Origin of the sequence: Vibrio cyclitrophicus (assembly GCF_024347435.1) — a bacterium.
GTDB classification, from domain to species: Bacteria; Pseudomonadota; Gammaproteobacteria; order Enterobacterales; family Vibrionaceae; genus Vibrio; species Vibrio cyclitrophicus.
Genome location: NZ_AP025481.1, coordinates 1,095,753 through 1,211,095 on the forward strand (window position 1 = coordinate 1,095,753; position 115,343 = coordinate 1,211,095).

Consider the following 115,343-nt stretch of genomic DNA (forward strand, 5'->3'; position numbering starts at 1 on the left):
TAAATCCGATAGCTTTCATTTTTGATGGTACTGACATTGTGCTTTCTCCTTGAATTAGACAAGTTAATCTTAGTTGACTCTCAATTTAGATAAACCGCCTAATGTTTGAATTGTTATCAAATTATTTTTGACAATTAAGCAATTGAAGCTAACTTAGAAGCGATAAGTAGAGATAACCCATCTGCAGATTGTGATGGGGAAATGTCCCAACTCCATGTTTAGAAAATAATTCAATACAGGTAGATAATATGCTTCTTGAAGACTTGCAGGTCATTTTAAAGGTGGCGGAGTTTCGTAGTATCACCGCAGCAGCCACCAACCTAGATATGCGTACTGCCACCGCGAGCGCTGCCGTAAAACGTGTTGAAGTCGCACTGGGCGCTGAGCTGTTTGTAAGAACCACTCGCCATCTGAGGCTCTCTTCAGCAGGCGAACGCTATTTACCTGAGTGTGAACAAGCCTTGAAAATATTGGAGCAAGCCAAGCTCAACATGCGCGAAGAGCTTGGTATCTTGGATGGAGAAATCCGCATCGCACTTTCTTCGGATCTAGGACGAAACCTGATCACTCCTTGGCTTGACGAATTTCTGCTTGAATACCCAAAGGCAACACTTCGTACCAGCATCAGCGACAGCAACATCGATTTTTATCGTGATTCTGTTGATATGGCGCTGCGTTACGGCTCTCCGACTGACGCCAGCATGTATGGTTTCAAGATCTGCGATGTGCCGAGAATATTGTGCGCAGCCCCTGAATATTTAGCTAAGATGGGAACGCCAAGCCAACCGAGTAACTTAGCTGAGCACAACGGTTTGCTTTATCAGCTGCATGATATGTTGCAAGACGAATGGGTGTTTAATGATGGCAAGCAGGATCATAAAGTAAAGCTAAAAGGGAATCGCGCGTCGAACGATGCTGATCTTGTTAGACGTTGGTGTGTTGCAGGGAAAGGTGTGGCGATAAAATCTTGCTTAGATATGTCGAGTCATTTGCTTTCTGGCGAAGTGGTTAAAATAATGCCAGAGTTCAAGCCAACCCCAACCGAGCTGTGGTTAGTATGTCCAAGTCGTCAGTCCATCACCCCGACCGTTCGCTTATTGAGAGATCTATTCCGAGAGAAAACCGCTGAGATCCTTTCTCAATTGAGCGAGCAAGACATTATAGCGACTCAAAAATCTTAACGATCTAGAGATAAAAAAGGCGTTAGTGAACTTTAACCCACTAACGCCTTTGATCATTTGAACATCACACCTATTGATGGATGCATCGTATAATACGAGTGCTTAGTTTGACTCTTCTTCAACATCACAGTCAGCACAGCACTGAAGCGCAATTTCATGCTCGAAGGTGATCGTATCTTCACCTTCTTCTAGTAGCTCTGCGATTTCATCTGCGACTTCTTTTTCATCATCCGCTTCAATTCCGCTTACTAGCTCTTCTTCTGAATAACCAAAGAAGTTCAGCAATAGGTACTCACGTGCTTCATCTTTCGTACAAACCACTTCAGCTGAAAGGTCAGGCGTAACCTCCCCCTGGGCCAGAGTCGCGGTCACTTGTGCGATAGCAGCGTCTTTCATCGCAGGCGTTAACCAACCAAGATCAGTACTTACTGTTGTTTTTTTACAGTCGAAGCAAGGCAGTTGGTGGAAGTAGTATTGAAAGGTAGTCATAGGTAATTTCTTCGTTAAGTGTTGTATAGCAAGATTATGCGCGTTTTGTAGCAAAATACTATCTCAATCAGCAACCAGAGACTGATTCGTGAAGGTAATTTTGGGTTCATCACGAGCTTTAGTGATGGAACCGTTACAAGCGCAGATCGGCAAGCTTAATCTGGTCGACGAATGTGTTCTTGATAATGAAGTGCTACTGAGATGCGAAGTTAAGTAGCTTTCATCTGACTATAATTGACACAAAAAAGCGAGCCACCTGGGCTCGCTTTTGAATTGTTCATGTTCTTGCTTAAGCAATGGCTAGATTACAGAAGTTCTACCGATTGTTGAGCAATAACGAATTCTTCGTTGGTTGGAATAACCATTGCTACTGCACCAAGCATTTCTGACTTAGCAATGATACCTTCAGCGCCAAAGCGAGCTGCTTCATTGCCAGCAACATCTTCAACAAAACCAAGGATCTTAAGGTTGCTTAGGATCTCACGACGAATTGGTAGAGAGTTCTCACCGATACCGCCAGTGAAGATGATGCCGTCTAGAGAGTCTAGCGTTGCAAGGTAAGAAGCAACGTATTTCGCTACGCGGTAAGTAAACACCTCAAAAGCAAGTTTAGCGCCTTCATGGCCCTCTTCCATTGCTTCTAAAATGCCACGAGCATCGCTCGTAAGACCAGACACACCCAGGAAGCCAGACTCCTTGTTTAGAGAGTTAAACACTTGCTCTTGTGACCAACCCTTCTTAAGTAGGTACTCGATAATGCCTGGGTCTAAATCACCACAACGTGTACCCATCATCAGGCCAGAAAGCGGTGTGAAGCCCATTGAAGTATCAACACTGTTGCCATCTTTGATAGCACATACAGAAGCGCCGTTGCCTAGGTGCACAGAGATAAAGCTAGATTCTTCAACCGGCTTGTTCAGCATTTTAGCAGCTTCGCGACTAACGAAGTAGTGGCTAGTACCGTGGAAGCCGTAACGACGCACGCCGAAGTCTGTGTATAGTTCTTTTGCAATTGCACCCGTGAATGCACGTTGTGGCATCGTTTGGTGGAACGCAGTATCAAAAACAGCAAACTGAGGTAAAGAAGGGAAAGCTTCAATCGCAGCGCGGATACCGATAGCACCTGCTGGGTTATGGAGTGGAGCTAGATCTGATAGGCTTTCAATTTCGTTCGTCACTTCTTCAGTAATACGAACAGTCTGTGTGAACTTCTCGCCACCGTGTACGATACGATGACCAATAGCAACGATATCTTGTGTGAAGCCCAGAGCTTCCATCAGGCCAACCAATTTGCCAATGGCAATTTTGTGGTGGTTATCTTCACCTTGAATGGCAATTTCAGTTTTCTCGCCTTGATATTTCCAGCCCATACGAGCATCTTCAAGACCAAAACACTCCCCTAGGCCACTTAATACTGCTTCACCAGAAACAGAATTGATTACAGCAAATTTAAGGGATGAACTACCCGAGTTAATAACCAGAACAAACGAATTAGACATTGGATATGGATCCTGTTTCAGTACGAATTGGATGAAGTGTTAACTTCAATTTTAGTTAAGCCCATTATTCAATAATTTTTGAATCTTTCAACTTTTGTTTTGAAAAAATCACTAAATGAACACAATTAAGTTGATCTTCGTCATCAATCTATTTATTTCGAGATCGAAATTAAAAAATAGTTGAATAAAAAGTTCATAAAAAACTGAAGCAAACGAGTGCGAAAATTATTTTTAGCCTAATTCAGTGAATTTGAGTAACTCGAACGAAACTCAATAATCATGGAATAAATTGGTGGAACACGTCACTTTACCCGATCCTTACTTGCTGAGGGTTGCCTACTATTCATTCCCCTTATCAGTGCTTACTTCAAAAACACTAAATTAAGATAGTGAACAATGAACGACACAATCAGATGCTTTTCTTCAATGACTACGAACTCAACCGTACGCATAACGCTCTAGGCTGTGGTTAGATAGCTTCTACTCATTGTACCCACCACCTTGTAGCACGATATTTAAGTGTAGGCTTAGAACGCAATACAGCTAGGTTAATGCGCTACAAGCTGAGTTAACTGCTTTTGTTGCTAAACCAACCGCCGTCATAGCTAACCATCTCATTCACATACCCCATTTGAGTACAAGGTGCACCCGCTATAACGAACGAGCACGCACAAAAAAGCCGAGCATTACGCTCGGCTTTTAAATTCAGTGTTTGGACTAAAGCATTTATGCTTAAAGTCTACGCTACAGGTTGATTAACCTTCGCTGCGCTCTGGACGACGACCACGGTTGCCGCCATTAGCGTTACCATGACCACGTTCGCCACGGAAGTTACCACGGTGATCGCCACCACGGTTACGGTCAAAGCGACGTTCGCCATCACGACCACCAGCAGAGTTACCATCACGTGCACCGTCACGGTTGCCACGGTAGCCACCACGACCGCCATTGCCACCTTCACGGTTACCACCTTCGCGATTACCGCCTTCACGATTACCACGGTAGCCGCCGCCATCACGACCGCCACGACCGCCACGGTTGCCATCACGACCACCGCCGCCACGACGAGGCTCACGGAAGTCATTGAAATCAACAACTACAGCGCCAGCTTCTTTTTGGCGAATACGAAGTTTGCTTAGCTTACCAGCAGTTTCAGAGTTCATTGCTTTTGGCAGTTGAACGTAAGTAGAACCTTGGTCAAGCTTGATAGCACCGATAGAACCTTTAGTTAGGCCAAGTTCGTTTGCTAGTGCGCCAACAATGTCTTTAACCTGAACACCTTGCTCACGGCCAACTTGTAATTGGTAAGTATCCCAATCTTGCGTATTGAAGTTGCGACCACCACCGTCACGGCCGTTATCACGATCTTCACGACGCTCTTTACGACGATTCTTATCACGCTCAATAGCAGCAATCATTGGGTCTTCGCCAACGTAGAATAGTGGGCTCTTACCTTGCTGACGTTTAAGAAGCATTGCAGCTAGAGTAGCAGCATCAACTTCTAGAGATTCTTGAAGAGTAGAGATAAGACCTGCAAAGTTTTCTAGTGCTTTGCTTTCTTTCTCTGTTTCAAGTTCAGCGCCAAGCTTAGCAACACGTGCAGCAGCAACTTGGTCACGTAGAGGAAGTTGGATTTCTTCCATAGATGACTTAGTCACGCGCTCGATAGTGCGAAGCATACGGATTTGGTTTGTGCGAACTAGTAGGATCGCTTTACCTTTACGTCCAGCACGGCCTGTACGACCAATACGGTGAATGTAAGATTCAACATCGAATGGGATGTCGTAGTTAAATACGTGAGTGATACGTGGAACATCAAGACCACGAGCTACAACGTCAGTTGCAACTAGGATATCGATAACACCTTGTTTGATGTGATCAACAGTGCGCTCACGTAAAGACTGAGGAATATCACCGTGCAGTGCAGCAGCCTTGAAGCCACGTGCAGATAGCCAATCAGCTAGACGCTCAGTGTCTTGACGAGTACGTACGAATACGATTGACGCGTCAGTTTCTTCAGTTTCTAGAAGACGAGACATTGCTTCGTCTTTTTCTACGCCTTTAACAACCCAGAAATTCTGCGCTACTTTGTCAACTGTGTGGTTAGTACCAGCAACGTCAACTCGTGCAGGGTTACGTAGGTAACGGTCAACAATAGTCTTAACCATTGGAGGCATAGTTGCAGAGAAAAGTACACGTTGTGCAGTTTCTGGAGCTTGCTCAAGAATCCAAGTAACGTCATCTACAAAACCCATTTTTAGCATTTCATCTGCTTCATCAAGAACAAATGTGTGCGCTTCATCTAGGTGTAGACGGTCACGAGTTAGTAAATCTTTAACACGACCTGGAGTACCAACAACAATGTGAGCACCGCGGCTTAGAGCACGCATTTGGTCAACAATTGAAGCACCGCCATAGATTTCAAGAACTTTAAGACCGTTGATGTCACGACCTAAGTTTTTGATTTCTGCAGCAACTTGAATCGCTAGCTCACGAGTAGGAGCCATGATGATTGCTTGTGGTTTGTGTTGGTTCAGGTTGATTTTGTTAAGCAAAGGCAGAGAGAATGCTGCTGTTTTACCAGTACCAGTCTGTGCTTTACCTAGTGCGTCACGGCCTTCAAGAAGAAGAGGAATAGCTGCTGCTTGGATTGGAGTTGGAGAAACGAAACCCATGCTATCAAGAGCTGAAAGAATGTTATCGTTTAGGGCTAATTCATTAAATTGAATTACAGATTCGGACATTGGGATCCCACTATATATAAGTAAACAAAAGGTCCCGGGAGCTCTATCAATTCCAATACTGATCCAATCAGATACTGATTCCATTCAGAGTTACGAAGCAGTAATAAAACACTTCAAGCCATTAGGGACGTCTAAGGGAGGCGGATTATTCCCTAAATGCATAAAAAAAGCCAGAAAAAATTGAAATACATCACATATTTTTCGGTTTTATATCAATACTGGTTATCATATCGTCAAAACTTGATGAATATCTCGTCATCGAGTTTCTGCTACGTCGAATTGATAGAGTTAAATAAGTGGGCAATTAATTTCAGTCCACTTCGGCTTTAAGTAGTAATCAGCTCTCGCAATGATTATAGTGTGCTCAATTGCCCTCGTTAGATAAAAGTAAGATGTTTCAAGATAATCCTCTACTCGCTCAGCTAAAACAGCAAATCCAAGAAACCCTCCCTAAAAAGGAAGGTACGATCAAAGCCACTGAAAAAGGGTTTGGTTTTCTCGAAGTCGATAGCAAAACAAGCTTCTTCATTCCGCCTCCATATATGAAAAAATGTGTACACGGCGACAAAGTCATTGCAATCATTCGTACAGAGAAAGAACGCGAAGTAGCCGAACCAGAGGAATTGGTTGAACAAGGTCTTACTCGCTTCATCGCACGAGTGAAGCTTTTCAAAGGTCGATTGAACGTTGTTCCTGATCACCCGCAACTGAAAAAGCTGCAACTAAAAGCAAAAGCTAAGAAAGGCTTAAACCCTGAAACGCTAAAAGAAGGCGACTGGGTTGTCGCTCACATCGTTCAACACCCATTAAAAGGTGATAACGGTTTCTTAGCTCAGATCTCAGAGAAAATCACCGATGCCGATGACAAAATCGCGCCTTGGTGGGTAACGTTGGCACAAAACGACCTACCAAACAGCGAACCTGAAGGCATCGACAACTGGCAAATCAACGATGACGCAGATCTTGAACGCGTAGACATGACGCACGTACCTTTTGTGACCATTGATGGTGAAAGCACGAAAGATATGGACGATGCCCTTTACGCCAAGAAGAAAGAGAACGGTGATTTTGAACTGACTATCGCGATTGCTGATCCAACGGCTTACATCTCTCCAGATGATTCTATGGATAAAGTCGCTCGTGAACGTGGCTTCACGATTTACCTACCAGGTCGTAACATCCCAATGTTGCCTCGTGACTTGGCTGACAACTTATGTTCGCTAATAGAGAACGAAGTTCGCCCTGCACTTTGCTGCACAGTAACAGTGTCTAAAGACGGTGTTATCGGTGATGACATTAACTTCTTCGCTGCGAACATCAAATCTCACGCGCGTCTTGCTTACGATCACGTATCTGACTGGCTAGAAACAGGCACATCAGAGAAATGGCAGCCATCAGAAGAGATCGCTGTGATTGTTTCTGACCTCCACCAATTTGCACAAGCACGTTCAGCATGGCGCTCTACAAACGCTGTTGTGTTCCCAGACCGCCCTGACTACCGCTTTGAGCTTAGCGAAGATAACGATGTTGTCGCTATTCACGCAGACATGCGTCGCAGTGCAAACAAGTTAGTTGAAGAATCAATGATCAGCGCGAACATCTGTGCAGGCCGAGTACTAAAAGAAAGCTTTAACCAAGGTGTGTTTAACTGTCACTCTGGATTTAAAGCAGAGAAATTAGCAGATGTTCTAGAACTGGTTAATCCAGAAGCCGAAACACCATTTACAGAAGAGCAGATCGTTTCTCTAGAAGGCTTCGCAACTTTGCGTCGTTGGTTAGGTTCTTTAGACAACAGCTACTACGACAACCGTATTCGTAAATTCCAAGCGTACAGCGAGATCAGCAATGAACCTGCGCCACACTACGCTATGGGTTTAGACATTTACGCAACTTGGACTTCTCCAATTCGTAAATACGGTGACATGATTAACCACCGCATGCTTAAAGCACACATCCTAGGTAAAGCGCCAATTCAAACGCCAGATGAAACGATTGGTGATGAACTTGCTCTGCACCGTCGTCACCACGGTATGGCTGAACGTAATGTGGGCGATTGGTTGTATGCTCGCACTCTAGCAAACGCTCCGGCAAACGAAACTCGCTTCCAAGCTGAGATCTTCGATATTAACCGTGCTGGCATGCGTGTTCGCCTACTTGAGAATGGTGCTGCCGCGTTTATCCCTGGCTCTCTCATTATTGATAATAAAGAGAGAATCGAGTGCAACAGTGATTTGGGTACTGTATCTATCGATAAAGAAATGGTATACAAACTGGGAGACGTTTTAGAAGTAGTTCTCTCAGAAGTTAATCAGGAAAACCGTAACTTAGTAGCAAAGCCTACTCAAGTTTTTGCGGACTTGCCTAGCGAGCCTGAAACGACAAATGAAACCGAAGCTTAAGAGCTTTAAAGGTTAGGCTTGCAAGTTTAGTCTTTCAAGGTAAAAAGCTTCAAAGGTTCACTTCTAAAGGCGCTAATAAATAGCGCCTTTTTTGTAAATATCTCATGCTTAAACAATACTAAAACCAATAAGCAACTCGTTTACAACGTCAAAGAAGCGTACTATGTCATCGATTACAGTTACTCAATTCAGAAACTTTATTCCCAGGAAACGTGAACGTTACCCTGCCTCTAAAAACGGTATCTTCATCGTATCCAAAGGCAGCATCTCTTTTACGCTGCCTAATGGCAACGAGGCTTCGTTGCAAGCAGGCGATTTCACTCTTTACAATTCAGGACAGATTAAAGACGTCAATATAAATACTGAAAATGGTGAATTCAGTGCGACTTGTTTAGATTTTGATTTAACTATTTTTCAGAAGTTCATTAATCAGTTTAGTGATTTAGAATCCACCCGGATCCCAGATAAATACATTAAGTTCAACAAAACTGACACGGATATATGTCACTTAAAAGAACTCATCCTTTCCCTTGCTAATGCACCAACTCAAAACGACTATGCTCTCACCCAATTAGGTTTAAGCCTATTGTCGCTGATGGTAGAGCAATACCCGGCTTTACTCATGATTATCGCTCGTGCTTCTAGCTTGACCGTGACACAAAAGGTCATCCATTACATTGAACAGAACATAGAAAATAATATCTCTCTCGATACTCTAGCCAGTTATATGGGGATGTCACCAGCCACACTTAAACGCCGTTTATCGGCCGAAGACCTTTCCTTTTCAAATCTCTTGAAAATAAAGCGCATTGCCCATGCTGCTACTCAGCTCAGAACATCGAACAAATCGATTACTCAAATCGCTTACGAATCTGGATTTAAAAGCGCGGCACACTTCAGTACCGCTTTTAAAACCTATCATGGCAAGACTCCAAAAGACTTCCGTTCATTGATTACACAAGCACAGATGCAAAACATGAAGCCGCAAGTTTAGAAGGTTGAATAACATCATTATTGGGAGTATGAGGAAGAGTTCAGCTTTTGGTATCAAGTCGTTAGTGCGCCATTAGCGAGCATATAAGCAGATAGTTAGGACCAAAAGTACGATTTAGGATCTTTTTCTATTTCAGCCAGAATAGCATCAAGATCCTTTGATTTCGCGAGGTAAGGATAAGGCCCCCAATTTACAGAGTCACTTTCCGAATCATCCTCAAGCGGCACCGTGACCAACCAGCATGATAACGATTCATCAAAAGTCACACAGGCAATGTCGTTTGTATAATCACTGTGGGAAGAGTCAAGCAAATAATGCGCCTGAGAAAACAGCACACCGCCCTCACATGCTTCATAGAGGGATTTGCCTAGCTCCACAGGTAAACTGCGATTGCGAGAAGTACAGAGCCGTTCAGCCCCAATTAAAAGACGATTCAGTTCTATATGAATGACGGACATAACACCCCTTGCGACTTCCTAGAGCCCCCTAAGTAGCGAGTTCATTTACTTAGCTTAGAACTCAACAAACATTTTAGCGAATAAGCTCAAACAAAATACCCGTCTTGCTCTCATAAACAAAGCTACCTCCTATGAACCCATCAAACGGTTAGCGACAACGACAACTTATTTACACCAGGCTATCTTAAGCCAAGCTCGCTCTTATAAGCCCGCCTAGCCGTCATGCCGCACACGAATAGAATTTCACAAAAGTGTCATATAACCAACCTATGATATGCGACAAATGTTATTAACTAGGAGTTGTTTATGTTACGAGTCGCGCTAGCCTCTCTTTTATCCTTAGCCCTGTCTTCTCATGCTGCTTTTGCACAAGAAACCAATATTTCGGGCTCCACTTCTGTAGCGCGAGTTATGGATGTATTAGCAGAGGAGTACAACAAGACTCACCCTGACAACTATATTGCAGTTCAGGGTATTGGCTCTACAGCCGGGATTACGATGGTGAATAAAGGTGTATCTGAGATCGGTATGAGCTCACGCTACTTAACCAACCGTGAGCAGAACGAAAAATTGAAGGTGTTCCCAATCGCCTTTGACGGTCTAGCGGTTGTAACCAATCGTTCAAATGCTGTAAATAACGTTACCCGTGAGCAATTGTTTGATATCTACAAAGGCAAAATAACGAACTGGAAAGAAGTCGGCGGTGCAGATCAACCTATCGCGGTTGTAACTCGTGAAGCATCTTCCGGATCTCGTTATAGCTTCGAAAGCTTGCTTGGTTTAACTCAAATCATTAACGACCGTCTAGTGTCTGATATCAATCCAAATAACTTGGTTGTAAACAGTAATAGCATGGTAAAAACGATTGTTAACCATAACCCACATGCTATTGGTTTTATCTCTGTTGGTTCTATCGATCGTTCGATCAAAGCGATCACCTTTGAAGGCGTTGAGCCAACCTCAAAGAACATTGCTAACCACAGCTATGAATTGGCTCGCCCATTCTTATTACTACACAAATCAGACTCTGTTTCTGACGAGAGTAAAGATTTCATTAAATTCGTGAAGTCAAAACAAGGGCAAGATCTTATCGAAGAGTACGGTTATACACGTATTAAGTAACGACTCTTAGATAGAGTAAATGCGAGATATCGTATAAACAAAAAGAGAGAGCACTAAGCTCTCTCTTTTTTGAATCTATAATCTTTATTTAAGAGTTATACCACTTACAACAAAGTACTAAAAGTGCAGTTGGATTACCGAAACAATCACAGCACCAGGGCGACGAACACCTTCGATTTCTACACGAATTTCGCGTTCAATCTCTAAGCCTTTCTTAATTGGCGTCACTTTCGTTAGCGTACTTTTAGCGCGAACATTACTACCTGACTTTACAGGGTATGGAAAACGTACTTGGTTAAGACCAATGTTTACAACCATCTTCGCTGTTGGGAATTGAGATTTGTCCGGGTCAACACTGTCTGTCAATCGAGGAAGCAGCGATAACGTTAAAAAACCATGTGCGATGGTTGTTTTGAACGGAGAGTCTGTTTCAGCTTTAGAAGGTTCAGTATGGATCCATTGCATATCTTCAGTAACAAGGCCGAATTGATTAATACGGTCTTGACTAACATTGATCCAGTCACCAGTATGAATCACTTCACCAATCTGCTGTTTAAGCTCATCAAACACAAGTTGTGCTTCGGGCTTTAGCACGATTGGCTGCTCAATTGGCATCTCTGGTGCATCTTCGTTTACCGCTGGTTTGTGGTGATCACGAACCCACGCGAAAAAATGGCTGTTTTGCGTACGGTTTAGAAAGTCGCCCCAGTAATCTCTAAGAGCTGGAGACATCCATTGCATAAACTCTGAGTGTTGCGAAGACATGCTATCGCCTCGGTGTTTAAATAAATCAATGACTTTCATAAGAACCTCAATGCACAGAAAATTTCAATATAACTTCGTAATTTTGAAACACTTCACACTATTGTGCAAATGTTTTCGAGCATACACCCGTTAGCTGAACCTTGATATTTCCTTAATAAACAGAAACTTAATAATAAAACATCATTTTATTACAAAACCCAAATTAGAGCATTAGCTCTACCACATAGTAAACATTTGATTATATAAATAGCATTTTTATTCACATGTGGAATAAAAAAGGCTTAGCGCAACACTAAGCCTTTTGTAGAAATGAGCTTACAAGGAGTTAATATCCAACGATTAACTCACAAGTAGTCAAATTCCTTACTCATCATCCAATGGCACTAACTTAGTATTACCACCGTGTGCCTTTTCACGCTTACGTTGCACGAATGCATAGAAGCCAGGGATTAGGAACGTACCGGCGAGTAGCACACATAACAGACCACCAATCAATGAAATACCCAGAGAGTTCTGACTTACATGACCTGCGCCCGCAGCGAAGATGAGTGGGAATATGCCAAGGATAAATGACCAAGAGGTCATGTTCACAGCGCGGAAACGCAATGTACCGCCCTTAACAGCCGCATCTTCGATTGATGCATCTTTCTCTTCACGTTCAACTTTCGCGAACTCCACAATCAAGATCGCGTTCTTCGCGGCCAAGGCTATCAAGAGTACCAAACCAATTTGTGCATAAAGGTTCAGTGGTGTACCGGTTAAATTCAGCGCTAAAAAGGAACCTAAGGTTGCGACAGGGACCACTAAGATAATCGCAATAGGTATTGTCCAACTCTCGTACTGAGCCACCATAAACAGGTAGATGAAGATCAGTGCCAGCGCAAATGCAAAAATAGCTTGGTTGCCTGCCAGTACTTCTTGGTAAGCCATACCGGTCCATTCGTACTGATAACCCTGAGGTAAGACGTCAGCGGCCACACGCTCCATTGCTGCAATCGCATCACCACTTGAATAGCCCGGTGCAGGTTGCCCTTGAATCACCGCACTGCGGTACATGTTGTAACGCCATGCTACATCAGGTTCGAAGATCTGATCGTAAGTCACCAAAGTGCTTAGCGGAATCATTTCACCGTTAGACGAGCGTACATGGAAACGTTGCAGGTCATCCATACTGCTACGGTGTTCGCTGTCAGCTTGCATGGTTACACGGAAATTCTTACCAAACATGGTGAAGTCGTTCACGTACAACGAGCCAAGGTTACCTTGTAGCGTTTGGAAGATTTCCGACAACGGAATACCTAACTGCTGTGCTTTCTCACGGTCAATATCAACATAGTAGTGAGGCACGTTGGCACGGAATGTACTGAATGTGTGTGAAATCTCAGGCTGTTTCGTGGCCTCAGCAATCACGTCATTCATTACCATTGCCAAATCAGTGCGGCTTCGACCTAGTGTATCTTCAAGAACAAACTCAAAACCAGATGCTGCACCCATGCCAGGTACCGCAGGAGGCCCCATAGCAAAAACAATCGCTTGAGGTAATTCAGTTGCTGCTCGGCCATTAATACGACGAGAAATAGCAGAAGCTGAGTGCTCACCCTCTAATGCGTTGCGCATATCCCAATCGTGAAGCTTGATAAATAACGACGCACCATTTGACGCTGAAGCACCCGTCATGAACGCGTAACCATTAACCAGAGTCACACCATCAACACCCGGCTCTTGCTCTACCATCTCGAGTAATTGCTCTGTCACGTCTTCAGTACGAGATAACGATGCCGCATCCGGTAGTTGTACGTTAACTAGCAAAATACCTTTATCTTCTTGAGGTACGAACGCTGTAGACGTCGTCTTCGCAAAGTAAGTAACGGCAGCCAATGCAACAACAAAGAAGGTAAATAGCAGAACACCCTTTTTCACAAGGAAGCCAGCGATTTGACCATATTTGTTAGTCACATTTTCTAAACCACGGTTAAACGCTTGGTACCAACGTGCCGTGTTACCCCCCCCCTGCTTAAGGACCAGCGAACACAGTGCAGGAGAAAGCGTTAGTGCGTTAATAGAAGAGATAACAACCGCAATACAGATAGTCAGAGCGAATTGACGGTACATGATACCAGTGATACCTGGCAGCATAGCTACAGGTATGAAAACGGCTAACAGAACCAAGGTTGAAGTTACGATAGGACCGGTTACTTCCTTCATCGCAATCAGTGTGGCTTTACGTGGGGAGATCGTCGGATCTTTGGCCATGGTAGTATCAACGTTTTCGATAACCAAGATCGCATCATCTACTACGATACCGATCGCTAAGATCAAACCAAACAACGTCACGGTGTTGATAGTAAAGCCTGTCATCTGCATGATCGCAAAAGTACCAATCAGAGATACCGGAATCGCAACCACTGGAATCAACGTCGCACGGGCACTACCTAAGAATAGGTAAGTCACCGCGATTACCAACAAAATAGCTTCGATTAGCGTCTTAACTACCCCTTTTATCGATTCAGCAACGAAGACCGTGGTGTCATAACTCGCTTCATAAGCAACGCCTTCAGGGAAGTTTTTGCTTAAATTGTCCAGCATTGCCATTACCGCCTTACCACTTTCCAACGCATTTGCATCAGATTGTAGAGAAAGCGTTACGATTGAAGCATCTTGACCTCGGTATTTACCGTTGCCGTCGTAGAACTTTTTACCCAGTTCAACACGTGCAACATCTTTTAGGTAAATACTTGAACCATCTTGATTTGCTCGTAGAACAACGTTTTCAAATTCATCAGCCGTTTCTAATCGGCCTTTTGTTACCAAGTTGAACTGAACTTCCTGCGGGTTACTGTAAGGTGCAGCACCAATTCGTCCAGCAGCCACTTGAACGTTCTGTTCAGCCAACGCGCCATAAACATCTGATGTAGTTAAATTTAGGTTAGCCATTTTCTCAGGGTCTAACCAAACACGCATCGAATATTCACCACCACCCAACACGTTCACTTCACTAATTCCCGACACACGAGCCAATTGGTCTTTAATGTTTAAGTTTACGTAGTTAATTAGGAACTGATCGTCGTACTCACCGTTTGGCGAGTAGAAGTTCAATACCATCAACAAGTCAGGTGAACGTTTCTTAACTGTTACACCCACCATTCTTACTTCTTGGGGAAGTTTCGATTCGATTTGGGCAACTCGGTTCTGAACGTTGACCTGAGCCATATCGGCATCAGTACCCACGTCAAAGGTCACGTTAAGGTTGTACGAACCATCGTTAGCACTTTTAGAAGACATATAGATCATATCTTCTACGCCGTTAACCGACGTTTCTATGGGGTCGGCTATAGCCTGTTCTACAACTTCAGCACTTGCACCTGTGTAGTATGCTGACACGCTAACAGAAGGTGGGCTAATTTTTGGATATTCAGCCACAGGCAAGATAGCGAGAGAAATCGCACCTGCCAGCGTCAATATAATGGATATTACAAGGGCAAACTTAGGCCTTTGAATAAAGAAACGACTTAACATAACTACGCCCCTTACTCGGCTTGTTCAGCAGCAGAAGGCTGGATGCGAACAGACATACCATTACGCACACGCTGCAAGCCCTGAGTGATGACCGCGTCGCCTTTCTCTAGTCCAGAGTGAACGATTACACCACCTTCAACCTGTCGACCCATTTCGATATTTCTACGCTCAGCCACAGGGGTTGCTTCGCCTTCGACCAACACCATTACAAAGTCACCTTCTAAGTCGGTTTGAACCGCACGACGAGGAATAGTCACAACATCAATAGATTGTTTATCACGAAGATCAACACGAACGTGCTGTCCTGGAAGCAATTGTTGTGCTGGGTTATCAGCAATGGCACGCATTGCGATCGTACCGGTATTCAGGTTAATTCGGTTACCTAAGAAGTCGAGCTGGCCTAGGTGTTCAAATACTTCACCACTTTCCAACACAATCTCAACTTCAACACGCGCAGAGTCGCTGCTGCCATCACCTTCAATACGATCCATGCCTAGCTCAATACGCTCACGTTCACTAATACTAAATGAAGCATGGATTGGGTCTAAACTAACCAAGGTAGTCAGTACACCCGAAGACGGTGAAACCAGATCACCTTTACTCACTTTAGTGTCACTGATTCTTCCAGAAAAAGGCGCAACGATTTTGGTATGCGAAAGCTGAACGTTAGCTGCATTTAACTGAGCGTGGCTCGCTTCAAGTTGCGCTTGAGAACCTAATAAAGAAGCGGTCAATGCATCAAATTCAGATTGAGAAATACTGCCTTTCGGAAGTAGGTTTTTACCTCGGTTGAAATCAAGCTCGGCTTTTTTAAGGTTGGCATTCGCTTGAGCAACAGACGCTTTTGCACTTGCTACTTCAGCTTCAAATGAAGAAGGTTCGATTGAGTAAAGCAATTGACCTTTTTCGACCATTTGGCCTTCTTTGAAATGACGGCTTTGTAAATAACCAGAAACCTGCGCTATGATCGCCGTGTCTTCAACGGCTTCAATACGACCGATATACGACTTACTTTGCTGGTGAGAAATAACACTAACATCCTGTACAGCTACGAGAGGTAAAGGCGCCTGGTTGGTATTTTGGGCGTCTTGCCCGCACCCAGCAAGAAAAAGAGAGCTTGCAAGAGCCGTAAGGATTAACTTTTTACGCATGGTTATACCGTCACTTATGAGAAATTGAACAGCATAAAAGTTACGTAACACAAATGCCTAAAATGTCCGAGGAATATCAATTATTACTTGAAATGTGTTTCAACGTGTAACACGAAACCTGATGCTTATAAAACACTTACAAACAAGTAACAATTTTACCCCAAATCACCCTTCCCACTTTTATCAACTAGGTATATTGACTAACATCATGTATCTTCGTACATAAGCATTCATATTTAATTACTTAAGGTAATTCACATGATTTCAAAATGGGCTAAACGTTTCTATCAAATGGCCGAGTTGGTTGGTTCTTGGAGTAAGGACCCATCAACACAAGTTGGTGCGGTAATTACTAAACATAACCGCATTGTCTCGGTGGGCTTTAATGGCTATCCTCATGGCGTATCTGACAGTGCTGATACTGATGATCGTGAAATGAAGTACCTCAAAACTCTGCATGCCGAAGAGAACGCAATTCTATTCGCCAAGCGTGATTTAGATAGCTGCGAAATTTGGGTGACTCACTTCCCTTGTCCTAACTGTGCTGCAAAGATCATCCAAACGGGTATCTCTGCCGTTCATTGCCCAGAACAAAGTGAGGACTTCCTTTCTCGTTGGGGAGACAAGATCAAAGTAAGCCAAGATATGTTTGAGCAAGCTGGTGTAACCGTCGATTGGTTACCACTCGCTGATTTAGACTAACTTCAGTAGGTGATCTGAAGTCGCGATCTCTACAAGCAAACTGCCCTGATAAGTACGTTGCCGCTAGCGTAGAGCTAGATTCCAAGTACAAAAAAGCCGAGAGTCGATATGATCGCTCTCGGCTTTTTATTTATTTCAGTAAAACTAACCTAACTAGGACATGCTTATACGCGCAACCTAGTTCAAACAGGAAAACTAGATTAAGCGCTAGCTGGAAATTCCAACGCGTACGCTTCCATAAAATCTTTGCGAATATCTTGCTCTAAGTGAACGGCTTTTTCCGTTGGGCAGAAAATCATAAAATGCACTTCTTGCTCGCCCGTTGAGCTGCTTGTGATATGAATATGAGGTTCAGAGCCTGGAAGGTCAACGCCAGCGTGCTTCTCGATCACACCATTATAACGACGGGCAACATCGATAAACTCTTCACAATGCTCTTCAATTTTCACGATAAGATCCGGCACCATTGGGTATAGATTTACAAAGTCTTTTACCGTCACAAAAAAGTTGTGATAGACATAGCGCTTCATGAAGTTGAGGTTCTTTACCGGATAAGTGAAGAACATGCTATTAGGTAGCGTGGCTGTCTTGCCAGTGAAGTGGTATTGCCCGTGATACAAATCGATTTCTTGAATCACAGTCGCCATCAAATTGTGCTCAATCACCTCACCACTGATTTTACCTACCTCAATCCAATCACCAATTCGGAACGAACGTGAACTCGCTCGCTGAATAGAGCCAGTGAAACACAAAATGATCTCTTTCGAAGCCACGACTATCGCAACGGCAATGGCAGTTACAGACAGTGCAAACTCGCTTATTTCAGGTTTCCACAAAACAAACATAGTGAACACAATCACAGCAAAAGTGCCGTTCTTTGTTCGTGACATCCAATTACGCTGGTCTTCACTAAGGAAAGCAACATCACCGCGAATTCGAGACAAGGTGATTCGACGGATGATTAAAATAATGCAAATGATCAGTGCACTAAAAATAAATTTATGAGCGAGTAGGAAATCTATTACTTGCCACATCTTTTCCATTACTTATTCCTTTAGCATTAAAACATTGAGCTCTATAACAATGAGCTTTATAGCGACTAACTCAACCATATTTAGGTCGATACAACACATTATAAAAAAGCGCTCAGAAATGGAGCGCTTTTTCGTGCCTAAATTAGCTTAGCTTAGCTTAGCTTAGCTTAGCTTAGCTTAGGTAAGGCTATCATTTTATCTTGGCAGAAGTAATAAATTGGCCAAAAGTTTCACACCAAATCACAACCGTATTAAATCGATTAAGATCAGTACTTTCCGGAAGGTTAACCATAAATCGGTCGAATGTTTTCACATCTCCCACTCTCAGTAACTCGATTTTACTTTCATTAAAGGCTTGCTCGGTTTCAATAAACTTAGGAGAAAGGTAAACCTTATAATCCGGCCCCGGTGCCAGTTCACCTTCAAAAGCGATCGCACTTTCAGACACAGAAACGATGCCTTCTCCCCAATGTAAGAAGTCACTGTCTTGACGGTCTTTGCTGAACTCACCTGTGTAGATAGCCTGTTGGCTGATCGCTTCAACCGAACTTGAAGACGGAGAATCAGGCTCAATCAAGATAGGTAGCGCATAAACACCAAGCCCAAAACCAACAGCACCCACGGCTAAGTGGGTACAAAGTAAAACTAACTTTTTCATCGCGTACTCCCTTATGCTTAAAGAGAGTATTATTGAATACCCTCAAAAATACAAAGAGATATCGCGTTTCAAACGGCTATTTTTGGTAATGTGTTGCCGTGCGTTGAGACAATTCGACAATCACTTTTACCGCTTGCTCCATACCTTGAATGGTAATAAATTCATGAATACCATGAAAGTTATAGCCACCAGTAAAGATGTTCGGACATGGTAGACCCATGAAAGATAAGCGAGCACCGTCTGTACCACCTCGGATAGGTTTGATCATTGGCTCAACATCGCATTCAATCATCGCTTGCTTTGCTAGCTCGATAATATGTTGATGTGGTTCAACCATCTCTTTCATATTGAAGTAGCTATCAGTTAGCACCAACTCAACACTGCCTTTCTCAAGACGCTCGTTCAGTTCATCCACTTTCTGTTGCATGAATGTCTTACGCGCTTCTACACCCTCACGTTCAAAATCACGGATGATATAACCCAGCTCAGAGCGAGCCACACCCATTTCAGCCGATTTCAAATGGTAGAAGCCTTCATAACCTTCAGTGCACTCTGGTGTATCTTGCGCTGGCATCATCAATTGGAATTGCGCAGCGATGTTCATTGAGTTCACCATTTTACCTTTTGCGGTACCCGGGTGAACGTTCACGCCATGACATATAACGTCAGCGCTCGTGGCATTGAAGTTCTCAAATTCCAATTCCCCTACTGGCCCACCATCGATGGTGTACGCCCACTCGGCGCCAAACTTTTCAACATCAAACAGGTTTGCACCACGGCCAATTTCTTCGTCTGGCGTGAAACCAATACAAATATCGCCATGTTTGATGTCTGGATTCGCTTTAAGATGGGCAATCGCACTGATGATTTCAGCGATACCCGCCTTGTTATCAGCGCCAAGTAGAGTTGTACCGTCTGTAGTGATAAGGTCATGACCGTGTAGGCCATCAAGGTCCGAGTATTGGCTTGGGTTCAAACTCTCACCACTTGTACCCAATTCAATCGTGCCACCTTGGTAATCTTTGATCACTTGTGGTTTCACATTTGCTCCTGAAGCATCAGGAGCGGTATCCATATGCGCTACAAAACCAATAGCAGGAACCGCGTAATCAACATTAGACGGCAGCTTCGCCATCAAATACCCATTTTTGTCTAAAGAGACGTCCGCTAATCCCAATGCGACCAATTCTGATTTTAAGACTTCAGCAAACGTATTTTGCCCCGGAGAACTTGGGCACTGCTGATTAGAGGGATCGGATTTAGTATCAAAAGTAACGTAATTCAGGAAACGTTCTACAAGCTTTTCCATAATTCATCTCACCATGGATTAAGTAATTGATTTACTGACCTAATTGTTATCTAAAAAAACGATGTAGTCTTCGATAAATACAAACACAAAGTCAGTAGCGAGGTTTTTCATCTTACGCCCCTGACCATCTGTGTAATTGCTCTAAATCATTATTGAGCGAAATTAAATAAGCCGCCTATACTGTAAAAAGAGGGTTTCGTCAGTTACACCTTGCACAGGGATGATAAACGATGACTTTGTACGCATTCTACGCCCTTCGCTCTCAGCCTAAAAAAAGTACAAAGTGGATGATGATCACAATTTATCCTTGATGCAGAATCTGTCATACGTTACACGGAGACACAGTTATGACGATTAATAAGTATTTCATTTTCTCTCCTCAAGCCTCTGAGGAAACGCTTCAACCAGTATTAACTGAGAAAGAAGTTCAAAGGCAGGAAGCTCTAAGACAGGCGCAGGCCCAAGGCGGGCTTGATACAAACGCTGCCTCTTAACTTAAGTTATACGACGTACCAATTTATAGTACCCCCAACAAATGAGCTCTACTTCTCTATGTCGTAGAGCTTTTTTTATGCTTGCCGATTTATTATCCATAAACCTTGGTACTGACCGAGTAAAGCAAACTCGCAACGCAAAAAAACGCCTGACTAAACCCACCAAAGCCATACCTTGTCGTGTCATTTTGTGCTAATAATTCATATTCGTTTTCATTCCTCACTCGCCCCTTTCAAAAACTATAACGCGAGTACCAGAGAACTTAACCACAGGAATCCCGAATTCAATGGAATACTCAAAACTAGGAAGTAGTCAAATTCCCGTTTCCCGAATCTGTCTAGGTAGCATGACTTGGGGGCTGCAAAATACTCAACAACAAGCTGACCAACAAATCGAATACGCACTAAGCCAAGGTATTAACTTTATTGATACCGCAGAGATGTACGCGGTGCCACCTTCACCTGACACTTACGGTAAAACAGAAGCGATTATCGGTAATTGGTTATCGCGTAATCCGCAGCGTCGCCAAGAATTAATCATCGCGAGTAAAATTGCCGGACCTGGACTTCCTTGGGTTCGAGATGGTGGTCCAATAACCGGTGAAGCCGTGATCGCAGCCGTTGACGCGTCATTAAAACGCCTACAAACAGACTATATCGACCTTTACCAACTTCATTGGCCAAATCGGACAACGCCTCACTTTGGTAAACATTTCCCAAATCATATTCGATTCAGCGATATCGACAGAAAACAACATGAAGCAGAGATGTTAGAAATCCTACAAGCATTAGCTAGCTGTATTAAGGCGGGTAAAATTCGCCATGTCGGGCTTTCAGATGATTCCACTTGGGGCATTAACACATACCTCAAGCTAAGCGAAAAGCATGATTTGCCGCGTATGGTCTCTATACAAAATGAATTTAGCCTGCTGCACGCAAAAGATTGGCCATATCTAATTGAGAACTGTGTGCATGAAGGTGTCGCTTATCTACCATGGTCACCTTTAGCTGCAGGCATGTTGAGTGGAAAGTACATCGATGGCGCAAGACCGGAAGGTAGCCGTTGGACTTACATGCAACGTAAAGGCATCTTCCGTGATACTGAAACTGCCAATGAAGCGGTTAAAGGCTATGTTGAAGTGGCGAACGCACACGGGTTTACACCGAGCCAACTTGCATTAGCATGGTGTAATCAAGTTGATGGTGTCACCTCCACAATTATTGGTGCAACCACCATGGAACAACTGAAAGAAAACGTAGCAGCTTTCAGCAAGCCTCTATCAGAAGAGATACTCACTGATATCAACACAGTGTTTAAGCGCTACCCTGTTCCATATTAAGCTATAAGTTCACCTAGCCTTCTCAGTTCAGCTTAATCTTAAGCAAGTAAATCAGATAAGAGCGCGCTATTTAGTGCGCTTTTCTTTTTTAAGTTGGTTGCTTTTTAGTGGATCGCATGAGTTATCACGCTTTTGGTTCTCCAACCTTTGCTCTATAATGCGCGGGCTTATATCTAGGATAAAAACATGATTTCAAAAAACCAATTAAAACTCCTTCGTGCTTTGGGCCAAAAGAAACAACGTAAAGCCCACGGCCAGTTTCTAGTTCAAGGTGAAAAGAACGTTCTTGAGCTGTTCAATAGTGACTTAGTTGTTAAGAACGTCTTTGCTACGGCTGATTTCTTATCTGAAAATCACGCATCACTATTTGAGTTTGATTGTGTTGAAGCTTCACTGGATGACCTAACCAAAGCAAGTACTTTGGTGAGTAACAACGCAGCGATTGCAGTTGTTGAGATCCCAACATTTGAACTACCAAAAGCAACTGGATTGATGATTGCGCTGGATGGTGTATCTGACCCAGGCAACCTAGGTACGATTATTCGCGTCGCAGACTGGTATGGCATTAAGCATATCGTTGCGAGCAGCGATTGTGCAGACCCATACAACCCGAAAACGATCAGCGCGACCATGGGCAGCTTTGGCCGAGTACATGTAAGCCAAACAGACTTACCTGAATACTTAGAGCAAGCGAACCTACCGGTTTACGGGGCGTTCTTAGAAGGCGAAAGTGTTCATAAGACGGAATTTACTGCCAATGGTATTTTACTGATGGGCAGTGAGTCTCACGGAATTCGTGAACAAGCCGCTAAATACGTGACTGATAAGATTACGATTCCAGCATTCGGTGGCGCGGAGTCTTTGAACGTAGCAATGGCGACAGGTATTATTCTCGACAACATGCGTCGTCAGCATAGCTCGATTTCATAAGCTAACGAGCCAATCGACAGTGTTCAGGTATTAAAAAAGGCGTATTGATTAAATCAGTACGCCTTTTTATTTGAGTTCTTTTCAACAACTACTTTTCTAGCATTGCCAACTTATCAGACACACCATTCCATTTTTCAGCTTCATCCATCGGTGCTTTTACTTCCGTTTGCACTGGCCAGATCTCGGCAAGCTCGGCATTCACTTCAATAAAGATCTTTTGGTCTTCTGGCAATTCATCTTCTTGAAAGATCGCTTGAGCATCACATTCAGGGACACATAAACCACAATCAATACATTCGATCGGGTTGATTACCATGAAATTTGGTCCTTCATGGAACGCATCTGCGGGACACACTGCCACACAGTCTGTGTATTTACATTGAATACAATTATCGCCTACGACAAACGCCATGATGCTCTGCTCTATAAGTTAGTCAAAATTGAAGAATGGGGGATAATACTCATCCCAAGGCAAAATTCAACATCATACGACTCTAATATCGTGTCTATTTGCTCCATGCTTCCAAATTAGTATGACAGATAAATCAATTTCTCGTAAAATGCGCGCCATTGTGAGCTTATCGCTTCTTTCAACATCAGCGTTTTCATCAAACTCTGTATTAAGAAACGATCTAGCTAAGACACCTATAAAAACGAGACATCAAAATGATACGTTTAACCGAAATTAAACTCCCGCTAGACCATGAAGAGTCAGCCATTCAAGACGCTATTGAAGCAAAGCTTGGCATTAACGCTGGTCAGGTACTATCTTTTAATATCTTTAAACGTGGCTACGATGCTCGTAAGAAATCAAAGATCTTACTTATCTACACGCTTGATGTTCTCGTTGAAAACGAAGCTGAGCTGCTAGAACAATTCATCAGCGACCCGCACGTAAAAGTGACTCCTGATATGGAGTACAAGTTTGTCGCTAAGGCCGTTGAGAACCAAACTGAGCGCCCTGTGGTTATCGGTTTTGGCCCATGCGGTCTGTTCGCTGGCCTAGTGCTTGCTCAAATGGGTTTCAACCCAATTATTGTTGAGCGCGGTAAAGAAGTTCGTGAACGTACTAAAGATACCTTTGGTTTCTGGCGTAAGCGTACGCTAAACACAGAATCAAACGTACAGTTTGGTGAAGGCGGCGCAGGTACTTTCTCTGACGGTAAACTTTATAGCCAAGTAAAAGATCCAAAGCACTACGGCCGTAAAGTAATTGAAGAATTCGTTGCTGCAGGCGCACCAGAAGAAATTCTATACGTGAGTAAGCCGCACATCGGTACCTTTAAACTGGTTACGATGATCGAAAAGATGCGTGCTTCTATCATTGAACTCGGCGGCGAAATCCGTTTCAGTACTCGTGTAGACGACGTTCATATGGAAGATGGCCAAATCACTGGCCTAACGCTTTCTAACGGTGAAGAAATTAAGTCACGCCACATAGTACTGGCTGTTGGCCACAGTGCTCGTGACACGTTTGAAATGCTACATGAGCGCGGCGTTTACATGGAAGCGAAGCCTTTCTCTGTTGGTTTCCGTATCGAACACAAACAATCGATGATTGATGAAGCGCGTTTCGGTAAGAACGCAGGCAACCCAATCCTAGGTGCTGCGGACTACAAACTGGTTCACCACTGTAAGAATGGCCGCACTGTATACAGCTTCTGTATGTGCCCAGGCGGTACTGTAGTAGCTGCGACGTCTGAAGAAGGCCGCGTAGTAACTAACGGCATGAGCCAATACTCTCGTGCAGAACGTAACGCAAACAGTGCAATCGTTGTAGGTATCGACCCAGAGCGTGATTACCCAGGTGACGCACTGGCTGGTATCCGTTTACAACGTGAACTAGAAAGTGGCGCTTATGTACTTGGTGGTGAAAACTACGATGCACCAGCTCAGAAAATCGGTGACTTCTTGAAAGGTCGCGATCCAAGTGCAATCGGTGAAGTACAACCGTCGTTCACACCGGGTATCCACCTGACTGATATTTCAAAAGCACTGCCTGATTTCGCTATCGAAGCGATTCGTGAAGCAATCCCAGCGTTCGAGAAGAAGATCAAAGGTTTCTCTACACCAGACGGCCTACTAACTGGTGTTGAGACTCGTACGTCTTCTCCTGTATGCATCAAACGTGGTAAAGACTTCCAAAGCATCAACCTTAAGGGCTTCTTCCCTGCTGGCGAAGGTGCAGGCTACGCAGGCGGTATCCTTTCCGCTGGTATTGATGGTATTAAGGCTGCAGAAGCGCTAGCACTATCAATGGCAGAGCAAAACCAAGCCGAGAAGATTGAGATCGCTTAAACGCTTTCGATAAACCCAAGCTAAATAGCGAACACCCAAAACTGAAAATCCAGTGTCTTGTCGACACTGGATTTTTTTATGTGCATGTGACTAGCGGTGAGCAAGCAACATGGTAGAATGCAGCCATTAATCTTATCCTCATATAAGATTGTTGAACCTTTCCATCGCTATTTAGCCAAATCATACCGAGAAACTTATGCCATTTTCCAAGCTTGGATTAAGCTCACCTATTGTTAAAGCCGTTGCAAAACAAGGCTATGAAAAGCCAACCTCTATTCAAGAAAAAGCAATTCCGATTGTGCTTTCTGGTAAGAACCTAATTGCTGCTGCACAAACAGGTACAGGTAAAACTGCGAGCTTTGTTCTCCCTATCTTAGAAATGCTAAGTAAAGGTGAAACACAACGTAAAAAACGTATTCGTGCTGTTATTTTGACACCAACTCGCGAGCTTGCGATTCAGGTTGAACAGAACATTACTAAGTACGCGAAGTTCCTAAACCTAACATCACTAGCGATGTACGGGGGCGTATCTTACCAGCACCAGAAAGACCGCTTGATTGAAGGCGTCGATATTCTTGTGGCAACACCAGGTCGTTTAATCGACATGTACGGACAACGCGCGGTTCATTTTGATGAAGTTGAAGTACTGGTTCTTGATGAAGCCGACCGCATGCTAGACATGGGTTTCATCGAAGACATCAACAAGATCATCGCACGTTTGCCACAAAACATTCAAAACCTGTTGTTCTCAGCAACGCTATCAACGCCAGTGCGTGCGCTAGCGAAAAGCGCAATCAGTGAAGCGGAAGAGATTTCTATCGCTAAGACTGACGCATCTAAAGCGAACATTGAACAATGGCTAGTTACAGTCGATAAAGACCGTAAATCTGCACTGTTAAGCCACATGATCACTGACGGCGAGTGGGACCAAGCGCTTATCTTTATCGAGACTAAGCACGGCGCCGCTAAGTTGGTTGCTCAACTTGAAAAGCGTGGTATCCAAGCAGAAGCGTTCCACAGTGGACGTAGCCAAGCGATTCGTGAAAAGATTCTGGCTGACTTCAAAAAAGGTCGTCTAAAATATCTAGTTGCAACAGGTGTTGCTGCTCGTGGTATCGATATCGATAACCTAAGCCGCGTAGTGAACTACGACATCCCATTCCCAGCAGACGACTATGTTCACCGTATTGGTCGTACAGGCCGTGCTGATGCTTCTGGTGAAGCGATCTCTTTCCTATCGAAAGATAACTTCAAGAACCTGTGCATCATTGAAAAACGTCTTGGCCACTTGATTGAACGTCGCGTTGTTGAAGGTTTCGAACCACGCAAAGAAGTGCCAATTTCAGTATTGAACTTCGTTCCTAAGAAGAAAAGAGAACAGCAACAAGACTAAGTAATTTCAGTTACAGAAAATACAAAAGTCACGTTAGCCAAAATGAAAATCAAACGAAGCCCTATGTGGCTTCGTTTTGTTCTTTGAAATACAAATAAAACTGAGGCAATAAGATGATCGCTCCTATCGCAACGAGGTTAACCCGTGGGCAAGACCTAAAGCTTGAACTCCAAAAGCTTGTGACAGCGCACAATATCTCAGCGGGCTCTGTCGCGTCGTGTGTCGGGTGTGTTTCTCAACTCAATATTCGTTTGGCTAATGCGAACAACACCAAGCTAATCAAAGCTCCGTTCGAAATTGTGTCGCTTATGGCAACGCTAACCCCAAACCACCAGCATGTTCATATATCCGTTGCTGATGAAAATGGAAATGTGATTGGTGGGCACTTGCTTGAAGGGACGATTATCGCGACCACTGCTGAATTGATTGTTCACCGCTACGATACCTTGACCTTCAACAGAGAGCATGACGATTCGACAGGTTACACTGAGCTCACTATCAGCAACAACACGCAATAGATTGACCCGTAGCAGCACTAGCGCCCCATATAAAGCGATACAACCAAATAGTATTAGGAAACATGATGGCTCCCAACTCCGCAGATTCCGTTATCGTTCTCGATTTCGAAACCACAGGCTTATCACCCAATATGGGTGACCGAGCAATTGAAATCGGTGCGGTTAAATTAGTTAACGGCGAAGTCGTCGACACCTTCCAGCAACTCATGAATCCAGGGTTTCGTGTTAGCGGGTTCATTGAAAGCTATACCGGAATCAATAACCGTATGTTAAGCACGGCGGCCAGTTGCAGTGAAGTGATGGATGAATTTGCAGACTTTATCCAAGGCAGCCAACTTGTTGCTCACAATGCGTCGTTTGATAAGCGCTTTCTCGATGCGGAATTAGACTTTATTGGCCGAGACTACACAGGCAAGTTCGCTTGCTCAATGTTGATTGCTCGCCGCCTAATCCAAGACGCACCGACTCATAAGCTAGGCGACCTTGTGCGTTTTAAGAATATCGACAACGACGGTACTTTCCACAGAGCGTTAGCCGATTCAGAAATGACAGCACGATTGTGGTTATTGATGATTGATGAACTGCAAAGTGATCACGGTATTCAACAGCCGAGCTTTCAACTGATGCAGAAAATATCTAAGACCGCTAAAGGCTCGATTCCAAAGCTGCTAATGAGCAATCGCAATTAAAGCTATCAGCTACAAACCATAGATCGAAATAAAGGCTGATTCGTTTCGCGAAATCAGCCTTATTATATACAAGTGTTACTTAGAGCCGCCCTACTCTTGCAGTGCGACCAACGTTGACTTGAGGCTTTCTAATTCATTCATAAAATATACCCATTGCTTATCACTACTTGTGGCTGCGATATCGACCAAGAATTTGGCGGATGTCTCCGTATTCTTAGTAAGCGTGGATTCAAGGCCATCAGGATAATAAGCTTCATGGTTAAGCAACAGCTTCATAATAATAGGCTGAGCAATATGCAAATCAGTCTTCTTTTCAGTAAGCGTCGATAGAGCCTGATATGTATTATTTTGATATTTTCGCCAGCTGTCATTGGTATTTATCCACTCTTGCGACCAAGCAAAAATAATCTGTTTTTGTTCTTTCGATACCGAACCTAACCATCGTTCTAGCCTTTCTTTTACTCGTTCTCGGTATCGCTCTCTCGAATCTTCATCATTTAAGGACAATCTTTCTTGGTAGGAATCTTGTTGTTTCTCTCGAAAATTTTTAAGGAACTGATTATCTTGTTTCGCACTTAGCTGCATACTTAACGCGTAAACATCGGGTGCAAACTTATTAACGATCGTGCGAATATGATTTTTTATTTGATCACTTTGGTTAACGATAAAAGCAGAGGTGAGCTCGGAGCGATCTACATTTTCAATAACTTCTAATTGTGAGACGTACAGCGGTAGTTGAGTTTCTTTGTGCCATTGCTGTAACAAATCCAATCGCTCTTCAAGTTCTGATTCTTGACTGTTAGTTAGAGAAACAAAGTCTTCGATATAACTCACAACAAACCAACTTATGTTGTTATAGGCGAATTTCGTCCCACACCCAGCAAATAGAAAACAGATCAATACGACTAGCCAACGGCACTTTCTCATCACACCCTCTCACAACATTTTACCAAGCAATGAAATACAAAACGATCTTCTAAGGTTAGCTCAAGATCTTAAAACATTACTTAATACCTTAAAATGCTAAAGCTACCTCTTATAAAACTAGCCCGAATAAGCCGTGACAGTAAAAACTTTGAGGTAAATTGAGACTTAGCCTTGATAATCTCACCATTTCGACAAATGATTAGACTAAAAATAATTAATAGCAGTGATAAAACTTATTTTTTATTGTTCATTTGAGGTAATGCGAACCCTATAAAAGAAATGGTGACGTATTTTAAAATGATTAATATTTGGGAGGTAAGCTATGGCCGCTACTCCTCATTATACAAGCGAGTTACAGTACGAGCTTTGTTATTTTGACGATGGAAAGCTAACCACCATTACGATATATGGATGGCTTGGTATCTTAGCGAAGGAAAACATATCAACGATGTTTATTCGATCAGACCTGACCAATGAACGTTTGAATAAAAAATAGACTTGGATACTAACAGGTATGTCGATGGGTTAACCTGCCATAGTGAGCCCTGGTAGAACACCCTTTACTGTCGCGAGTAGACAGTAAAGGGGTAAATTCTCAAATTACTTCAGAATTCGGGCGCGGAATTGACGACCCTTCATCTTACCTGATTCGATTTTGTTCAGTGCTTTCTTAGCCACAGATCTTTCTACCGCTACGTAAGCACGCATTGCGAACAGATTGATCTTACCTACTGATTTACCATCAATGCCGCCTTGACCCGTCAATGCACCAAGAATATCACCAGCACGAAGTTTCGCTTTCTTACCGCCATCAATCTGGATTGTCACCATGTTTGAGTAATATGGCTTAGCGATTGGTTTAGCTGGCAACTGAGACGGTTCGATTGGCATATCCATGTACTCATCGATTTGAGCAACACGGTACATCTCTTTTTCGCTAAAGAAGCTAATCGCAACACCTTTGCTTCCTGCACGACCAGTACGACCAATGCGGTGTACATGAACCTCAGGATCGCGAGACAGTTCAAAGTTGAACACTGCATCAAGGTTATCAACATCAAGACCACGAGCTGCAACGTCTGTTGCCACTAGAATCGAGATGGTTTTGTTTGAGAATTGAACCAAAGCTTGGTCACGCTCACGCTGTTCCATGTCGCCATGAAGCTCGATAACGCTAAAACCACGGTGGCTTAGCTCGTCGTTTACGTTCTGAACTTCTTTCTTAGTGTTACAGAACACAACCGCAGATTCTGGTTGATGATGAAGAAGGAGTAACTCTAATGCGTCATCACGAGCTTCAGTTCCTTCCACTTTGTAGAAGTGTTGCTGAATACTTGAGTGATCATGTGTTGATTCAACTTTCACCATTTCTGGGTTACGCATAATACGGTCTGCAACAGATTTAATCTGTTTAGGGAAAGTCGCACTAAACAATAGCGTTTGGCGATCTTTTGGTGCCGCTTCAATCACCGCATCTAGCGCATCTTGGAAGCCCATTTCCAACATACGGTCCGCTTCATCTAACACAAGCGTGTTGAGCTCAGAAAGATCAATACGCTCTTTCTCTAGGTGATCAAGAATACGACCAGGAGTACCCACAAGAATATGCGCGCCATGCTCTAGTGAACCAATTTGAGGTCCCATTGGCATACCGCCACAAAGTGTCAGTACTTTAATATTGTGAATACCACGAGCAAGAGTACGGATCTCTTTTGCTACTTGGTCTGCAAGCTCACGAGTCGGACATAACACTAAAGACTGAACACGGAAACGCTTAACGCGTAGGTTTTGCAGCACGCCTAAACCAAAAGCAGCTGTTTTACCTGAACCCGTTTTACCCTGACCGATAACATCCTTGCCATCCAGAATAGTAGGAAGACTTAACGCTTGAATAGGCGTCATTTCAGTATAACCAAGAGAATCTAACGTATTTAGAAGCTCTGGCTTAAGGGCGATTGAAGAGAATTTTGAAGTGCTCAATGGAAATATCCAACTGGTGAAAAACAGAGTGCATTATGAGTGTTTTTGAAAATTATTCCACCTTAATCACAGTTTTGGAGCAACATGTTAGGCGAATACAAAAAAACCAGCTGGGTCGCTGGTTTTTATGTTGTGACATCTAAGTCTGTATAGAAATACGAGTTCCTAAAAAGTCTTTAAGGCACACCGTGACCTTTAGATGCAACCCATACGCGATACCACTGCTCACGAGTCAGCTCGATCTTCAGAGCATCAACCGCCGTCTTCACGCGTTCAATCTTACCAGAGCCAATAATAGCGATCGGATTAGACGGTAAACGACGAACCCAAGCATAAATAACTTGGTCAATGCTATCTGCACCCACTTCTTGGCGAATTACTTCTAACTCGTCACGAACACGAATCGCTTGTGCTGAATCACCACTGAAGATGCTACCGCCACCGAGGCAAGACCACGCCATTGGACGAATACGGTTCATCTGCAGTTGATCGAGCGTGCCGTCATGGGCTACTTCAAAGTTCAAGGGATTGATTTCAACTTGGTTAGTCACCAGTGGCTTACCGAGTCGAGATTGCAATAAGTCGAACTGACGCGGTGAAAAGTTAGAGACACCGAAGTGCTTAACCTTGCCGACTTTATGCAGTTCAGCGAACGCTTCTGCTACTTCATCTGCATCCATCAGTACATCTGGGCGGTGAATCAGTAATACATCCAGCTCGGTTACACCCAAGCGCTCTAGAGAATTATTTACTGATTGGTAAATATGATGCGCGCTGGTGTCATAATGATTGATCTTGCGATCAGGAGTGTGGTCACCACACAAGTTGATGTCGCACTTGGTGACGATTTGGATATCATCACGAAGGCTTGGCTCAAGCGCCAATGCTTCACCAAACAACTTTTCACATTGGTAGTTACCGTAAATATCCGCGTGATCAACAGTTGTGATACCAAGATCAATGTGCAGCTTCAGGAAAGTCAGGCGTTGTTGCGGGGTCATACCCCACTCTGCTGTACGCCAGTATCCTTGCACCAACTCAGAAAGTTCTGGGCCTTGTGGCGCTGTCGTTACTCTTGCAACCATGGGTTGTCTCCTTTATCAATACTGCACGTATCCTAAGCTCGTTTTACCGAAGGCTCAACGTATAACAAATAGCAAAGGTAAACGCGTACTAAAAATGTGAGAGCCACAGAAAAACGAACACTTAAATGAATAATAGCTTGCTGTCTGCCCGTCAACCGTTCTCCTGAAAGGCTTGTTTACTCTGATGAATGACGAAACCATCTATAAATTTGAGCAATTAGAGACGATTTAGTTCAACCGTTAACTTGTCACCATCACTATGTAACTGAACCCAAGGAGCTGAAGAACGAGATGATGAAGAAGAATTAGGTACATTCCATACACTCACTTGCTCAGAGGAATGATGTGGTGAGTTGATGAATTTGACGAGTTGTTTATCTACCTTGTCGTAACCAACTCCCTCACGCTTCGCTTGTTCGAGTTGAGCGACCACATCAAACTCATCTTCCCCAATACGAATAGAACTGAGAGCAAAGCCATCTTGGCGAAGGTATACCTGAAGCTTTGTGTAACTTAGGTTCGAATAAGGCAGGTTTAAGCGAACCACCTCGACGCTTGAGTCAGCCAACTCCAGTTCAACATAAACATCCAAATCGTAATATTGAGTGAGGTCACTGCACAACAGAGTGCCTTCAACTTCGCCACAATCCATGAGTTCGATATCGTTAATATAGTTTTGAGAACTCGGTGGAATTGGGCTGATATTGAATACCGTTCGCAACCACCAGCTTTCACTCGCTTGCGCAGAGAATGAAAAGGCATTGAGAGCCAATAACAAAGGAAGGATTAAGATATGAAGAGTTCTCATTAGTTGTGCTTATTTCGTGCGGTATCAATCACCTATTATACGTGACCAATCCACAAACAACCGCTTAAGCCACAAATTTTAGGCGAAAAAAACGGGCATACATGCCCGCTAGATAAATTCTATCGCCAAATAACGTACCCTTTACGATACATCACGATATTTGAATCACTTATACCCACCTTCAATAGCTGGTTCTTCAAGGGATAGCCTTACTTTATTACGTTGAATTGCTTCTGGCGGCAAACTGATAAAACCGTATTGGTTCAACACGCCTTGATGATCTTCCGACAAAGTCAGCCCAACAAAGAACTTCTCTTGTTCCGTAAAGCCTTTGCGATGCGCTGGAATATTTAGGTACATATAGTAAACCGTTGCCAATGGGTAACGACCTGAGAGAATCGTTTCCTTGTTTAGGTCGTAGTTCACCCCTAGATTATCAACAACGCTGAGCCATTTCACATCAGAGATTTGATCCGAGTAAACGGTGTAACCAATCGCGGCATCTTCGTCCTCAATCTTACTAATCAGATCCGGCAGATCCGCTAAGAATTGAGTATTCGCATATTCGCCATCAGCTCCACACTCGACCCAACTTGAAAAGGTGGTATGGCCTTGCAGATTGTGGTCGATGGCGAAGGGCAACATGTGTGTGTCTAGGCTTTCTCCATCACTAGTGTCGCTACTTGGCGTCCATTTAGGATGCTTAGGGTCACTTGAACAACCAAACACATCTATAAGTTCAGCAACACTAATGGATGTGGCTGGGTTATTTTCATTCGCCAGAATCGCTATTACGTCCGCGGTAAACATCAGCTCTGTCGGCCTGTAGCCGTAGCGCATGTCGAACCTAGCCATCTCTTTGTCAGTCCACTTTTTGGAAGTAATACCAACACGTGAGCGTTGCATGATCATCTGCTCAGGGACACTGTCACTCAACAAAATTTCTAAGTCGATCTCTTTGCTCTCAAGCAAATCTTTAATAAGCCCTTCCATGTTCGGTTCAATCGCGACCAAACCAATATCACTCACGTCATTCGCTAACGTTGATACAGAAAAAAATGCAGGTACAGCAGCAAGCAATAAACCCGATTTATTAGATAGACGTTTCATTACTGGCCTCCTACTGGATCAATTGATGTCTTAGATTCAACATCACTATTGCTGTCGAGCTGCATCTCTGAGGTAAAGATATTCCAAGATGGATTTACTTCCATACTCTCTGTTTTTAACACCGCAATGGTTCTACGTTTACGCTTGTGAAGATGCTGAGTTAAGCTGGTTATCTGAGTAAATTCTTGTTCGAAGATTCGCTCCCCATCGATACCTCTGTCAATCAGAGCATCTCGAATCACGCCAGTCCTTTTCTTGGCAAGTGCTTTGTTATAAACGTTAGTACCTTCTGAACTCGTATCACCAACTAAGGTCACTGATGCATCTGGCTGTTCACCCAGTAAACGCACTAACTCGTTGAGAACGGCCGTGTGTTCAGGTTTTAGAACGTATTTATCGAAATCAAATGCCACGCTTAAGACTTCAACATCTTCGACAATTTTCCAGTTTGCACACCCTTTAATGTCTACTGTCACACCTTCTGGTGTATCAGCACAAAGATCTCGTTGGTTAATCACACCGTCACGATCATCATCCGCGAGATCATCAATTTGATGGCGAGTCATCGTCGTATCGGGCGTTTCTGCACAACCCATTAGCAAGATAGAACTCAGTAGCGCTAGTTTAAAATATCTCATTACTTGTTCTCCCCTTGCCATTCTTCTGGGTGTTCAACCCTTAATGCGTAGGTCAACATGCCCATCGCGTTCAATACGCGGTATGCCGCTAACGTTTGATCGTATTCAGTGCTGATGAAGTTTCTTCGAGCCAAGAACACTTCCACTTTTGCATCGAGCACATCCAACAAGCTTCGTCTGCCAACATTAAATTGTTGAATATAACCAAGCTCTGCGATTTTGGCTGCATCCACGTTCTGTTGAAGAAGGGACTTCTGTTGTTCAAGCATCTTGTAGGCATTCCAAGCGAGCTGAGTGCCCTCTTTAACCTCACGCTCCGTTCTTAATCTGATCGCCCTTGCTTCTTCAACTCGCCAAGCCGATGATTCCACGCGAGAGTCAGTAGAGAAGCCATTAAACAAGTCGTAATCCATCGTTAACATGATACGCGCATCTTCATCGACACCACCCGGTGGGTTAGATACGTTGTCATTCTTGTTAGCATGAAGCTCTAGTTTAAGCTCTGGGTAGTAATCTCCCTTCTCACGGCGCATCTCTTTACGAGCCGCATCGATATCAAGCAAAGAGGCTTGGATTTCAGGATGGTTCTCGACAGCCTGTTCAAGCGCGACCTGTGCTGAGCTTGGTAACAAAGCATAATCAAAACGTGGATAAACCAAGTTCACAGCAGGCTTGCCTACTAAGCGTAGGTACTGAGTTTGTAAATCAAACAGGTTGTTTTGAGCTGCGATTAATGAAGATTGCGCCGTTGCAACACGGGCAGAGATCTGAGCCAGATCCGAGTTACTACTCAAACCTTTACTCTTTTTATCTTGGATATCTTGGTAGATCTCTTGGTGTTCTTTTACGTTACGCTTAGACAGTTCAAGTAACGTCTCTGCCTTGAGAATATCGAGATAGTTTCTCACCACGTCTAACGAAACGTTTTCAGCTCGCGAAATCAGAGTTAGACGCTCAGCTTCCGCTTCGAAGGTTAATCGGTCGACATTCGACGTCGTTTTAAAACCATCGAACAGTAACTGGGAAACTTTAACGCCAATTTCCGTTCTCGTTAGGCCTCTATCATCGGTGTCGAGTTTGCTGCCACTGTTGTAGCGTGTCTCTTCATAGCCTGCCGCTGCGTACAAGTTCACTTGTGGCATATACAAACCACTCGCCGCGTCTCCGTCTCTTACCACCGATTGATATCGGGAGTACTGCGCCAATATCTCTGGGCTATAGTCGATGGCAAAGGCCACGGACTCTTCTAATGACGCTGCTTGAGACAGTCCACTCATTAGTAAGCAAGAAGAGAGTAAGAATTTTGAATGCATTACACTTCCTTTTATATTTATGCTCAACGCACTTCATCGTTCGCGAAGTGAGTTTTCCTTAGCTCGTAAAATAGGTTTTAACCAATAACTCAATACTGTTTTTTCTCCGGTCAATATATCAACCGCGACTTGCATCCCTGGGATAATGCTAAAAGCAGAGTTTTGTTGCTGGTCTTCGTTTAACTGAATATGGGCGCGATAATAGGCGTTGCCGTCTTCCGTTTGTAAGGCGTCGGCACTGACATAAATCACCTCGCCTTTAAGTCCGCCATAAATGACAAAATCATAGGCCGTGAATTTGACTGTTGCACCCAGTCCCGTGTGAACAAACGCGATATCTTGCGGAGAGATTCTCGCTTCAACAATCAGATCACTGTTGGATGGGATGATCTCAATGATCGGTTCGCCGGGACGAACTACACCACCAATGGTACGCACAAAGACCTCTTTAACTGTTCCGTCAACTGGCGCTAAGATTTGTGTTCGCTTCAGTTGGTCGGCGATCGCCTGTTGGCTTTCATTCAATTGCGCTATTTTGCTGGCAACTTCGTTCAGTTGGCCTTGTACTTTGGCACGAAAATCTAGCGCGATGCTGCGGTGGTCGGCTATCGATTCTGAGTAAGCCGCTATCTGTTTCTGAGCCGCCACTTTCGAACTGGCAATATCACCTTTCAGTTTAACCACATCACGGTTCAGTTTCAGCAACTCGACCTCAGCTACCGCACCGCTCGCCACTACGTCTTTCAACATGTTGCGCTCTCGAATCACGATATCTAGGCTGCTCTCTAAAGTCTGAATATTATTGAGCGTATCGACACGTGCTTGATCTTGCTGCTCGATGCGAAGTGCCGCCTCTTCCAGTTCAGACTTTAACTGTCCTAAACGCTCTCGATAGTTCGCCTTAGCATTCATTAACGCTGGATGGCTTGATACATCGACAACAATATCTTGCGGTACTAGGACCACTCGTTCAAACCACTCTTTTGCATCATTATTTAAAACGACTGTCGCTAGCTCCGCTTTCAATCTTAATTGTTGGGCCAGTAAGGTATCGGCTTGTTGAGCCGACTCTAAAAACGCGGCTTTAAAACGTGTATCTTCGAGCTTTGCCAGAGGCTGTCCTTTCACCACTGATTGGCCTTGTCGCACCATGATTTCTTGGACAAGACCGCCCTCTAAACTCTGAATGGTTTGTACAGAAAGGCTAGGCACGACTTTGCCCTCGCCGATAACCACTTCTTCCAATGTTGCCCACGTCGCCCAACCGATAATCGAGACAATGAGTAGAGCGCTAAGCCAAATCAGCTTACGAGAACGGAATGCCAAGTGGTTGTTGGTCCATTGAATATCATTACTCATGACGGCCTCCCTTCACCACTGAGACCGTCTTAAATCGACTCGCCCCTTTGGGTACACTTTTCTTCTGTAGAGAGAGGATATCTTTTGGCTCACCCTCAGCTACGATTTGACCTTTATCCAACACAATCACTCGGTCACACATCATCAAGAATGAAGATTTGTGCGAGCTGATCAGCATTGAAGTTTCTCTTGGCATACTTTGAAGTGCATTGAAGAACTGTATCTCAGCTTGATTATCTAGAGCACTAGTAGGTTCATCCATAATCAATAGTTTTGGACAGCGATACAATGCTCTCGCTATTGCCACAGCTTGTCGTTGGCCTCCTGAAAGCAATCGACCACCCTCGCCGACTGGCGTTTCTAAGCCGTTGCTCAAGCGCCCCATATAACCGTTGAGCCCTGACTGTTGCAGCGCTTGTCTTAGCTTTTCTTCATCAACGTTAGTCGCACCTAATGTGACGTTGTCGTAAACACTACCAAAGATAAGATTAGTGGTTTGTCCAACCCATCCCATACCGCTACGCAAGACACTGGTAGGCCATAATTGCCCGTCAATCTCTTGGTAAAAAGCTTGCCCTGTTGTTGGTAAATACTGACGAGCCACAATCGATAAAAGTGTGGTTTTTCCAGAACCTGCCGCACCGACAAGACCAACTCGCTCGCCCGGTTTTATCCCCAAAGAAATTTCCTTAAGCGCTGGGCTCTGAGTCTCTGGATAAGTAAATGTAACTTCATCTAGCCTAACCCCACCATCAAAGTCACCCTTATCAATCACTTGGTGCTTAGACTCTTCTTGCGGTAAGTCCATGATCTGATTTAGACCTTCAACAGCCGAACGTGTTTGTTGGAATCTCAGCATTAAAAGAGAAAGTTGATTCACCGAGCTTGCGGCTCGTCCACTCAACATCACCACCGCTATCAAGCCACCCATACTCAGCAAGCCTTCAGAGATCTGATACACACCAAAGATGATGAGAGTGATGGTGACGATCTGCTGACTCGACTGAATGGAGTGTGTCACGATATTTGAATAGTGGCGAGATTGAGTCTGCCATTGAGAGAGCGACGAAATAGTCTGTTCCCAACGTTTCTGGGTAATACCCTCAGCGTTGTTTTGCTTGATATCAGGAAGGGTTGTTAAGCAATCAAACAGCTGTGCTTGTCTTTGTGTCGACAAACGTGCGGTTTCATCGAATGTTTTCTCAACTTTACCTTTCATCGCAATGCTCAGCACAATCAATACCAGCATAATTGCGACAGGGATGAACATCATCGCGCCACCAAGCCAACCGATAAGGAACAGGAACAGCAAGGTAAATGGTAGGTCGACTAAAGTGACTAAAGAAATCGAGGTGAAGAAGTCTTTCACGCTATCGAAATCTTGAAGCTGTCTGGCAAATGCGCCTACCGATTGAGGTCGATTTTCCAACTTCATACCAAGGACTTTAGAGAACAGTTGAGAAGACAACTTGTTATCAATATAGCGCCCAGCCATGTCAGTCACAGAGCTTCGCGAGCTTCTCAATACCCAATCAAAAATAACAACAATACCAACGCCTGCCGCCAGAACCCGAAGCGTGTTAAACGCTTGGTTCGGAACCACGCGGTCGTACACGTTCATAGTAAAAAGAGGCACGACTAGCGCAAGCAAGTTGATCAAGAATGAAGCGATAAACAGGTCTCTGTACCAAGGTTTTACTTCTTTGACGACACGCCACAACCAACGGGTGTTGGACTTATTCTCGCTGCGTTCATGGGATTGAACACGCGCATCATCAAGTGCTTGAGCACCTACTTGCCACACATACGATTCCACTTGAGCAACCAAGTCTTTTAACGATGTTTCTTGGCTTGAGTTGGTTTCACAATCCAATACTTGAAATTCGCCACCGGAGCCTTGAGTGACAACAAGGGGACTCCCTGTCGCGGAATTAACAGCAACAACAGGGAACTGACATTGAGTCAGTAATTCTTTTTTAACGTGGCTCAAAGTTAACCCCGATTTTTCAATAGCTCTTGGAAAAAGGGATTCATTGAGCCTTCCTTCATTTAAAGGTAGGCCAGACACTATTTTGGAAGGATGGCTGCGAACATTAAAATGCTCACATAACCATTCAACACAACCTAGCCAGCTGTCTTTTTGTTCTACCAATCTAAACTTCCTTTTATAGACTGTACATCTAACTTACAGCGTTAAATTATTGTCTTCTATCATTTTTTGTAAAATTTGTGCTTCTAATGCACTGCTACTGTCACCTTGATACAGATCGTCGTACGTGACATCGGCTATTAAGATGTTTTGTTGAACGTCTTCGTCGCCATTAGGTTTAATAGAAATGGTCACGCCTTCACCAGATTCTTCTAAATCTAGATATTGTGTTGCCCCTAGCCCTGTATTAAGCCCTAGGCTTCCCAAAATACCCGAAAGGTCAATTGCATCAGTGTCTGGAGACGCATCAAAATCTTGAACTACATCGTAGCTTGGGGCTTCTGCACTCCCTAAGCCTGAAGAGGCAAACACAAAATTATCAGAGCCCGTACCGCCAATCAGCAGATCATTATCATCTGTCGCGGTAATCGTAGAATTCCCTTCAGCAACAAACTCAACCGATACCGTTTGAGGTAACCCTACCGCTTGGTTATTGCCTATTTCAGCAGAAGGTTCGATGGTGAGTTCAAATGGTTCAACATCATCATAACCGCCAGTAATAGCCAAATTAGGTACATCCGCTAAATCCACCACATACTGACCATCGACCATAGAACCGTGTGAGAACGTCAAACCTGCGGGAATATCATAGATGGTAATGAAGCCCGCTTCTGAGTCGGCAGGGTTAACAAGAGAGAGATCTAGGTTAAGCGGAATCGTGCCACTCGCTTCTGCCACAATCGAAGAGTATTCAACACTCAATAACGGAGCATCAGGCTCTGGTGTGATGATAAGCGTCATATCTTGTGAACTTGGGTCACCCGTGTCGACCACTAACTCACCGAGTACCGTATTTTGATCAACCGTTCGGCCTGTAATCGTAATATCAAGGTTACCAAACGCGTCGCCCGCAAAGAATTCGAGCTCATCAACAGAGCTTGCTTTAACGAGGATCGTCGCCTGTATGATGCCACCAACACTAGTGAAAGAGCTGGTTTCTGATCCAATTCGAATTCGATCTAGCCCAACTAAACCTGATGGATCCGAAGTCGAATTCACCGTTACGGTAATTGCTAAGAATTCATCACTGTTGGTTTCAAAGCTATTAGCATCGAGAGGAATCACGATGCCATCATCTTCACTTCCAGTGAGCTGTTCAGGTAAATCGAAGAACTCCACTTTATCGCCGATAGGGTTTACACCAACGGTAAATTCAGATTCGGTATAACGAATATCTGTCGTGCCGATTTCCTGAGTAATCGCCTCAAGGACTAGATTCATATCACCACTAAAATCTCGTGGCGGCAGAATAACAAGATTAGCAAGCTGACTTGGATCGAGCTGCCACTCATAAGTAGGGTTACCATCAAAGGTACCGCCATCAACGCCATTATTTGGAACTAATTCGTAGCTATCGCCCACCTTTATCGCAACAACCGCGCCTTCAGGCACGCCTTTCAATGCCAAGGACATATTTTCAGAGCCATCTTGGTCAATCAGCTCCGCGCTAAGTGATGACAGTGAAATGTAGTTGTCTTCGTCGCCTACTATATCCTCCGTCACCAAGTTCGCCGCATCCGCAACAGGTTCAACGGTGATCGTCACCACGGTCGTCTTGTCTTGAGTATCGGTTTCAACGACACAATCCGCTTCATCGGTAATATTGGCCGTCACTGTTAAGGTAATTTCGCCGCTGTAATGTTCTGGTGGTGTTACCAACACATCGCTCAATCGGCTAGGATCCGTGACCGTCCACTCACCATTGCCGTTATCAACCAACAAACCAGTATCAGTAGGGCTTTCCGATAGCGTGCCGCCATTTGATACCGTTATTGTTAGAGAGTTAATGGTCTCTTTACCGGTAGCACTGTTACCCTCTCCCGTGATTAACTGCCCGTCTTCAACGCTATCACCGAGAACTAACTCAAGGTTAAGGTCGGTTGTAATATCTTCCTGGATTGTTGTCGAATCCGTGGCAACGGTAATGTCATCCACAACAGGCAATACTTGAATACTGATGGTTTGATCTGTTGTGACGGTCTCTCCGTTACAAGGAGAGGTCTCAATGGTTTTAATCGTAAAGTCGATACAGCCGGCAAAGTCTTCATCTAATCCTGTTAGCGTTAGTTTGGATAGTCCATCCGCTGTAATCGAGTAACCGACAACCTCACCAGAAGCGTCGTATTCGGCAATAACACCATCACCTGAAATCTCGACGCCATCAGGCAGAGAGTCCGCAGGAATATAGAAAGAGATCTCATTGTCCGGATCACTACCTACATTGGTATTCAATAAACCGGTAAGGTCGATGTCCTCTCCCTCAGGCGTTTTGATATCACCATCAGGCTGAATTAGGCTTGGAGGTCCAACAGGATCACAAGTGCCGCCACCGCCATCATGGCCAGTGATCTGAATTTGGAATGAAGTATCAATATACTTCGAATCTTCACCGTCAATGACACGAGCACGTACCACTATATCTAAAACAGGCGTGTCGCTTGGGCTCGAGATAGTCATGCCACTTAAGATTTCTTGCGCCAACTCTTGGATAGAGTCACTCGTAAGGCCATTTGCAGAGATAATCCAGTTTCCTGAAATATCTTGAGCGGCTCCGTTCGGGTGTTCAATAATCAACGAATAACCATCAGGCACATCGATCAAGATATAATCTAAGTATTCTGAGCCATCCATATCTGCGTCAACAAAAGTAACCGCATCCGACACGTTGACCGGAGAACCGTCCTCACTGATATATAGCTGACCAGAACTTTCCAAACGAGTATCTGACTCGACCCTCGCATCGACCGTGACACTGATTGATCCCGAGATATCTTTTACATCAGTTGCGCCTGTCGGCGAAGTATCAGTAACTTCATAGGTAATTGGGATCGAAAATGTACCGCTCAAATCTTCAGTAGCGGTTACTGACAGTCTTCCGCTACTTAAAAGCTCGGATAGTGTTGGTGTCGTAGAGTCTAATAAACTTTCTAAATCTAACCCTGAAACTGGCACTGCAATAACACTGCCATCGAAATAAAGAGTCAGATCAGCAGGTAGGCTATCAATCACATACCCCGTTAAAGACTCACTTCCATCAACATCTTGATTCAAAGATGGCTCAAGGTTCAATCCGATTTGGCTGTCTTCAATACCTTGAGTACTCACCGCTTGGCCATCTTCTTGATCGACAACAGGTGCTAACTCCACCTTTAAGGTCATCGGGAATTCGCCCGAATCACCATCAGGCTCTGTCGAGATAGCAATAACAGTTAGCTCTAGTTCGCCACTAAAATCAGTAATTGGCTTGAGATACAAATCATTCAGTTGGGCGTTAGAAACCTGGAATACTGGGCCTGTTACATCGTCAATGTAGGCGATGGTCAGCGACACAGGCTCACCCAATGAATCCACCAGCAAGGTGCCGTCAGGAATATTGGTCAGGAGTATATTAATCTCTTCTGAGGCATCGTCATCTGAGGTTTGGACTACAAAATCGAGACGAATCAAACCATCTTCATTGAGAACAGATTGATTGCTGATGACTTTGGTAATACTGTCATATTCCCAATGCGCATTTCCTCCATCCACAACAGTAGGTTCATCAACAACGCCTTTGAGGAAGATGTTGATGGTTTGAGTATCGCTTAACGCAGTCACATTGATAGGGTCTAGTGAGTCAATGGCAGATTCTGTGGCTACCGCCGTGACCTTAATGTACAAATCTTCAGTAAACGAACTGATGTCTTCTTTTGGTAGAAGATAAGCCACACCATTCTCGATGGCCTCCGCAGAGACTAGGTAGGTATCAGGACCAATTAAGTCGAACAGTCCACCTTGGATAGACCAACCATCTTGCAGTTCGATTTGATAGCTTAACGATTCAGAACCGTCGGTATCAGTTAGCGATCCATCAATCACGTTCTTGAGGAAGATGATTTCATCTTCTAGACCTTTGTAGTCCTTAACGGATACATGTGGAGTATCAGCATCCGGTGAGATTTCAACGACTACGGTATTGACGATATCGGCCGTTTTATCTGCGGGGTCAGCGAAAGTGTTTCCCGCTTCGGTTGCAATCGCAGTAATCTCAAACTCAAATCGACCAGCAAGATTTTCATCAGCTCTGATTTCCATTTTGTCGATTTGGTTCTGGGTGTACTCTTTGCCTTCTTTAACCGCGTTTCCGTTCAAGGTGATATTCAGCCCATCGGGAATGCCGCTAATGGTGTAAGACAGTTCTTCAGATGTATCTTGGTCAACCAACTGAGCAGTGATATCTAATTTAATTGGGTCTGCGTCATCTTCTACCGATTGGTAGGTGAACACTGAATCAGACCAATCCGGCGCATCCGCTACGGGTAAAACAGAAACAGAGACATCTGCGGTCAATTCTTTTGGAATTGTGTCAGTACTAATAATGGCGTTGATCGCTAGAATAACCGTTGAGGTCGTATTTGATTCATGAAGTGCCGGTCGATAAGTTAACTGACCATTAGGGCCGGTAAACTGACTGTCAATCACCGTTAACTGATTGCCTGAAAGCGTCACTTTTCCATCAACCACTTGAAGTAATACGCCATCTAAATACAGGCTACCGCCTTGCAAAGAATCTTCTGAGAATTCAATAGCCGTAACGGTTTCGCTTTGGTCAACGTCTCCGGTAGAAACACTCACCACAATAATGGCATCGTTGTCTTCTGTAGTTTCAGAATCCTCATAACGAATAAAGCCTTCGTTATCATCTAGGACAAGCTCTGCAGTACTCGTGACCTCATCACCATCGGCATCGCGAACCAAATAATCAATGTCATCGATTAATCGAGGATCGGTAGGGTCAGTTGATACATTGGCATTAGTAGTCAGTTGGTAGCTGCCATCAGAGTTAAGCGTAAACTGACCGTAGACGCTATTATCAAAATCATTAATGAGATCAATCTCGATTGACGTAATTGCATCGGTAAAAGTGTAGGTATCACCGCGATAGTCAAAACTAACAATGACGGCGCCATCCGCACCAGCAAATCCTTCTGTTAAGAACTGTCCGCTGAGATTATCGCCTTCCACCATTTCAATGGATCCAGAACGAGAAGTTGGCACTGCATCCGTAACATTAACAACATAAATAGCCGGATCAGAACTATCACCATCGGCATCAGTAACGACCAATTCAAAATTCACAGCAAGATTATTTTCACCATCACCCGTAGCATGATCAAGCGGCGCATATAGATTGAACTCTGTTGTGCCATCGTTGTTAAAACGAATTCGGAAGATATCGTTACCCGACGTATCTTGAGCGTAATACCAACCATCGGCATTCACTGCCTGCAATGAAATGGCTTGCCCACCACTGGTATAAGCTAATGCGTCAAAAGCATCGGTATTAACTGAAACTGATGCGATATCGTCCGAGCCTTGGATAATAGCGATCGATGGGCTTGGTTCTTCAGTCCCAGTTTGTTCGTTGTCACCAATGAGTCCATCTTCATCGACAGATATGCTGCCTACAATCGAGAATGCAGGATCCTTACCATCGTATATTTTAATGTCTGATTTTTGGGTGGAACGCGAACCATCTGAATCAATAACGACAACCGTGGCCGGTATGCTCAATTCGGTATCTTTTAACCCAGCACCATGATCAATAGAGCGATATAAATCAATCTCAACGGCAACGGTACCTGAGATATTAGCTTCTAAGAAATAATCAGATGGCAGACGAATCTGCATAATGACATCGCCATTACTTAATATCGCATCAAAACTGCCATCACCATTATCTCTCCAAGATAAAGCCTCGCCATTATGGGTGACTGCTTCACCGTCGCTATCCAAAACGGCTTGACCGTTTGTCACATCAATACCAAGATAAACGATAGGATCATGCGATGCCGTGATATCCAAATTAACCACTGCACTCTGTTTTACGCCATCAGGAGTAGTATCCGCAATTGGGGTTTCAGACAATTCAACCGTACCGCTGCCAATCGTTGGCTCACCACCGTCGGTAATAGAAACGATTAAATCTAGTTTAGTTTGGTCGTTATCGGAATCACGGGCTGTAACAGTAAACGGTATGGTATCTGTGCCATTGGCTTGATCCAAACCTTTGTACAGTGTGAAGACGTAATCCACACTGCTGTCTACATCATCTGATACCGGCGCTGCGAAACTCACGGTAAAGGCAACGTCACCACCAGCGACTGGCCCTGCGTAGCCAGTCAATAATGTACCATCCTCAGAAACGGTGTAATAAATCTGCTCGCCGCCACTAAAGAGCTGAGGTTGATCAGCTAAATCAAAGAACACGCTATCTAAATAATCACTGCCAATCCCGATACTGAAGGTTCCGGTGCTACTGACTTCACCGATAGGATCATTGCTTAGCTCCGACTCGTTGACCGAAGAATTTGAATCGAGAATTAAACTCGGATCATTACCGTCCTCGATCACCCATGATATTTGGCCGTTTTCTAAAGCAGTGCCATCGGTGTCTGTGCCAATAATATTTAACGGAATCGTAAGTAAATCACTGGTGAGCACATGGTCGAGTGGCCGTTCAATCACCAAAACGATATCGGCAAGTACATTGTTCCCGTTGACCGTTGTCGTCATTGAAAACGAGAACACATCATCATCACCTTGCTTAGCTGTAATAGTACGACCATCTGCGCTGAGAGTATAAGTAAGCACTGTAGCGTCGCCACCTGAAGTAATACCTAACGCTTCTAGTCGCGCGACAGTCTCAGAGCTAAATTGTATAGAATCTGGGTCTGGATTATCCGAACCACCTAATACAGTAAATTGAGCATTGATGGTTTGCGAACCGGAGGTCACGTCGACTTCCGTCACCGTTTTCGAATCATCCAATATCTGTCCTGCCGCACCATCCATGATATCAATAGTCGCCGTTGCAGAGCCAAAATCACCACTAGAGTCAGCGGCAACGTAATTGAAGATAACGGTATGGTCTTGGTTATGATCTAGATTTCGATTGGCTTCAAAGGTCCACTGGCCATTAGCAAATACGGTCAATACACCATCCCCGGTATTGAACACCGCAGGAGTTGCACCTGAAATATCCTGACTGACTCCACCAACTTCGACGCTACTAATGGTTAGTGCGGTATCAAGGTCAATGTCATTGTTAAGAACGTTGCCTGACGATGTTTCACCTTCAACCATCGAGTAAGACTCGCCGAACAGCAAAGGTTCAGAATCTAGAATCGTGATCGGTAATTCGCCTAAAACGAGCTCAGTGGTTCCATCATCATCAATCTGAAGACCTTCGATAATGATCGCCGTTTGAAGTAACTCTTCACCAGCCTGTTGGTCAACCGCTTGGTAGAAAGTGATTTCAACGGTACCTCCAACAATCTTAGCTTCGAAAACCAGTGTTCCATCGGTTCGTGTTGCTTTGATCACTTGACCGTCAGACTCTAATTCAATAGCGATAGATTGACCTTGAGACGTCACTCCCTCAGCAGAGACTTGGTTTGCACTAAAAGCAAACTCATCAGCAAACTGAATATTGATGTCAGCGACTTGGGTTTGATCTCCAAAGATACCAACCGTACTTTCAGAAAATGAGACTGAATCTGGCAGTATAATACTTGGCATGTCATCACTGACTTCATTACCAATCGAGTTAACAACTCTCGCATCGATAATCCACTCAGTAGATGGGTCTAAGCTAGAGACATCAATATTCTCGACTAGCCAGCCACCGGACGCATCAACTACACCTTCAAAAGTCAGCGTTTGCGTACCATCATTGATCTCTATGTAGACAGGTAAACCTTCGGAAACATCGGTCGTACCCTGCATGGTGGTTAAATCACCACTACGAAAATCTAAGATGTTGAAACCAGATAAGGTATCAATATCGATAACAGGTGGGACGGTATCAATTTGTCCTGTCGAGTCTGTGCCCGTTGTTTCATTACCTGCAATATCAACGGTAACTGCTTCTACGGTAATGTTGCCATCCGCAAATGCAGACAGATCGACATCATCGATGCTCCAAGCCCCTGCAACAACTACGGTTTGTAACGTGATAGACTGATTATTGCTATCCGAAACTGTGACGGTAATAGGCTGTCCATTTTCTACATTTTGAACAACACCTTGTAGACGAACAGATTGAACCTCTTCAGTGTTGAGTATGTTGTCGGCATCATCGAATTTTGCTGTGATACTTGCCAGAGTATCCTTAACGATTATATCGCTAGAAGTAACAGTATTGCCCGCAACATCCGTAACGCTAGCCTCTACGGTCAAGATTCCTTCTGCAAACCCCGAATAGTCTTGACCTGTCAGCGTCCAATTTCCGCCAACTACTGTGGTCGTATAAACTTGGGAGACATTAAGGCTATCGGTAAGGGTAATAGTGATCGTTTGACCGTCTTCAACATTGGTCACCGTGCCAACCAAGGCACCATTAGTAATTTCGGCTAAGTTGTAATACTCATCACCAAAACCATCAAAATCGACACTGATGTCCGCCAACGTATCTTTAACGATGGTATCGCTAGAAGTTGCTGTATTACCGGCAATGTCCGTAACGCTTGCTTCAACCGTTAACTCACCTTCAGCGAAAGCTGAATAATCTTGGCCAGTTAGAGTCCACTCGCCACCGGAAACTATCGCGGTATAACTTTCTGACTTACCATCGACATCGGTGATGGTGATTGACACTGTTTGGCCATCTTCAACATTGGTCACCGTGCCGACCAAAGTGCCATTGCTCACTTCGGCGGAGTTGTAATACTCATCACCAAAACCATCGAAATTGACACTGATATCCGCCAACGTATCTTTGACTATGGTATCGCTAGAAGTTGTCGTATTACCGGCAATGTCCGTAACGCTTGCTTCTACTGTTAGCGTACCTTCAGCGAAGGCAGAGTAATCTTGGCCAGTTAGAGTCCACTCGCCACCAGTCACTGTCGCGGTATAATTTTCTGACTTGCCATCAACATCCGTAATAGTGATTGATACTGTTTGGCCATCCTCAACATTGGTCACCGTGCCGACCAGTGCGCCATTACTCACCTCGGCAGAGTTGTAATATTCATCACCAAAACCATCAAAATCGACACTGATGTCCGCTAACGTATCTTTAACGATGGTATCGCTAGAAGTTGCCGTATTACCCGCAACGTCTGTAACACTTGCTTCTACTGTTAGCGTACCTTCAGCAAAACCCGAATAGTCTTGGCTGACTAATGTCCATTCGCCACCAGAAACTATCGCGGTATAACTTTCTGACTTACCATCAACATCGGTGATGGTGATTGAAACTTCTTGGCCATCTTCAACATTGGTCACCGTGCCAACTAATACGCCATTACTCACCTCGGCAGAATTGTAATACTCATCACCAAAACCATCGAAATTGACACTGATATCCGCCAACGTATCTTTAACTATGGTATCGCTAGAAGTTGCCGTATTACCCGCAATGTCCGTAACCGTAGCTTCTACTGTTAGCGTGCCTTCAGCGAAGGCTGAATAATCTTGACCAATGAGACTCCACTCGCCACCAGAAACTATCGCGGTATAACTTTCTGACTTACCATCGGCATCGGTGATGGTGATTGATACTGTTTGGCCATCTTCAACATTGGTCACCGTGCCGACCAATGCGCCATTACTGACCTCGGCAGAGTTGTAATACTCATCACCAAAACCATCAAAATCGACACTAATATCCGCCAGCGTATCTTTGACGATCGTATCGCTAGAAGTTGCTGTATTACCGGCAATGTCCGTAACGCTTGCTTCAACCGTTAACTCACCTTCAGCGAAAGCTGAATAATCTTGGCCAGTTAGAGTCCACTCGCCAGCAGTCACTGTCGCGGTATAATTTTCTGACTTGCCATCAATATCCGTAATAGTGATTGATACTGTTTGGCCATCCTCAACATTGGTCACCGTGCCGACCAATGCGCCATTACTGACCTCGGCAGAGTTGTAATACTCATCACCAAAACCATCAAAATCGACACTGATGTCCGCTAACGTATCTTTGACGATCGTATCGCTAGAAGTTGCCGTATTACCCGCAATGTCCGCAACCGTAGCTTCTACTGTTAGCGTGCCTTCAGCGAAGGCTGAATAATCTTGACCAATGAGACTCCATTCGCCACCAGAAACTATCGCGGTATAATTTTCTGACTTACCATCGGCATCGGTGATAGTGATTGATACTGTCTGGCCATCTTCAACATTGGTCACCGTGCCGACCAATGCGCCATTACTGACCTCGGCAGAGTTGTAATACTCATCACCAAAACCATCAAAATCGACACTAATATCCGCCAGCGTATCTTTGAAGATCGTATCGCTAGAAGTAGCAGTGTTGCCTGCAACGTCTGAAACCGTAGCTTCAACTGTTAACGTACCTTCAGCGAAAGCTGAATAATCTTGACCAATGAGAGTCCATTCGCCACCGGAAACTATCGCGGTATAATTTTCTGACTTGCCATCGACATCGGTGATAGTGATTGATACTGTCTGGCCATCTTCAACATTGGTCACAGTTCCGACCAAAGTGCCATTACTCACTTCGGCGGAGTTGTAATACTCATCACCAAAGCCATCAAAATCGACACTGATGTCTGCTAACGTATCTTTGACGATAGTATCGCTAGAAGTTGTAGTATTGCCTGCAACGTCAGTAACTGTAGCCTCTACAGTCATGATACCTTCTGCAAAACCCGAATAGTCTTGGCCGACTAATGTCCACTCGCCACCAGATACTATCGCGGTATAATTTTCTGACTTGCCATCAACATCGGTGATAGTGATTGAAACTTCTTGGCCATCTTCAACATTGGTCACCGTGCCAACTAATACGCCATTACTCACCTCGGCAGAATTGTAATACTCATCACCAAAACCATCGAAATTGACACTGATATCCGCCAACGTATCTTTAACTATAGTATCGCTAGAAGTTACCGTATTACCCGCAATGTCCGTAACCGTAGCTTCTACTGTTAGCGTGCCTTCAGCGAAGGCTGAATAATCTTGACCAATGAGACTCCATTCGCCACCAGAAACTATCGCGGTATAATTTTCTGACTTACCATCGGCATCGGTGATGGTGATTGATACTGTCTGGCCATCTTCAACATTGGTCACCGTGCCGACCAATGCGCCATTGCTCACCTCTACTGAGTTGTAATACTCATCATCAGATGAAGAAAAATCAACGCCAATGCTGGCTAACGTATCTTTAACTATCGTATCGCTAGATGTTGCTGTGTTACCTGCGATATCTGTAACGCTAACTTCAACCGTCAACTCGCCATCTGTAAAACCTGAATAGTCTTGGTCAGTCAGAGTCCAATTACCACCGGATACCGTTGTTGAATAATCAACCGACTTGCCATTAGCATCTGTGATTGTGATAGATATAGTTTGACCGTCTTCCACATTTGCCACAGTACCAACCAACGCCCCATTTGAGACTTCAGCTTGGTTATAAAACTCATCATCAGATGCAGAGAAATCAACACCAATGTTGACTAAGGTATCTTTAATAATTGTATCGGTAGACGAAATCGTATTACCAGCTACGTCCGTAGTACTAGCGACAACCGTCAACTCACCTTCTGAAAAATCAGAGTAATCTTGGTCTTTCAGACTCCAAAAATTACCAGACACAACTGTCGTGTAGCCAACGGATAAACCATTGCTGTCCGTGATCGTGATATCAATAACTTGGCCATCTTCGACATTGAAGATCGCACCAATCAATGCACCTTTGCTAACTTCATTTTCGTTATAATAGTTATCGCCAAACCCATCGAATCTAACAAGGATTCGATCAAGCGTATCCTTAACAATGGTATCGGTAGCTGACGTAGGGTTTCCGGCAATATCGACGGTGCTTGCAACAACCGTGAGTTCGCCTTCCGCGAAATTGGAATAGTCTTGGTTTTCGAGTGTCCAGCTGTTACCAGACACGTTCGTGGAATAATCTACAGATAAGCCATCACTATCTGTAATCGTAATTAAGATAACTTGACCATCTTCCACATTGGTCACTGTGCCAACCAATGCACCATTGCTGACTTCGAATTCGTTATAAAACTCATCGCCAAAACCATCAAAATCGACATCAATTGTCGCTAGCGTATCTTTGATTGTGGAATCGTTAGCAGTGATGCTATTACCAAAATCATCGGCAATAATCGCGTCAACTTGGAGATCACCTTCAGCTAGTGAAGTAAGATCGACACCATTTACAACATAGGTTTCGTTAGTTGTGATCGCAGTGGTAGTTAATGTGTTGCCGTTAACATCGGTGATGGTAATTGCAACTGTTCGTCCATCACGAACATCCACAGCCGTACCCTTAATAGTGACACCTGGTACTTCAAACTGGTTTTCGTAACCGTCGCCGCCATCAAGTATATCTACGGTCAGTTCTGCACTAGGTAACAGCGCATCTAGATTCCCATCGTTTGAAGTGGTGTCTTCCTCTTCATATTCGGTCGGTCGAGTGTCAAAACCTGCTTCTGCAAGAGTTTCATCTAATGTAGAGCGAACATATGCAATAAAAGAGGCACTGGAGCTGGGTTGATCATTGGCAGAACTCGGTTGTTGAGGCGCACTTTCGATATTGTTGACGAGCTGAGTCACGACCTCTTCGAGTTGTTGTTCGACAGCCGCTATTTGTGGCTCAGTGATCGATTGAGTCTGATCTAAATTCTGAGACTCAATACTAACAACTTGCACACCTTCAACTTTAGGCTGTGATGCGGGCACTTGAAGCCATGTACCATCAGCAAATACCTGCCATACGACACCACCAACTTCGATATATAAAATAGGATCCATCCTAAACCTCTTCCTTACAAAAACGCTGACATTGAGGACATCCATTTGCTCAATAAAAGGCGAAAAAATCAGCGGATATTCTTTAAATAATACTAGCAAAAAACAAAACGTTAACAGTTAATTAATTTACACACATACGCCGTAATGTAAACCGAGATCCTGTGACTTACATTCCGTTATATGCAACGTCACAAAATACGTCCTATGAATGTGTCATAATCTTGAAACTCAGGCGTTATTTTTCAAGGAACATCATGACTGCAACGAACTATCTCAACCAATTAAATCAAGATTATCTTGCGACTCACAAAGCAAAAGAAGACTTCTTTTGGGATACTTACATGGGAATAAGTGATGACCACGATGGGTCAACATCTGCACAAACCCAGTGGACCGAGTTTCTTAGTTCTGCCGAGCAAATTACTGCTATCCAAAAACACATTGATGCAATCGGCGAGATTCAAGATCTTGAAGAAAGGAAGAGCACACTAACCGGATTAAATGGTTGGCTAGCGACCTTTAGATCTCACTCGATCGAATCAGAACCATCTCAGAAGTTGAAAGCCGAACTCATCAAATTTGAGGCCGAATTATTTGAGAAAAAACAAAACCATGTCATGACTTACGTAAATGAAGCGGGTGAAGAGACCGAAGGATCATTGCCGGTTCTAGGTTCAGCCGTCAGAAGTAATGGCAATGAACAGGTAAGACTTTCTGCACACCAAGCACTATTAGATTTAGAACAATGGCTATTAGCTAACGGCTTCATCGAACTTATCAAAAAGCGCAATCAGTTTGCTCAATCGCTTGGTTTCAAAACCTTCTTTGATTACTCAGTGGTTAAAACTGAGCAAATGACGACACAACAATTGTTCACGATATTGGATGACTTCGAAGCACGCACGCGCGATAACAATCTAAAAAGCCTAACTAACTTAGCTGAGAAAAAAGGCCAGAATGCACTGGAAGCGCATAACTTTATCTACTCTTTTGCTGGTGATGTTATGAATGACTTGGACCCTTATGTTCCATTCTCAAAGTCACTCAGACGCTGGATAGAGTCTTTTGGCCGTCTCAACATCGAATATTCTCAAGCAACACTGAAACTGGATCTCCTTGAGCGTAAAGGTAAATACCCAAATGGGTTCTGTCATGGGCCTATTCCTTCTTTCTATGATCAAGGTGCTTGGGTTGCTGCTAAAGTAAACTTCACTAGCAATGCCAAACCCGATCAAATTGGCAGTGGTTATGATGGTATTAATACGCTGTTTCACGAAGGTGGACACGCCGCACACTTTGCCAATGTGAAAATGAATGCGCCTTGTTTCTCTCAGGAATTTGCACCAACCTCGATGGCTTATGCCGAAACCCAATCGATGTTCTGCGACAGTCTGCTGACAGATGCCGATTGGCTAAAACAGTATGCGCTGAATTCAGAAGGCCAACCTATACCAGATGAATTGATTAAAGCTATCATTGATAACAAACAACCATTCAAAGCCTATGAAGAACGCAGCATTCTTGTGGTTCCTTACTTTGAACGAGCGCTATACGAATTGGCGGATGAAGATCTGACACCTGAAAAAATCACGGAGCTCGCACGTCATAGTGAGAAAACGATTCTTGGATTATCTTGCAGTCCACGCCCATTAATGGCGATTCCACATTTGCTGTCCGATGAAGCTTCTTGTGCTTACCAAGGCTATCTATTGGCTCATATGGCGGTTTACCAAACTCGTGCCTATTTCACTGACAAGTTTGGTTATTTAACCGATAACCCAGAAATCGGCCCTTTGTTGGCTAAGCACTACTGGTACAAGGGAAATAGCGTGAATCATAATGGGACAATCGAAAGCCTGACAGGAGAAGGTTTTAACGCCAAATACCTCGCCGACGAGTGCAACTTATCGCCAGAGCAAGCTTGGGCGATTGAAGAGCAAAAAATAAAGCAGCTGTCGACAAGAGAACGTGCACCAATTGCTGATTTGAATGCTAAGATTTCGATCGTTGATGGGGCAGCCGAGCTAGCTAATAATAATAGCTCAAACCATCAGATGTGTGATGAGTTTGAGCAATTCATCGTTGGGCAATACGGTCGATAGCAGGTGCTAAGCACCTTTAACCTAGGTTGAACCAAAAGACCAAACGAAAAAAGGACGATCAATGAGCGTCCTTTTTTTGCTTTGTACCCGAGTCTACATCGTCGCACATACAGGTTGAATGTCATTCTCGAAATCAATATCGACAGAATCAACACTGCGTAAAGACTTTCTGTGAATACCAAATACTTGTCCCGTCAAAACAATATAAAACTTTTCTGTTTTGAGTAAATGCCAAGCTTCATCAAGAGTTTCGGCATAAACCTTATTCTTGAGATCTTGTGGGCGAGTACCTGCAACTCTTCCATGTTTACGTGCTAACTCGAAGAATCCATTTCGATTAGGCTTACACGTAAATAGGGTATCATTTCCATAAATAATACCCTTAGCCGTAATGCTCTTAACCATTACATTTCTCCAAATAATAATTCCACTCGTGGTATTGAGTGGCATACCACATGTCGATTTGTGGATGCTTAAACTGCATAAAGAAGAGAATACGGTATAACGACCAGGCAAGCGATTACACCATAGTGTTCAGTTTCAGTATTTGAAATCTTAGAAGTAGTAGTAAGCGGCTGCGAATACGTGTGTCTCTTCATCGTATTGCGCGCTAGCCTCGCCAACACGGTAACCGTCTAAATCTTGCTTGATATCGATACCCATGTCAGCGTTATCAGCGATACGGTACATTGCCGCAATATTGATGTAAGAAGAATCTACGTCAGATTGACCATCTAATTCATTACTGTTAAATGCGTAACCCGCTGCAATTGTTAGATCGGCAGAAACCGCGTAACCACCTGAAACGTAGTAACCAGTGTCTTTCTTAGAGTCACTTTCATCAATCCAAGAGTTCATACCTAGCGTAAGGTCGCCAACTTTTATATTACCTGACACCGTATATACTTCGTAATCAGCATCGTTATCACGCGATTCATAACCAGCGTAAATATTGAACACTTCTTGCTCTAAACCGATGTAACCGTTAATACCTTTGTCAGCATCGTTATGATCATCGTCAGTTTCAAAGTAAGAAACGCCGTAAGCAAAGCCATTGGTTGCACCTTGGAACTTGATAACGTTGAACGCATCAGAAGCGTCGCCAGCAGAAGCCCCAAACTCGTATGTTGTATCACCAGCGCCATCTACTTTGTCTAATGCAGTATCGTTTTCCCAACCGAATGAAGCGATACCGAAACCAGTATCAAAACCAAGCCACGCTTTATCTACGTCAGTTGCTGGACCTGTATCGATACCGTTTGTCCAACCCGCCGTTGCTGCGTCATTTGCAGAAACGTTGTTGTCTGTCGTGTAATTCACCATTAAGTCAGTTTCGAAGTAACCGACAACACGGTTGTTGCGGTAGTTTACTGCAAGCGTAAGGCCTGTCGCCCAGTCATCATAAAACGCTTTAGAGCCCGTGTCGTAGTAACCACCAACACCAAAAGAGCCTGATACTGAGAATTGATCTTTATGCATTGAATCAAATGCAAACATATCTTCGTTCTGGCTGTTTTGGCTGCTTGTGTTTACAGCGAAAGCTGAGCTTGAAATACTCGCAATCGCAAGTGCTACTAATGTCTTTTTCATGATAACCACTACCTGTATATATTGATTCGGCCTTGTTAGTCCGGCCTTTTGGAGTGGCGCTATTGTTCAAAAAATTATGTTATTGATATACCGTAAATTTACTGAAATTTTATAGCTTTGGTGAATTTCATGAAATAAGAATATATTAATGTGTCGTTTATATAGAAAAACGCAATCCGAGTGTAAAGCCGATGTCCGTGCTGTTATCCATGTTACGGATGTTTTCGACTATCAAGGTTTCAACCGCGAGTCGATACAAACGATATCGATACCCAACGACCACTTCGTTAGAGGTTTCTGAAAAATCAGGATCATTACTCGCCCAACCTTGATAGTTGAGAGACTCTATAACCAAACTGTGTTGTTGGTTAAGCCGGTATTCATACCCTATCGCCCAACTTGTACTTAGGTTTTCAGGGCTTAGGTTTTCATCTCTCACAGAAGAGCCATCGCTGTTTCGATGTACGAGCCCGAGGGTGGAGAATATGCTATGCCTTGGCGTGATATAGCTGTAGTTGAGTTGAATACCTTGCTCGAAGCTTGTTCTCGCAAACAGCCCATTTTTTACATTGTTATAAAACAGCGAACCACCAGCCGAGAGCGACATTGGCCCTCTAGAATACAGCAGTAGTTCATTGTAAAAAGTCAGCGCATTAGTTAAATCATCACTTTCAAAGTCAGACACATGAACACCCGCATTGTTAAAATCCATGGTGGATTGATTCTGATAATAATCGAGTGAATAAGTACCCGTATGAGCCCATATACTCGCCTGAGTATAAGAGGACTTGAATTCAATAGTGCCTGCTCTGTTAGGTTGAGCCGAACGAAGCTGAGTTGAAAGCACATTTGAATGTATTGGAGATTGTGCATAAACAAACAGAGGAGACGCTAGTGCTGTACGAAAAGTTAGCATCAACAATGATAAGGTCAGTAGTGTTCTTAAAATAATCACAGGGTTATATGGCAGAATTAAAATTCTTGAGCCTATAAAAAACACCGTTCAATTGCTGCAGTAAAAGTACGGCTTTTCGCCATGCCTCATATAATAAAGCGTTATAAAAAAAGAGAACTTAGAACACCTTCGCGATCTTGTAATGTTAACTTGCGCTGTCGTGCTTTAGCGAATATCTTCAGCGCGTGAATGAGTAGCCGAACGATTGATAAGGAAAAAATGTGAGCGCTTCTAACTATAGCTTTGAACAATTATTAATGAAGCAATCTGCAACTTTGATCAATAGTGACCCAAACAACTTTCAAACAACTTGGTCGCAAGCGAGCTTTGACGTACTTGATTGGTTTGGTATTGATCGTCTTACACTTTATCCAAATTCAATGGTCTTATTAGAAGATGGCAAAACGTGCTCAGTCTCCAAAAAACACATTCCTCCAGTTAACAAGAAGAACCTCATTGGTGGTAATTATCTTGATTACTTAAAGCTTTTGAAGACTAACGAGACCTATCTAACCTTCTCAAAAGATGAGCTCATAAACAGCAATAACTATGTATTAAAGCAGTTGTACAAAGAAGGGGGACGTTGGCACTGTATCATACCACTACAGCTATTTAATCAACGTTGGGGAGCATTGTCTTTTACTAATTTTCACGATGCCGACACCAATTTCGACTTAGAAGACATCAAACGCTTAAAGTTAGTCTGTGAAGTTTGGCTTTGTTACTGGCAACATTCCACACTAGCTAGAACGCTAAAACAGAATGAGAACCGACTAGAAGACGACAGTGATAAGCTACTATTACTGACAAAAAAGCAGACCAAAGTTTTAGCGCTGATTGCTCAAGGGTTTAGCGCAAAAGATTGCGCAGAGCAACTTCACTTAAGTTCAAGAACCATAGAATCTCATAAGTATAGAATGCTTGGACTGCTCAATTTAAATAACCATAACGAGCTCATTCAATTCGCCTTACGTAATGGCCTAGGTCTTACAGAAAACATACACACGACACGTTAAAATAAGGCACTAGATATGTCTTAAGCTCGATACCGCCTGTTACTCGTTACCTTCACTCAGAGCAAATTTGATCTCATCAGAAGAGAAACCTTTTCGACTCAACATTGCATAAGCTTTAGAGCGTTCTTTATGGTCATTAAGATCATAGGATTTTTTCTGTAACTGCTCTAAACAAGAAGAGTAGAAATCCAGTTGCTCTTCATTAATCAATCGGTCGATTAACGATGGCAGTTCACTGGTATCGATTTGTCTTTGTCTCAACTCTTGCTGGATAGCAGTCAAGCCTTTACCCTTACGAGCATACTTAAGCACTTCTTTCTCTAAGTCAGCCTTCTCTGCTTTAATTTGCATGTTACTCATAAGTTCATGGGCTTGCGGGTGCTGATCAATCGCCACTTTAACTTGTTGATAGCTAAAGCCGCGCTTTTGCAGTGTCGCCACAAGCTTTTCACGGCTCATGGTAAAGCTTGTGTAATAGTGGTTAATTCGATCTATTAAGATGTTTTGTTCATCAATTGATTTCTCAAAGGACACCTTATGGATGGCATCAGAAATCACAGAGTCCTTTAGGCCCTTCTTCTTCAATTTTTCAACAATATATCGAGAGCCAAATTCACCAGAAAAAGCTTGCTCCACAAATTGTTCTGCAAACACTTGGTCAGACTTGAGATACCCAAAGCCTTTCAAGGTGCCCAAAGTTTCATCGATCCATTCTTGATTGTCGGTTTTCACTTTGAGCTTTGCAATCAGCTCGCTTTCTGTCATATCTCTCTGAGTTAAATGCCACATCGCAGAGTTCATAACACTTTCGATTCGTATCGCTTTTCTTACCGTTGTATTTCTAGTATTCGTTTTTTGCTGTAAATCATCCATTCGGTTTCAACTGTCCAAACTAAGCCTACCCCATCATAACTTAATTCTCAGGCGGGTGAAGCTAGATACAGAAATGCCGCTCAAGATAAGCGGAAACTCAGTAACAATAGTACCCAATAAAAATGGACGCTATTCAGCGTCCATTTGATATAGCATTAAGAATACGGCCTCCAAACCACTCTTTGGCTCTTCCGGCTAATTCTCTTCGTGATTGTAAATATGTACATCGCGTTGTGGGAATGGAATCGTGATGCCTTCTTCATCAAAGCGTTTCTTTACAGTTTCCGTCACATCCCAATATACATCCCAGTAATCCTCAGTCTTAACCCAAGGTCTCACTACAAAATCAACCGAAGACGTATTCAAGGTGTGAAGCTTGATCATGTGTTCTGGTGTTTTAAGCACTAAAGGATGCGCAAGAATGATGTCATTTAACACACCTTTTGCTTTATCGATATCATCGGAATAACCAATACCAAAAACCATGTCAACACGTCTAACACGCTCTGCAGTAATGTTATTGATCACATCACCCCAGATCTTATTGTTAGGGATCACCAAGCGTTGGTTATCGATAGTTTGAATCGTGGTTGACACTAAACTCATGTCCTTTACCGTTCCTTGCACGCCAGCCACTTTAACCATGTCACCAACATCGTAAGGACGATAGATTAAGATCATCAAACCTGATGCAAAGTTAGACAAAGTATCTTGTAACGCAAAACCAATGATGACACCCGCAACACCAAAACCAGTAAGTAATGGTGCAAGCTCTATTCCTATCTGAGATAGGGCAATAAGCAAACCAATAAACACAACAGCTTTAGAGGCGATGGATACAAAAAATTCTTGCATCAATACGCTGAAATCCATTTTTGAATGCGAAACACTCTTACGGACCGTCTTACGAGCAACATTGGCAACAAGCCGAGTTACGTACAAAATACCCAAGAACAGTGCAAGCTTGACGACAAAAGAAGGAGTATTTTCAAATGCCCATGAACTAAACGAACGCAACCAGCTATCCAATAGATCTAATGCGACATCAACATCCAGTACGTCAGCATTAATGTCCCCTGTCGTCGCCAATAGGATGCGCTTGTAAGACGTCACATCCACACCAAATGGCGCCATCATAGAGATGTTTTTCTCTAAACTGGCGACCATGACACTGGTTCGTTCGCTAAAGCGTACTAGTTCAGTTTTGATCGTCGCTTTTTCTTCTTCACTAACAAAAGACAAGCGGCGTTCTAGATCTTGACGCTGAGTGTCTGTGTAAAGAATCGCATTAGTGAGATATTGAGAACGAGAAAGCAATGCCGCTTTTAACTGGCTTTCCGCGGCCGTTACATCGACGCCTCTTTCTTTCGACCAACTTAAAGTTTTAGAGAGTTGTTGATAGTAGACATCCATCATCCCAATTCGTTTTTGAATCAGCAGCTCAAGACGCTTTTTAGCATCCCCTTCAGCCGAACGATTCTCTTTACTCATCGAGACAATCTTAACTTCGTTCAATGACAGTAAATGTTGTAAAAGTTCAACCTGCTGAGCAAGAACGGTATCTAACCCTTCCTCTTTATCGGAGGATAACTGGGAAAAAATCTCCTCACGAAGTGCTTGGTTCTTTCGTCTTAATATATCTTCTAGAAACGGCTTCTCAGCATCATGCGCGGTTTCTAATGTTGTTAGATCCAGCATTAGCTGATCTTGTGCTTCTGCAATTTTATCAACGCCTTGTGCAAAACTTCCAAATGCGACAAGCGTCAACATCAACAATAGACAACGCCAAACCTTCATCATATTAATTCCTATTAATGTCTAAATTGACCTTATAAATAGTAGTAAAAAGAAGATGGATAACAAGCATTTAAACGTATGTTGTGCTAAAAATTAGCAAAAAATAAACCCGCATCTAATATTTGACAGTTCCAATCCATCTTTATGACCTGTAGAGTACGCATCCAACAAAGAACAACGACCAATATCTTCACTCAGGCGCAGCACTAAAACGCCTCTAAATACGATATTGGCTCACAGTAAGAGAGCATAAAAATGAACAACGAACTTGATATTATTGAGTCTCTAGAAGAGCTAGAACAATTCCTAATTTCAGTTGAAGCTGGCGGTCTCGGCCTAGAAGGTGTTGAAGGCGTGGGCATGGCAACCAATAACGCTGATGGTCGCCACTTCGTTGCCGTATTCAACAGCAGCCATAAAGTTCTGCTTGCTCGTTGGATCACCAAAGAAGTTTTTGACAATGGCAAAGAGTTAGTTCGTAACGGCCCACGTCGCAATCACTAAGACACTCTCGTAATGCTTCGTAGTTCAAAGCATTAGATGACAAAGCCGAATAAAGTAAGTCCAACTTAATTCCTAACGAATGGTTGGACTTTTTTGTGCCAGCTATTAGCGGCTTGCTCACGCTACTCCCCGGCACCCCTCCTTTGCTGAAAAAATCAGCGAAAAGGGAAAAAGAGAAGATTATTGTGAACTTAAGTCAGACCTCGATGCCTGAGTTGTTAGAGCTGACGTTTATGCAGCCCTTTTACTTTGACAATTTTATAACTTGTGGCACGTATAAAAGTTATCTAAGCTAGCAGCAACTCGACTAGCTTGCTAACTATGTCAATTACTGGCTATTTCAATTACTGATTTGATTACTGACTGATTTGCAAAGCACACCACTACGTTTTTTATCCCAACAGAACCGCCGGCAACAGCATTCACTCTGGGCGCTCCTCCTTACTGGACTGGTTATCGTAACCTGTCTGGCGAGTACGCTGTCTTCAAAAAAAGTAATGCTACCTTCATCGGCTGGTGATCAATCAATCCTAATTAGCACAAAAACACAGGCCCTCACGGAAACTAAGATTCTGGGAGAAAAGCCGGCTCACGCAGAAACCAACGCCTCTAAAACTCAAGTTACATTTTCAGACAACATGGCAACGCTATACGCCAATTTTTTTGGTGCTGAAGCGTCTAAAACACTGACAACACCAAATTCAAGTTCCTGCAGTCTAAGTTCAAAAATGCTAACTTTCGCCACTCCTAAAACGGGCTGGCTGACCCCTTTTATCCTACTTCTCGCTGTCGCATTCAACTTGCCACCTCACATCTCTAGATTATCCAGAGACAACCATCGCTCTTCTCGACCTACAAAACTTCGGTTACATCTAAAGCACTGTATATTTAGAGAATAAATAACCGGGCTATTCCACCCTTTTATTTATTTTTTGGAGATACATTTGTGTACAACACACTACTAACTAAGTTTGTCGATTCGTTGGCACTCTGCATGCGTGCATGCACGAAAACTATCGTCGTTGCCATTTTGGCTATGGCGTCATTTACTGCTTTAGCGCAAACTACGGGCTGGATAAGTGCGCCAGAGCATCCACCTGTAAAAATACGAATGATGTCGACGGGTGAACAGTCAGATGACGGTTCAACAGTTCAGACGATATTGGATGTTGAGCTAGACGGCGACTGGAAAACCTATTGGCGTAGCCCCGGTGAAGGCGGAATCCCACCAAGCTGGGACTGGTCTGATTCAACGAATATAGAGTCTGTAAACTGGCACTGGCCTATTCCTAAGTACTACGAGCAGCTCGGTGTGATGACGTTAGGTTACAAAAAACACGTCAGCTTTCCGGTTACCTTAACGCTAAAAGACAACACGCAACCTGCGGTATTCAGAGCCTCTCTCTCGTTTCCATCTTGTACGAATATCTGTGTTTTGACTGACTATGACATCGAACTCCCTATCGACACGCAAACATTGCAGCTCGATGAGGAAGCAATGTTCCTCTTCAATCAAGGCATGAGCCAATCTCCAAGAGAAGCGAATCGCACCTCAGTTAACGGACTGTTCTGGGACAAGAGTAAGCAACAACTGGTGACCCAGTTAACGAGTAAAAAAGGTTGGGATAAGCCCCAGGTGCTGATCGACGGCCAAGAAGTAATCGATGACTTCTTCGCTCAACCAGCGATCTATATTACAGGTAATACGTTGACCGCTGTCTACGATGTTAGCAACTGGCTTGGAGAGGTCGACTTAACCAGTCGCAGGGTGAGCATCACCGTTTCTGACACCAACTTAGCGGAAGAGATGATTGCACCGGTTGGATCTACCCCAATCACTTACCAAGAGAGCAATAATGGCTTAGGGGTAATGCTTGGATTTGCCCTAATTGGTGGTTTGATACTCAATATTATGCCGTGTGTACTGCCAGTATTAGGAATGAAATTAAACAGCATCATTCACAACCAAGGCGCATCAAATCGTCATATCCGAATCTCATTCTTAGCCTCGGCTATGGGGGTGATTACCTCGTTTGCATTGTTGGCCTTTGGCATGACCGTTCTAAAAATGGGTGGCAACGCGATTGGTTGGGGAATCCAATTCCAAAACGTCTGGTTCATTGCATTCATGCTGATCATCACTTTGCTGTTCTCGGTTAACTTACTTGGGTTAGTCGAATTCAGACTACCATCGGGTTTAAACACTTGGATAGCAACCAAAGGCGATGACTCACATTCAGGCCACTTTGTTCAAGGCATGTTTGCGACGTTGTTAGCAACACCATGTAGCGCACCATTCTTAGGTACGGCTGTGGCTTATGCACTAGGTGCGAGCTATCAAGAACTGTGGGCGATCTTCATTGCTTTAGGCATAGGCATGAGTGCGCCTTGGTTAATCTTCGCAACTTTCCCTAATTTGACTAAGCTACTACCAAAACCTGGAGCGTGGATGTTCAAGGTCAAACTGATCTTTGGTTTGATGATGTTTGCCACCAGCTTATGGTTAGCCAGCTTGATGACGCCGTTTATTGGCAAGTTTTCAACAATATTAATGTCACTGTCCATCGTGATTTCAGTATTGATTTGGATTGGCCGTAAGTTAGGTCGCAAGGTCCTTATCCCTATAGTGGCTACCACTACTCTTGTGTTTGGTGCGGCTTTAATCATAGGCAGTGTCACCGCTGATAATTGGGCAACGCCAATTGTTGATGACCTTGCTTGGCAGAAGCTTGACTCGAAACAAATCCCTCAGCTCGTTGAGCAAGGCAAAACGGTATTTGTTGATGTAACAGCAGAATGGTGTATCACCTGTAAAGCCAACAAGATCGGCGTCATTCTTCAAAATCCTGTCTACAACCACCTACAACAAGAAGACATTGTCTTGATGAAAGGCGACTGGACAACACCTAGTGAGAGTGTCACTCAATATCTACAAAGTAATGGGCGATTTGGTGTGCCATTTAATATCGTCTACGGGCCAAGCTATAAAAGCGGTATCCCATTACCTATCATTCTAGACAGCGATACTGTCGTTCAAACTCTCGATGCTGCGAGGTAAGTAATGAAGGCTCCCAACAATGAAGAGAAATCTCGCACGACTGAAAACTACGCTGTAAAGGGTAAAGCCAAGAAGTCTAGTAGCCTTAAGAAGTGGGGAAAGGAACTGGTTTCAATGATACTGATCGTTGGCGTAGTTTCATTTGCGATGGATTTTTATCATAGCAGAAGTATGCCTCAGGGCAACGCCGTTCCAATCGTGGGGAAATCGCTCCAAGGCGAAGATATTGACGTTATCGAACTAAGCAAAAATGGTAAACCCGTGATTGTCTACTTTTGGGCAACATGGTGTGGTGCCTGCAAATTTGTGAGTCCAACCGTCAACAGTTTCAGCGACACCCATCAAATAGTGTCAGTCGCCTTGTCATCTGGGCAAGACGAACGTGTTCAGCGGTTTTTAGATGCCAAAGAATATCAATTTCCGACCATCAACGATGTCTCAGGTTCGATCAGTAGAGATTGGAGAATCAATGTCACTCCAAGCATTGTCATCATCAAAGATGGAAAAATAAGCAGTATCGCAACAGGTGTTACTTCCCCTATTGGGCTTTGGCTAAGAGCCTACTTTTCCTAATAAAAAAGGTAAAAGTTAACCCACTTATAACTAGAATTAAATCGCTATAGGCACAAACGAACCTCTAGCGGTCACCAAAATTAGAGAATTGAAATGAAAAAGCACATTATAAGCACGTTGATTATTGGCTCACTGATGAGCGCCAGCGCTTTTGCCGAATTAAATAAAGAACAAACTCAACAACTTGAAGAAATTAACCAATTTCTAAAAGACAACCCTGCGACCATTTCAGGCCTACATACCAGCCTACAACGATATGTTGCAGGCCAAGAGCAAGCTAAAAAAGCCCAGGAAACCAGTCATGACTGGCTATACAACAATGACGCTCACCCAGTATCAGGTAATCCAAAAGGCAAATCGATTATCATTAACTTTACAGACTATAACTGTCCATATTGCAAACGCTTAGAAAAAGGCCTATCTCAACTCACAGCTGAAAATAGTGATATTAAGATCATCAATGTGTTCCTGTCTTTTAAGCAGCAACAAGTTAATGGTCTCGACACAAATGCAGCTCTGTATTCGATGAAAGTATGGAAAGAACAACCGGAGAAATTCCAAGAGGTCAGTCGGTTACTTATGGCCAAAAGCGGTAGTCACACTAAGAACTCACTACAAGCAGTCGCTAAAAGAACAGGAACTGAAGACCAATTAAACACAACTGCTGAACAGAACCAAACGCTAATGACAAACCACCAAACTTTTAGCGCTCTTGGTTTAACAGGGACACCGACTTTAATGATAGATGGGCAAGTATTACCGGGTTATGTGCCTTACGACCGACTTAAAGATATTGTAGATGACGCTTTTTAATCGAGCCTAATAGAGACAAAGACTCAAAAGAGAAGTAAATAAAAAGCCGACTAGCGTAACTCGCAGTCGGCTTTTTGATGAGCTTAAGATAATGTTTTCAGTATTATATTTGAAACAGAAAAGCAGTCGAAGTGTCACTATCTTGCAATGGGTTCTTAATCTAGCCTCGCTACCCTAAAAGTAGTTCTGTCGAAGAGTCAAAGACGTGTTAACTCTAGACAACTGCCCTTTGACCGAGCCTCGCTCGGTCTTTTTTTGCGTGTTTAAATAGCGACACATCGCGTTAACACGGAAACATCCAATAGATATAATCCTAACTTAACAAGCGACAAACAAGCGCACCCGGCTCCCTTAACGCATCGACATTATAGCTGAGTACACGGCCAGAAGATGGCGCGCGATAACGACGACATTCATTGCCGAAAGCATCATACTGGATGGCCAACAAATCATCTTGTTCTACGCTCTGTAGAAGTTCAACCTGTGGCAATACGAAGCCACCAATATCAGCGCGGATAGAAACCACGTCATTACCCTCTACCCAATCTATGCTCGGCAATTGCATTTTGTCTGGGTTATGTCGGTCTATCTCGAACATTTCATAATAAGACAGCATGTTAAAAACACCGCCTACTGCTCGTTGAATCATGTCAGGTTGAGTAAATTTCCCCATACCCACTTCCACCGTGACACTCGGAATTCCACTTCGATTCCAAACCGTTTCTAAAATACCGGGGTCGCCAGGGTCATTCAGAACGCAATCGGGTTGCATCAGTCTCGCCATCTCCAAACATTGTTCGACTCGGTAATCAGCAAACACATAAAGCGGGTAGACTGCACCACGAGTTTGAGTATGGAGGTCGACGGCGAAGGTAGCATTATGCTTAAGCAAACGCTCCCACAAAGACGCAACAAAGCGCTCCGCAGCTAGGCCATTCGCATCCCCCGGAAAGAGCCGATTGAGGTTGGCCGGGCAAGAACCCGGATCCGAAGATATAAAATCACGGCTATGGTTCAGCAAACCAGACAAATTCACAGTAGGCACAATCGTTACCGTACCTTTGAGAGTTTTACCTACTAAGTCTCTGATAATTTGCTGAGCAGCCAACACACCATTTAGCTCATCACCGTGAATACCAGCAGTAATCATCAGCTTAGGGCCTTCTTGACTGCCTTTAAAAACAGAAACAGGCATATTCTTAGGTTGCCCTAACCCATCACTGGTTACTTGAAACCAAAACTGATGCTCTCCAGCGGGTAAGTCTTCAACATTCAAGGAACCAATAACCTGCCTACCTTGTAAAACATCGCCTAAGTACTCTGTTTTCATCCAACGTCTCCATCTTGTTGAGCAAAACTATTCTTTCTAAGTTGTTGCATCATAGAGGATATATTAACCAGCACAAACAGTTAATCGGATGAGCAAACCCGAATCTGAGCGTAAAAATCACTCATCCTGTCACCACTGATCCAAAAACGTCTTTTCGAAAGTCAGCACTCAAACCCACATGATTGACCGTACCATTCACAAACCGTTTAGGTATTGGAAATAAAAGTGCAATAAAATCAAAACGTAAAAAGTTCCCCATTCACGAAAATGTAATTTTATAGAAATGAAAGCGTAATTTAGCTGCTCTAAATTAGCTTCATATCGAAACGGAGAGCACATTGCTCACGGATTTTAAAATACAAGGTAAGTGATTATGAATAAGGCAGTTTTAGCTTCTGCAGTCGTAGCGGCACTAGTTTCAGGTTCGTCTCTAGCAGCAACAGTTTACAGCTCTGATGGTACTGAACTTAAAATTGGCGGTCGCGCAGAATTCCGTGGTGATTTCATTGGTTCAGGCGGTGAAGAAATCGAAGGTACAATGGAAAATAAAAGCCGTTTTCGTTTGAACGTTGGCGGTACTACAGAAATCAATAGTGACCTCTCAGGTTTTGGTTTCTACGAAGCAGAACAAAGCGTGAAATCTTCAGCTGATAACGATAAGACAGATAACTTCAAACAACGTTATATGTACGCAGGCCTAGAAGGTAATTTTGGTGCTGTTTCGGTAGGCCGTCAAGATACAGCTGCTGCTCAAATTTCGGAAATGTCAGATGTTACTATCTACTCTGGTGACCAAAAAGCATTCATCAACGCTGGCGACGAACAGGTAAACAACACGTTTGTATACGCTTACGACGCTGACGCGCTTTCTTTGAAAGCAAGTTTTATCGCAGGTGAAGATAAAGACACTGACGGTTACGGCATCTCTGGTATTTACACACTACCAATGGGTTTAGGCTTTGGTCTTGGCTACTCAGGTAATGACAACGGTACTGGTAATGGTTCGGCAACGGCTGTAATCGCTGGTATTAATTACAAAATGGATGCTTTATACCTAGGTGCGACATATACAATGGGCGACCTAGACGACAAATCAAAAACTGAGTTCTCAGGTGTGGAAGTTGCTGTTAAGTACAAGCTAACAGACCAATTTGAACTGGCGGGTTTGTACCAAAAACAAGAAGAAGACGCGACACAGAACTTAACTGTAGACACAGCTGACTTCTTTGAACTAACGGGGACTTATAAATTCAACAAATCTATCCGTACATACGTTGCTTACCAACTAAACAACCTAGACGATGTGAAGGTTTCAGGCCTAGAAACACAAAGCGAAGATTCTCTGCGCCTAGGTCTACGTTACGACTTCTAACCTAAATCGACTTTAGATTGAAAGTAAAAAGGTTGGGCAATCGCTCAACCTTTTTTCATATTCAAATATTATGACGAACTTCATCAATGCTTTTTCTGGTTAAGTGGTGCTAAATCCGTATCATACGCAGACCACATCAAAGAATTAGAAGCATCATGTCACAACATCATCCGATCCAAGGCGCTAGCTGGATGCTAACCGCAGGCTTAGCCTTTGCCGTTATTAATAGCTTAACCCAGGTCGCCAGTATTCATTTCGGACTTACTTCTACCACCGTCGCCGTTATCCAATATGCCATTGCATTGTGCGCCATTCTCCCATACCTAAAAACACTGGGGATTCGCCGTGCACTCAGAACCGACAATCTAAAAATGCACGTATTCCGTGTTTTCTTATCAGTTATTGGTATCCAACTCTGGATCTGGGCACTTGCTTACCCTGTACCCATTTGGCAAGGCATAGCCCTGCTCATGACCTCACCACTGTTTGCAACTATAGGTTCTGGCCTTTTCCTGAAAGAAAAAGTGGGGGCAGCTCGTTGGGGGGCAACTTTAGCCGGTTTCGTTGGTGCGATGGTCATCCTTGAACCATGGGGCGAAGACTTTAGTTGGGCAACACTATTACCCGTTGGCGCCGCTTTTTTCTGGGCTTGCTACTCTCTGATGGTGAAGAAACTTTCGTCACAAGATAGTCCTTCAACCATGGTGGTTTACCTGCTTCTCTTGATTACACCCTTTAACCTTCTTCTTGCTGTGCCTGATTGGCAAACTCCAAGCGGAGGCACTATCTGGGGAATATTAATTATCATTGGCATAATGACTGCGCTTGCACAATGGGCAATCGTGAAAGCTTACTCCGTGGCCGATGCCTCTTTTGTTCAACCATTTGACCACGCTAAGCTTCCACTCAATGTATTAGCAGGTTGGATCGTGTTTAGTTGGGTTCCACCTGGTCGTTTATGGCTAGGAGCCGCTATTATTATTGCATCAGTCGCGTTTATTACCCATTGGGAAACAAAAAAGCCGGCGAAAATAAAGTAAATTTAGGACCAATGAAATAAATAGTTCTGCTGTCCGTTCTATATTGATAAGAGAATTTAAACGAGGTCGTAGCCATGAAGAAACCAGTCAAGATCACACTATACCGTTGGGCAGGCAGCTGGGGTCCATTTAAAATAAACATCCCATGTGGAGAATGTACCCTCACCAAAGACATTCTGAAGGATACTTTTGAGAATGAGTTAGCAGGCGTTGATGTAGAGCTGGAAGTGAAAGATTGGTTATCTCACTGGTGGGAACCTTTAAAACTGGGTTCTTGGCATGCTCCAATCCTAGTTGTAGAAGGTAAAGTTGTTAGTCAAGGTGAAGCACTTAACCGCGGCGTGTTAGTTCAGTCGGTCATTAAAGAGTGGACTAAGCGAGACAGCTTGAAAGGCAACATTGTTTACGGCAAAGCGACCTGTCCATTCTGCGTCAAAGCAAAAAAAATGCTTGATGAAGCCGGCGTCGAATACACATACCACGATGTTGTAAAAGATAGCGCAGCCTTATATCGAATGATCCCTGAAGTGAAAGCGCACATTGGTGAGAAAACACCCGTCACCGTACCTCAAATCTGGCTTGATGGAAAATACATCGGCGGTGCCGACAACTTGGAAGCATGGATGAAAGAAAATGGTTTAGACACCATTCCTAACAACGTTGTCGACTTATCCAGCCAATCGGTTAACGAATAAGATGATTAACATATAAGTTTTTTGTGTCCATCCACAAAAAAGCTCGGCGATGACATTCATCCATCGCTAAAACGAAAAAGGCCTTAAACTTCATCGAGTTTAAGGCCTTTTAAAATTCCGTTTCTGAAAATGCTTATTTAGCCATTTTCTTCATCATTCGCTTAAAGAATGATGGCTTCTTTGGCTTTGATGTACCATACAATGCTTCATGCATCATGTTTTTTGCTGCCATTTGGCCAAGGTATGCGTGGCCCAATTCGTAATTCATGCTTATCTCCGCACATCATCTACTTTTCTTGTGTGCGGATTCTACACGTAAAACCCCCAAAAACAAGATCCAAATCACACTTTAATGCAAAATTACTAATGACATTGCAACCAACAGGTTCCCACCGCAGCTTTCATCAACATCATCAATTTTATACTAACGAGTTAATACAATTCATACTAAACCTAGCGCATTAAGTCTATTGAAGTTAAAGAGGTGGATTCGAAATTTATAAAAAAAGCAGCTCATTTGAGCTGCTTTTAAAATATTTCACTTAGAAACCCTAGCTACGCTTTGGCTGTCTGTAAGTTTTTCCAGCAATTTGGTACGTATCTTTTTGTTTCAATTCAAACATAGTTTCAAAGAACCAAGCTGCAAATTTAATTAAGTCATCGCCTTCATTCATGACATGTTCGATATACTCTTGCTCTTCGCCTAGTTCATTTTCTTGAAGCGTCACGTGGTAAATACGCTTTTCGCCTTCAACTTCAGCTAGCGAAAATTGACCAGTTAGTGATGCAGCAGCCTCAGCGACTTCTGTATCCTCATTGGATTTCAATAGCTCAAGTGCTTGAGGCAGGCTATCTAGTGCGCAGATAGCTTTTACCAATACTTCAAATTCATTTTGCTGCATGTTGTTTTACCTATTAAATGGACCGGAGCATTGTAGGAAACCAGCAGCACAAATACAACGCCTAACGATATTACGTTAGAGCATAGTAAGCTAAGTGCTTAACTGTACTCCACTTCAGTCACGTCGAGTTTCTTATTCAATCTCGTTGAAGACCAAAGAACCCAACCCATCCCTACACCAATGACCAGGTAAAACACACCAAGTTGCAGGTGAGTTGTCACCCACCTTTCGACCAAGTACCCACCGAATAAGCCAGCCAAGCACATTTGAATAGAGCCCGATAAAGCCGACACGGCACCAGCTTGCTTCTTGTGGGGTTCCAACAACATGCTAATCGATAGAGGAAAAGAGATCCCCTGAGCTATCGCTAACCAAGTAAAAGCCCACACGAGGTTAAAAATGGTTAGCTCGTGCGTAAGCAGCCAACCTCCAGAAGCCAAAATAATCAAAATCGCAAGGCTCATCAATTGCGGCGTACTGAACCTACGATTGAGCAAATTTAACGTAACACTACCAATCAACAATCCAGCCGAGGGGACGATCATCAAAGAGCCATATTCAGCAGCCGTCAATCCCAATTGTTCTTGCATTAAAAATGGGAATAACGAAAGCGACACCAAACTCGCCAGATAACTCATCCAGTTGTAACTCGCACTACTGATTACTTGTCGATTGGTCAGAAAACGTCCATAGTTCTTAATAACTTGAGTCGCATCAAAACGACTTTTTCCATAAGGAAGAGTCTCGGGTAACACAAAGTAGCCCAAGATAAATATGGCTAACAAATACAGTAAAACGAATAGGAATACCGCCTGCCAACCTAGATGAAATGAAATCCAACCACCAAATACTGGCGCAATAATTGGCATGATAGACGCGGTCATTGAAATGTAAGATAAAGCTTTGGTTAACTGAGGGCCATCATAACTGTCTCTAAGAACACTACGCCCTAATACGGACGCACTGCCCGCCCCTAAGCCTTGAAGTAACCGCCCGACTTCCAACGCTGTCATATTGTCAGAAAAAGCAAAACAAACGATTGTGCCAACCAAGTAAATACCTTGACCCAATAAAAAAATCGGCCTTCTTCCTACAGCATCAGACATAGGCCCATAAAAAAGCTGAGACAATCCAAATCCGACAAGGAACAGCGTAACTAGTAACTGAACGTCCACTTGGGTAACACTGAGGTCTGTGGCAATTAATGGTAATGACGGAAGATAAATACTCACGCCCACCTGGCCCGTCGCGATGATCATCATTGCGAGAAGTAATGGTGTTTTTTTAAAGGTCGATTGGCTCAAAAACTTTCCTCATTGTTTGATTTTTACTCGTAGAAATGAGTTTACATTCAAAACCAATAATTGATAATTGACCTAATTGGAATTTGATTAGGTCTTGACAGGAAACAATATGGATTGGATTCTTAACGTACAAAGCTATGTAAGGGTCGTTGAAGAAGGCAGCTTCAATGGTGCTGCACGTAAGCTGAATACCACCAGCTCAGCGATTAGCAAACGGGTTAATTGGTTAGAAGAACGTATTGGTACTCAATTACTCAAACGCACTACCCGCTCAATTAGCCAAACTGAAGCCGGGGCACTCTTTTATCAAAGAGCTAAAGATCAACTCGATAGTTGGCAGTCAATTATCGATGAAACTCGTTCGGTCAACCAAACCCCTGCTGGCTTGTTAAAGATAGGAGCAACCATTGCTGTCGGGTCTAAATTTCTCGTGCAATATCTGGATGACTTTTTGGAAAAGTACCCAGATATTAAGGTGCAGCTCATCACTACTACACCGGGTCAATTACCCGAACTGGGTTTGGACCTCGTGATCAGTCGTGAACTGGAACAACTCAATTCCTTAAGCTTTAAAAAAAGCGCTTTGTTTGAGCACAAAACTGGATTCTACGCCGCGCCAAGTTACTTAGCCCAACATGGCTACCCAACATGCGAGCAAGATTTAGAGCAGCACAATTCGCTAATATGGGGAGAACGCCCTATTCGAGAAGTAACACTAACCAAAGGCCAACGCATTACTCTCAAAGGGAATTTTGCCACCACAAACCCAGAGGCCTTATTTCATGCAGCCAAGAGAGGGATGGGCGTACTTTTAACCATTAAGGCAATGATAAAAGAGGATCTGAAACAAGGGACATTAGTTCCAGTATTACCAAATATAACGGCGGATGAGGTGATGGTTTACGCGTACTATCCTAAGCTTGATTACTCACATACACGAACAAAGCTATTTTTGGATCATCTTAAAGACAGGCTAAACAAAGAGCGTAGTAATCAGATTTTTGAATTAGATTCTGTGAAATAAGTCGCAACTGAGTTTGAAAAATTATATAACACGGCCGATAATAAACTAGACGCATATAGATTAGACATATTCAAGATTTAACGATATGGCTTGTACAAACACAGTTTATATACTGATTCTGGTTAGCTACGGATGATGACTATGACTCAACATGCACACAACAGAATGATAGATACCGAGCGTATTGGACGTTTACTTAAATTGGAAGGTATCGACCTTTTAGAGTCGGCCGTGCTTACTTTGCATCAAACATTTGGTACTCAATACACCAGTATCATAGAGAAAAAGTACTTTCCGGATCAAACGGTTCCCTTAGTCATAGCCCATTCGGACCATGTCTTGCGTGACAAAATCAACGCACGTCATAGGCATATCTATCAGCAAGCAGTTAATCAAAAACACCCAGACTGCTCATTCGCTCAACACATCGTTCAGTCGCTACCAACATCGGCATTTAGACAAGAAATAACATCACAGAATTCAATCGCGATTCCCACTCGTACTCAGAGTGGTGAAGTGATGGGGGTGTTATTTTCAACATTCACTTCCCCTCTAACTCCGGATCAACAACAAGATGCAATTAAATATCATCAACTGTTTGCAGACATCATCATACACACACTGAGAGAAATGTGGTTTAACGATCGTTCTGAACAACTCGTCAATCAACTGAGTTATGAAGTCTCACACGACAGTCTTACTGGCTTACAAAACCGCAGTTGCTTATCTGATACCTTAGAGTCGATCACTCAACAAAGCGTCACACCATTCACATTAGCGCTGCTAGATATCAACAGCTTTAAAGCAATTAATGATATTCACGGCAATTATATTGGCGATAAAGTGCTGCAGCACCTCGCCGAGATCTTGCGCCGGACATTGCCGGAAAGCAACTTAACGTTTCGAACAGCCGGAAATGAGTTTGCTTTTATCACATATCATTCCGATCCCATAGCCGTATGCGAAGAGGTGTTAGCTAAGATAAAGCAAGGATACAGTAGCGTCGACATCAAGATTGAATTCGACGTTAGCATCGGTATTGCTAGCTCAGACGGCGATAATAAAGATGTAGAACAGATAATATTCAACACCAGTTTGGCGCTAAAAGAGTGCAAACGAAACCAAGATGTCCACATTCAGTGTTATGACACTCACCTGAGAGTTCGCTATCAAAGAAAAACAGAGTTGATCGCAGCATTACGAAGTGAGCTTGCGAACCCGATTTCACAGAGCCTTCACCCTAGCAACAATGGAATGTACGTGGTGGTGCAACCAATCGTTGATCAAGGCGAAACACAATGGGGATATTTTGAGGTACTTACTCGCTGGAAGACCGCCAAACACGGAGATATCTCTCCGGTAGAGTTCATTCGAGTCGCGGAAGAATCAGGTCAAATTGTTGAACTGGGTGAACGTATTATAGAACTAGTATGCCATGCGAAAACGATATTGGAGCAAGGATTAGGCTACAAAGTTAAACTTGGGATAAATTGTTCAGCACATGAACTTACCGACTCTAAGCGCTATATCTCCTACCTAACTCGGACTATCGAACAGCACCATTTTAAGGCTGATGAATTTGTTATTGAGTTGACAGAAACCGTGCTTCTGTCTCCGACACAAGAGACGAAATCAGCGCTAAACTTCCTAAGAGGGCAAGGTTTTACCATTGCACTCGACGATTTTGGCACAGGTTATTCAAGCTTAAATTACATTCACAGCTACCCTATCGATTGCATTAAAATTGATGCCACTTTCATTCAAAACTTACTCACTAACTCGACCTCAGAAAGCGTCGTATGGTTGATCATTCAGCTGGCTCACAGGCTAGACGTATCATTGGTTGCCGAGGGTGTTGAGAAGCGTGAACAATTAGAAAAGTTGCACGCAATGGGATGTAACAAAATCCAAGGGTATCTCTACTCGCCGCCTATGCGACCAGAAGCGATAGTCAGTCATGTGACTCACTCAGAATCTCTTGCGGAGTAACCGTAAGCGTTCATACTCCAAGAAATCAACAACAAGTGGACCTCAGCGCAACCAATAATCAAAAAAGCCGCGGTATATCAACTAAACCATTTAGCTGTTTAGCATATTACTCACGGCTTTATTAGGTAGCTTCATTCAACGATATAGACAAGTAAACCAGTTAACGTTAACTATTGTTAGATTGCGTTTCTAGGGCTTTCTTTAACAGCTTGTCGGCTTCATCTCGAGCGGCAATGAAGGTTGCTTTTTCCTTTTTAGGCACTGAATCTGCCATCGGAATATTCGCAGTCATCGCGTTAACAGGGCGACCGCGCTCAATAAGTTCATAGTGCAAATGCGCACCCGTCACTCGGCCCGTTTTACCCGATAAACCAATACGTTGGCCACGCGATACCGTTTGTCCTTTACGCACGAGAATCTTACTTAAATGCAGGTAACGCGTTTTATAAGTGCTGCCGTGCTGAATCACCACGTAGTTACCCGCGTAAGGGTGTTTACGGGTCATGATCACTTTGCCGTCACCCGTTGCTTGAACTGGCGTACCAATTGGCGTCGCGAAGTCTGTACCGTTATGTGGTGAGATTCGGCCTGTCACAGGATGTAGACGTTTCGGGTTGAATTGAGAACTTTGACGCCAGCCGCTACTCACGGGATAACGTTGGAAAGCACGCTGTAGGCTATCACCGTCCGCATCATAATATTGGCCATCGGTATGAAGATAAGCAGATACAACACGGTTTCTGTTGATGATCTTGATTGCTTCAATTTCACGTTTTCCGGTAGCAACACCATCAACAAATTGAGCTTTCTGAAGCACTTCAAACTGATCGCCAGCGCGTAAGTCTCGGCTAAAGTTCAGCTTGTCTTTAAGAAGAGTCACAATATGGTCGATCTCTATGCTGCTCAAACCGACTTTATTCGCCGACATCGAGAAACTACCTTGAATATCGCCGACTAGAGGCTTTTGTTTCCATTCACCAGGAATAGAGATATCTTCGAATTCATAGTTGCCATCTTCAAGTCGTCGATAAACCACTTTATCAGCAACACTAAATTGAAGTTCCATTTTGGAAAGATCACCTGTCGCCTCATTACGCCAAAAGCGCAATGTATTACCAGGACGAAGCGTATCCAACGCAAGGAAGTTTAGATCGGTTTCCATCACACTCATCATCGATTTATATGAAAATCCAAGCTGAGTGAAAATGCTACTCAAGTTATCACCAGTTTGTATCTGATACTCAAACGTCGGCGGTTCAATAGCAGTAACAGAAGAAGATGACAGAATTGACTCAATAACCGTTGAGTCCGGTAAATTCAGATCGACGGTTTTCGTCAGATCCGATGGCGAAGATTGCAAAGCAACACCAATCGCTGCAATAAGTGGCAGTCCTAAAATCGCTACTTTTTTTACAGGTGAAAGCTCAGCAAACGGAGAGGAAAATATTTTTGAATACACGGTAAACAGGTCTTTCTACGATATAAAAGGCTAGGATATGCTTTTCAAACGCATAAATCATCAATGCATTGTCATAATATGATGCGAATCTTACTCTGTATCGCTAAGTCATTGAGTTACCGTTAATGAGGAAAGACATTTTTATGAAAAAATTAACCGCTGATTTTGGAAACAAAAAAGCAGAAACGGCTAGCTTCTGCTTTTTATTGATTTACGTTATTCCGTTTCGCTTGATTAATAACCGAAGCGAATTAGTTGTTTATTTAAGTAAAAGAAGTACCTAGAACAACAACGCCTCCTTCCCGAAAAATAAGCAAAACGTAAGGTGCCGTCGTTAGGCGTTAACTGTCGAAACTAGACAATTATCTTCACCAAACTCATTCGCAATATAGCGATCTGCATCCGCATCATTCACCCATTGTTGGTCATCAACTAGGTAACGGAATTGAAATTCACCATTTTTAGGCAAACGAGTTTTAAATTTGTAAACTTTACCTTTTGCCAATTTTTTCATTGGCGTCGCCTTCCAATCAAGAAAGTCGGCAACGATGGATACTGAATTCGCTTCTTGAGCTTCTAGCTCAAAAGTCACTTCCACTTCATCTTTCGTCTTAAAAAAACGTTTATTAATCATTCGCAAGCTCCATTTGTAAAAATAAGCAGACACAAAGCAAAGTGTGTCTAAATTTCATTCGTCTATTTAAGATAATATGTAATTTAGCTCACATAAACAACAGATCCTTCCGCGAACAAAAACCTTATTGCTTACCAATTGATTGCGTATCAAAAGAAAAGCTCATTAATACCTTTTCAGAAGGTGGTTCTGTAAATGATTGTTCCAAAGAATGCTGAGTAAAGCCGATAAAACCTTCCCCAGTGAGTTTATTTTCCGTTTGAAGATTTTGTGCATTCGTCACTTCTAAAGTTTGAATCTGTATGCGATCACCCAAAAAAAGTTGATCGACCAACACAACTCGGCTTCGTTGTTTATCGTGTTTAAACAGACCTAGGTAGTAAAATACGCCGCTACCTTGATTCGACACCCACATAGGTGAAACAAAGAAGTTCGCCTGCCCTAACGTAACACCTAAAAGATTTTTAGTGTCGACCGTCACCACACCACGTTCTGCTCCCGAATCGTAACGACCAAAAGCAATTGATCTTGTTGTATCCAATTCCTTGATAAAAGCAAATGCGTTGGTTTCAGGCACTTTAATTGTCCATGGATTGGTCGTCTTCAAATCAAAAACTTCTTCAACCAAAGAGTCATAAGTGACTTGAGATGAAGGAAACTTCGCCAAGATCTCTTCATCACTTAAGCTAAAGCGATAAATACCCGCCAAGATCACCACTACTAGCATGACAATGGGAATCAGTAAAATCAGAGGTATTGGTAAGATTTTCTTTTTCATGAGCAATTATATTCTTTTGTTTTCATCCAGTTGTGCAGACCATAAATGGCTTTAGTATAATTATCAATACAGGGTTAACCAGAAGTGGAGCATGGATGGATATCAATCATATTAAAAATAGAAATATCAGAAGTTGCGAATGCCGCTGTGGAGCAGTCAACCTAGTATGCAGAGGTGAACCTCAAAAAACCTCTATTTGTCACTGCTACGAATGCCAGAAACGAACTGGAAGTGTATTTGGAGTTCAAGCTCGATACCCATTAGATCAAGTGACATTAAACGGAGAGGTGACTCGTTTTTCTCGCATAAGTGACACTGGTAATGAAGTCACCTATCAATTTTGCCCTAAGTGCGGCACTACCATGCTTTTACAATCCGTTGCCGCCGCCGATTTTTACATCGTCCCGCTAGGATTATTTAAAGAACAAGATTTCCCGCTACCGAGCTTTTCAGTTTACGAGGAAAGAAAACATGGCTGGGTTAAGTTTGAACATCAAATGAACCAGTACAGCTAACAGTAATGTTTCGACAAACTGCTATGCTAGAAACAAATGCAATACTGTTGCCTAAGATCAAATATGATGGCTAGACAACGCTAGCGTATCTTTTTGCTAGCGTTATAATCTTGCTCCTCTTTTAACCCGGAATGAACCACATGATTTCAAAGCTACCTCGCTGGGTTGAATACGGCGCTTTACTGTTAGCAGGCCTTGCTGGCAGCGTTAACGCTATTGGGCTGCTCGGCTTCCAACACCAAGCCATCTCACACATATCGGGCACCATGTCTTTGTTGGGCAGTAGCTTACTCACCCCAACGTCTGCATCTATACATCTTTTGTTGGTTGTTATGAGCTTTATGTTGGGTGCCGCGTTCAGTGGGTTCTTTATTGAGAATCAAGCATTGAAACTAGGACGTCGCTATGGTGTCGCTCTGTGTATCGAAGGCGGATTGCTATTCTTATCACTATGGGCACTGTTACAAGGCTACACGTCAGGCCAATACTTCGCTTCAGCAGCATGTGGCTTGCAGAACGCTATGATCACGACCTACAGTGGCGCGATCATTAGAACAACGCACATGAGCGGTATCATCACAGATCTCGGGATAATGATAGGGGCAGGCTTAAAGGGAGTGCCTTTTGACCGTCGCAAAGGCAAGCTACTGATGTTCATTGTGGTTGGCTTTTTATTTGGTGGCTTAACCGGAGCTTGTCTATTCCAGCGCTTTGAAATTTTGGCACTGGCTTTCCCTGCCTCTTTTGCTTTCATTATTGCGTTTATCTATTGGCTCTATCTTACCTATCGAACTGAAACACAGGCCAACCTATAAATATCTGGCAATATATTCTTAAACTACGTAACATCCGCAACACTTTATTCTAAACTATTAATGAGTTTCAGAATATCCAGTTTGAATATTTAGCGGTATTTGATGAATAGTATTGCAAGAACTATCAATACTGGGTAATCTTGCAGCCAATGAGAAAATACGGATGTTTAGAGAATAAAATGCCAAGGATATGGCTTTTTTACATGTAGAAATACGAGAACAATTAACATGTCTAACAACACGAATACTGCTCAACCAGAGAAATCTAAAGGCAGTTTCTGGGTTTTCTTAATCCCATCATTGATTGGTTTATTCCTTTTCATGGCACCAATTAGCTACCAAGGCGATCTAACCATCCCTGTTGCTATCTTAGCCAAGTCAATTCAAGCGGTTTTCGGTGAGTCTCTAGTAGCAATTATCACTGCAATCGTTGCTTTCATGTCTGTAGCTTCCGTTTTAAGCTCCATTTTCAAGCCAGCATTCATCACATCAAGTTCATTTTTAAACGGCCTTTTCAACCCATCTCCACTTTGGTTGCTGGTTCGTATGATTGGTGGTGCTGCCGCATTCATGGCATTTTTCCAAATCGGTCCTGAGTTTATTTGGGAAGAGAACACTGGCGGCTTAGTGCTAGAAGGCCTACTTCCAACCCTGTTCTCGGTATTTATCTTTGCAGGTTTGCTACTACCTCTTCTACTTAACTTCGGTTTACTAGAACTTTTTGGCACATTATTAAGTAAAATCATGCGTCCAATCTTTAACCTACCAGGCCGTAGTGCTATCGACTGTATGGCTTCTTGGTTAGGTGACGGCAGTGTTGGTATCCTACTAACGAGTAAGCAGTACGAGAAGAAATTCTATACTCAGCGTGAAGCGGCTGTTGTTGGTACGACGTTCTCTGCAGTCTCTATCACGTTTAGCCTTGTGGTTATTGCTCAGGTCGAGTTAGAGCACTTGTTCCTACCTTTCTATGCAGCTATCTGTCTAGCGGGTATTGTGGCTGCGGTAATCATCCCCCGCCTTCCACCACTAAGCATGAAGAAAGACACCTTCATCGATGGTAGCAAGCCGCACAAAGACGCTGATGCAATTCCTGCTGGTTACTCAACATTCTCTTGGGGTCTTAAACTAGCGGTAAACAAAGCATCACAAGTGAAGTCGGCTAAGTCTGTATTTGGCGAAGGCGTTCGTAACGCAGTAGATATGGTCTTTGGTGTACTACCTGTTGTTATGGGCTTAGGTACGATGGCACTGGTTATTGCTGAATACACCTCTGTATTCTCATTTTTAGGTCAGCCTTTCATTCCTTTCCTTGAGCTACTTGGTGTGCCTGAAGCGGTAGCAGCCTCTGAAACGATCGTTGTTGGCTTTGCGGATATGTTCATTCCAGCAATCCTTGCAGCCTCTATCGACAACGAGATGACTCGCTTTGTTATTGCAGCCATGTCGGTGACTCAGCTGATTTACATGTCTGAAGTAGGTGCTTTACTTCTAGGCAGTAAGATCCCAGTGAACATCTTAGAGCTATTTATTATCTTTATTCTGCGTACTCTAATTACGCTTCCGGTCATTGCTGGTGTAGCCCATCTAATATTCTAAATTAGATGTAGCACGATAAATATGTAATTTATAAAGCCTTACTGTTGTGAGGCTTTTTTATTTATAATTAATATACTTAGTCTTTTAAGTTATAATCTGAACAATATATAAAATTCGGCATATCATTTAATTTCATATTCATTATTGCCCTCCTCTCATTTGAATAGAAAACCATATTCATAAACGCCTCATTAATAAATTATTAATTCCCAAAGACTCAAGCTTGCTTAAGTTTTCAACTCATTGAACAAAATACTAAAACTCGTAATTTTGCAATAGAGTGAATTTTACATCGTATGAGTTGTTGTATTTTGTGGTCTGATTTGTGAAATTACATTCAAGTAAATCCAAGTCTCGTCGATATATATAATCACAGAAACAATATTTACTTTAATCTTCGCAAAGACAGTGAGAAGGGGAAAATTCAATGAAATTTAGCCATAAGGTGGTTGCTGCATCATCAGCCTTGCTGCTAGTGACAGTATCATTGCTTTCAATACAACAACTTTACACCGTGAGAAGTGCGGTAGAAAACCACGTCAGTGCGAGCGTTAATGAGATGGTCTCAGGTGTTAAGAACACCGTAGTATCTGAAATGAACGCCAAGAAAGCATTGGCTCAATCAACAACTGAAGTCATCGAGATCGCTCCTCAAGATCATGCTTATGTAAAAACTATCCTAGAAAAGCCTAAGCTTAAAAATAGCTTTCTCGCAGTTGGTTTTGGCTATGAGGCAAACGGTTTCGTCATTGAAAATGATGACGGATGGGAAGCCGGCCCAGATTACGACCCACGAATTCGCCCTTGGTATATTGATGCTAAATCCAAAAACAGTTTAGTAGTTACCGCTCCTTATGTGGATGCATCAAGCAAAAAGGTCATCATCTCAGTAGGTACACCCGTAAAAGACAACGGCCGCTTCACTGCTGGCATGTTCTACGACTTAGAGCTGACTAACCTAGCGACCCTAGTAAATCAAGTAAACTTGTTTGATGCAGGTTACCTATTCCTAGTAACAGCCGACGGTACGACCATCGCCCACCCAAATGCAAAGAACAATGGTGAAATGCTCTCAAGCTACATGCCACAAGCTACGATTCGTGAAGGCTCTCAAGAAATTGAAGTCGATGACAAAACGTTCCTAGTAAACTTCACTCACATTCCAAGTGAAGATTGGTATATTGGGGCAATCGTTGATGAAGCAATAGCTTTCCAAACCGTTGAAGACCTGAAAAACAGCTCGATGATTTACTCGTTGATTGCCGTAATTCTCAGCATCATTGCACTAACGGTTCTGATTCGTGTATTAATGCGCCCACTTGATGCACTTAACGAAGCAATTCAGGACGTAGCAAGCGGACAAGGTGACTTAACTAAGCGCCTAGATACCAACACAGACAAAGAGTTCTCTGACCTAGCGAAAGGCTTCAACACCTTTACCGAAAACCTACAAAGCCAAATCATTCAATCTAAAGCAATTGGCGTTGAGATTAAGCGTGGTACTGAAATCACAGTTAGAGGTGCAGGTGAATCAGCAAACGCAATGAATACGCAATTGCAAGAACTTGAACAGCTAGCAACCGCAATGAACGAAATGGCAGTGACTGCAACAGAAGTAGCAAACAACGCTCAAGGGGCGGCTGCAGCAGCTCGTGAAGCTGACGAAGCAACACTAGACGGTACTTCAGTAGTAAGTGACACCACGCAAGCCATTGATAACCTCTCAGCTCGTATCGACCAAGCCGTTGCAGAAGTACAAGTACTTGAATCAGCAACAGCAAACATTGAAACGATTCTTAAAGTAATCAACGACATTGCTGACCAAACTAACCTACTGGCATTGAACGCTGCGATTGAAGCCGCGCGTGCGGGTGAATCAGGTCGTGGTTTCGCAGTTGTAGCCGACGAAGTTCGTACTCTGGCGCAACGTACTCAAGAGTCGACAACTGAAATCCGCAACATGATCGAGCAGCTCCAAGCTGGCGCAAGCTCAGTATCTAACGCGATGAACCAAAGTAAAGACACTGCGACTGACGCCGTTGAACGCGCGCAGCAAGCGAACTCTTCACTTGACCGTATCCGTGACGCGATTCAGCGTATCTCTGATATGAATATTCAGATTGCTTCAGCAGCAGAAGAACAGAGCTTGGTAGCGGAAGAGATCAATAACAACACGGTTAAGATCAAAGACCTTTCAACACAAGTATCAAACTCAGCTCAAGAAGCGAATACGGCAATGCAAGTGCAAACTGATAATGTTCGTGCGCAGGATGAACTGTTGAATAAATTTACCGTGTAAGATTGCATCTAAGATGAAACCAACAAAAAAGGCATGCTCAATCATTATTTGAGCATGCCTTTTCTTTTGCGAATCAGTAATTACAAACCTCTGATTTCCTAACTATTTTAGCCTAAATGCAACCATCAGCTATTAGTAATCAACATCATACATTGGTTAGGTTCAACCTTAATGGTTAAAGCCTTGTCTGCACATTCAAACACGTTACCGGACAATAAATCCGTCACATCACCCGTCCAAGTTAGTGATGCCGTTTTACATCGCTTAGATTTATTAATCACCACAATGCCTTTGTCTCCACGAACAAACACCAACAAATCATCATTCGCTTCAACCACACGCATTGCTTCGCCATGAACATGATTATGAAATTGAATCATATTTTTCATGTAAGGCGCTTGCCAGTCGTTAAGCCATCGAGGCTGGCCGTTCTGATCCAGAATACCGCTTGTGCTCAACTCACTGTAAACAAGCGGTACACCGCCATCTCGACCCAGAATGAAAGCATGTGCCAATCGTTCGTCCACTTCATCCATCACATGTTCCAAAAACACCTCGTTGTTTGGAATATCATGAGTCACAGCAAACGTAATGGCTCGCATGTTCGATAGCGCCTGACCAAAACAGTACGGATTGATAAGAGACTTAAAGCTGCCCTGCTCTTCAAAGGCTTTGAAAATGGTATTGAACAGCGGGAAATCATAAGCGCCTAAGCGAGTGTGTTTGAGGTATGGCTCAAGGAACAACTCATACTCTTCTTCCGTCGCACCACCATCAGTAATGATCTCGCCAAAGATGTGCATTTCTTCGCAGATGTCATCAGTCCACACCTTACGCAGATGTGACAGTGTCATGTGCTTTGCGGCATCAATACGGAAACCTTTCACGCCAATAGCTTTCAAGGCTTTGAGATAAGCTCTTTGCTGCGCGACCACATTGTCATTATCTAATAGCGTTGGTAAGCCGGGATCGCTCGCTCCACCGGTAATACGTCCATTTTGTACTTCCCAAGTATCTTTCCAATTCTTAATACCAAACGCTTCTACAAAGTCGTTTTCATCAAACAGAGTTTCAGAAAGATCACCAAACAAACGTATGGATTCGTAATACTCAGAATCTTGCTGGTAGGATGCCATATCTTGTTGATTGGGATACGTTAAATCACCTCGGATGCCAGATTCGTTGGCCATGTGATTGAACACGACGTCCACATAGGTACGAAGCCCATGTTGTTTTAACGTGTTCACCATCGTGATGAAATCTTGCGTGTCGCCAAGTTGATTATCAATCACACGATAGTCTTGTGGCTGATAACGTTGCCACCATTCGGTACCAGACTCTCGGTCACAACCTTTGGGGCCGCGTAACGACTTCATTGCTGGTGAAACTAAAACCGATTTATAACCCAACTCTTGAATCAGTGGGGCGTTCTTCATTACGTCAGCGTAACACCAGTCAAAGGCATGCAATATGACATCTGTCGCTGGGTTGCTTAACATAGCTGAACTCTCCATGTTGTTCTCCTACCAAACTTGTTTACAGCTTTCTAGATAAAGACAAGGCTAAAAGGCAAAGCTGCATAAATTTCCTTAAGAATGGCATTTATTATATGACTTACTCATTAAAACCCCTCCTCCTCCTATCAATTAGTCACGGCGGATAGTTGAGGGCGTAGCACCAATTATCGCATAACGTCTGGGATGAACACTCAGCCATCATGCTTTTAAATACGCCAAAAAGTGACAAAAAAGGAGCGTACATACGCTCCTTTTATTCCATTGCACACATATCTTACACTAGGTTCTGTAAAGAACCTTAACCACGTGCCAACCAAATTTTGTTTTTACCAGATGTGGTACCAACGTCTCACCAGAGAAACAAACCTTATCGAACTGAGGCACCATTTGACCTTTTTGGAACTCGCCTAAGTCACCTCCCTTTTTACCCGATGGGCAAGTAGAGTGCTTCTTCGCTAGTGTTTGAAACTTAGCGCCTTTCTTAAGCTGTTTAATGATGTCTTCTGCTTGTTCTTTATGCTTCACTAAAATGTGAAGCGCTGCTGCTTTTCTTGCCATGATAATTCTCAGTTTGTTTCTGTCAGTTCGTTACTGCTAGTTCTAACGATCAGTTTATCGCGATTTGCCCGTCGACTAGCTTCATCGACAGAAATTGTTCAGCAACTCGCATTTAGCGTGATTTTAACCCAAGAACCACTATTCTTCACTCTATAACCGAAAACAACCCTCTTAAAGGCCCTTAAAAACGGGTTAGTCACTTGCCCCTGCTTCCATTTCCCTTTAAATTAATCCTTATAAGTTAAGCGCGTATTAAGTAGGAGCCACATATGGCTAAAACAATCAGTAAAGCGAGTCAGTCACAGGGAATGTTGATGTTCAAGTTATCCCTCACTCAAAGTTTTGCGATTGGCACGCTTAAAGTTAGAGAAATCGTTCCTTTCCAACCAATGACCCAAATCCCCTACTCTCATCACCACGTCATTGGCACCGTCACTATCCGTGATCTTACGGTTCCTGTCATTGATATGTCTGCGGCGATTGGCTTTCGTCCTATCACCCCTTCTGAATACCAAAGCTGTGTACTCATCGTCACCGATTGTTTAAGAACCGTTGTTGCATTCTTGGTTCGTTCGATTGATAAGATCATTGAGTGTGACTGGAAGAGCATTGAATCGCCGCCCACCAGCGTTGGTCGCAATGTATTTGTTACGGGTATTACACGTTTTGAAGATCGTATCGTGCAGATGCTCGATGTGGAGTTATTGCTTTCTAAAATCTACCCACATTACGAAAATGCGCATATTCCGATGCTTACCGATGTCGAGAGAGAGCGCCTCAAAGCGCTGAATATCTTGTTGGTTGATGATTCTTTGATCGCGCGAAAGCAGCTGTCTGATGCCTTAGACAGTATCAACATCCCATATAGCATTTGTAACAACGGGTTAGACGCAATCGATCTGATGCGACGAGAGGCTAGCAAAGGTAATGCGATTGATCTTCTTGTAAGCGATATCGAAATGCCGGGGCTCGATGGTTATGAGCTTGCGTTTGAAGTACAAAACGACAACGCACTGAGGCATGCTTACTGTATTTTGCACACTTCACTATCGAGTGAGATCTGTGTCGACCGTGCCAATCAGGTAGGGGCTCATGAAGCACTTGAGAAGTTCAATGCAGGTGAATTAATCGAAGCCATGCTACGCGGTGCAAAAGTTTTAAACGAAGCATCTTCGGCTGCTTAGACGCTATTTTAGAAGCTAAACCTAGCATCATGCTTAATGGTTTAGCTTCTTAAGCATCAGAGATAAATCAGTGTAGAACTCTTCCTTAAGATTTCTTTGGCATAGAATAGCTCTTACTCACAAATTCCACGTCTTCAACTTCATTGACATGATTGGTAAAAGACGCCAATGCATAGAGTGTGTTCGCGACTAAGTTAGCGTATTTAAAAAGAATCGGATCTGGCGATTTTTTACTTTCATGATGCTCAATACTCACTAAGGCTCGCACGACTTTTTTAGCCTGACAACGACATAAGTGAAGCTCGCTGGACACTCGGTGCCCGCCCGGTAAGACAAACCCTTTGAAACCACCTTCTAGCTGATCGCGAATGTGATGATAATCTTGCTTGAGATCGACCAATTCAGATTCGGTGATGGCGAGCTTACCGCGCACAGAACCATTCAAGTGATAAATGTTCGGCTGCAAGCGTTGCAAGATCTCACGAACCTGAGGCTCTAGGTCTAAAGACAGTACTAATCCAATACGACAACAAAGTTCATCCGACAAAATTTCAAAATCACAGATAGGACTGTCTTCATAAATAAATGGGTAACAGAACTCATCCCAATCTCGACTTACTGGTTTCACGTATCGATCCTTACACACAAAATATTAATCAGATGCCAATATAGCAAACTCTTTGATTTAGACATAAAAAAGCCCTCACATTAGAGGGCTCTTAAAACAATAGCTTAAGCTAAGTTACTCGTTAGACACTTTTTTGTGGCCTTCTTGTAGGTGAACGAAATCCACCAGATCGTCACCTGACACTTGGTATGCCTGACCAAAGCCTTTAACGAACAGACCGTTCTCTGCTTTAAGGTTGAACAGAGAGAAATCTTGAAGCTGGCTCAGACCATCGATGATCTCGCCGAAACGCTCTTGCATCTGGCAGATCACTTGAGTCCAAAGCTCCGTTTCACGCTCTACAACACTTGCCTGAGCATCAAACGTTAAACGCTTACGTGCGTAAAGCTGCTTCGAGCTCTCTTCGTCTTCAATCATCATCAAAGAGACTTGAGGGTTTGCTTTCAAGTTACGAGCATGACGAGCAATATCAGAAATTAGAATAAAGTAACCTTCTTGGTTCTGAACGAAAGGCGCGTAACTTACGTTCGGGCGACCTTCTTCATCAACCGTTGCAAGTTGAAGGGTACGGCGCTCTTGGCGAAATTCTTTAATTTCTGGACCTAGGCGACCTTGTAGACGTTCTTGTTTTACTTGCTGTTCCATGGGTAATTCCTTTATTCACTTTCTCTGATTTATTATTTTTCTCGAGGTTGAGCGATCATTAGCGAACTAAACGATCCTCGAGCATTGATGTTCTGTTTAAACGAGTTGGCAACCTTATTTAAGCTTGCCGTTAAGTCTGCTTAAGCTTGTTCTTTTAGTGCTTTGAAGCGTTCTACTTGGTCGGCAATAAGCTCACGCTTTTCATTGCGACCTAGGTAGATCTTAAAAATGTTCTCGCCCGTTTCACTGAAGAAACCGAAGTAATGACTTTCACGACCCATGAACGCTTTGCTCACCAAACCAACATGTTTGATGTTGTCGAGTTTCAGGTGGCCATGAAGCTCGCCCTCTTTGCCCATCAAGTTGTAGTAACCACGCGCGACTTTACCTTTAGGGAAAGGCGCTTTTACTTCGAAGATTGAACCGAATGAATGCATAATTGTGGTCACAGGGCCCCAACCAACCAAACCTTCTAGAATCTCTTGAGCACGGCTGCCATCTAGCATTACCGCCATGTCGTTTGGAAAAGCAGCAACCACTTCAACTTCTGAAACACCTAGCTTCTCAGCAATCGCAGTAGGAAGCAGTTTTGGTTCTTCTTCTAGAATACGTGCGACACGTTGTTCTAGGGTTTGTGTCATTTCTAATGTTGTATCTGTCATTGAATATGTGTCCGTATAAACGAGTAAGTTATAAACTAAAAATTCGATATTAAGCGTGCTTCAAACTTGCATGCGGGTGAACGCCTGAACCTGATGCTTTCGGTGCAGGGTGCATCGCTTGATATTCAGCGTTAAGCACTTGAATCACACTCTGAGCTAGGCTTACTGCCCAGAAGCTACCAGCAATAGTCAGGCTCAGGTAATTCTCTGAAAGTTCAACCAAACCATTCTTCTCCCAATGTGAGAACAGAGGCTTCAAGTAATCGAAAGTGTCTTGTCCCATAAAGGTCGGCAACGTACTTCTTCTAACAACACCAGAATCAAAACCGGCCTTTAATGTCGAGAAGATTGGCTCTAGTGAGCTTTGCTTCGTCATCATGGCAATAGGTAATTGACCTTGCTTTATAGACTCCATGTAGCTGTCTAAAGTTCGATGTTGCATCACTCCATGACCACCGATGTTGCCACCAGCACCACAACCAATCGGCAGAACTTCGGCATAAGTTTTCGCTAAGCTGTTGTAAATGCTGCGTTCTCGGTTATCACGAGTCCAGTGATTCACGCTCAGTTGCTTGACCTTATTTTTTGCCATGAACTCGACGCCCGCCAAGTACATGCTCGCTTTATCTGGCGTATTCGCTGGTGGTGGAATTTTTCCTTTCTCAACGAGATTAAGCATAGGTGCATTACCCCCAACAATCAGTTGGTAGAGGTCAATGCCGTGCGCGCCAGTAGACATGTAATCTTCTAAGTCTTGTTGGAACACGTCCATAGACTGGTATGGCAGTCCGTACAGCAAATCCAGAACGATGGGAGCTTGCTCGGTGCGGCTCAAAGCACTGATACGTTCCAACACCACTTCACGGTCATCTAAGCGCTTGGCACTGCGTCTAACTTGAGTGTTGAAACTTTGAATACCGAATGAGAAGCGATTGAAACCACCTTCAAGCGCACGATCAAACATCTCGTCGCCAAAGCGATTGATGCGCCCTTCTAAAGTCATTTCCACATCGTTTGCTAGTGGGAAATATTGGCGAATAGCCTTGCCTAACTGCTCTACCTGTTTAGGAGACAAATCGGTAGGTGTTCCGCCACCAATGTAGACGGCGTGAAATAATCCAGACTGAGCCCAAGGCGTTTTGGCTTTTTGCTTCAACTCAACCATCAGCGCATCAAAATACTCATCGACTAATTTGCGACTTGCGGCATTTTGGAAGAAGTTACAGAACGTACAGCGCACACGGCAGAAAGGAATATGGATATACAAGCAACGCTTATCCTGTTTTTTCCCTTCGCTTAGCATCAGTTCATCAAAAAGCTCCAACTTCTTACTCGGGTCGACCGGAATTGTACTTCCTCCGGCGTGTGCAGAATGCTTTTTAGCAAACGCAAAACGAAGCGGATCTGGGGTAGAAACCCCCACAATTGATTCGTCAAATTTATAAATATCAAGACTCATATAATCTCTCTAAACACTTACATAGCAAAGTCTGAAAGACTATTCGCTAAAACTGAAAGAATCATAAATAGACGCAAATGATAATGCAATTGATAATTGATCTTATTTAGATTCTGAGCGATAATCCGGTACAGATTTTAGATTTGGTAAAGGATTGAAAGTGAACGTTCCTAGATATGTTATTGCAGGCGGTGCATCGTTAGTGATTCATGCAGCGCTATTGTTTGTCGCTCAAGAATCCAAAGTATTCGCGATGCCTGCAGGTAGCCAATCGAACACGGTATCGATCAACTTCACGCCTAAGAGCACGCCTTCTCAAGCTCAACAAAAAACCATCACAGAGCCGGTTGAACCAGAACCAATCAAAGAAACAGTCTCACAAGCTGAACCTAAACCTGTCGAACCCAAGGCCGTTGAGCCAAAACAAGCCAAACCGACGCCAAAGAAAAAAGCGATCACCAATAAGCCTCAACCCAAGAAAGTAGAGAAAAAGGTTGTTGAAAAGAGAGTCGAAAAGAAGCCGATTCAAAAGAAACCAGTGACTCAGAAAAAGGTCGTTAAGAAAGAACGCCCAGAACCAAAGTCCAAACCAACGCCTCAACCAGAAAAACTGGCCGACAAGAAAATCGATAGAAATCTGGCCGAGTCTGCCAACCAACCTCAGGAAGTAAACCAAGGCGTATCAAACCAAGAGCCCGTATTAGTGACTAAGCCCTCTTTTTCTTCACGCCCGACACCACCGAATTACCCACGCCAAGCGAGACGTCGTGGGGTTGAAGGTGTCGCAACTTATGAGGTCTGGTTAGACGCTGAAGGCAAACAGATTAAACAAGCATTAGTAAATTCATCAGGCGCACTAATGCTCGACAACGCCGCTTTAGACGCCATTAAACAATGGAAATTCTCACCTCACACTGTCAATGGTCGAGCGATTGCTCACCGTGTACAAATACCTGTTCGTTTTAGGTTGGATTAATCATGCAACAAATCAGTTACTTACAAGATCAACTTGGCTTAATGACTTGGCCTCTTCTTATATGTTCAGCATTAACCGCAATGATCATCGCTGAACGAGTCTTCCAAGTGATGTTAAGCATTGGTGTTGGCAAGCGCGCCATTCGTCGCGAGCTCAATCAAATATCACCAACCAACAACAAAGAGATTGAAGCGCTTGCTCAGTCTATTTCAGGGAAAAGACCGCTGCTGTACAAGGGCGTCTCGATGTTGCTTGCTCACCACTCTTTTTCGAAAGGACTACGTGAAGATGCAGCAGGCATCTGGCTACAAGAAAAACGCCACCAGCTTCATGCAGGTTTAAGGTTGCTTGGTTTAATCGGCGTGATCAGTCCACTAATTGGCTTGCTTGGTACGGTGCTTGGTCTTATTGAGATGTTCAAAGGTGTAGCTGCTACCACCGGAAGTATTACACCAAATGATCTAGCTGACGGCCTTGGCTTAGCAATGAGAACCACAGCTGCAGGTTTGATGATTGCACTGCCTGCAATTTCAGGCGCACAGCTATTAGGCCTTTGGGCTGACCGAGTACTCGCTCAGCTAGAACATACCCTGAACTATGTGAATGTGTGGCTAGAAGGTATGTCGATTCAAACCAATCAATCTGATGATAATCAAGGTAAGCCAGTCAACAAAGCCTCTATCGGTGATGTGAGCCAAGCATGATTAAGACGCCCCACTCATCTCACACACAGAGCCTAGCGCCGGACTTAACACCGCTGCTCGACATCATTTTTATCGTGATGGTTTTTCTATTGCTTACGGCATCAGTAAAGCTGGAGTCACTGGAAGTTGAACTGCCTAGTTCTGACGTTAAAAACGTTTCTGAAGTCCACAAAGACTCGATTAGCGTCAACATTCTAGACCATGAACCCTACTGGGCGATTAACGGCCAAGAGTACATCGACTGGGAAAACTTCAAGATTGCCTTGTTAGAAGAGACAGGTTCAACAGATAAAAAGCCGATCATCATTGGCGCGGATAAAGCCGCCAACGTTGAAAACTTAGTGAAGCTGCTTTCATTTCTTCAAGAAAACGGAATACCAGCGACTCAATTGCTCACTGACGATGGCTAAAACAAGACTCAATTTTCACGAGGTTTGGCTTCTGACCGATAAGACTAAACAATCAGAGCTAAGCCTCTCTATCGACTCGAACTCACAATGCGAACGGACTGCTCACTGAGTATCTTCGCGATACAAAAAGAAAATATAAAGAACTTATTATGAACAACTTAAACGTGCTCAATAAATTAAAGACCAACAAGCATTTACTATCAATCGCTGCGATGAGCTTGGCTCTGACCGCGCCAGCAGCAATGGCCAACGATACAGAACAACCTCGAATCATCAGCGCGGGCAGTGCTGTTACCGAATTAGTTTTAGCGCTGGGTGCTCAAGATCAGTTAGTGGCGATTGATGTAACAAGCCATTTCCCTCAAGCAGAGAACCTGCCGAAAATTGGTTATCACCGAAACCTGTCAGCAGAAGGCTTGATAGCATTACAGCCAACAACACTGGTTGGCTCAGATGAAATGGGGCCAGATAACGCAATATCTCAATTGAAATCTGCGGGCGTCGATGTAGAGATCGTCAATACCGAAGCGAATGTTGAAGGGCTATTACAGCGAATAGACCAAATCGCCAAGATTACCCATACCGAAGCACACTCACAGAAAGTTAAAGCCGAAGTCAATCAGAAGGTTGCAGCACTGAAAGCAAACCAAGTACCAAGCAACGAAGCGAAGAAGGTGCTTTTCCTGTTGTTGCATGAAGGTCGCCCTGCGAACGTTGCCGGTGGTGAGACTTCACCAAACGCGATCATTGAATTGGCTGGCGGTGTTAACCCTGCAGCTCAAAGCCTAACGTCTTACAAGCCATTGTCGATGGAATCTCTGATAGAAATGCAGCCAGATGTCATCTTAGTGAGCGGACGTAGCTACCAGAAAATTGGCGGCGCTGATGCCATTCTTAAATCGTTACCTATGCTAGCGGCGACGCCAGCAGGCATGAACAAGCAAATTATTACTGTGAAGGGCAGCGCTTTAGTTGGAGGGCTTGGCCTTGAAAGCCTTTCTGAAGCGAAGCGATTAAACGCACTTATCTATCCGTTATAACTTATCTACCCGCTATAACTAGACTACCCTATTTCTACTGTTGCTTGCTTAATGCTCATCACCGTCTCGCTTTTTGCGAAGTCGGTGATCAGTATTGAAGCTAGTGATAGACATTGAGGCCCTTTATGTTGCTACGATCCGTCCCACTGAAAACATCGATGTTAGGCCTAGGAACTGCCTTAGTCTTCGTCGCGCTGTACTCGATCACTGTTGGGCCAATGAACATTAGCTTGGCTGACAGCGCAGCCAGCCTGCTCCAACTAAACAATGACTTAGCACCTCACATCAATTTGGTGATTCAAGAAATTCGCTTACCCAGAACGATATTGTGCATGCTAATCGGCGCAATACTCGCTTTATGTGGCGCAGTCATGCAGGGCTTATTTCGAAACCCGCTTGCCGAGCCTGGAATCATTGGCGTGTCAGCCGGATCTGCATTGGGTGCCGCATTAGCTATTGTCCTTTTTTCAAAAATTTCCGTCCAATACCCAGCATTTATGAATTTTGCTGCGGTCCCTGTCTTCGCCTTTCTTGGTGGCGCATTAACTACGCTATTGGTGTATAAGCTGGGTACAGGCAAATTTGGCACTTCAGTCACCATCATGCTGTTAGCGGGTGTAGCGATCAGTGCACTATCTGGCGCAGGTATTGGCTTTTTGAATTTCATTGCTGATGACCAAATGCTGCGTGATCTTTCATTATGGTCAATGGGTTCATTAGCGGGTGCTAAGTGGTCTGGCATTTTACTTGCTGCTGTCACGCTCGTTGGATTGTTTATTATTTTCTACCGCCAAGCGATGTCACTGAACGCCCTGCTCTTAGGTGAGTCAGAAGCGCAACACCTTGGTATCCCAGTACAAAAACTTAAACGAAAGTTGATTCTACTGACCGCCGCAGGCGTAGGAATCACGGTTAGTTTGTCTGGGATGATCGGTTTTATCGGGCTTGTGATCCCTCATTTAGGTCGCATGTTAGCGGGCCCGGATCATCGAGTTCTACTTCCCTTATCTGCCGTTTTAGGTGCATTGCTGTTAACCGCCGCAGACATGTTCTCACGCGTGATACTTGCTCCAGCAGAGCTACCTGTAGGTATTGTCACCGCAATAATCGGCGCACCGTTCTTCCTGTACCTACTATTTCAACAGAAAGGGAGAATCCTTTAATGTTTCCTTCAGCGTTAAAAGCGACCGATATCGAAGTGAAGTTCGGCAATAAAGTGATATTAGATGGCGTTTCTATTGAGGTTGAAGCGGGAAAGGTAACCACACTGCTTGGGCCAAATGGCGCGGGTAAAAGCACACTACTCAAAGCCTTGTGCCAAGAAATATCAAGCAACGGTGATATCCAATATTTTGGACACACTAAAGACAAGTGGCCTTCTCATAAGCTTGCAAAGCATCTGGCTATGCTTCCTCAACACAGTACGTTAACCTTCCCCTTCCTAGCACATGAAGTTGTTGAACTTGGTGGAATCCCTCTGCAAGAATCCCACAAAAACCTCAAAAGCATTGCTAGCAAAAAAATGGATGTTGCCGATGTGACTCACTTAAGTGAAAGGCTCTACCCTTCTCTATCTGGCGGTGAAAAACAACGAGTTCACTTGGCTCGAGTGTTAACTCAGCTTCACTATTCTGGTGATCAATGCATATTAATGCTGGATGAGCCTACGTCTGCACTGGATCTCGCCCACCAGCACAACACCTTAAAGATCGCGAGAGAGTTAGCCGACAATCACAATGCTGCTGTTATCGTCGTGCTACATGATCTTAACTTAGCCGCACAATACTCAGATAGATTGGTAGTCTTAAAAAACGGGAACTTGATTTGCGATGGTAGTCCTTGGGAGGCACTTAGACCTTCGATGATTGAGGATGTATATGGCTATAAGAGTATCGTAGAAAAGCACCCAACCATGAGTTTTCCTCAAGTTCACCCCGCTCAATAAGCTCGGTTTAAGGCCTACTCATTTCAAGCATTCGTTCTTAATAACAACTAAGTCATACTAAGCCTCGATTTTTTCGAGGCTTTTTTATTGGCTCATAGCCTCTCTCGCGTCTCAAACTCAACTTTATTAGCAACCATAGCAATAAAGTCCAAACGTCTCATCCTAAGCGTTTGAGGCTCTAAATATGAACCATAGCCGTTGGTGGTACGGAGATTTGACCATTATTAGTAAAGGCATGGAAAACGTAAGCATATAAAAAGAAAAGAAATAAACGCTATCAAGACGGAAGTAAACCGACGAAAACAAGACCAATACATTAGAGGAGAGTAATGAAAAGTGAAATTACAGCCATAAAAAAAGCCCCCTCAGGAGCTTTTTTTATGGCGTGTTGATTATTGGCTCATACGAATTAATGACTTGCCAATCAACCACTCTAGTTCTTTACCGCTAGTCTCACCAAACTGAGTTTCCGTCAGTTTGTATAGACGATCAATACCGTTTGCAGCAAATTCGTGCGCGCTTTCAGCTGTAACGATATGATGGAAAAGTAGACGTAAGATAGCCAGGAATTCAGCGTCTTCAAGTGCGCTAACCCAGCTAGCCGAAAATGCGTCAAGACCATTTTCAAAGTCAATGTGTTCCATGAACATCTTAAAAATACGACCGTCTAGTGCAGCTGTAAAGTCAGTTTTCTTTGGAAAATGGTGGCTTATACCTGTACGAGAAACGCCCGTTTGCTGACTCAACGTCGTGTATGACATCTTGTCGTAACCCAACCTTAGCAACTGGTCTACAACGGCATCCATGATCTTCTGGATAGTGATTTCTGTATCTTCTTTACTACGCTTTGGCATATTCAGGCTCTTCTCTTTGTAAATCCATCTAACTCAATCAAATGAAGTCAGAATGCAAATCGTTATCAGCATTATGTGAGCAAGGTATTTTTTCGCAAGTATTTATAACTAATTTCACACAAATACTATGTACGAATAATTCTACAGTGACGCCTCTCTGGACGCTTTGTCTAATTATTCTTCGAATAATCACCTTACGATCCTAAGTCTGCAATTTTAAATAACTACTTAGAATATGAAATACCCAACGAAAAATTCATTGTATAAATACCTATCAAGCGATAGATAGTCTTATAAAATCATTCCTGGTGCAACTAAGTGAATGATATTCTGACAAATTAATAACATTAATCTTCGACAAAACATGATGGAGATCACATACATATTTTGCGTCGCGAATGTTGATATTCATTTCACCTCTAAACAAACAACATAGCATACCAGTATAAATTAGTTCAAAGATTTTAATTTTTGTAGATACCGTTCAAATTGCTCGTTAGAATAACCTCAGACTTTGTAAGAGGATTATTTATGAGCCAAGATAACGGTAACAATGATGTATGCGAAGCTTGCGGTTGTGCAGGTGAAATCGGCTTTATCATTAAAGAAGGCGACGAAGTTGCTGAAGTAAAGGTTTACGGTAGCTCTAAAGCCCTTATTGAAGCTGAGTTTGCTAAGTACGTTGAGTTAGCAAAACAAGTGTCTAGCAATGTTGAGTTTGAAGCGTCAGAGATGACAGAAGATAGCACTGAATTGCAAGCGCGCTTTAAATTTGAAGTCAGCGCTGAAAAAATTATTTTTGAACTTAAAACTCGCTCTTTAGCGCGTTAATATAAGCATCAATATTCATACAAATAAAAAGGCGAGCTTACTGCTCGTCTTTTTTTATCATTTCAACCCAACCAAGTGCCCCATTAGTTTCAAAATCATTTTCCGCTGTACATTTAATCACCACTCCTGAAACCTCAACGACAGCACCTATGCTATAAGCCTTATCATTGTAATAACAAACTCGTTGCTGTGAACTACTCTGAGTGACGACCACAGCTGCTTTTGCGGGCGTTGATATTATTTTATTAGCATTCGCTGATATTGAACAACACATAGAAGTTAGAAGCATAAAAGCCTGTAAAGTTTGACGCTTTGTTCCAACCCAAAATTTACCTATCATTGTCGTTCTATTCCTTTTTTACCTACCAATAAATGAGTAAAACACTAGGCGAGAATAATTTTTTCATTATAGTGTTATCGTTTATCGTAATAAAGAAGCTTGTTATGATCCGAATAATTGCACTTATTATTGGTTATTTAACCATAACAAATGTGGCAGCAGAACCCCTCGATCAGTATCAAATATTGAACCATTTGGATAATTACGGAAACTTATATTTACGTAATAAGCCGTACACATCACTTCCTAGCGGCCTGATTGTTGATGGTAATCTAAATATAGAGAACACCGCAATTACCCGTTTACCGAAAGGTTTAGAAGTGAACGGCAGTCTTAAAGCGTCTAACAGCCAACTGACAAGAGTTCCTACAGGCATTAAGATAAAGGGCTACGCCGACTTGATTGGCAGCCAAATCACCAGTTGGCCAAGAGGTGTGCGCGTCGGTGGATTTATTAATCTCACAGATACTCCACTACAGAGGCTTCCAAATGGCTTTAGAGTAAAAGGTGACTTAAGCGTCATTCGAACTCCTTTGACGGAACTTCCAAACGGTATCGTCATTGACGGTGATTTGTATATTGGCGGCTCTGCCATTACCGAGTTTCCAGACACCATGACGGTCAAAGGCAATATCTATCTAGGTGGTAACGCCGTGACGACATGGCCAACCAATTTAGAACTCGGCGGTGCTGTTGCTCGCTAGTTTAGACGAAGTTCGTTTTTTGTTCTTATGGGCAATAAAAGACCAAAACCAGACACAAAAAAGGAGCCCAAGGCTCCTTTTTTTAATTCATTCACTTGTTAGTTAGCTAATGCGCTCGTTCGCCTAATCATCATAAGCAAACTAGCCATAAGTGAACGCGAACTAACCAATGTTCTTCACAGGGTTCGCATAGCTATCAATCAAGTACTGACGAGCACCTTGTGGCAAGATCGATAACTTTTCTTCAAACTCTTTTTTAACCGAATCTGTAATTGAGTCATCTTCTTTTTCGGCTGCTAATAAGTTTACTGGGAACAGTTTGTAGTTATCGTGTATTTGACGATCGATTTCTTCGGCAAGCGCTTCAGGCGTATCAAAGTCTTGGTCAATAACCTGACCAAAACCAACGTGCACGCGCCCTTTGTTACCGATAATGCCTTGAATGATACTTTCGATATCTTCAAATTCACCCTTTTCATAACTGCCGTTTACGTCTTTCTCAAAAAGTTCTATCGCTTTCGCGGTGTCACACGGATCGTTTTCGTATGAAATAGCAACAGGCACGATCTTCAACGACTTCACATATTCAGGGAATGCGATTTTTTGCTTACGTCCTTCTACGTGGAACATTTTTAGAATTGCTGGCTCAGTGAAATCATTACCATCTTTAGCTCGGCCTTCTTTTTGAGCGATCCAGATAGAGTTACCCGTTTCTAAAGAGTGCTTAATGTAAGAAGAAAGCTGGCTTAACGCTTTCATCATTTCACGCGGCCCTTTCAGAGAACGTTTTACGATGAAGCTCTTGTTTAGACGCATCAATTCAGTCGCACATGGCTTCTTCAATAGGTTGTCACCAATAGCAATACGACAAGTCTGATGGTTCTTTTGATGCAAAGCGTAATTAACTAGCGCAGGATCCATAGCAATGTCACGATGGTTTGATACAAACAGGTAAGCTTGATCAGTATCCAATGACTCTAAGCCAGTGTATGTCACACCATTGGTGGTTTTAGCTAGCGTGTCACGTAAGTATTTTTTCACTTCAATCTGAATGGATTCGACGCTAGTCAGCTTGCTCCACTTCATTTTTAAGTAAACGCGTAGAATTGGACTCATTAACGTTTTGAACCAAGACGCATGGTTTGAAAAACGGTAGTGCAAAATCGCACTGATAAATTCTTCATCATTAATAAGACGGTTTAGTGCCGCAGGAATTTCATCATCGCCGTAAGGACGAATATCAACATATGGATCGCTTGGAGAGGTCATTTTTTAATTCATATAATAAAAAGCTGGCTCATTCTACGCGTTGTTTTGACTTCTCGCAGCTACAGAGCCCATACTTTTGACAAGGTCAGACCAGAAACATTGAAAATCCCCTGTTATTGTTGGCATTCTTACAGATTAACGGTAATCTTGACGCCCCAAAATTAAGGTACTATCTATGAACTTCGCTATTGAATATACATCGGCTTACTTTTCACACTTGGTGATCACACCACGCAAGAAAGTACTTAAACATAGCCTTGTATCGGTTCAAAGTGGCTTGGTTTTGATAAAGCTAGGTAAACAAGAGTATGCCGTTGAGCCAGGTCAAAGTATCTGGATTCCCTATGACTGCTTAACGTCACTGACCTACTTTCCAAATACCCAAATTAATCGTGTCGATTTTTCTGTGCGTTTAACGGATTCTTTCCCAAGACAAGCGGGTTACATCACTCAAGCGAACCTGTCTTCGGCGCTATTAGAAAAACTAGAGATAACCAAAGCTCGCGCTTCAAATGCTAATAATACCGAGCAAGCATTCAAAGATATGCTTTCTGTGCTTAAACAAGAAGTGTTAGCGTTCAAACCATTACTTTGCGAAAGCGCCCTGTCTCAGCGATTCAATCAATGGAATATTGATGACTCTAACCTGCCACAAGAACACACCTTGGTGATGGTAATGAGGGAAGCAAAGAAACGCATGCAATCAGGTCAAAAGCGTGCGTTGGTGATTGATGACTTGTTCTCAGGTAAGGAAGAGGAGTTTGAGCAACTGTGTATGCTAGTGTTCGGTGAAGAACTCTAGACAAAAGAGTCCGGTCCCCGTTCTTTACTCACTAAATTCAGACGTAAACCAGTCTATGAGCTAACTATTAAACCAAGCCAAAAACACTAGATACTAAAAAGCCGCAAAAACTCAGTTTTTGCGGCTTTTTTAATTCTTAACATTTCAACTTTGAATTCTTCGCATCTCAACATCGACTAATGGCCTTTCGGTCTAGAATGGCAATTCAACCTGCATCATCAAGTCTGCGTCTCGTGAGTCATGCCAACGGTAATCAAAGCGCATACGAGGTTGCCCTTCTACTTTCTCACCAAAACCGATACTCAACTGAAGACCATGGTTCATTAACCATTCTTCTGTAGACATGTCATATTGCTCGTCTTCCAGATCTTCAGGGAACCACATCCCCAAGCCAACATAGTTTGATTCAAGGCTTTGTGTTAACAGAGGGGAATCTTTACTTTGGATAACCCAATCGGACCAATAGTCAGGTTTACTCTCTGAGTCTCCGCCTGAAAATCCACTGATTTCTAGCATACGCTGACCAAAAGATTCGATGCTAGTAGAAAAATTTAGACAACTATTTTCATCACCAGAAGTCAGCATGATCGAATCTAAACTAAAAAAATCACAATCAGCGTACGCAGGCATACTGCATGCAGCAATAATTAACGTCGCTGGTATCGCGCCCTTCAGCATAGTCATCAGACCTCTTAAAATAGTGAATCTATATTATTGTATACAGTTCACTGTCTTGCAATATTCTTGTAACTGACTTTGTACTCAGTTTTGCTACATTGCTCCCATTTTGCAAAGCGTGGCGAATATCAGTGCTTCGAATCTTTACTTTTTCGGGGCAAGCCATAACAGACCAGCGTTCTGTTATTTCATCTGATTTATAAAACGATGAAAACTTAAAGAAATTATCAGGCCCGATGACAAAGGTCAGTTCGGCCTCTGGATGCTGCTTTTGAAGCTGACTAAGGACGGCATAGGTCGTGACACTTTCACCAGGAGTAAATAGTCCTTTCTCAACTAATGACAGTTCAACTTGATCCAGCAATAAATCAGAGATAAACGCCTCGACAAGCTGACATCTCGTATCAAAGTCTAGCATCTCTTTTCCCCAAGCATGGGCAATGCTTGGTACCAGTAGAATCTTGTCAAAGTGAGCCAACGAATCAATCACACTTTTATGCCCTAAGCTCGGTGGATTAAACGCACTACCGAAAATGGCTATTTTTTCCATTATTAATTACTGCCTTCTCTTTCTAAGCTTGTGCAAAGAGGTTTTTAAATCGAATGATTTAGGTATGATAACACTAGATTTTTAATTTGCTTGCAGGAAAGGAATACGAATGGAACAGTTAATTCGTGATGAAATGCGCGTACTACCTTCAATTGACCCTCACTTCGAAGTGACTCGTCGTGTGGACTTTATTAAAACGAAACTACAACAGTCAGGCTGCAAGTCTCTGATCCTTGGTATCAGCGGCGGTGTAGACTCAACAACCTGTGGCCGTTTAGCACAAATGGCAATTGATAGCCTGAATGAAAGCTCTGGCAGTAACGACTATCAATTCATTGCTGTTCGCTTACCTTATGGCGAGCAAAAAGATGAAGATGAAGCACAGCTTGCTCTGTCTTTCATCCAGCCTTCTCAGTCCGTTTCTGTAAACATTAAGGCGGGCGTTGATGGGCTTCACGCAGCATCTCATGTTGCTTTAGAAAGCACAGGCTTATTACCAACAGATTCGGCGAAAATCGACTTTGTAAAAGGCAATGTGAAAGCTCGAGCTCGCATGATCGCACAATACGAAATCGCAGGTTACGTCGGTGGTCTTGTTATTGGTACCGATCACTCAGCAGAAAACATCACTGGTTTCTACACTAAGCACGGCGATGGCGCATGTGATTTGGCTCCTCTGTTCGGTTTGAACAAACGACAAGTTCGTGAACTGGCTGCAACATTAGGTGCCCCAGAATTGCTGGTGAAGAAAACCCCAACCGCTGACCTAGAAGAACTGGACCCACAGAAAGCTGATGAAGCAGCATTGAACCTTTCTTACGATCAGATCGACGATTTCCTTGAAGGCAAAGAAGTGTCTCAAGATGTATCAGATCGCTTAGTTAGTATCTACAAAGCAACACAGCACAAGCGTCAACCTATCCCAACGATCTACGATTAATTTTAGTTAATTAGTGATAACGTAAAGCTAGTGGGATTATACAACTAGCAACGCAGTAAGAACCAAAAAGGCCGGAAGTTCATCTAGACGAACTTCAGGCCTTTTCTACTTGAGGCACTTTTTTATGGTCTAACGAGTCGCTAATCCACAACTTCGATATCCGTTTGCGGAACACTGCAACACGCCAGTATCTGGCCCATGTTACGTTCATGCTCTTGCAGTGCTGGTACGTCAGGTTGGTGAACCTGCCCTGATTCAAGTGTCACTTTACACGCGCCACAAAAACCAGCACGACAGCTAGAAGCAATAGGCACACCCGCCGACTCTGCCTGTTCTAGAAGCGTTGATTGGTTATTACCTTCAAACAAGTAGCCGTTTACACTCAACTGCAGTTGCTTCACAGTTTCATCAGTGGATTGGGCAACACCAAATGCTTCTTGATGGTAATGCTGAGGGTTAAGCCCCATTTGAATTAACAATTTTTTTGCGTTATCCATAAAACCATCAGGGCCACACACAAACGCTTGGCGCTTGTGCAGTTCTTCAATTTTAGCGATATGCGACACACTCAAGCGCCCAGACAAACCATCCCATTCTTTGGTTGGCTGACTCAAAGAATAAATCACACGCAGACCGGTATGCTCGCTGGCAATCTTATCAATCTCAGCTTGATAAGGAATATCCTCTTCGCTGCTGCATTGGTGATAGAAAACCACATCATCGATTTGACCATGATCAGCTAAATAACGAAGCATCGACAACATTGGGGTTACACCGCTACCGGCAGACAAAAGCAGTAACGGGTGCGTTGGATTTTCTTCTAAATAAAATGCACCATCTGGATTTTTCGCGACTAAGGTATCGCCTACGTGAAAGTGATCATTGAGCCAGTTAGAAATTTGACCATCATCTACACGCTTAACTGATATAGCTAAACGGCCCAATCGTGATGGGCTTGAAGACAGTGTGTAACGACGTGAAACCGTCTCGCCATCAATAACCATTTCAATCGGCAAATGCTGACCAGGTTGATAACTTGGTAATGCGTGATTCTCTTTCGCAGGCTCTAACCAAAAAGTTGTAAAATCACGTGCAATCTCTTCACGCTCAACACAGGTTAAATGTAACGACTCTATCCAAGTATCTTCGTAGTGCTCTTTCTCTTTAGTTTCTAATACTTCAACGACATCACCTGCTTTGACTAAACCTTCATTTTTAGCAACTAGGTTTTGACCAAAGAAAACGCCACCACGCTCGTTGGCTCTAAATTTAGAAAAAGTGTTAAGCGGCTCTTTTGTTTCTCTAAACTCACCACGTTCAACGTCAACCGTTGTGAGAATGCACCGTTCACAAGGCTTAACGGATTCAAATTCAACCTCACCAATTCGTATACGCTTCCAGCCGTCTTCAGCAAATGCTTCGGTATTAGAAACAACAAAGTTGGTGCGGAACTGATCCATCGAATGAGTTTCAGGACTACGACGATTGAGTTCATCAAGAGAGGCTTGGCTAATCACTAACATTGGGTAACCGTCGGCAAAGCTCACATTGTGACCGAGCTTTTCACGAACACGATTCGATTGATCTCCAGAGAACAGAAGCTCAACTCGAACCCCCAACACTTCACTGAACCAATCGTCAGCTTCGTCGTTGGTCGTATACGCCGTGAAACTGTCTTTCCAGACCGTTGCTGGCGCCTCTTGCATCTTAAAGCTTGTGTACTTTAAACGCAGCGGCTCTTTACCTTCATAAGTAAAAATCAAACCATCAGGCTGCAAACTTGAAGATACCTTGACCATTTTCGGATACTTACGGGCCGTCACCATTGAACCGTCAGCTAGCGCTAACATAAAACGTCTGTCGAAGGTGAGACCTTGTTTTTCGACCCAAGCAGAAGAGAGTGAAATCCCACCTACTGATTTAACCGGAAACACATTGATTTGAGATAGAGAAGGCACTTGCTCTGAAGCCTTTTGATCTGACGGTAGCTGCGACATAACGATTCCAATGTTTTGTTATTTGTCCTAATGCTAACAAATGGTTATAAATAGATAAACTGACAAGCACTAAACACTTGATACCAAGCTATTATCTTGAGATGTTTATCCTAGTATCCCATATACATAAAAACAGCAATGTATTAACACTCTCCATACGTTCTATAATTTGAACACGGTATCGCATTAAACTTTCATTGAATAAAAAGGATTTATCATGAACAAACTCGTCATTATCATCTTATGTGTCCTGCTCCCGCCTGTTGGGGTGTTCTTCGCTCGCGGCGCAGGTAAAGATTTACTGATTAACATCGTCCTCACTTTCTTTTTCTGGGTGCCAGGAATGATTCACGGACTATGGGTCGCCACTCGCTAGCCCTTCGACTAATCTAATACAGAATAAATACCTATAAAAACAGGCTCCTAACCCTGAAGAGTTAAAAATAGGATGAAATGAAAGTGCTTTTCCACTATCATCCTGTCGCCTAAACGTAAGCGATTGCTTTCACAGATTTCGCCGAGTTTAGGCTCCAACTACATAACACTTCAATTGGTGGGAGCCTTCAATGACACAACTTACGATTACTCGTCCTGACGACTGGCACGTTCATCTACGCGATGGCGACGTATTAAAAGATACAGTGCGCGATATCAGCCGCTACAATGGTCGAGCGTTAATCATGCCAAACACCATCCCACCGGTAACCGATACCGAAATGGCTTTAGCTTACCGTGAACGCATCATGGCAGAGCAACCAAGTGAACAGTTCCAGCCTTTAATGGCACTTTACCTAACAGATAACACGACTCCTGATGAAATTCGCAAAGCGAAAGAGTCTGGTGCAGTTGTTGCAGCGAAGCTTTACCCAGCAGGCGCGACGACAAACTCGGATTCAGGCGTAACTTCGGCTCAAAAGATTTACCACGTGTTAGAAGCAATGCAAGAAGTGGATATGTTGCTTCTGGTTCACGGCGAAGTAACCACTCACGATGTTGATATCTTCGACCGTGAGAAGCAGTTCCTAGACACAGTACTCGCTCCAATTGTAAACGACTTCCCTAACTTGAAGATTGTTCTAGAGCACATCACAACCGCTGATGCTGCAAACTTCGTGAAAAACGCAAACGACAACGTAGCCGCAACAATTACAGCTCACCACTTACTTTACAACCGCAACCACATGTTGGTTGGTGGCATTAAGCCACATTTCTACTGCCTACCTATCCTAAAGCGCAACACTCACCAATTAGCGCTAATCGAGGCTGCAACAAGTGGTAGCAAGAAGTTCTTCTTGGGTACAGACTCTGCACCACACGCAAAAGGCGCAAAAGAGTCAGCATGTGGCTGTGCAGGTTCTTACACAGCGCACGCTGCCGTTGAACTGTACGCAGAAGTGTTCGACTTAGAAGGTAAAATTGAGAACCTAGAAGCGTTTGCAAGCCACAACGGCCCTGACTTCTACGGTATGCCGCGTAACACAGACACCATCACTCTTGTTAAAGAAGAGTGGAACGTTGCTGAAACCATGCCTTTCGGTTCAGACATCGTAGTGCCAATCCGTGGAGGCGAGACGATTGCTTGGTCTGTAAAGTAAACACTTGGTCGTAAAAATAAGCGCTTATATTGAAAAATAAGAGCGTGGTGTTAATTAAACACGACCCATTAGATTAAAAGGGGCACCATAATGATTATGGTGCCCCTTTTTGTTCTGATGACAGGCATCCTTTCACCGAACACAATTTATCACTTATTTACCACGAACTTTCTCTATTGCACCCCAAACGATTACGACAAACAATCCAGCAAGAACACCAATCACGGCATTCAACAGAGTTGGAATAATCGCTGTCGCAATCGTATGACCACTAAAATCCATAATGATCGGTTCGATTAAATGGTGGATAACTGGCACGCTGTGTACCACAATACCGCCACCAACTAAGAACATCGCAGCCGTACCAACAACAGCAAGTAACTTCATTAGTTTTGGGGCAAATGCAACTAGCCCATTCCCCAACTTGGTTTTAATGGCATTACCACTCGATGTACGCTGGAGATAAAAACCTAAATCGTCTAGCTTCACGATTCCTGCAACCAAGCCATAAACACCCATCGTCATCACAACTGCAATTAAACTCACAACAAGAATTTGAGTCACAATACTTGTCCCCGTTACAGTACCCAGCGCAATCACTATGATCTCTGCAGACAAGATGAAGTCGGTCCGAATCGCACCCGCTACCTTTCTCTTCTCATACTCTTCTAAGGATTCATTAGTGTCATTTTCTACACTTTTTTCTTCATGTGGATGAGCATGAGGGAAGATCTTCTCTAATACTTTTTCTGCCCCTTCAAAACAAAGAAACAAGCCACCAATCAAGAGTAATGGCATGATCAGCCAAGGAATAAACGCGCTGATCAATAATGCTGCAGGCACTAAGATCAGCTTGTTTTTAAATGAGCCTTTTGCAACCGCCCATACCACTGGGATCTCTCTTTCAGCAGCAACACCTGATACCTGTTGGGCATTCAGAGCTAAATCATCACCTAATACACCTGCGGTTTTTTTCGCCGCAACTTTAGACATTAGCGCGACATCGTCTAGCACTGTTGCTATGTCATCTAGCAATGTGAGTAAACTTGCTCCAGCCATTTTTTATTCTCTTTCAAAGGATTGAACAACAAATGGAATGTAACACTATCAATCCACTCATCAAAGTTATGAGTCTGTAATAAATAAAGTCACAAACTGTGTTTTCTATTGCTGTCGCAGTTAGACAGGACTAGTCTGTCTTCATCTTTCATGAACATAAAAGAAAAAGTATAGATGAAAAGTGAATACTTCTACCCAATCGGTCAGCCAGGACAAAAGTGGCAACAAGCAGAACGTGAAGCGTGGTTCACTCAAAGAACGGTTAAGCGTGAATACCAACAAGAAGTTGTACCAAAGATTAAAGCGCTTGCAGACCGCCTCGACATCGAACAATACGGTGCATTGAGCTACGATGAAGCTCGCTTCCCGCTTTTCGCTATCAAAAGCAAAAACTGGGATGCATCAAAACCCACGGTTCTAGTAACAGGTGGTGTACACGGTTACGAAACCAGTGGTGTACACGGTGCGATTAAGTTCGCGGCAACTCAAGCAGAACAATACTCAGCACACTTCAACATTGTTGTTGCTCCCTGTGTGAGCCCTTGGGGCTACGAAGTGATCAACCGTTGGAACCAAAATGCGGTCGATCCAAACCGCTCTTTCTACGACAGTACGCCAGCAGAAGAATCAGCAAACCTACGTGCGTTAGTGGCTTCTTTGCCAAAAGTACTGGTTCACGTTGACCTGCATGAGACGACAGATTCTGATGAAACTGAATTCCGACCAGCACTCGCGGCTCGTGATGGTATTGAGTACATCGAAGGTATGATTCCAGATGGTTTCTACACGGTTGGCGATACAGAAAACCCGCAACCAGAATTCCAAGCGGCAGTAATTGCTTCAGTAGAAAAAGTAACGCACATTGCGCCTGCGGATGACGAAGGCAAGATCATTGGTTCAGACGTCACTCAGCACGGTGTGATCAACTACCCAATGAAGAAGCTTGGCTTATGTGGCAGCGTTACTGATTGCAAATACGGCACAACCACAGAAGTTTACCCAGACAGCGACAAAGTGACAGACGAAGAGTGCAATGACGCTCAAGTGGCTGCGGTAACCGGTGCTTTGGATTACGTAATCCAACACGAATTAAACGCTTAAGCGACTACTTAAGACCTCGCACCAAGCACTTAGTAGCGAGTTCCCTACCTAAAGCGAATCTCTAAAACTAAAAAAGAGCCATAAGTGACGATTCACTTGTGGCTCTTTTATTATGTCTTTTCTGCTTATCTTTGATTTCTTCTTAGACATAAAAAAGCTCCCTTGCACAGTACAAGAGAGCTTTTAAATAACGCTTCATCCGGAATAAGTAGTTATTTACCTAATTACTTACTCAGAGTCTTAGCTATTTTATTTCGCTGTTTCGCTAACGCTTGCTTGTCCTTTATCTACTTCAGTCAGTAGACCTTTCAACAAGCTGACACAGCCAATCAGAAGAATGATCGTAAACGGCAATGCTGCGATGATAGTGATCGATTGAAGTGCTTGGATAGATTGAGTGCCACCAATCCATAGCATCACCATTGCGATCGCGCCTGAGATAACCGCCCAAACCACTTTCTGTTTCACTGGCACTTCAAGCTTACCACCTGCCGTCATGCCATCGATAACGATAGAACCTGAGTCCAACGTGGTAACGAAGAACACGATGATCAACGCGACTGCGATAACAGATAGAATGTTGCCAAACGGGTATGCATCTAGCATGTAGAACAAACTTAGAGAAACGTCTGTAATGCCTTGGTCAAGGCCAAGTTGCCCTACCTGATTAATTACTTGTTCGATAGCCACACCACCGAAGATAGACATCCAAGCTGAAGTTACTAATGTTGGGATAATCAGTACGCAAAGTAGGAATTCACGAACCGTGCGACCTTTAGAAATACGCGCTACAAACATGCCGAAGAAAGGTGCATACGCAACCCACCATGCCCAGTAGAACACAGTCCAACCATGCAGCCATGTTGTGTCTTCACGACCAGAACTTTGGCTTAAAGCTACGATATTTTTCACATAGCCCGTCACCGCTGTTGCCACGGAATCAAGTACAGTCGTGAAGTTCAATACTGCGATAAGACCAAGGAATACGAACGCGATAACCATGTTCAAGTTACTTAGGAACTTAACACCACCGTCCATACCACGTAGAACAGAAATGATCGCCAAACCCATGATTAGAACAATGATAGCTTGCTGAAGAAAAATGTTATTTTCCAAACCGAACACATGGCTAATACCACTTGCCGCTTGTGTACCCCCTAAGCCTAATGAAGTTGCTAGACCAAACAAAGTAACCAGTACGGTTAGTACGTCGATAACATCACCGGTTTTACCCCAAACACGTTCACCCAGAATTGGATAAAACACTGAGCGCATTGAAAGCGGCAAACCTTTGTTATAAACAAAGTACGCAAGACAGAGCGCCGTCATGCCATAGATAGCCCATGCATGAAAGCCCCAGTGGAATACGGTTGCACCTAGTGCGAGTTCACGGCCTGCTTCTGTAAAAGGTTCTGCATTAAGTGGGGTTCCGAACCAGTTAGTGAAGAACGCGGTTGGCTCTGCCACACCCCAGAAAATAAGCCCGATACCCATGCCTGCTGCGAATAACATCGCAATCCAAGATGACATTGAATAGTCTGCTGTCGCATCTTCGCCACCTAAACGAACTTTACCCAATGGTGAGAAAGCAAGAACAACAGCAAATGCTAGCATGATGTTAGCTCCCCACATAAACAGGAAGTCAAACTTTGATAGAACAGCACCCTTAATAGAATCAATAGCAGCTTTAGCATCTGCTGGAGGAAGAGCAAGAAGAGTGATGATAAAGAGAAGAGATAAGCCTACTGAGGCTAGAAAAACTGTGTTGTGGACATCCATGCCCCATTTACTGACGTTATCTTGACCAACTTGATAGTCAGTAGAATCGATACTGTATTTTTTTGATTTAAAACTCATAAATTATGATGTTCGCATATCCGAATCAACGAATATAAGGACGCTCTCCATATCCAATTACTACTTGATTGACTTGCCGAGCCACGTAAATAAAACGTGATAAAAATCACCGAAATAGATGATGATTGGACTTACTTGCTCAATCCCAAGGCGCGCATTATAGCACAGCACGAAGCATTTTGACGGAGTTTCAGCTTAAAAGTTACCCGAACCACCGTTGATAGTGACAGTTACGCCAATAAAATCAGAATAAAATAAAGAAATAAAAACCTTTAAAGACAGCATCTTAAATCAAAGTTGCACACCGTAAAATCTAAACTAAACTTTCGACAGATAGTATTAACAACAGCCCAATTTATTTATAGCTCTAACAAAAAAGCCCCGCTATAGGGGCGGGGAAATTACCAAAGGTAAAAGAGAAATCAATAATGAAATTTTAGCGCCACGTATCGCAGCGCTCAGATACGAAATCGCTACAGAGTATTAGAGCGCGTAGCAAAAACCTAAGTTATAGTCTTCGCCATTCTTCGCCGTGAACTCTTTGTCTTCGCTCGATGCGTTCGAGCGACCGCTTTCATCGCCTTTCACCAGGCTCACCCAGTGACGGATTCCTGAAGAGCGGCTAACCTCTGTTTGGCCAAATGTAGTACATGTTTCTAGCTGGATATCTTGAATATCAACCAATTCCAAGTGGCCAGTACCTTTACGAGCACCGATTGTCACTTCAACGTGTGTACCGCTTTCGTCACGGAATAATATTGCTGAAGGCTTAGATTTATCACCTGTGTAAGCCACAAAGTGTTTAGCGCGTTTCAGGCCTGTGTGTTCACCGTTTTTGAAGTAAACCTGAACATGTCGATAATCAATCTCGTAGCTCACCACGTCTTCGTGTGAACCCGCCTCAAGAGGAAATAGAGTATCAAGCAACTGTTTCGCCATTCTCTGCTTTTCGAGTTGCTTGTCTGCTTTCACCATTTCAACGGCAAAGACAGCTTCAGCAATAAATGTTGAATGGTTTCTGTGAAGTTCTGTTTTGTCTAGTGTCAGCATATTCATAGTTTTTCCCTCTTACGGCTTTGAATTTCATGTAGGTCAAAAATCCTGATTGACCCTTTTCAAAATTGTTCTTTACTGTGTTGCTTCCATGTATTTCATACTACTTGTATTTTCTAAACAATTTCACAACAAAAATTTCACAGTGTGAATTTTACTAAATTGCTTTTTTACACAAACCGGTATTTCGAGTCCTCAGCCTTTAACTGATGGGGTTGAGGGCTCAGTAGAAACACTTTTACGTGCTGTTTGAATTAGTGTAGTAACCAACACCAACCAGCTTATTGTCGATCACTCGATAGTAAGTGTGTTTGGTTTCCACTTTTCTCGACAGCGGGTTTAACCATTGATAGGTGTAAACGCCACGACCATTTTCTTTAGCGAGATTCAGCATCTCAGTAAGAATTGGCTTATTGTCAGGGCTTAGAATTTCATTGTGTGACCGTCCGACAAGCTCAGGAGACACGCCATGAGCGAGCAGTTTCCCGGAGTTCATGTCTATCACAAACACATACAGGTCTCCTTCAACAAAGCTGCCTTCACTATTATTGAACTCGGCAATGCTGTCTAGCTCAGACTCTACCATCGCGGTCATGGCTCTTGCCAATAACCGCTTAGCTTCTGTTGCACTGGAGCGTTCTGGGTAATACCCCACGGCAACAATCACGTCACCGACACGCTCAAAGAAGGTCGTTTTAGGTTCGCCCATGCGATCAGTAGGGTTAGTCCAATGGTACTGAACTTCGCCAAACCCGTTGTGCACAGCTTTAGTGATCATTTCTCTAAAAAAAGGATTACCGTAGACGTCTTGGGTATCCAAAACACTGTCGCCCACCAACACCATTGAAGAGCCACCACTGGCAAGGAATTGACCATCAATACCAAGCGCAAATACATAGAGCTCACCGTCTATATATTCGGCGCTACTCATAAAGTCTTTTACGCTCTCATCGCCTTCTTTTTGTACATGGACAACCGCTTTAGCAAGCAGGGTTTTGGCTCTTCTTTCAGCGTCACTGACCACATGTGGCTCTGAAATTTCGAGCACATTGACTGGCTCATTTTCTTTCGCTGTTTCTGAATGTTCGGCACGTAATCCAATACCACTGATCACTGCAAATACGGCACAACCAATAAGGATAATTCTTGATATATTCATAGTGACTTCTCCTAATAGCCCACTAAGGACGGTAGCCAAAGCGTAATTTGTGGGAAGAAAGCGATAACGAACACGCCCACTACGGATGCAAGAACAAAGGGGTGGATCTTCGCGGTGATCTGCTCGACCGTGGCCCCGCCTATCCCCGAGGCGACAAAGATATTTTCACCGAGCGGAGGCGTAGCAAAACCTATCGACAACGTACACACCACCACAATACCTACGTGGGTTGGATCCGCGCCTAGCATATACATAATTGGCAACAGCACTGGCACGATAATCATGATCGCGGCTAACGTTTCCATGAACATGCCGACGAAAAGCAATAGCACAATAGTCAGTGCCCACACCATATACATATTGTCAGTGAAACCTAGTAATGACTCAGCCACCACGACCGGAATTTTTTGTTCGATTAACAAGCGACCAAATACCGTTGCAGCGAATAGAATCAGCAACACACGCCCGGTAATCCATGTGGTTGTCGATAATGATTTGATGGTGCTTTTAAACGATAACTCTCGGTGAATAAACACACCGACAAACAGCGAATAGAAAATTGCCACAACCGCTGACTCTGTTGGTGTGAACATACCGCTGTAGATACCTCCGAGAATCAAAAATGGAGCCAGTATCGACCATATGCCACGGCGTAAAGCATGTCTTACTTCGCCAAATGACCAATTCTCAGACAGCCCTTTATAGCCTTCTCGCTTGGCAATGAAGTAGTTAGTGACAACGAGTGTAGATGCCATGATGAAGCCAGGAACAACGCCTGCAACAAACAATTTAGGAATAGATAAAGAAGCAAATTGCCCGTGTTGAGCGATGGCTTCAGGCGGTGCCATTAATCCCATTGCTGAGATGCCGAAAATAACTAACGGGATGGATGGCGGAATAATGATCCCCAAGCCCCCTGATGCAGCCGTTACTGCCGATGCGTAACTCTTATCGTAATCTCGCTTAACCATTGCAGGCACCATTAGCATGCCTACCGCTGCTGTGGTTGCAGGGCCTGAACCTGAGATAGCACCAAAAAACAAACACGCCATCACGGTTGCAGCGCCAAGGCCACCCGTCACGGGTCCGGCTAAGCTCTCTGCAATATCCACCAGACGTTTGGAGATACCCGCCGCCTCCATTAATGCGCCAGCAAGAACAAAGGCTGGCAGCGCCATTAATGGGAAGTTACCCACCGAAGTGAACGCGATTTGTACTAAAGCGATGGGGTTTTTGTCGAGCAACATATAGGCCGCCATTGAAGCGCCGGCCAGTGATACTGTGATTGGTGCACCCAGAATTAACAGGGTTAAGAAACCACCAAATAAAATTAGAGTTAAATAGGATTCCATTATTACATCTCTCTATTACGGCTATTCTCTGTGACGACTACTGTGATGACTTTTGTGCCGTCATTTTGCGCAGTTCTTTGACTTCAGGATCTTCGTTCTTAGCGCCCTTAAATAAGCGCTCGTAGTTGTTCCAGATAATGCGCAGCATCATTAGAGAAAATGCGATTGGCAAAATCATATAGAAGTATTTCATTGGGATGCCTGTCGTCTGAGACTTCCAGAACAAATTCATTTTGTTGAACACGAAATCGTAGCTGAGATAAACAAAGTAGCCGTTAAACAGCAGCCATAAGAAGTCAGCAATGGTTTCACAGACGGTCTGAACAATCGGGGGGAAGAACTTGAAGTGAAAACTGACTCGGTTATGCGCCGACATCTTGGCCGCAACAACAGCCCCTAGATAGGCAAACCAAACAAACATGTAAGTAGCGACTTCATCACCCCAAGGTATGGAGTAATCGAAAAGCTGACGAGTAAGGATTTGTGTGAACAGCAATAGGACAAAGCTTGCTAGCAACAAACAACATGTATATTCCTCAATGTTGTTAAGGTGCTTTTTTATTGTTTTAGCGACTGACATATAACCTCCAATGTTGATTTCCACATGACAACCAGTCGCTCGCGGTACTAAAAAGATCAGGTACTGGACAGATCAACGAGTAAAGCCATGTAAATGCCCTACCTAACCGTTCTATCGCTAGGTGATTAAGTCGCGAAGAACAGCAGATAGGGCGAATCTAATCGTTACTTTCTACCTAGTAACTCAAGAACGTCGTCTAGCTTGTCTTTGCCTCCAATGCTTGAATAGAACTTAGGCCAAACTGACTTAGTGACTTTGCTGATCCACTCTTGCTCGTTGTCTGCAGGGTCAGTGAAGACCATGCCTTTTGCTTGCAGTTCTTCACGGATCTTGTTTTCAGTATTTTCTAAGTATGCAAAGCTGTGCTCTGTCGCTTCCTGACCCGCTTCAAGAATGATTTTTTGCATTTCAGGCGTCTGTTGTTGGAAGACTGTTTCACTGACGATTAGCGGCTCAAGAGAGAAGATATAACGAAGGTTTGTGACGTACTTTTGTACTTCATTGAACTTCATCGCATGCACAGTGATGTATGGGTTGTCTTGTCCATCAACCACACCTTGCTGCAGGCCAGTAAATGTTTCTGACCATGCCATTGGTGTTGGGTTTACGCCCCATGCTTGGTAGGAAGCAATCATGATTTCGTTACGAGGAACACGAATCACTAGTCCTTTTAGATCCGCTGGTGAAGCCACTGATTTTTTAGAGTTAGTCAGAACCCTAAAACCAGAATAAGCCCAGCCAACGATACGAACGCCAGCATCACGAATGGTGTTATCGACAAGGTCTTGACCCACTTGGCCTTGAGTTAATAGCACCGCTTCTTCTGCACTTTGAATGACATAAGGCATGGTCAATAGACCAACCGTTGGAGAGAAAGGCGTCACGTTGTTGATCGCCAATACTGAGAAGTCGAGAAGGCCGATTGCCGCGTCGTTAACGGTGTCTTGCTCGTTGCCCAATTGACCATTCGGGAACAGGTCGATTTTGACTTTGCCGTCTGTTTTTTGCTCCATCAATTCAGAAAATGAGGTCGCTAATTCCCACTGAGTACCACCAGCAGCATCTCCGATAGCCATTTTAAAATTTGCTGCTGCCGCGGTATGAGATAGCATCGCTGTTGCTACAATTGTGACGCCAGCAATAATTTTATTTTTAATCAATTTCATAGTCTTAACCTTTCATATCATACAGACTTCCTGCCTGTACTTTGCTCACAAGGTGACCTGGTACAACTTTCCTGGTCGTAGTTCTATTTCCCTATTTTGGAAACAATGTTCGAGTACTAAAGCACTTCATCTTTTAGCGAATACCACTGATAAAGGAACTGTTGCCCTACTCTTCGAAATGGTGCAAACATCTCAGATTCCACCACTTCCCTCACGTTGGGGAACGGAAGTTTTGATTCAAATATTGGCAAGTCAAGCTTATGACCTTCACCTGCGATCCACTGAGCGAGGCGCTTGCCTGCTTGAGCGGAGTACATCACACCATTGCCGCCATACCCTAGTGCGTAGAATATGGATTGCTTTGGATTCGGCTGATAGATTCTTGGCATCATGTCGTGGCTAACATCTACCCACCCCCACCATGAATAATCGATTTTGATCTGATCGAGAGAAGGGAATTTTCGAGTTAAATCCGCTCTCAACATGTCTTCGTATTTCTTGTCAGGTGCATTCTTGCCACTGATGGCACTGCGTGTACCGATCTGCACTCGGTTATCGGGTAACAAACGGTAGTAATGACGCAAAATTCTGGTATCAGTAATCACCTGATTAGTTTTGAAGTTACACGCAGCGATTTCGTCTTGAGTTAACGGACGCGTCACCATCGAGTTAGAAAGTACGGGTAATAAGCGATTCTTAAGCTCTGAATGCAAACCTTGGCTGGTGTATCCACCGGTACAAACACCGACAGAACGAGCCTTAACCACACCACCAGGCGTTTTCAGGTA

95 protein-coding genes and 1 pseudogene (2 of these 96 cut by a window edge) are annotated in these 115,343 nt (G+C 43.5%); 42 read left to right on the forward strand and 54 right to left on the reverse strand.

Annotation, left to right across the window (positions count from 1 at the left end):
- Positions 1–37 carry the 5' portion of a zinc-binding alcohol dehydrogenase family protein gene (locus OCW38_RS19755; RefSeq protein WP_261895878.1) on the reverse strand. 989 nt of this gene lie to the left of the window's left edge, so the window shows 37 of its 1,026 coding nt (coding positions 1–37); its start codon is at positions 35–37; its stop codon lies off the left edge, out of view.
- A 211-nt stretch (positions 38–248) separates the two neighbouring features.
- Here OCW38_RS19755 and OCW38_RS19760 point away from each other — a divergent pair, with 211 nt between their 5' ends.
- Positions 249–1,181 (forward strand): LysR family transcriptional regulator, encoded by a 933-nt coding sequence (locus tag OCW38_RS19760; protein ID WP_016784225.1) that lies wholly within the window; start codon positions 249–251, stop codon positions 1,179–1,181.
- A 102-nt stretch (positions 1,182–1,283) separates the two neighbouring features.
- On the opposite strand, the gene OCW38_RS19765 is transcribed toward OCW38_RS19760, so the two are convergent.
- From OCW38_RS19765 to OCW38_RS19775, 3 genes are all read right to left on the reverse strand, one after another.
- Positions 1,284–1,670 (reverse strand): hypothetical protein, encoded by a 387-nt coding sequence (locus OCW38_RS19765; RefSeq protein WP_010430663.1) that lies wholly within the window; start codon positions 1,668–1,670, stop codon positions 1,284–1,286.
- 305 nt (positions 1,671–1,975) lie between these two features.
- Positions 1,976–3,169: an acetate/propionate family kinase gene (locus OCW38_RS19770; protein WP_016789633.1), complete on the reverse strand. Its 1,194-nt coding sequence runs from the start codon at positions 3,167–3,169 to the stop codon at positions 1,976–1,978.
- A 755-nt stretch (positions 3,170–3,924) separates the two neighbouring features.
- The gene (locus tag OCW38_RS19775; protein WP_010431019.1) at positions 3,925–5,913 is read right to left on the reverse strand and encodes a DEAD/DEAH box helicase; all 1,989 of its coding nucleotides are present in this window, start codon (positions 5,911–5,913) and stop codon (positions 3,925–3,927) included.
- Positions 5,914–6,305: 392 nt separating this feature from the next.
- Between OCW38_RS19775 and rnb the strand changes: the two genes are divergently transcribed.
- Together rnb and OCW38_RS19785 are read left to right on the forward strand one after the other, a co-directional pair.
- Positions 6,306–8,312 (forward strand): exoribonuclease II, encoded by a 2,007-nt coding sequence (gene rnb / locus OCW38_RS19780; protein WP_010431021.1) that lies wholly within the window; start codon positions 6,306–6,308, stop codon positions 8,310–8,312.
- A 163-nt stretch (positions 8,313–8,475) separates the two neighbouring features.
- Entirely contained in the window at positions 8,476–9,306 is an 831-nt protein-coding gene (locus tag OCW38_RS19785) for a helix-turn-helix domain-containing protein (protein WP_010431023.1), read from the forward strand.
- Between the two features lie 95 nt (positions 9,307–9,401).
- Here OCW38_RS19785 and OCW38_RS19790 read toward each other — a convergent pair whose 3' ends face one another.
- Positions 9,402–9,764 carry a DUF3024 domain-containing protein gene (locus OCW38_RS19790; protein WP_010431025.1) on the reverse strand — a complete coding sequence of 121 codons (363 nt, stop codon included), beginning with the start codon at positions 9,762–9,764 and terminating at the stop codon, positions 9,402–9,404.
- Positions 9,765–10,070: 306 nt separating this feature from the next.
- Here OCW38_RS19790 and OCW38_RS19795 point away from each other — a divergent pair, with 306 nt between their 5' ends.
- The gene (locus OCW38_RS19795; RefSeq protein WP_010431028.1) at positions 10,071–10,886 is read left to right on the forward strand and encodes a phosphate ABC transporter substrate-binding protein; all 816 of its coding nucleotides are present in this window, start codon (positions 10,071–10,073) and stop codon (positions 10,884–10,886) included.
- 117 nt (positions 10,887–11,003) lie between these two features.
- Here OCW38_RS19795 and OCW38_RS19800 read toward each other — a convergent pair whose 3' ends face one another.
- The 3 genes from OCW38_RS19800 to OCW38_RS19810 all read right to left on the reverse strand — a co-directional run bounded on the left by OCW38_RS19800 (position 11,004) and on the right by OCW38_RS19810 (position 16,318).
- On the reverse strand, positions 11,004–11,690 hold the full coding sequence (locus OCW38_RS19800; RefSeq protein WP_010431031.1) for a MaoC family dehydratase: 687 nt from the start codon (positions 11,688–11,690) through the stop codon (positions 11,004–11,006).
- Positions 11,691–12,014: 324 nt separating this feature from the next.
- The gene (locus OCW38_RS19805; RefSeq protein ID WP_010431034.1) at positions 12,015–15,167 is read right to left on the reverse strand and encodes an efflux RND transporter permease subunit; all 3,153 of its coding nucleotides are present in this window, start codon (positions 15,165–15,167) and stop codon (positions 12,015–12,017) included.
- A gap of 11 nt (positions 15,168–15,178) precedes the next feature.
- The gene (locus OCW38_RS19810) at positions 15,179–16,318 is read right to left on the reverse strand and encodes an efflux RND transporter periplasmic adaptor subunit (RefSeq protein ID WP_261895883.1); all 1,140 of its coding nucleotides are present in this window, start codon (positions 16,316–16,318) and stop codon (positions 15,179–15,181) included.
- Positions 16,319–16,576: 258 nt separating this feature from the next.
- Between OCW38_RS19810 and OCW38_RS19815 the strand changes: the two genes are divergently transcribed.
- On the forward strand, positions 16,577–17,020 hold the full coding sequence (locus tag OCW38_RS19815; protein ID WP_010431039.1) for a dCMP deaminase family protein: 444 nt from the start codon (positions 16,577–16,579) through the stop codon (positions 17,018–17,020).
- 200 nt (positions 17,021–17,220) lie between these two features.
- Here the strand turns inward: OCW38_RS19815 and OCW38_RS19820 are convergent, their stop codons facing one another.
- The 3 genes from OCW38_RS19820 to pepT all read right to left on the reverse strand — a co-directional run bounded on the left by OCW38_RS19820 (position 17,221) and on the right by pepT (position 20,021).
- Positions 17,221–18,063: a mechanosensitive ion channel family protein gene (locus OCW38_RS19820; protein WP_010431042.1), complete on the reverse strand. Its 843-nt coding sequence runs from the start codon at positions 18,061–18,063 to the stop codon at positions 17,221–17,223.
- A 181-nt stretch (positions 18,064–18,244) separates the two neighbouring features.
- Positions 18,245–18,712 (reverse strand): DM13 domain-containing protein, encoded by a 468-nt coding sequence (locus tag OCW38_RS19825; RefSeq protein WP_016768777.1) that lies wholly within the window; start codon positions 18,710–18,712, stop codon positions 18,245–18,247.
- Positions 18,713–18,788: 76 nt separating this feature from the next.
- On the reverse strand, positions 18,789–20,021 hold the full coding sequence (gene pepT / locus OCW38_RS19830) for a peptidase T (protein WP_261895886.1): 1,233 nt from the start codon (positions 20,019–20,021) through the stop codon (positions 18,789–18,791).
- Between the two features lie 347 nt (positions 20,022–20,368).
- Between pepT and OCW38_RS19835 the strand changes: the two genes are divergently transcribed.
- The 3 genes from OCW38_RS19835 (at position 20,369) to OCW38_RS19845 (ending at position 22,785) form a co-directional block, all read left to right on the forward strand.
- A complete protein-coding gene (locus OCW38_RS19835; protein WP_010431051.1) occupies positions 20,369–20,515 on the forward strand; it encodes a hypothetical protein in 147 nt (48 codons plus the stop codon).
- A 347-nt stretch (positions 20,516–20,862) separates the two neighbouring features.
- Complete coding sequence (locus OCW38_RS19840) at positions 20,863–21,855, forward strand: aldo/keto reductase (RefSeq protein WP_391852439.1); 993 nt, start codon at positions 20,863–20,865, stop codon at positions 21,853–21,855.
- Between the two features lie 186 nt (positions 21,856–22,041).
- Entirely contained in the window at positions 22,042–22,785 is a 744-nt protein-coding gene (locus tag OCW38_RS19845) for an RNA methyltransferase (RefSeq protein WP_102351203.1), read from the forward strand.
- A gap of 88 nt (positions 22,786–22,873) precedes the next feature.
- On the opposite strand, the gene fdxA is transcribed toward OCW38_RS19845, so the two are convergent.
- Entirely contained in the window at positions 22,874–23,197 is a 324-nt protein-coding gene (gene fdxA / locus OCW38_RS19850) for a ferredoxin FdxA (RefSeq protein WP_004731764.1), read from the reverse strand.
- Positions 23,198–23,451: 254 nt separating this feature from the next.
- On the opposite strand from fdxA, the gene OCW38_RS19855 reads away from it, so the two are divergent.
- From OCW38_RS19855 to OCW38_RS19870, 4 genes are all read left to right on the forward strand, one after another.
- A complete protein-coding gene (locus tag OCW38_RS19855; protein WP_261895894.1) occupies positions 23,452–25,083 on the forward strand; it encodes an NAD(P)/FAD-dependent oxidoreductase in 1,632 nt (543 codons plus the stop codon).
- Positions 25,084–25,279: 196 nt separating this feature from the next.
- Positions 25,280–26,476: a DEAD/DEAH box helicase gene (locus OCW38_RS19860; RefSeq protein ID WP_010431064.1), complete on the forward strand. Its 1,197-nt coding sequence runs from the start codon at positions 25,280–25,282 to the stop codon at positions 26,474–26,476.
- 113 nt (positions 26,477–26,589) lie between these two features.
- Positions 26,590–26,994 (forward strand): PPC domain-containing DNA-binding protein, encoded by a 405-nt coding sequence (locus OCW38_RS19865; RefSeq protein WP_261895896.1) that lies wholly within the window; start codon positions 26,590–26,592, stop codon positions 26,992–26,994.
- A gap of 65 nt (positions 26,995–27,059) precedes the next feature.
- Positions 27,060–27,683, forward strand: a complete 624-nt coding sequence (locus tag OCW38_RS19870) for a 3'-5' exonuclease (RefSeq protein WP_010431070.1) — start codon at positions 27,060–27,062, stop codon at positions 27,681–27,683.
- A 90-nt stretch (positions 27,684–27,773) separates the two neighbouring features.
- Here the strand turns inward: OCW38_RS19870 and OCW38_RS19875 are convergent, their stop codons facing one another.
- On the reverse strand, positions 27,774–28,610 hold the full coding sequence (locus tag OCW38_RS19875) for a DUF6279 family lipoprotein (protein WP_102313507.1): 837 nt from the start codon (positions 28,608–28,610) through the stop codon (positions 27,774–27,776).
- A gap of 322 nt (positions 28,611–28,932) precedes the next feature.
- On the opposite strand from OCW38_RS19875, the pseudogene OCW38_RS19880 reads away from it, so the two are divergent.
- A pseudogene (locus tag OCW38_RS19880) lies at positions 28,933–29,087 on the forward strand (RNA helicase).
- Positions 29,088–29,210: 123 nt separating this feature from the next.
- Here the strand turns inward: OCW38_RS19880 and dbpA are convergent.
- From dbpA to OCW38_RS19925, 9 genes are all read right to left on the reverse strand, one after another.
- Positions 29,211–30,590 carry an ATP-dependent RNA helicase DbpA gene (dbpA, locus tag OCW38_RS19885; RefSeq protein WP_016791114.1) on the reverse strand — a complete coding sequence of 460 codons (1,380 nt, stop codon included), beginning with the start codon at positions 30,588–30,590 and terminating at the stop codon, positions 29,211–29,213.
- Between the two features lie 176 nt (positions 30,591–30,766).
- Positions 30,767–31,675 (reverse strand): aldo/keto reductase, encoded by a 909-nt coding sequence (locus OCW38_RS19890; protein WP_016791115.1) that lies wholly within the window; start codon positions 31,673–31,675, stop codon positions 30,767–30,769.
- Positions 31,676–31,892: 217 nt separating this feature from the next.
- Positions 31,893–32,483: a hypothetical protein gene (locus OCW38_RS19895; protein WP_016796354.1), complete on the reverse strand. Its 591-nt coding sequence runs from the start codon at positions 32,481–32,483 to the stop codon at positions 31,893–31,895.
- Between the two features lie 165 nt (positions 32,484–32,648).
- Positions 32,649–33,593: a PstS family phosphate ABC transporter substrate-binding protein gene (locus OCW38_RS19900; RefSeq protein ID WP_102308967.1), complete on the reverse strand. Its 945-nt coding sequence runs from the start codon at positions 33,591–33,593 to the stop codon at positions 32,649–32,651.
- Complete coding sequence (locus OCW38_RS19905; RefSeq protein WP_065111395.1) at positions 33,593–34,231, reverse strand: OmpA family protein; 639 nt, start codon at positions 34,229–34,231, stop codon at positions 33,593–33,595. Before OCW38_RS19905 ends, OCW38_RS19900 begins: the two co-directional genes overlap by 1 nt.
- Positions 34,231–35,544, reverse strand: coding sequence for a TolC family outer membrane protein (locus OCW38_RS19910; RefSeq protein ID WP_065678872.1), 1,314 nt, complete (start codon positions 35,542–35,544; stop codon positions 34,231–34,233). The genes OCW38_RS19905 and OCW38_RS19910 overlap by 1 nt, the downstream gene beginning before the upstream one ends.
- Before the next feature lie 33 nt (positions 35,545–35,577).
- The gene (locus OCW38_RS19915; protein ID WP_065104558.1) at positions 35,578–36,903 is read right to left on the reverse strand and encodes an HlyD family type I secretion periplasmic adaptor subunit; all 1,326 of its coding nucleotides are present in this window, start codon (positions 36,901–36,903) and stop codon (positions 35,578–35,580) included.
- On the reverse strand, positions 36,896–39,055 hold the full coding sequence (locus OCW38_RS19920; RefSeq protein ID WP_261895915.1) for a type I secretion system permease/ATPase: 2,160 nt from the start codon (positions 39,053–39,055) through the stop codon (positions 36,896–36,898). The genes OCW38_RS19915 and OCW38_RS19920 overlap by 8 nt, the downstream gene beginning before the upstream one ends.
- Before the next feature lie 33 nt (positions 39,056–39,088).
- Positions 39,089–51,904, reverse strand: a complete 12,816-nt coding sequence (locus OCW38_RS19925) for an Ig-like domain-containing protein (RefSeq protein ID WP_261895916.1) — start codon at positions 51,902–51,904, stop codon at positions 39,089–39,091.
- Between the two features lie 254 nt (positions 51,905–52,158).
- On the opposite strand from OCW38_RS19925, the gene OCW38_RS19930 reads away from it, so the two are divergent.
- On the forward strand, positions 52,159–54,006 hold the full coding sequence (locus OCW38_RS19930; RefSeq protein WP_261895917.1) for a M3 family metallopeptidase: 1,848 nt from the start codon (positions 52,159–52,161) through the stop codon (positions 54,004–54,006).
- A gap of 93 nt (positions 54,007–54,099) precedes the next feature.
- Here the strand turns inward: OCW38_RS19930 and OCW38_RS19935 are convergent, their stop codons facing one another.
- The 3 genes from OCW38_RS19935 to OCW38_RS19945 form a co-directional block, all read right to left on the reverse strand.
- A complete protein-coding gene (locus OCW38_RS19935; RefSeq protein WP_010431139.1) occupies positions 54,100–54,411 on the reverse strand; it encodes a hypothetical protein in 312 nt (103 codons plus the stop codon).
- A gap of 150 nt (positions 54,412–54,561) precedes the next feature.
- A complete protein-coding gene (locus tag OCW38_RS19940; RefSeq protein WP_016769341.1) occupies positions 54,562–55,596 on the reverse strand; it encodes a porin in 1,035 nt (344 codons plus the stop codon).
- 157 nt (positions 55,597–55,753) lie between these two features.
- Positions 55,754–56,512, reverse strand: coding sequence for a DUF3187 family protein (locus OCW38_RS19945; RefSeq protein ID WP_016784256.1), 759 nt, complete (start codon positions 56,510–56,512; stop codon positions 55,754–55,756).
- Positions 56,513–56,772: 260 nt separating this feature from the next.
- On the opposite strand from OCW38_RS19945, the gene OCW38_RS19950 reads away from it, so the two are divergent.
- Positions 56,773–57,567: a response regulator transcription factor gene (locus tag OCW38_RS19950; RefSeq protein ID WP_010431147.1), complete on the forward strand. Its 795-nt coding sequence runs from the start codon at positions 56,773–56,775 to the stop codon at positions 57,565–57,567.
- A 39-nt stretch (positions 57,568–57,606) separates the two neighbouring features.
- Here OCW38_RS19950 and OCW38_RS19955 read toward each other — a convergent pair whose 3' ends face one another.
- On the reverse strand, positions 57,607–58,440 hold the full coding sequence (locus OCW38_RS19955) for a RecX family transcriptional regulator (RefSeq protein ID WP_010431150.1): 834 nt from the start codon (positions 58,438–58,440) through the stop codon (positions 57,607–57,609).
- Between the two features lie 195 nt (positions 58,441–58,635).
- Complete coding sequence (locus OCW38_RS19960) at positions 58,636–60,240, reverse strand: mechanosensitive ion channel family protein (protein ID WP_016769344.1); 1,605 nt, start codon at positions 60,238–60,240, stop codon at positions 58,636–58,638.
- A 252-nt stretch (positions 60,241–60,492) separates the two neighbouring features.
- Here OCW38_RS19960 and OCW38_RS19965 point away from each other — a divergent pair, with 252 nt between their 5' ends.
- The 4 genes from OCW38_RS19965 to OCW38_RS19980 all read left to right on the forward strand — a co-directional run bounded on the left by OCW38_RS19965 (position 60,493) and on the right by OCW38_RS19980 (position 65,185).
- Positions 60,493–60,741 (forward strand): hypothetical protein, encoded by a 249-nt coding sequence (locus OCW38_RS19965; protein ID WP_010431154.1) that lies wholly within the window; start codon positions 60,493–60,495, stop codon positions 60,739–60,741.
- A 994-nt stretch (positions 60,742–61,735) separates the two neighbouring features.
- Positions 61,736–63,799: a protein-disulfide reductase DsbD family protein gene (locus tag OCW38_RS19970; RefSeq protein ID WP_016768793.1), complete on the forward strand. Its 2,064-nt coding sequence runs from the start codon at positions 61,736–61,738 to the stop codon at positions 63,797–63,799.
- Between the two features lie 3 nt (positions 63,800–63,802).
- Positions 63,803–64,372 (forward strand): protein disulfide oxidoreductase, encoded by a 570-nt coding sequence (locus tag OCW38_RS19975; protein ID WP_261895918.1) that lies wholly within the window; start codon positions 63,803–63,805, stop codon positions 64,370–64,372.
- Between the two features lie 93 nt (positions 64,373–64,465).
- On the forward strand, positions 64,466–65,185 hold the full coding sequence (locus tag OCW38_RS19980) for a DsbA family protein (RefSeq protein WP_010431163.1): 720 nt from the start codon (positions 64,466–64,468) through the stop codon (positions 65,183–65,185).
- A gap of 313 nt (positions 65,186–65,498) precedes the next feature.
- On the opposite strand, the gene OCW38_RS19985 is transcribed toward OCW38_RS19980, so the two are convergent.
- Positions 65,499–66,515: a succinylglutamate desuccinylase/aspartoacylase family protein gene (locus OCW38_RS19985; protein WP_010431167.1), complete on the reverse strand. Its 1,017-nt coding sequence runs from the start codon at positions 66,513–66,515 to the stop codon at positions 65,499–65,501.
- Between the two features lie 373 nt (positions 66,516–66,888).
- Between OCW38_RS19985 and OCW38_RS19990 the strand changes: the two genes are divergently transcribed.
- The 3 genes from OCW38_RS19990 (at position 66,889) to OCW38_RS20000 (ending at position 69,622) form a co-directional block, all read left to right on the forward strand.
- On the forward strand, positions 66,889–67,887 hold the full coding sequence (locus OCW38_RS19990) for a porin (protein WP_016768794.1): 999 nt from the start codon (positions 66,889–66,891) through the stop codon (positions 67,885–67,887).
- Between the two features lie 155 nt (positions 67,888–68,042).
- On the forward strand, positions 68,043–68,927 hold the full coding sequence (locus tag OCW38_RS19995) for a DMT family transporter (RefSeq protein ID WP_016768795.1): 885 nt from the start codon (positions 68,043–68,045) through the stop codon (positions 68,925–68,927).
- Between the two features lie 74 nt (positions 68,928–69,001).
- On the forward strand, positions 69,002–69,622 hold the full coding sequence (locus OCW38_RS20000) for a glutaredoxin domain-containing protein (RefSeq protein ID WP_016768796.1): 621 nt from the start codon (positions 69,002–69,004) through the stop codon (positions 69,620–69,622).
- A gap of 133 nt (positions 69,623–69,755) precedes the next feature.
- Here the strand turns inward: OCW38_RS20000 and OCW38_RS20005 are convergent, their stop codons facing one another.
- The 3 genes from OCW38_RS20005 to OCW38_RS20015 form a co-directional block, all read right to left on the reverse strand.
- Positions 69,756–69,890: a hypothetical protein gene (locus OCW38_RS20005; protein ID WP_010431176.1), complete on the reverse strand. Its 135-nt coding sequence runs from the start codon at positions 69,888–69,890 to the stop codon at positions 69,756–69,758.
- Positions 69,891–70,173: 283 nt separating this feature from the next.
- Positions 70,174–70,524, reverse strand: coding sequence for a hypothetical protein (locus OCW38_RS20010; RefSeq protein ID WP_010431179.1), 351 nt, complete (start codon positions 70,522–70,524; stop codon positions 70,174–70,176).
- 98 nt (positions 70,525–70,622) lie between these two features.
- Positions 70,623–71,828: a multidrug effflux MFS transporter gene (locus OCW38_RS20015; protein WP_010431182.1), complete on the reverse strand. Its 1,206-nt coding sequence runs from the start codon at positions 71,826–71,828 to the stop codon at positions 70,623–70,625.
- 109 nt (positions 71,829–71,937) lie between these two features.
- Here OCW38_RS20015 and OCW38_RS20020 point away from each other — a divergent pair, with 109 nt between their 5' ends.
- Together OCW38_RS20020 and OCW38_RS20025 are read left to right on the forward strand one after the other, a co-directional pair.
- Positions 71,938–72,852, forward strand: coding sequence for a LysR family transcriptional regulator (locus OCW38_RS20020; protein ID WP_010431185.1), 915 nt, complete (start codon positions 71,938–71,940; stop codon positions 72,850–72,852).
- Positions 72,853–72,993: 141 nt separating this feature from the next.
- The gene (locus OCW38_RS20025) at positions 72,994–74,841 is read left to right on the forward strand and encodes a putative bifunctional diguanylate cyclase/phosphodiesterase (protein WP_016768797.1); all 1,848 of its coding nucleotides are present in this window, start codon (positions 72,994–72,996) and stop codon (positions 74,839–74,841) included.
- Positions 74,842–75,007: 166 nt separating this feature from the next.
- Here OCW38_RS20025 and OCW38_RS20030 read toward each other — a convergent pair whose 3' ends face one another.
- From OCW38_RS20030 to OCW38_RS20040, 3 genes are all read right to left on the reverse strand, one after another.
- Positions 75,008–76,300, reverse strand: a complete 1,293-nt coding sequence (locus OCW38_RS20030) for a peptidoglycan DD-metalloendopeptidase family protein (RefSeq protein ID WP_010431192.1) — start codon at positions 76,298–76,300, stop codon at positions 75,008–75,010.
- A 334-nt stretch (positions 76,301–76,634) separates the two neighbouring features.
- Positions 76,635–76,934: an isoamylase early set domain-containing protein gene (locus OCW38_RS20035; protein WP_010431194.1), complete on the reverse strand. Its 300-nt coding sequence runs from the start codon at positions 76,932–76,934 to the stop codon at positions 76,635–76,637.
- Between the two features lie 124 nt (positions 76,935–77,058).
- The gene (locus tag OCW38_RS20040; RefSeq protein WP_016768799.1) at positions 77,059–77,712 is read right to left on the reverse strand and encodes a hypothetical protein; all 654 of its coding nucleotides are present in this window, start codon (positions 77,710–77,712) and stop codon (positions 77,059–77,061) included.
- Between the two features lie 32 nt (positions 77,713–77,744).
- Here OCW38_RS20040 and OCW38_RS20045 point away from each other — a divergent pair, with 32 nt between their 5' ends.
- The 4 genes from OCW38_RS20045 (at position 77,745) to OCW38_RS20060 (ending at position 82,940) form a co-directional block, all read left to right on the forward strand.
- Positions 77,745–78,227 carry a GFA family protein gene (locus OCW38_RS20045; protein WP_171341986.1) on the forward strand — a complete coding sequence of 161 codons (483 nt, stop codon included), beginning with the start codon at positions 77,745–77,747 and terminating at the stop codon, positions 78,225–78,227.
- A 140-nt stretch (positions 78,228–78,367) separates the two neighbouring features.
- Positions 78,368–79,042, forward strand: coding sequence for a YoaK family protein (locus tag OCW38_RS20050; RefSeq protein WP_010431200.1), 675 nt, complete (start codon positions 78,368–78,370; stop codon positions 79,040–79,042).
- A 228-nt stretch (positions 79,043–79,270) separates the two neighbouring features.
- On the forward strand, positions 79,271–80,641 hold the full coding sequence (locus tag OCW38_RS20055) for a YjiH family protein (RefSeq protein ID WP_010431202.1): 1,371 nt from the start codon (positions 79,271–79,273) through the stop codon (positions 80,639–80,641).
- A 427-nt stretch (positions 80,642–81,068) separates the two neighbouring features.
- Positions 81,069–82,940 carry a methyl-accepting chemotaxis protein gene (locus OCW38_RS20060; RefSeq protein WP_010431204.1) on the forward strand — a complete coding sequence of 624 codons (1,872 nt, stop codon included), beginning with the start codon at positions 81,069–81,071 and terminating at the stop codon, positions 82,938–82,940.
- 125 nt (positions 82,941–83,065) lie between these two features.
- Here OCW38_RS20060 and OCW38_RS20065 read toward each other — a convergent pair whose 3' ends face one another.
- Positions 83,066–84,454, reverse strand: a complete 1,389-nt coding sequence (locus tag OCW38_RS20065) for an alpha-amylase family glycosyl hydrolase (RefSeq protein ID WP_010431206.1) — start codon at positions 84,452–84,454, stop codon at positions 83,066–83,068.
- A 282-nt stretch (positions 84,455–84,736) separates the two neighbouring features.
- Positions 84,737–85,015 carry a peptidylprolyl isomerase PpiC gene (gene ppiC, locus OCW38_RS20070; protein WP_010431207.1) on the reverse strand — a complete coding sequence of 93 codons (279 nt, stop codon included), beginning with the start codon at positions 85,013–85,015 and terminating at the stop codon, positions 84,737–84,739.
- A 269-nt stretch (positions 85,016–85,284) separates the two neighbouring features.
- On the opposite strand from ppiC, the gene OCW38_RS20075 reads away from it, so the two are divergent.
- A complete protein-coding gene (locus tag OCW38_RS20075) occupies positions 85,285–86,199 on the forward strand; it encodes a chemotaxis protein (RefSeq protein ID WP_010431209.1) in 915 nt (304 codons plus the stop codon).
- Positions 86,200–86,284: 85 nt separating this feature from the next.
- Here the strand turns inward: OCW38_RS20075 and OCW38_RS20080 are convergent, their stop codons facing one another.
- The 4 genes from OCW38_RS20080 to hutW form a co-directional block, all read right to left on the reverse strand.
- The gene (locus OCW38_RS20080; RefSeq protein WP_010431211.1) at positions 86,285–86,827 is read right to left on the reverse strand and encodes an ATP:cob(I)alamin adenosyltransferase; all 543 of its coding nucleotides are present in this window, start codon (positions 86,825–86,827) and stop codon (positions 86,285–86,287) included.
- Between the two features lie 114 nt (positions 86,828–86,941).
- Positions 86,942–87,472, reverse strand: coding sequence for a heme utilization protein HutZ (hutZ, locus tag OCW38_RS20085; RefSeq protein ID WP_010431215.1), 531 nt, complete (start codon positions 87,470–87,472; stop codon positions 86,942–86,944).
- A gap of 140 nt (positions 87,473–87,612) precedes the next feature.
- Positions 87,613–88,134, reverse strand: a complete 522-nt coding sequence (hutX, locus tag OCW38_RS20090) for a heme utilization cystosolic carrier protein HutX (protein ID WP_010431218.1) — start codon at positions 88,132–88,134, stop codon at positions 87,613–87,615.
- Between the two features lie 49 nt (positions 88,135–88,183).
- Positions 88,184–89,593, reverse strand: a complete 1,410-nt coding sequence (gene hutW / locus OCW38_RS20095; RefSeq protein ID WP_016768801.1) for a heme anaerobic degradation radical SAM methyltransferase ChuW/HutW — start codon at positions 89,591–89,593, stop codon at positions 88,184–88,186.
- Between the two features lie 160 nt (positions 89,594–89,753).
- On the opposite strand from hutW, the gene OCW38_RS20100 reads away from it, so the two are divergent.
- The 6 genes from OCW38_RS20100 to OCW38_RS20125 all read left to right on the forward strand — a co-directional run bounded on the left by OCW38_RS20100 (position 89,754) and on the right by OCW38_RS20125 (position 94,668).
- Entirely contained in the window at positions 89,754–90,569 is an 816-nt protein-coding gene (locus tag OCW38_RS20100) for an energy transducer TonB (RefSeq protein WP_016768802.1), read from the forward strand.
- Positions 90,570–90,571: 2 nt separating this feature from the next.
- Positions 90,572–91,273, forward strand: a complete 702-nt coding sequence (locus OCW38_RS20105; RefSeq protein WP_016768803.1) for a MotA/TolQ/ExbB proton channel family protein — start codon at positions 90,572–90,574, stop codon at positions 91,271–91,273.
- On the forward strand, positions 91,270–91,683 hold the full coding sequence (locus tag OCW38_RS20110; protein WP_016768804.1) for an ExbD/TolR family protein: 414 nt from the start codon (positions 91,270–91,272) through the stop codon (positions 91,681–91,683). The genes OCW38_RS20105 and OCW38_RS20110 overlap by 4 nt, the downstream gene beginning before the upstream one ends.
- Before the next feature lie 149 nt (positions 91,684–91,832).
- The gene (locus OCW38_RS20115) at positions 91,833–92,723 is read left to right on the forward strand and encodes a heme/hemin ABC transporter substrate-binding protein (RefSeq protein ID WP_016768805.1); all 891 of its coding nucleotides are present in this window, start codon (positions 91,833–91,835) and stop codon (positions 92,721–92,723) included.
- Between the two features lie 125 nt (positions 92,724–92,848).
- Complete coding sequence (locus OCW38_RS20120) at positions 92,849–93,886, forward strand: FecCD family ABC transporter permease (protein ID WP_016768806.1); 1,038 nt, start codon at positions 92,849–92,851, stop codon at positions 93,884–93,886.
- Entirely contained in the window at positions 93,886–94,668 is a 783-nt protein-coding gene (locus OCW38_RS20125) for a heme ABC transporter ATP-binding protein (protein ID WP_016768807.1), read from the forward strand. Before OCW38_RS20120 ends, OCW38_RS20125 begins: the two co-directional genes overlap by 1 nt.
- Before the next feature lie 392 nt (positions 94,669–95,060).
- Here the strand turns inward: OCW38_RS20125 and OCW38_RS20130 are convergent, their stop codons facing one another.
- Entirely contained in the window at positions 95,061–95,522 is a 462-nt protein-coding gene (locus OCW38_RS20130) for a TetR/AcrR family transcriptional regulator (protein WP_010431239.1), read from the reverse strand.
- A 531-nt stretch (positions 95,523–96,053) separates the two neighbouring features.
- Between OCW38_RS20130 and OCW38_RS20135 the strand changes: the two genes are divergently transcribed.
- Entirely contained in the window at positions 96,054–96,353 is a 300-nt protein-coding gene (locus tag OCW38_RS20135) for a YfcZ/YiiS family protein (RefSeq protein WP_016768808.1), read from the forward strand.
- A 37-nt stretch (positions 96,354–96,390) separates the two neighbouring features.
- Here OCW38_RS20135 and OCW38_RS20140 read toward each other — a convergent pair whose 3' ends face one another.
- Positions 96,391–96,693: a DUF1496 domain-containing protein gene (locus OCW38_RS20140; protein WP_016784268.1), complete on the reverse strand. Its 303-nt coding sequence runs from the start codon at positions 96,691–96,693 to the stop codon at positions 96,391–96,393.
- 104 nt (positions 96,694–96,797) lie between these two features.
- Between OCW38_RS20140 and OCW38_RS20145 the strand changes: the two genes are divergently transcribed.
- Entirely contained in the window at positions 96,798–97,397 is a 600-nt protein-coding gene (locus tag OCW38_RS20145; protein WP_010431249.1) for a hypothetical protein, read from the forward strand.
- A gap of 162 nt (positions 97,398–97,559) precedes the next feature.
- Here OCW38_RS20145 and OCW38_RS20150 read toward each other — a convergent pair whose 3' ends face one another.
- Positions 97,560–98,666: a 1-acyl-sn-glycerol-3-phosphate acyltransferase gene (locus tag OCW38_RS20150; protein WP_016767906.1), complete on the reverse strand. Its 1,107-nt coding sequence runs from the start codon at positions 98,664–98,666 to the stop codon at positions 97,560–97,562.
- 175 nt (positions 98,667–98,841) lie between these two features.
- Here OCW38_RS20150 and OCW38_RS20155 point away from each other — a divergent pair, with 175 nt between their 5' ends.
- Positions 98,842–99,468, forward strand: a complete 627-nt coding sequence (locus OCW38_RS20155; protein WP_261895921.1) for an AraC family transcriptional regulator — start codon at positions 98,842–98,844, stop codon at positions 99,466–99,468.
- A gap of 192 nt (positions 99,469–99,660) precedes the next feature.
- On the opposite strand, the gene OCW38_RS20160 is transcribed toward OCW38_RS20155, so the two are convergent.
- Together OCW38_RS20160 and OCW38_RS20165 are read right to left on the reverse strand one after the other, a co-directional pair.
- Positions 99,661–100,152, reverse strand: a complete 492-nt coding sequence (locus OCW38_RS20160; protein WP_010431257.1) for a hypothetical protein — start codon at positions 100,150–100,152, stop codon at positions 99,661–99,663.
- A 22-nt stretch (positions 100,153–100,174) separates the two neighbouring features.
- Positions 100,175–100,696, reverse strand: a complete 522-nt coding sequence (locus tag OCW38_RS20165; RefSeq protein ID WP_010431259.1) for a nicotinate-nicotinamide nucleotide adenylyltransferase — start codon at positions 100,694–100,696, stop codon at positions 100,175–100,177.
- Positions 100,697–100,805: 109 nt separating this feature from the next.
- On the opposite strand from OCW38_RS20165, the gene nadE reads away from it, so the two are divergent.
- Positions 100,806–101,636, forward strand: a complete 831-nt coding sequence (nadE, locus tag OCW38_RS20170) for an ammonia-dependent NAD(+) synthetase (RefSeq protein WP_010431261.1) — start codon at positions 100,806–100,808, stop codon at positions 101,634–101,636.
- Between the two features lie 140 nt (positions 101,637–101,776).
- Here nadE and OCW38_RS20175 read toward each other — a convergent pair whose 3' ends face one another.
- Positions 101,777–103,633 carry a hybrid-cluster NAD(P)-dependent oxidoreductase gene (locus tag OCW38_RS20175; RefSeq protein WP_102270058.1) on the reverse strand — a complete coding sequence of 619 codons (1,857 nt, stop codon included), beginning with the start codon at positions 103,631–103,633 and terminating at the stop codon, positions 101,777–101,779.
- A 217-nt stretch (positions 103,634–103,850) separates the two neighbouring features.
- Here OCW38_RS20175 and OCW38_RS20180 point away from each other — a divergent pair, with 217 nt between their 5' ends.
- Both OCW38_RS20180 and pyrC read left to right on the forward strand, forming a co-directional pair.
- Positions 103,851–104,009, forward strand: coding sequence for a YqaE/Pmp3 family membrane protein (locus OCW38_RS20180; RefSeq protein ID WP_008215717.1), 159 nt, complete (start codon positions 103,851–103,853; stop codon positions 104,007–104,009).
- A 190-nt stretch (positions 104,010–104,199) separates the two neighbouring features.
- On the forward strand, positions 104,200–105,228 hold the full coding sequence (pyrC, locus tag OCW38_RS20185) for a dihydroorotase (protein ID WP_016790492.1): 1,029 nt from the start codon (positions 104,200–104,202) through the stop codon (positions 105,226–105,228).
- A gap of 153 nt (positions 105,229–105,381) precedes the next feature.
- Here pyrC and OCW38_RS20190 read toward each other — a convergent pair whose 3' ends face one another.
- Positions 105,382–106,287, reverse strand: a complete 906-nt coding sequence (locus OCW38_RS20190) for a DUF808 domain-containing protein (protein ID WP_010431277.1) — start codon at positions 106,285–106,287, stop codon at positions 105,382–105,384.
- Positions 106,288–106,461: 174 nt separating this feature from the next.
- On the opposite strand from OCW38_RS20190, the gene OCW38_RS20195 reads away from it, so the two are divergent.
- Complete coding sequence (locus tag OCW38_RS20195) at positions 106,462–107,388, forward strand: M14 family metallopeptidase (RefSeq protein WP_102270059.1); 927 nt, start codon at positions 106,462–106,464, stop codon at positions 107,386–107,388.
- 249 nt (positions 107,389–107,637) lie between these two features.
- On the opposite strand, the gene OCW38_RS20200 is transcribed toward OCW38_RS20195, so the two are convergent.
- The 7 genes from OCW38_RS20200 to OCW38_RS20230 all read right to left on the reverse strand — a co-directional run.
- A complete protein-coding gene (locus OCW38_RS20200; RefSeq protein ID WP_010431283.1) occupies positions 107,638–109,245 on the reverse strand; it encodes a BCCT family transporter in 1,608 nt (535 codons plus the stop codon).
- A 483-nt stretch (positions 109,246–109,728) separates the two neighbouring features.
- Entirely contained in the window at positions 109,729–110,301 is a 573-nt protein-coding gene (locus OCW38_RS20205) for an aldolase/citrate lyase/malate synthase family protein (protein ID WP_010431291.1), read from the reverse strand.
- A gap of 235 nt (positions 110,302–110,536) precedes the next feature.
- Positions 110,537–111,457 carry a cache domain-containing protein gene (locus OCW38_RS20210; RefSeq protein ID WP_102270060.1) on the reverse strand — a complete coding sequence of 307 codons (921 nt, stop codon included), beginning with the start codon at positions 111,455–111,457 and terminating at the stop codon, positions 110,537–110,539.
- An 11-nt stretch (positions 111,458–111,468) separates the two neighbouring features.
- Positions 111,469–112,809 carry a TRAP transporter large permease gene (locus OCW38_RS20215; RefSeq protein WP_009845768.1) on the reverse strand — a complete coding sequence of 447 codons (1,341 nt, stop codon included), beginning with the start codon at positions 112,807–112,809 and terminating at the stop codon, positions 111,469–111,471.
- A gap of 37 nt (positions 112,810–112,846) precedes the next feature.
- Positions 112,847–113,389, reverse strand: coding sequence for a TRAP transporter small permease (locus tag OCW38_RS20220; protein WP_009845769.1), 543 nt, complete (start codon positions 113,387–113,389; stop codon positions 112,847–112,849).
- A 164-nt stretch (positions 113,390–113,553) separates the two neighbouring features.
- Positions 113,554–114,555, reverse strand: a complete 1,002-nt coding sequence (locus OCW38_RS20225) for a TRAP transporter substrate-binding protein (protein ID WP_010431300.1) — start codon at positions 114,553–114,555, stop codon at positions 113,554–113,556.
- A gap of 116 nt (positions 114,556–114,671) precedes the next feature.
- A protein-coding gene (locus OCW38_RS20230; protein WP_016767900.1) for an NAD(P)/FAD-dependent oxidoreductase crosses the window boundary here: on the reverse strand, positions 114,672–115,343 show its 3' end. It continues 795 nt past the right edge of the window; 672 of the gene's 1,467 nt are visible here — the last part of the coding sequence; its start codon lies off the right edge, out of view — the gene reads right to left on this strand; its stop codon occupies positions 114,672–114,674.

Bases quoted from the DNA above. Each gene is read 5' to 3' on its own strand.
- hutZ (WP_010431215.1), bottom strand. From the start codon at position 87,472: ATGGAACAGCAAGTAAAACAAGAACGTCTACAAGGTCGCCTAGGTCCA.
- nadE (WP_010431261.1), top strand. From the start codon at position 100,806: ATGGAACAGTTAATTCGTGATGAAATGCGCGTACTACCTTCAATTGAC.
- OCW38_RS19975 (WP_261895918.1), top strand. From the start codon at position 63,803: ATGAAGGCTCCCAACAATGAAGAGAAATCTCGCACGACTGAAAACTAC.
- OCW38_RS19985 (WP_010431167.1), bottom strand. From the start codon at position 66,515: ATGAAAACAGAGTACTTAGGCGATGTTTTACAAGGTAGGCAGGTTATT.
- OCW38_RS20055 (WP_010431202.1), top strand. From the start codon at position 79,271: ATGTCTAACAACACGAATACTGCTCAACCAGAGAAATCTAAAGGCAGT.
- OCW38_RS19775 (WP_010431019.1), bottom strand. From the start codon at position 5,913: ATGTCCGAATCTGTAATTCAATTTAATGAATTAGCCCTAAACGATAAC.
- OCW38_RS19820 (WP_010431042.1), bottom strand. From the start codon at position 18,063: ATGGAAAAGATGTGGCAAGTAATAGATTTCCTACTCGCTCATAAATTT.
- OCW38_RS19770 (WP_016789633.1), bottom strand. From the start codon at position 3,169: ATGTCTAATTCGTTTGTTCTGGTTATTAACTCGGGTAGTTCATCCCTT.
- OCW38_RS20215 (WP_009845768.1), bottom strand. From the start codon at position 112,809: ATGGAATCCTATTTAACTCTAATTTTATTTGGTGGTTTCTTAACCCTG.
- OCW38_RS20175 (WP_102270058.1), bottom strand. From the start codon at position 103,633: ATGTCGCAGCTACCGTCAGATCAAAAGGCTTCAGAGCAAGTGCCTTCT.
- OCW38_RS20160 (WP_010431257.1), bottom strand. From the start codon at position 100,152: ATGACTATGCTGAAGGGCGCGATACCAGCGACGTTAATTATTGCTGCA.
- OCW38_RS19795 (WP_010431028.1), top strand. From the start codon at position 10,071: ATGTTACGAGTCGCGCTAGCCTCTCTTTTATCCTTAGCCCTGTCTTCT.
- pepT (WP_261895886.1), bottom strand. From the start codon at position 20,021: ATGGAAAAGCTTGTAGAACGTTTCCTGAATTACGTTACTTTTGATACT.
- OCW38_RS20060 (WP_010431204.1), top strand. From the start codon at position 81,069: ATGAAATTTAGCCATAAGGTGGTTGCTGCATCATCAGCCTTGCTGCTA.
- OCW38_RS19910 (WP_065678872.1), bottom strand. From the start codon at position 35,544: ATGCATTCAAAATTCTTACTCTCTTCTTGCTTACTAATGAGTGGACTG.
- rnb (WP_010431021.1), top strand. From the start codon at position 6,306: ATGTTTCAAGATAATCCTCTACTCGCTCAGCTAAAACAGCAAATCCAA.
- OCW38_RS20125 (WP_016768807.1), top strand. From the start codon at position 93,886: ATGTTTCCTTCAGCGTTAAAAGCGACCGATATCGAAGTGAAGTTCGGC.
- OCW38_RS19785 (WP_010431023.1), top strand. From the start codon at position 8,476: ATGTCATCGATTACAGTTACTCAATTCAGAAACTTTATTCCCAGGAAA.
- fdxA (WP_004731764.1), bottom strand. From the start codon at position 23,197: ATGGCGTTTGTCGTAGGCGATAATTGTATTCAATGTAAATACACAGAC.
- OCW38_RS19965 (WP_010431154.1), top strand. From the start codon at position 60,493: ATGAACAACGAACTTGATATTATTGAGTCTCTAGAAGAGCTAGAACAA.
- OCW38_RS20035 (WP_010431194.1), bottom strand. From the start codon at position 76,934: ATGATTAATAAACGTTTTTTTAAGACGAAAGATGAAGTGGAAGTGACT.
- OCW38_RS19825 (WP_016768777.1), bottom strand. From the start codon at position 18,712: ATGAAAAAGTTAGTTTTACTTTGTACCCACTTAGCCGTGGGTGCTGTT.
- OCW38_RS20145 (WP_010431249.1), top strand. From the start codon at position 96,798: ATGATCCGAATAATTGCACTTATTATTGGTTATTTAACCATAACAAAT.
- OCW38_RS20140 (WP_016784268.1), bottom strand. From the start codon at position 96,693: ATGATAGGTAAATTTTGGGTTGGAACAAAGCGTCAAACTTTACAGGCT.
- OCW38_RS20005 (WP_010431176.1), bottom strand. From the start codon at position 69,890: ATGAATTACGAATTGGGCCACGCATACCTTGGCCAAATGGCAGCAAAA.
- OCW38_RS20010 (WP_010431179.1), bottom strand. From the start codon at position 70,524: ATGCAGCAAAATGAATTTGAAGTATTGGTAAAAGCTATCTGCGCACTA.
- OCW38_RS19890 (WP_016791115.1), bottom strand. From the start codon at position 31,675: ATGGTTGCAAGAGTAACGACAGCGCCACAAGGCCCAGAACTTTCTGAG.
- OCW38_RS19995 (WP_016768795.1), top strand. From the start codon at position 68,043: ATGTCACAACATCATCCGATCCAAGGCGCTAGCTGGATGCTAACCGCA.
- OCW38_RS20155 (WP_261895921.1), top strand. From the start codon at position 98,842: ATGAACTTCGCTATTGAATATACATCGGCTTACTTTTCACACTTGGTG.
- OCW38_RS20025 (WP_016768797.1), top strand. From the start codon at position 72,994: ATGACTCAACATGCACACAACAGAATGATAGATACCGAGCGTATTGGA.
- OCW38_RS19905 (WP_065111395.1), bottom strand. From the start codon at position 34,231: ATGAGATATTTTAAACTAGCGCTACTGAGTTCTATCTTGCTAATGGGT.
- OCW38_RS20195 (WP_102270059.1), top strand. From the start codon at position 106,462: ATGAAAAGTGAATACTTCTACCCAATCGGTCAGCCAGGACAAAAGTGG.
- OCW38_RS20130 (WP_010431239.1), bottom strand. From the start codon at position 95,522: ATGCCAAAGCGTAGTAAAGAAGATACAGAAATCACTATCCAGAAGATC.
- OCW38_RS20065 (WP_010431206.1), bottom strand. From the start codon at position 84,454: ATGGAGAGTTCAGCTATGTTAAGCAACCCAGCGACAGATGTCATATTG.
- OCW38_RS20135 (WP_016768808.1), top strand. From the start codon at position 96,054: ATGAGCCAAGATAACGGTAACAATGATGTATGCGAAGCTTGCGGTTGT.
- OCW38_RS19930 (WP_261895917.1), top strand. From the start codon at position 52,159: ATGACTGCAACGAACTATCTCAACCAATTAAATCAAGATTATCTTGCG.
- OCW38_RS19940 (WP_016769341.1), bottom strand. From the start codon at position 55,596: ATGAAAAAGACATTAGTAGCACTTGCGATTGCGAGTATTTCAAGCTCA.
- OCW38_RS20020 (WP_010431185.1), top strand. From the start codon at position 71,938: ATGGATTGGATTCTTAACGTACAAAGCTATGTAAGGGTCGTTGAAGAA.
- OCW38_RS19900 (WP_102308967.1), bottom strand. From the start codon at position 33,593: ATGAAACGTCTATCTAATAAATCGGGTTTATTGCTTGCTGCTGTACCT.
- OCW38_RS19980 (WP_010431163.1), top strand. From the start codon at position 64,466: ATGAAAAAGCACATTATAAGCACGTTGATTATTGGCTCACTGATGAGC.
- OCW38_RS19990 (WP_016768794.1), top strand. From the start codon at position 66,889: ATGAATAAGGCAGTTTTAGCTTCTGCAGTCGTAGCGGCACTAGTTTCA.
- OCW38_RS19810 (WP_261895883.1), bottom strand. From the start codon at position 16,318: ATGCGTAAAAAGTTAATCCTTACGGCTCTTGCAAGCTCTCTTTTTCTT.
- OCW38_RS19870 (WP_010431070.1), top strand. From the start codon at position 27,060: ATGGCTCCCAACTCCGCAGATTCCGTTATCGTTCTCGATTTCGAAACC.
- hutX (WP_010431218.1), bottom strand. From the start codon at position 88,134: ATGACAGATACAACATTAGAAATGACACAAACCCTAGAACAACGTGTC.
- OCW38_RS20225 (WP_010431300.1), bottom strand. From the start codon at position 114,555: ATGAAATTGATTAAAAATAAAATTATTGCTGGCGTCACAATTGTAGCA.
- OCW38_RS19915 (WP_065104558.1), bottom strand. From the start codon at position 36,903: ATGAGTAATGATATTCAATGGACCAACAACCACTTGGCATTCCGTTCT.
- OCW38_RS20050 (WP_010431200.1), top strand. From the start codon at position 78,368: ATGATTTCAAAGCTACCTCGCTGGGTTGAATACGGCGCTTTACTGTTA.
- OCW38_RS20180 (WP_008215717.1), top strand. From the start codon at position 103,851: ATGAACAAACTCGTCATTATCATCTTATGTGTCCTGCTCCCGCCTGTT.
- OCW38_RS19805 (WP_010431034.1), bottom strand. From the start codon at position 15,167: ATGTTAAGTCGTTTCTTTATTCAAAGGCCTAAGTTTGCCCTTGTAATA.
- OCW38_RS20105 (WP_016768803.1), top strand. From the start codon at position 90,572: ATGCAACAAATCAGTTACTTACAAGATCAACTTGGCTTAATGACTTGG.
- OCW38_RS19760 (WP_016784225.1), top strand. From the start codon at position 249: ATGCTTCTTGAAGACTTGCAGGTCATTTTAAAGGTGGCGGAGTTTCGT.
- OCW38_RS19835 (WP_010431051.1), top strand. From the start codon at position 20,369: ATGACGATTAATAAGTATTTCATTTTCTCTCCTCAAGCCTCTGAGGAA.
- OCW38_RS19925 (WP_261895916.1), bottom strand. From the start codon at position 51,904: ATGGATCCTATTTTATATATCGAAGTTGGTGGTGTCGTATGGCAGGTA.
- OCW38_RS19840 (WP_391852439.1), top strand. From the start codon at position 20,863: ATGACTTGGGGGCTGCAAAATACTCAACAACAAGCTGACCAACAAATC.
- OCW38_RS20075 (WP_010431209.1), top strand. From the start codon at position 85,285: ATGGCTAAAACAATCAGTAAAGCGAGTCAGTCACAGGGAATGTTGATG.
- OCW38_RS20120 (WP_016768806.1), top strand. From the start codon at position 92,849: ATGTTGCTACGATCCGTCCCACTGAAAACATCGATGTTAGGCCTAGGA.
- OCW38_RS20000 (WP_016768796.1), top strand. From the start codon at position 69,002: ATGAAGAAACCAGTCAAGATCACACTATACCGTTGGGCAGGCAGCTGG.
- ppiC (WP_010431207.1), bottom strand. From the start codon at position 85,015: ATGGCAAGAAAAGCAGCAGCGCTTCACATTTTAGTGAAGCATAAAGAA.
- OCW38_RS19945 (WP_016784256.1), bottom strand. From the start codon at position 56,512: ATGCTAACTTTTCGTACAGCACTAGCGTCTCCTCTGTTTGTTTATGCA.
- OCW38_RS20110 (WP_016768804.1), top strand. From the start codon at position 91,270: ATGATTAAGACGCCCCACTCATCTCACACACAGAGCCTAGCGCCGGAC.
- OCW38_RS19875 (WP_102313507.1), bottom strand. From the start codon at position 28,610: ATGAGAAAGTGCCGTTGGCTAGTCGTATTGATCTGTTTTCTATTTGCT.
- OCW38_RS19955 (WP_010431150.1), bottom strand. From the start codon at position 58,440: ATGGATGATTTACAGCAAAAAACGAATACTAGAAATACAACGGTAAGA.
- OCW38_RS20205 (WP_010431291.1), bottom strand. From the start codon at position 110,301: ATGAATATGCTGACACTAGACAAAACAGAACTTCACAGAAACCATTCA.
- OCW38_RS19815 (WP_010431039.1), top strand. From the start codon at position 16,577: ATGATTTCAAAATGGGCTAAACGTTTCTATCAAATGGCCGAGTTGGTT.
- OCW38_RS19970 (WP_016768793.1), top strand. From the start codon at position 61,736: ATGCGTGCATGCACGAAAACTATCGTCGTTGCCATTTTGGCTATGGCG.
- OCW38_RS19845 (WP_102351203.1), top strand. From the start codon at position 22,042: ATGATTTCAAAAAACCAATTAAAACTCCTTCGTGCTTTGGGCCAAAAG.
- OCW38_RS20210 (WP_102270060.1), bottom strand. From the start codon at position 111,457: ATGAATATATCAAGAATTATCCTTATTGGTTGTGCCGTATTTGCAGTG.
- pyrC (WP_016790492.1), top strand. From the start codon at position 104,200: ATGACACAACTTACGATTACTCGTCCTGACGACTGGCACGTTCATCTA.
- OCW38_RS19865 (WP_261895896.1), top strand. From the start codon at position 26,590: ATGATCGCTCCTATCGCAACGAGGTTAACCCGTGGGCAAGACCTAAAG.
- OCW38_RS20200 (WP_010431283.1), bottom strand. From the start codon at position 109,245: ATGAGTTTTAAATCAAAAAAATACAGTATCGATTCTACTGACTATCAA.
- OCW38_RS20220 (WP_009845769.1), bottom strand. From the start codon at position 113,389: ATGTCAGTCGCTAAAACAATAAAAAAGCACCTTAACAACATTGAGGAA.
- OCW38_RS19895 (WP_016796354.1), bottom strand. From the start codon at position 32,483: ATGAGAACTCTTCATATCTTAATCCTTCCTTTGTTATTGGCTCTCAAT.
- OCW38_RS20115 (WP_016768805.1), top strand. From the start codon at position 91,833: ATGAACAACTTAAACGTGCTCAATAAATTAAAGACCAACAAGCATTTA.
- OCW38_RS20190 (WP_010431277.1), bottom strand. From the start codon at position 106,287: ATGGCTGGAGCAAGTTTACTCACATTGCTAGATGACATAGCAACAGTG.
- OCW38_RS19935 (WP_010431139.1), bottom strand. From the start codon at position 54,411: ATGGTTAAGAGCATTACGGCTAAGGGTATTATTTATGGAAATGATACC.
- OCW38_RS20150 (WP_016767906.1), bottom strand. From the start codon at position 98,666: ATGACCTCTCCAAGCGATCCATATGTTGATATTCGTCCTTACGGCGAT.
- OCW38_RS19855 (WP_261895894.1), top strand. From the start codon at position 23,452: ATGATACGTTTAACCGAAATTAAACTCCCGCTAGACCATGAAGAGTCA.
- OCW38_RS20165 (WP_010431259.1), bottom strand. From the start codon at position 100,696: ATGGAAAAAATAGCCATTTTCGGTAGTGCGTTTAATCCACCGAGCTTA.
- OCW38_RS19790 (WP_010431025.1), bottom strand. From the start codon at position 9,764: ATGTCCGTCATTCATATAGAACTGAATCGTCTTTTAATTGGGGCTGAA.
- hutW (WP_016768801.1), bottom strand. From the start codon at position 89,593: ATGAGTCTTGATATTTATAAATTTGACGAATCAATTGTGGGGGTTTCT.
- OCW38_RS19765 (WP_010430663.1), bottom strand. From the start codon at position 1,670: ATGACTACCTTTCAATACTACTTCCACCAACTGCCTTGCTTCGACTGT.
- OCW38_RS19860 (WP_010431064.1), top strand. From the start codon at position 25,280: ATGCCATTTTCCAAGCTTGGATTAAGCTCACCTATTGTTAAAGCCGTT.
- OCW38_RS20040 (WP_016768799.1), bottom strand. From the start codon at position 77,712: ATGAAAAAGAAAATCTTACCAATACCTCTGATTTTACTGATTCCCATT.
- OCW38_RS19960 (WP_016769344.1), bottom strand. From the start codon at position 60,240: ATGATGAAGGTTTGGCGTTGTCTATTGTTGATGTTGACGCTTGTCGCA.
- OCW38_RS19800 (WP_010431031.1), bottom strand. From the start codon at position 11,690: ATGAAAGTCATTGATTTATTTAAACACCGAGGCGATAGCATGTCTTCG.